A 115,343-nucleotide genomic window follows, 5' to 3' on the forward strand; every position below is an offset into this window, starting at 1 on the left:
GTCACTCGGTGATGTGTTGGTTAGCGAGGGGCTAGCCCGAACATGGAGCGGCAGGCGGGAGCCCTGGTGCTGAACGTCAGCGAATTCAGCCGCACGGGCATAATCGCCTGCCAGCTCAACCTTCATCTATACGCTTAGGCGCTTATGACGACCTCAAGCCTGTGTTCGCCGCCAATCCGAAAGCCATCGTGTTTTCGGTGGGGGCAGCACCAACATCATTAACGGGATGAACAATGATCGTGACACCGCTCTCACCAGCCGCCGCCGCTTTCCGTAACCGCGTTGAGGACGAAGCGGCCTTTCTCACGACGTGCGAAGGGGGCGACCCTGGCTCGCCCGAGAATCGGTCAATCTGGTTGCTGGGAATCGAACCTGGCTGGTCCCTCGCCGACGAAGCCGCCGATACTGAGACGGAAGGTGAGCGAGCAGCAAAGTTGGAGGCCTACGCCGTCGAACTACAACTTGAATGGCTCTTCAATCGCAATGCTTTCAAGCTGCTCTGCGCGTTGGAAGGTGGGGATCCGGAGGATTTCCGCGCATTTGCGCAGCGTGCCCGTCCTTTCGAGCGCGGTTCGACTGGATATTTCAAAGCAAATCTCTTCCCTGAACCTTGCAACAAGGTCGGGGAGTGGGACGCACATTCGGCTGCAAAGACCGGCTTCACCCGCAAGGATGACTACCGCGCGTGGTTGCGGGAAAATCGCTTCCGCGTGATGAAAAGTTGGATTGAACGCTGCCGACCCTGCTTGGTCATTGGCACTGGCCTGACCCACATTGCAGATTTCCTTGAGATCACCGGTACAACCGGGACTCCGACAGTCCACACCATCACGGTGAACGGTCATGCGAAGAGATTACATGTCGCAACAAACGGGATGGTTCCCGTCGCCGTAATTCCTCACCTGAGCGGGGGACCCCACAGCCTGAACAGCAATGAAGCGATCAGACTGATTGCAGAGCAAATAAGAAGCGAAATCGGGGTTGAAAGTCCTGCTTAGGCATCACGCGGGTTCAATATGATCCACGGCGAGCAGATCGAACCCATCTCTTGTGCCGACCACTTTGACCCGCGTGCCCAGAAGATGCTTGTGCCGCTTCAGGATGTCCAAGCGCCATTCTCCACCGTCAGGCACACGCAGGATTGGATAAAGACCATTTTCAAGCAAAATGCCGGTCAGCTCGTGACGGGTTGGCCGATGCATGACGCTTTGTGCTCCCGATGCTCAGGTCAAGAATCGGATCACAGCGTGATTTTCCGCTCAGAGAACCGCTGGACCGAATGACGGCCTATTTTCCAAGGCCCCCCAGATGACCAAACGCCTTAATCTGGGCGTTTCGACCTGCGGAGTATGCCGCCCCCATTGAAAAAAGACTCCGCTCGACTGTGAAAAGCGGAGCCAGTCTGAGGAAATGCTTGTCGCGTGCGCAATGAAGAAAGGGGCGTTCGTTAGAACACCCCTTCCTGTTCATGCGGTTACGCGATCAGTAACGCCAGGAAATGCCCAGCGAAAGCTTGTTGTTGTCCACGCGGATGCCGTTAGTATCCAGATCGCGGTTGAGGCCAGCGCTGCCATAATCTTCGATCAGATATTCAACGCGGATCGACGCCTGCGCGCCGACGCGCGTTTCCAGGCCTGCGCCGTAGACCAGGGCGTCCTGCATCGTCTTCGTGCCGTAGGTATCGACGCCGTCAAAAACCGTGGTCTTGAACTTGGTCGACTGCCAGCCGCCGCGCGCATAAACAGCGGTGCTGTCGGCAATCATCGCACCCAGGCGCGCGCTCAGACCGAACGATTCGCGGGCCTTGACCTTGCCGCTGATGCTGTCCGTTCCGTCATCGAGCTTCGCCGAAATGCTGGCACCCGAGAAATTGGCGTTCGCTTCCACGCCGAAGAAGACGTTGTTCGACAGGGCATAGTCATAGCCGACATAAACGCCGCCACCGATGCCGTTGCCGCTCAGACCGTCGAGGTCGAGCGTGCCGATGCCGATGTCGGTGCCTTCGGCCTTCACTTCATACGCGTCGCGGCTGATCTGCGCGCCGATGAACGGACCGGAAAAGGTTTCTGCATGGGCGGAAGTAGCTCCGGCGACGATCGCCAGAAGCGTCAAAGAAATTTTCTTCATAGTTCCCCTGAATTGGTTCGCGGTGATTTTTGTTTCGGTTGCGACCCGATGCGGCGGGTAGTCGAGCAAGCAGATCAGGTCAAGCTCACAGCGATAGTTTCGGCAAAACTGTTGATTGATTACAACAGGTAAGCTTGCACGCGACATGTGAGACTCACACGATGTTCGCCCTTGAAATTCTAGATCGAAGGCGGCTCGCTGCTGAACAACGGCTGCGGAAAAAGTGACCCGGCCGGATGGCCGGGTCAGGTAAAGGAAACTAAAGTTCCCTTCGGGTCGCAGGGGACTGCTGGCTGAATTATGCCATTTTGCCTATCCGGGTTTTTCCCGGTGCTGCTCACCGGATGGATCGATCGCGGCTCGGTGCCTGACGCAGCAGGTGCATTTGGCCGATGATTGCAATGGCTTGATCTGCTCAATGTCTCCTCAGGGAATTTCCCTGCTTCACGACCTTCAACGAACTCGGCAAGGCAACCGCATGATGATCCCTTCAGGCCAGGCACGATATGATGGCACGCGGGCGCCAATGGCTGATTTGTTACTGTTGCTAGCCTACGGCTTCGGCTTCTGGCTGACACTGGGGCTGGCAGCCTATTGGGGCGGTAGAGGTTTTTATTCCGTCTGGTTCCCGGCTGCGGGCCTCCGTCTCGCCCTGCTATGGCACGCCGGGCCGCGCCTTACGCCAGCAATCGCCGCCGTGGAAATCGTGGTCAATTTGATCATGGGGCGTTTCAATGCGGGCTCGCCCGACCTGGCGATGACGCTGTGGGGCATCTTGCGGCCAGTTCTGGCGTACGGTGGTGTGGTAGCTGTCATCCGCTGGCTATCCACCGGCAGAAGAGCGGGCGTCATGGCTCCTCCGATGCCCTTCGGACTTGCCGCCGTTGCCGCACCTGGGGTCGCAGCGTTCAGCGCTCTGCCAGAAGCACTGCTGCGGCCAGACCGAACGGCAGTTGAAAGCGTTCAGGATATCATGATCTCGCTCACGGCTTTTGCTGTCGGCGACCTGTTGGGCGTGCTGATCATCGCGCCGCCGCTCCTCTGGGTGGCCGAAACGATCAGCCAGCGCCGAAGCGGCATGATTGCGGCTTTCCGCGAATGCGCGATTCGCGGGAGTGCAACGCTGGAGGCTGCGCTCCTCCTATCAGGCGGAATAGCCACGACCTGGCTGCTCAACCGAATTGGACTGGGGTCCCAGCCAATGCCCCTCATCCTGGCGGTCGCGTGGATCGGCTTGCGTTCTGGGCGCTTTCCTGTGTGGGTTGCTTTGACAATCGTTAGCCTTCTTATCCTGCCGGAGACAGCAGGCGCGTTCAGCACAATTGATCGGCTGCACCTGCATCTTGACCTCGCGACCGTCGTGGTGGTCGGCTATCTTGCGGGCAGCTATTGCGACGCCCAGAAGCAGGCCCGCACGGACATCGAGCGGCGCGACCGGCTGCTCTTCCAGGCCGAGCGACTGAAGACCCTGCGTGCGATGTCGGTGGCAGTTATCCATGAGATCAGCCAGCCGCTATCGACCTTGGCGATCGAGGCAAAACATCTTCACGAGATCACGGACGGGGCCGGCGACGAAATCCTGCGGAGCGCTGCACTGGTGGATCGCAAGGCCGCGACATTATCCAACCTTGTGCGCCGCCTGCGACGGTTCGGCGGGGCGGCGGTGGACGAGCCGAGCGCGCTGCCGGTTTCGGCGCTGATCGAAAGCGTGGCCGCAATTGCAACTCCGGAAGCCAGCGATCAGGGTGCGTTGCTCAAGATTGGCCCGATCAATCCAGATCTTGTCGTGTTTGCGCAGGAGGTGGAACTGAGCCAGGCGCTGATGAACCTCCTGCGCAATGCCATCCACGCGGCGAAGGATGGACAGGTCGAACTGACCGGCGAGAAGGAAGGAAAAAGTGTGCGGATCATAGTCACGAACCGCGTTGGAACCAGCCATCGCGCCAAGGCAGGCATGGGGGTCGGCGCTCTGGTTGCGCAGGCCATAGTGGAAGCGCATGGCGGGCATTTGGAAAAGGCGAAGGTTCATGACGGCGTGGCCCACGCTTCAATCATCCTGCCGCTTGCCGGAGACGATGCATGAACACAGACGATCCCAAGGTCTACGTGGTGGATGATGACGCCGATCTGTGTGCCACCGTGGCGCGGTTGCTCTGTCGGCATGGCTTTAACGCGCAGTCTTTCCCGGACCCGGTCCGGCTTCTCGATATTTATGCACCGGCGCCTGCAGCCTGCATCGTCACCGACGTGATGATGGATGATCTCGATGGCTTCGGCTTTGCCGACCGGGTCCGAGTCATAGATCCGGCAGTCGCGATCATTTTCATGACGGCATGGCCGACGACCGCAAATGCCGTCGATTCGGTGCGTCGCCATGGAGGGATTGATTACCTTGAGAAGCCGCTTGATGAAGCGCGGCTGCTTGCCGCGGTCAGTGAAGGTGTGGATTGGTCGGTCCGGAAAAGACAGCAGCTCGCCCGCACCGCCACATTGTCACCGCGCGAAAGAGAAGTGTTCGACCTGCTCGTGCAGGGTCATAGCAACAAGGTCATCGCTGCCAAGCTGGAGCTCAGCCCTAAAACGGTTGAGGATCACCGGGCGTCGATCATTTCCAAAACGGGCGCTAACGGGTTGGCCCAACTGATCGCTCTGGCATCGCCGGACTAATTTTCATGGACCCACCCGCACGCTTCGGGCTTAGGCCGCGGACCTGGACGCCATTCTCATTAAAGCGCCGCTGGTGGAACGAGCTCATGCTAACCCTGACCCAATTCTACAAAGCCGGACGGCAGCGCCATGACGACCGAAATCAAGGAAGACGATATCGCGCGCCTCGTCGGGGCCTTTATTAGCGGTCCGACAAAGATCCGCTGCTGGGGCCGATCTTCAATGACCAAATTGGCGTTCACCGGGCAAGCCTTAGATGGCAGGTCCCGCTAGGACCTTCCGGCCGCATCGACTAGATTGAGATGTTCGCTACTGGCTGCACGAACGAAGTAGTCTGACAAGAGCAGTCATTCGGGCTGCTTCCGGCCGCTGGGCGGGAGCATCCGAAGTTGCGGATGTGATACGCCTGTATCCGATCGCCCCATCTGGCGATTGTCACCTGTCGACATCGTCGAAGACCGATCGCTTCGTAGCCGCAGGTTCGGGCGGGGACAGCTCTTCCTTCTTCTGCGTGACGATATGGGTCCAGTCCGTGTCGCCTTCGTTCTCCTCGTCGCGCTCCCGCTTGCGTTCTTCGAGTCCGCCGACCGCCCGCTTCACCTGATCCCGCGCGTCGTCGAGGAAGCCAACCGCATCGTCATCCAGCTCGACGCCCATCTCCTCGATGCGCTCGAGTGCACCGAGCAATTTCTTAAAGTGGCTGTCGGGCTCTTCGTCCAAATCGGCATCTCCGGCGATCTCGTCGATCTTCTCCTCAAGAGCAGGCAGCAGATTGGTTCGCAGCGCCAAGCCTAATCCAATGAGACGAAGCGGCGATATGAGTGCGAGCATCCCACTCTCGGCAAAGAACGACATATCGAGGTCTGAGAGCGCTGCGGATCCGAGGCTCCTGGCGGCCTCGCGCCGCAAGCCATCCGGGAGCAGACCGAATTGATGGGCGCGGGCGTAGGTATGAAACCGAGGGTCATTGGCGAGGGGATCGGTCTGCCAGCAGTAGCGTCTGAGTAGCTCCGGAAACTGTCCGACCAATTTGACGAAAACCGCGTCGTTCGCCCTGTAGGATAGGAAGTGAAACAGCATCCAAGTTCGATGATTTTCGTCCGGCGTGTGGCTGAGACGCGCTACCAGCGCTTCGTCCAGCGTGGACGGAATCACCAAGGCATCCCGAATGAGCGGCGATCCTTCGCAGGTAAAGCTGCCGAGGATCGTATCGATTGGTGCGCCGCGGATGAGTGCGGCCATCATGTGAGGTTTTTGCCGCAAAATCTCTGTCAGAGCATCCGAGATGGTCGGATGCGCGAAGGTCCATTTGGCGCCGGACAGCTTGAGAAAGGATCCCTTCAATTCGGCGAAGCAATCTTGGATTTTGGCCAGGGTGAAACCGGTCAAGTCCGAAACCGCCTGCGCTGCCGCAGCATCATGATCGCTGGGATTGAAGCCGGCTTGATGGACGTAGACGAGGTAGAGCGCGGCCTGGAGTCGCTCGTCCAGTGCGCTGACCGTGTCGATAAGGTGCTCGGTCGGCTCCTCCATGAAGCGGACGAGCGAACTTTCGCGCGGTGCCAGTCCCTTGGTAAAGTTCGGGTCGCCAAGCCGCTCGGCGATTCCGGGCAGGAACTCGTCGACGGCGGCAACGGCGGCTAGATGCGGCTTGACGTTCGAACGCCAGCTTTGGCTCTGCTCGCCGAAGTTGATGTGGTTATAGAGGATTTGTGCCTTCTCTTCGAAGGTCAGTTCACCGACGTCGACCACGGCGCTGCCATCAGCGAATTGCGCTAGATTACGCTGACCCAGTCGGTGCCGAGCTGCTTCGTAAATATGCTTGCGCGATGTCAGCAGGAAGCGGTTGCCGTGCGTGATCGCCGCGCGCAGCTTCGAAAACGCCGATGCCCAATCCTGTACGTAGTCGTCGCGCAGCACGTTCGAGCCAAAAGCGTCATCAATCCAGAAGAAGCGGCCGGGATCGTTGGGATTCCAGCCAGCCTCAAAATCACGTGGACTGGTCAGCGCGAGCACGGTGTTGTCGGGATTTTCCGACGCGATCGTTGAAACGATCGCACCGATCGCCGATTTGCCGCTTGCAGGATTACCGAGCAGAAGCACCACGCCGTGGTTCGAGATGGCGTTTACGGCGTCGCGATGCGCCTGAGTTGGCACATAGGTACGAAGTTTCGGAATCCAGCTGTCGAGCAGCGCGCGACTCTGCTCGCTGAGCCGTTCATCGACGATTGCGGTCAAATCCCCTAGACCGTAAACCTGCGGGACGAGGGCGCGCAGGCGTGCGCTGCTCTTGATGACCCGAACGATGTATTGGCGGCCCAGGATATGCGGCTTGCGAACGCCGAACTCGCACAGTTTGGCGCGCATGGCGCCCGCCACCGGCGCATCCACGCTCATGTTGGTCATGAAGACGTATGTGTCTGCCTGGCCCCCTTTGACGAGTTCCTCGACGTTACCAATTTCAGCGGAGAGGTCGCTGACCTTCAACGCTTTGCCGGCGTCCGACGTGTGCTTGCACTGGATCGTGCCGATGGGCTGCTCGTCTTTTGGCGAGGGAATGAGAAAGACCGCGTCCTGACCGCCGTCCTGCGCCTCTCGGAATATTTCGACAGGACGCCCCAAGACCACTTCGCAGACTTGCGAGCATAGGTCTTGAAAGGCGCGCCAACCGATCGTGTGAAGCGCGAGATCGCTCCAGGGGCCATGCGCGCGACGTGGGTCGCGTTCCGCAGTTTCAATTTGACCGTGCACGGTTCTCACACCCTCACCTTGCCCCTGTGAAGAAATAGGTCGGCATTCCCCAGTTTTTCCTCATCAATAACGGAGCGCTCCAACCTCGCTTTCCTTACCCGACAAGCGGCTTTAACTCGAATTGTGTCTCGCATTTATTGTGAGCGCAGACCGGCTTACTAAGGCCGAATGGCCTCTGATACTTTGTTCGACCGCACACGCATTCGAACTGCCTCCGGAACACCCTAAATTCATCCCAACGCGTCTTCTCGTCGCCGATCGAACCGTCGCCATAGGGGGCGTCCTGAAAATGGCTGCCGAAATTCTCAATATCGCCCTTCACCAAGCTGGCGATGAAGCGATTGTTGACGCCGGGTACGTCGGCCGGCGTCAATTTAATGTCGCTAAGAAAGCCGCCGATCGCAGTGGCCAATTCGGATCGTTCGTAGGAATAGGCCTTTTCGAGCTGACGAATGCGGACGTTGACGCCGAAGCCTCGAGCGATGCCGAGCAGCCATTCCTCCTCGGCCTGACGCATCTCGTTGGCAGCGGATTCACCCTTGTCCCAGCGATCGGCGATCATCTCGTCTGTCACCTTATGGTCGGCGAAGCGCGGGCCGTATGCCGGGTCCAGCCCGATGATGCGCGTGAACTGCCAGTCCTTCGCGGCGAGCTGATCCTTCAAGTGATTGAAGAACCGCTCGTCATGGGTGACGAGGATGATCTGGCAATCGGTGAACATCTTGGCGAGCAGCCCACCGATCGCGCGGCGATGGTCGGCGTCATAGGAGGTAACGACATCGTCGAGCGCGATCACCGGGGCGGCGCTGTTGAACTTCTTGATCGCCGCGAGGCGCAGCGCCAGCGCCACCGAATGAATCTGGGAGTCACTCAGATAGCCGCCCGGCGCAACGCCCTGACGATTGTCGGCGAAGTCGATGACCAGCTGCATGCGCTGCTGATTGGTATCGTCCTCGCTGGGCAGCTCGAGCCGGATCGGCCTGGCCTTGTCGCCCTGGATTTCCTTATAGATGTCGTTCATCGGCGCCTGGAGGGTGTCGAGCAGCGACTGGACCTTCTCGCGAATCTTACCCGAGACGAGCGTGGCCTGAGTGCCGAGCGCCTCGTGCAGCGCGGTGAGTTCCTCGGTCGTTCGTGTCGCCAGCGCCACATCCGTCTGGAGCTTCAGAAGCCGGTCGATGCTTGCCTGGGCCTTCACCCAAGTATGTTCGCCCTGTTTGTCCTCGATGTCGGCGATGTCCTGGTCGAGACCGGTAAGGCACGCCTCCAGCTCGGCGGTGATCGCGGCGGACGCAGGGGCGGCGGCGGCCGGCCACGCGGCAGCCCCGGCCTGATACGCCATGAGTGCTGCCCTTAAGCCGTCGGGATCATCCTCGGACAGATGATCGATCATCGCGGGAAGCCGCGCGATCAACTGGTTGTGCGCTTTCGTGGCGGCCTTGTCGGCGTCGTCAAGCGCGGTTTTGGCGTCGTTGTAGCTCTGCAGATCGTCGAGATGGGTCTTCAGCAGATCGCGGATCGCGGGGACGCTTCCGGCGGCGGTATCGCCGATCGCCGTCGCGCAGACCGGACATTCGCCCGGGGCCGCTGCATCGTCGGCGAACAGTGTCTCGGCCTCCTTCCACACCGACCGGAAGACCGTGCCCGCCGCCTTGTCGCGCTCATCGACTTCGGAAGCCGTAGCATCGGCCAGCACCGCCAGCGCTTCGTCGAATGCGGCAATGGCGCCCGAATATTCGGGGTCGCTGCCGTCCTCAGGCACGGTTTTACGCCACAGCGCGATAACCGAGTTGCGGACCTGTCGCAGCCCGGCAAGGCCGACGCCCTTTTCCTCGGCCGCGACACGTTTTCCGATATCGACATAGCCAGCGTCCGCGGCATCGAGCGCCGCCATCGTCAGCGCGGGGTCGAGCGGCGCAATGACGTTCCTGTTGACGAAGTCGAGCACGGCAGCGTCGTTCCACGCCTGCACGGCCTGGTCGGTCTCGGTGCGCAGCTGCCCGGCGAGACGTACCTGTTCGCTCGTGCTCTCGGCAGCGGCCTTGACCTCGCGGCGCAGCAGCCGGAGATTCTTCTGGACCTCGACCAGCGGCGAGAGCTGCAGCCAGCTCACCACGTTGCTGTAGCGGGTCTCCGCCTTATGCTCCTCGACGAAGGTGCGCAGCGTATAGCCGCGGATGATCGGCGCGACAACGAACCCAGCCTTCATTGCGGTGGCCGCTGCATGGATCGGACGCGGATTGCCGACCGCCGTGCGGCTTCCCGCGGTGGTGGCCGTGCCGGTGATGGTCGTGAACTTGACAACTGGCGCGATCCCCGCCGCGTGCGCGCCATTATGCACCAGCGCGGACGGGCCGGCCGAGTTATTGAGCGCACGTTGCCCGAGCCGATCTAGCGTGCCATGTTCGGAGAAGAGGAATTCGAGCGCATCGATGATACTCGACTTTCCGAGGCCGTTGGGCGCGAAGACCGCGAGGCTCGGCTTCTTGCTGAAATCGAAGGTCTTGGGCTGGAGATAGGCGCGAAAGCCTTCGAGCGTCAGCGTTTGGAACAGCGTTGGATCAGCCATCGGCCTGTTCCCCGGCCGGGGCCGCGCGCTCGGCGGCCAGCGTCAGGATCGCCGCCTTGGCATTGGCGATGACATTGTCGTGCGGCGTGACGGTCAGCAGATGATTCGTCAGGATCGCGGCCAAATCGGCATCCACATCATCGGAGGCCTTGAGCGCAGCGGCGACGCCGCTCAGAAACGCTTCTGGCGTTTCCACCACATCCGTTTCCGGCGCGGCAAGGGCCGCGAGCATGTCGAGCACCACCGTCTCCTCTGGTGCTGCTGTCTCGTCCTCGTCCACCAATTCCCCCTCCTGCTCACCCGCGAATCAAGCACGACACCACCGTGCCGCCTCTCCACCCTAGCAGGAAGACTAGCTAATTTGGGGCGGAGCGAAAGCGATTGGTCTCCGCAGCAATCCGGTCAGGTAGGAAGAAACTGAACGAAGGGCCGCTAGGCGCTTCTGATACCCACGTCCGGATAGTCCGAACGGTCCATGAGGCAGGACCTGAGAGAAGGGGCTTAAACGGATCCACAAATGACCGGTTTCCGCATAATCGGACGTTCCCAATTGCGACGCCAATCGGCAGGTATATCCCAAGTCGAGCCGGTCAGGGGCTGTTATGCGGCCTGAATACAAGCCGTGAAATCACCGGCGTCGCAACGCGCTGCTGGCCCTCGGGACCAACAGGCGCGATCATCAGCGAACCCCTGTCGTTGAAGCAAAGAAACGCTTAGTTGTGCAAGAACACCATTCGGCTGATCTCGAATGGCCGAAGGGGTTGGATCAAATTCAGCGCTTCATTAAAGCCTAATTGAATCAGTCCCCGGTCACTATCGCAGGACCAGAACACATTTCGGTATTCGCGATGCTGAACCTGAATCTTCAGCCGGTTCTTGTCGCTATGCAAACGACCATCTTCGCCATCGTCCTTGATCTCCACCAAGGCGATACCATCGCGGCTTGTCCTGCCTTTAATGCCCACGGCGAAGTCTGGAAAGAATCGCGCGCCCGTCGGCAGCATCATGCGCGTAGCCCAAAGTTCGTTCTCGGGATTGCGCAGCCACCACAGCACCGTGCCGGATGTATCGGCATCCAGCATTTCGGCAAAGGCACGCTCAGGTTTGTTCATTCTGCTGGGGAACACGCCATGCGATGCTTTCCGCGCAACGGTCAGGTCGGCGAAATCGAAGATCGTGTCGGGAATTGGGATCGTGTCGTCCAGCCGCGCACGCTTGCCCTGTTCGACCTTGATCGCAGCCATCAGCGCATCTGGCTCACGCATGACGGCAAGCTGGATCGTGCGACGTAAGTCCTGATCGGTGAACGAATAGCCACCATCTTCGGCCCGGACACGTAGCGCAGCGATCAAGGCCCGTTCAAGGTGACGCGGATCAATCGAATCGTTCAGCTGGAAGGCTGCTTGAGCCCGTTCGGCGACGCGCCCGTTCGAAATCTTCAGGCTGAGTGAAACTTCCCGTTCTTCGCCGTCAATGAACAGGTCGCGTAAGCTCATGGAAGCGCGACTCAGGGTCTGGCCCAGCTTACCAACTAGGGCCGATTGGTCGCAAAATGCGTTGGCAACATCGCGTAGGAAAACCGGGTCGCTCAGTTGATGATAATCCAGCGGGTGCTCTTGCCAGAGCGCCGCGGGCAATCCCAGATCGCGGTTTAGCCGATAGGCGGTCTGCTTTGTCGGTTTGGGTGGCGCACTGGGTCCGGCATGTTCGGGCAAGTTGCCGAACAAGGGGGTCTGGCTGGCCAGCCGCGCTGTTTCTCCGGCAACGATGGCGCGGTCCACCACGTCCGGTGTCATTTCCCGGACGTGTGCATCGATCACGCCTTCGTCGATCAACATGTCCAGTCGGTTTTGCCGCTCCGCGTCATCGACTGGTGGCGGCGGAACATAGGCGCTCAGCCGGTGCGCATCAGACAGCAGCAAGGGTTGCGAGGGCGGAGCCGCGCCATATTCAACCACGTCCAGCTGATCGGACAGCACAGTCAGGCTTTGGCGAACCGCCTTCAGTTCATCGACGGCAGAACTTAGCCCGGCTTGCATGTCCGGGTCGGTTAGGAAGACATAGCCCTTGTCCAGCAAGGCGTCCTGCCCATGCAGCGGCCGCACCAGCGGATGCACGCGCATGATACGCCCGACAATCTGCAAGCCAAAGCCGGTGCCGCGATTGGGCCGGACGGAAACCAGCGTCCAGGCGCGCGGCGCGTCAAATCCTGTGGCCACCGCAACCTTGAAGATCAGGATTTGCTTGGAATGGTCATAGGCCATCATGTGGAAATCGGCGTCCGGCTGGCCAGACGTGTGCACGGCGATCAGATTTTCCCGCACGCCCTGAATTTCCAGCAGTTTCGCCTTGACGCGGGCCACCGGGTCTTCCCCGCCCCTGGCCTGATCTTCCACCTGCACCAGCATCAGGGGAACAACGCCGATGTCCTTGTCTTCCAGCCGTGCGCAAATCTGGCGGTGCTGGGTCCAGCCAGCGGTCAGCGTGGCCTGTTCGAAATCGATCAGGGCTTCGTCGCCAGGGTTCATCCGCAGATAGCCCAGCATCAGACCCCATTTGTTGAGGCCCGCCCGGACAACGCGGTCGCGGTCGATCACCACTCGGCTTTGGACCTCCACGCCCGCAGCCTTTTCAAAGGCCACCAGCTTTTCGTCATTTGGGGTGGCCGTGGCCAGCAGCGTGAAATCTGGCTGCAACACGTTGAGATAGAACGAAGCCGCCGCCCCGGCGGATACCCCGAAGTTGAGGTGCGCTTCGTCGATCACCACGCCAATGGCCACGCCCTCGGCGCGAAGCGTTGCCAGCATGTCATCCAGCGAAAGCGCATCTTCGCGCGTCCGGCGGACCCGCTTGGCGTCCTTGTTGTTGGCGGCAACCGCGCCCCATGTTTGGACGAACACGTCGCCATCGCGCACGCCTTGTGCCGAACGGTCTGCGGTCAGATCGCGCAGGCGGATGCCGGGGCACTGTTCGGCCAGGCTGTCCAGCGTCTGGATGACAAGCCCGGAGTAGGGGGCGAACCAGAACCACACGCACTTCATCGGTAGCTTGCCGATCATGCCTTCGATGGTGCGCCCCAGCATCAGCGTCTTACCGGACCCGGTCGGCGCTTGCAGCAGCATCGAGCCGCTTTTCAGGGCGATCTCGCGGCGATGCGCGGGGCGCGTATCAATATGCTCCGCCACGCGACTGATCGTCGCGCCAAGGGCATTGATGGCTTCGTCCTGAAAATCCGCCAGACTGTGCAGGGCTGCCGCGCCGGTCACTGCTGGAACCTCTTGACCAGCGTTTCACGAACTGGGCGGATTTCGAAATCGACCGGACCCAGTGCGGTCTTCAACTGGCCCGGCGTCCAGCTATAGACAAAGGCGTTGGCGCGGGCGGCGGCGAGGGCCTTCAGCCGGGCAATCAGCGCGTCGTCAGTGCGGTCTGCCAGCATCAGCGTCAAGTCGTCGTACGTATGTTCGTTCCACGCGCGGCTGGCGTCATAGCGGGTCAGTGGTAGGCCATGCATGGCTTCCAGCGCGGTCCACGCCTCTGCTGGGTCCAGTTCAGCATTCAGCGCATCGAAATCGATCTCCCGCGTGCGCAGATAGGCAAATTCGGCGGAGAGATCGGCATATTTGCCGCTGCCCGCCGCATTCAGCCGCCGGATGCGTTCGGCGGTCACATCGCGGCACAGGTTTTTGTCCGGCTCGCTGGCGGTCGCTTCGGTGGACGATACCATGATGAACCGGCGCCCGCCCGCATCGCTGGCGTTCACTTCCATGACAGCCTGCGCCGTGGTGGCAGACCCGGCGAAGAAATCCAACACGAGGTCGCTTTCACTGGTCGATTGGCGCACCAGTTCGCGGATCAGTGAAACCGGCTTGGCATAGTTGAACGCCTTTCCCCCAAACACGTCCTTGATGGCTTTGGCCGCTTCAATGTTGGTCCCCGCAATGATCTCGTTGCCCTCAGGGTCCGGGATGGTATCCTGTTCAAAGTTCGGAGTTATCCAACTAGACAAGGGTTGAGTAGGCGTTTTCAACTCCCGCTTGTAACGTTTGAGTGACGGCGTGCCGAAGCCAACCTTTTTCCCAACCCAGAAGTTCAGGTCCGGCAAATCGGGGCGCAAGAACGGAGCATTGCCGCTGCCGGGAACATCCTTTGCGGCGATTGCCTCGTCCAGCTCCTCTCGTGTGTTCCACACCTTTACCCGCTGATCCGTCGGAAAGTAGATATAACCATCGGCAATGAAATCCTCCATGAACCGGGTCTTTATCTTCGACTTAGGACCATATCTGGACGCATATCTCCAGACCGAATCAGGATTACATGGGAACCAAACTTCTGAATCTGGATCGCAAAGCGGGTAATAGGAATTACTGCGTTCGGACATATTTTTCGGCTGAGTTAGGTCGCCGCCCGTGCGAAACCAATCAGACTTTTTTTCATCCCAATGACGGTAAAGCTCGAAAGACTTCTCAGTCCCGCCAAACCGAAATTCCGATTTCCCATAAACCAATACGTGTTCGTGATTGTCGGAGAGAAAAGCGCCCTTGGTATCGTTCCCGCCCACGCGAGTCCGCCAAACAAAGGTGCCCAGCCGCATGCCCGGCAAGGCTTCGTCCATCAGCAGTTCCAGCTTGGCGCGGTTCTCGTCGTTGATTGAAACCAGGATCACGCCATCATTGGCCAGCAGATCACGCGCCAGCGTCAGGCGGCTATAAAGAAATTCAAGCCAGGTGGAGTGGCGATACCGGTCATTCGGGTCGATATAGTGATCGTTATAGACCCAATCCTTGTTGCCGGTGTTGTAGGGCGGATCGATGTAGATGCACTTCACCCGGCTCGCGTAGGTCATGCGTAGCCAGCGCAGCGCGTCAAAATTGTCCCCCTCGATCACCAAATTGCGCCATGGCTCGGCCCCGTCGGAGAGCGTCGGATCGATGGTGCAGGCGATAAAATTGGCATCGATGGCCGCATCCGCTTCGATCTCATCGCGTTCCCACACCAACCCTAGCTTCTTTTCAGCGTCCTTCTTGCGCAGCAGGCTTACCAGTTGGGCTTTAGAAAGCGTTTCGTAATGATCGGTCAACTGACCTTACCCCCATGACAATATGGGCTGAACGTCTAGCGGCGATGGCCCCCGCCCGGCAAGGTGCCAATGTCTGGCGCGACCGACCGTATCTTCCCGCGCTCTCCGCATGCGGAGCTATCTCAAGTCGCCGATTTGTAGTTCGAAAGCCGTGTTTCCTCATTAATCGTTATTATTCATATTTCATGGCCTCGCGGTCTCCCGATAAATCCTTTTCATCCAGATGTGGCGAAATTCGCACTGTTCGGCGGGGAGCGCTAGATGAACACTATTTTAGGCATTCAACAGCATCGTTGCCGATCATCGTTGGTTTTCCGGGATTCCTAAGTTGTCCTCGATCAGATTGGCCCGCGAATTTGCGGTATAAGAACAAAAACATTTTTTCAGGATGTCGATAATTCCAATGAAATCAGCCCATTTATTGCATTCTTCAATTGATTATCTGTTGAAAATTGATATTTCGGGACGGGTGACATCAAGGCGCCCGATAAATAGGCTTTATCATCCAACCGATGACCGGCGTCCGATTTAAAAAGGCTTTTTTATTTATCGGGACGATGGAAAAGCCCATTTCCACCACTGTTACGTGAAACACAGCTAAATTACAGGCGCAATACCGCTAACGTGTGGCTAAGCACACTCGTTAGCTTTCAGGCGCAATACCGCTAAGGTGGGCTTAACCGCCCTCATTAGCTTTTAGCCGCGCTGCCATTAAGGTTACGCGTTTCGTAACCTTAGCTTTGTCATCGCAGCGCGCGCGTCGCGACGATGACAAATGCGGCTGCCGATTCAGCAGCAGCCGTCGCCGGCTTCGCGGCTCAGGGCGGTTCGTGCAACGAACCTTGGGTTGCGCCATCCCTTCGGTCGGCGCTGAAACCGCTGAAGTGAAGCGGCACGACTTTCGTGCCTGTAGCAGAGGTCGCCTGTCTTCGGCAGTCAACCTCAACACCTTTGGCGCTTCCTGTGATCGAGTTGATGAAGGGGGAAAAGGTTTCTCTTCGGCTCGGTCGATCCAAACAGGAGACATCGACCATGACGAAACTGAATATTGCAGGCGACAGCGCTGCTGGGCCTGAACCATCGCCGCCAGGCGGGGACTGGGACATCAGGATCCTACGCCGGGTCGGACGGCTTGAGGATCTTCCTTTGGCAAAGGATCCGGTCACGCCGATCCGGCAGGTGGCGGTGGTGGACGTGGAGACCACCGGCATTGATCCGCTGCTCCACCAGGTTATCGACATCGCCTATGTCGTGCTGGCGGTCGATGCCCGCGGTGAGATTGTCGACGTAGTGCGTAAGGGCCAGTCGCTCTGCGACCCTGGCATGCCGATCCCGCCCCGCATCACCATGCTGACGGGCCTTACCGATGAGCATGTCAAGGGAACGGCAATCGATCTGGATGCGCTCCAGCAGATTTTCGCGACCGTAGACGTGTTCATTGCACAAAATTGTGCGTTCGATGCGGGCTTCCTGCGGCAGCTTCTGCCCTCCACCAAGGATGCCGCCTGGGCCTGCAGTTTGCGCGACTTTGACTGGCTGAAGGATGCAGGTCTGGATGGCCGGGCTTTGGGCCACCTGCTGATGCAGATCGGCTTCTTCAATGACGGACACCGCGCACTCAACGATGTGATCAGCCTCATCCATCTGCTGGCCTGGCGTCTGCCAAGCGATCAGACGGTGTTGGGCGCGTTACTGGCCAACGCCGAACGGGAAACTGTGCGGCTGGAGGCGACCGGCGCTGGATTTGGCAAGCGCTCGCTGCTCAAGGCGCGCGGCTATCGCTGGGATGTTGCCGCCAAGGTCTGGTGGATCGAAGTGACCTATGGCGAGCTGGACGAAGAGCGTCTCTGGCTGCAGCGTGAGATCACGCCCTTTGGCCCCTATCCACGCATCCGCCCCATTACATGGCATCAGCGTCACCGCTGAATGCTGAGGAGCGTGCGGCCTCGGCGGCACGCTCAATTCCCAACAGATGAAAAGAAGAATGAGCCCCACGGCAGAGTGGAAAAATGGCTCCAGCCCCAGGCTGAACCTTCAAAGGAACTGAAATGACTATCACGAACATCACATTGCAAAACCATATGCTCTCGATCCGGGCGGAGATGGGCTACCCCCTCACTGCTCCGGCTTGCCACACCCTGTCATGGTCGTCGGGAGGGCCGGTCGATATCCAGGTCGGCATGGACCTTGCCCGGCTGGCCCAGATCAGGAGCCGCGACGTGATCTACGGCGCCTGGCATGCGCTCGAGCATGAGCGGCCGAGCGAGTATGTGCTGGTTCTGCGGCAGGCCCACACTGTCGACATCATCCGCAATTGCAGCTTCTATGCTGCCAGCGAGACAGCTCCGCTCATCCTGATGTGCGAGGCGCGGGACGAGCATTTTGTGCTGAACGACCGGCTTTTTCTTGAACGCCGGTCAGGGATGCCGGGGCGTCGGCTGGAACTTGGCAAGCGCCGCGCGGCGGAACGGATCATCCACTCGCCGCATGCCCGTCTCGATGAAATGCTCGACGGCGGCGGCATCATGCCGCGCGGGGGCGCGTATATGCCCACCTATGCCCAACCGTCGGAGACGGTGGTGATCCAGTTCAGCTGATTTTCGGGTCGACGGCGCTGCCCCGTCGGCTGCCTTTCCCAATCAAGATATTTCAGGAGCAATTTTCATGCATAATACACAAGCCCTCCAGCCCAAGCCCCGCAGCTGGGTGATCATCGATATCGAAAGCGCCGTCACCGATGAAAGCGGCCACCGCCGTTATATGGCTATGGAACGCTGGGTGCCGACGCCCGGCAAGCCGTCGCGCCGCAGCTATGAACGGAGCGCGGATCCACTTCAGACTCCTCGCTGGGCATTTCAGACCATCATGGCGGCAGCCATCATGATCCTGATCGAACATGATGATGGCAATGTTGATGTTGCCAGCTTCACCACGCTGAGCGCGCCAGAGCTGGACGAGAAGGGCGTCATGATGGGTATCATCGACGCGCTGGCCACTGCGCCAGACGGAGCGGAACTCTGTTCATGGGCAGGAATGCTCCATGATGTTCCGTTGATGTCCATGGCCTGTAAGCGCCACGGCCTGACCTATCCCGCAGGATGGCGCTGGCTGGGGTTTGGCGGCAACGACCCAGTCAGGCACCTTGATTTGGCACGTACCACGACAGGTGGCTTCAAGATGAAGCCGATCCATCTGGCCGAAGTTCTCGCGTCGCTCGACATTCCAGCCAAGATCACCGTTCCTGCCTATGCGGTTGCTCCGCTGATCAACCAGAAGCGATGGGATCTTGTGCGAAGCGTGGTGGAGAATGACGTGATCAGCACCGCTTTGCTCCTGGCTCATTGGCGCAAGCTTCATGATCCGCGGACGGAACTGCATGTCGTCAAGGACCGCATCCTGCGCCGGGTTGAGGAGATGCGCCCTGACGCGCTCTACCTTCCAGAGCTCAGCGCCTATCGGGCACGGCAATTCAGAACGCGGCAGCAAGAAGCGGAGGCGAGCATAAGTGCCATGGCTCCTTGGTTGAAGGACGCCGCCTAACCAAAGTGTTAGCTGCCTAAAGCTGACAGCGGGCTGGCAAAGAGGGGTGGGAAAAATTGTCCCACCCCTTTTCGCCTTCGACCTGCATGCGCCGACGGGTCGAACGAAAGGAGTCTGGCCTGGCCCTGTAATAGCGGGAGACGATCATCTTCGAAACTCTCAGAGTGAGAAAGCCTCACTCAGTGCCTCTGGTGACTGATCGATCGACACCACCCGGCGGACCCGGTTCGATCCAGACACGCCGGGCAGGACAATGCCGTGATACCAGCCATTCCTTCCCAAATTTCGGTCCGGGCCCGGCGACGGCAAGTCAACCAGCAGCAATCCCAATGCGCGCTTTTCCATTTCAGACATCGGCAAACCGGTCCGTTCACAATAACGCCGAACAAATCTGTCGAAAATGATGCGGTCCTTTTGGCCTTCGATCCCATCAACCATCATCATCTCCGGGCTTCTTGGCATGGCGATTTCCCTGATCGTCGAAACTTCAGGCAGCTTCATCTGCAATGCCTCCATGTCCGCGTCTGTAGAGGGATCGGCCTCCTCAATGCGGTAACCCAACGCTGTCAGATTCAGGTAGTCCCATCGGTTTTTCGGGGTGGGCTTGGGCGCATCAAAAGCTGGCACACTGCCGTATCCGGCTCCACGTACACCGTCGTCATGCTCGGCCTTGTGATCGAAAGACGGATATCCTGATTTAGGCTCATCTCGCTGCCCTTCGTCCCCACCGCTGTCACCATTCAACGATGAAACGTCAAATTCGGGAAACGGAAACGGGTCCATTGGCACATCAGCGAGCGCCTCCATTGCCTCATCTTCACTCACGTCTTTGATCAATGCAATTACAGCGGCCAGCTTTTTCTTCGACATCTTCCTCACATCCGCATCCACAACACCAGCTGCACTTAATCGAATGGCGAACTCCTCTATCCCAAGTGTAAACCGACGCAATTCGTCCGCAGCGCGTCGGCGCGCGGCATGAGATATGGAGCGAAGCTCTTCGCCGATCACCACATGCTCGACCAGGTGCGCCAGAAGCGCTGCAATCACGCGCTCATTGGAATAAGACTGCAGCTCACAGCGATGAATGACTTTTCCCGGGACTTCATCATCCGCCCAGCTCCGGAGGGATGCGAAGGAACCCCCTGCCGCCCGTTCCGTAGCGGATAGGGACTCAGCATCTTTCCTGATCCCTTCGAGCCGCTCCGTGATTTTTCGGGAAATTTCGTTCAGCTTCGCTTCTAGTCCAGTTGCTTGAATAAGATCCTGGGTCGTCGCGCCTTTATCAAAGACTATTTTTCCGATAGCGGACGGGTCAAATACGACTGCCATATTCGCCAAAATTTCTTCACGTTTTGTCGGTCTTCCTCGGGTTCTTCGAGTTGCCGCACGTTTTGTTGTCTTCTTTTCGTTACTTCCGTCCATGTTCGTCAGTCTCCTTCAATATCAGCAAAATCATTGTCGCCAGAGGCAATGATGCACTGCTTATGCTGTTAGGTATTCTGTTTTAGGATCGTAGGTATGAAACGCCAAGCGACTTTAATACTCGGAAATTTGGTTTTAAATGCAATGCAAGTATTCAGCAAAATACCTTCATCGATACTAAGGCAGATTGCCAACGGGAGCATTTTAGACAATGGGTTCATCAGTGGCAGCAGATCTCTGCTTGGAACGCTAACTGGCTGCCAATCCGCGCGTCAGCTTCGCCTTATGTACTCAGCACCCAAGCGCGCGGTCTTATTGGGTCCTTTGAAAGTCAATGAGCTAAGCCATAAGCGCGGAATTTGGTAGTGTGGCCAGCGCGCCGGACATTATCCGCAGGGCATGAGCATCGGTCGTCTCAAGGACCATTTGATTTAGCTTGACGGCGAAAACTTACGCTCTGAAAATGCACCTTGCAAATCGGACAAATCGTTGACCGATGGGTACAAAAGATGGGTACAGAGGCAACCTTCTGCGAGTGGTGAAATGACGGATTTCCGCCGTTTTTTCGCCGTGTGGACCCCTCCCGTAGGGGTCACCAGCACCGCTCATCCGGTTCATTCGTCAACGGTTCGCGGCGATATAGGCATCAACCCGCGCGGCTGTCTCCTGCGGGACATGCAGGCCCAGTTTGGATCGCCGGAAAAGCACATCTTCGGCGGATCGCGCCCATTCCACGGATAGCAGATAATCCAGTTCCGCGACCCTAAGCCCGCCGCCCATATCTTCGCCAAGGTCCTCAACACTTTGCGCCTGCCCCAGCAGCCGCTTCGCCCGCGTGCCATAAGCGCGCGCAAGCCGGAACAGGAGCGCGCGGGGGAGGCCCGGATAGCCGCCATAAAGCCCCTCGACAAAGCGGGCGAAGTCGGCATCCGGCATATCTCCCCCCGGCAGTGCAGCACCCGCCGTCCACGCGGCTCCAGCCTGGGGGAAAAACGGAGCCAACCGTGTCATCGCCTGCTCCGCCAGCCTGCGATAGGTGGTAATCTTGCCGCCGAACACGCTCAATATCTGCGCGCTGCCGTCCTCTGTATCGACATCCAGCACATAATCGCGCGTCACCGCCGACGCATTCCCTTCATTGTCGTCATAGAGCGGGCGGATACCGGCATAGCTCCACACCAGATCGGCCTTGCCAAGCTGCCGCCTGAAATAGCGGTTCGCGCCGTCCAGCAAATAGTCCGTTTCCCTTTCGCTGATAGAGGCGGCTCCCGCCTCCCCTTCCCACGGTTCTTCGGTCGTGCCCAAAAGGGTGAAGCGCCCCTCATAGGGTATGGCGAACATGATCCGCCGATCGGGGTTTTGAAGAAAATAGGCGTGATCGCCCTCATACAGACGCGGCACGACGATATGGCTCCCTTTGACCAGCCGCACGCGCCGTTCGCTCCGCGCTCCTGCGGCTCGGCCAATCACGTCGGCCACCCATGGCCCCGCCGCATTCACCAGCGCGCGCGCACGAACGTCGCGCACGCCGCCCGCATCCGAAATCGTCGCGATCCAGACCCCGTCCTCGCGCCGCGCGGTCAGGAAGCGCGTATGCGTGCACAGTTGCGCGCCACGCTCCGCAGCGTCGAGCGCGTTCAGCACGACAAGGCGGCTGTCCTCCACCCAGCAGTCTGAATAGACGAACCCCCGCCCTTTCCTGTTCGCCAACGCCGCGCCCAGAGGGGAGCGGCCAAGCGCAATCGTCTGGGTCGCGGGCAGCCTCTTCCGCCCGCCAATATGGTCGTAAAGGAACAGGCCGATCCGCAGCAGCCACGCGGGCCTGAGAGACTGCGTCTGCGGAATGACGAAGCGCAGCGGCCAGATGATGTGGGGCGCCATCGCCCACAGCCGTTCGCGCTCCGCCAGCGCCTCCCGCACCAGCCTGAACTCACCATATTCCAGGTAGCGCAGGCCCCCATGGATCAGCTTGGTGGAAGCGGACGAAGTATGCGACGCAAGGTCATGCTGCTCCACCAGCATGACCTTCAGGCCCCGGCCAGCAGCATCGCGCGCTATGCCTGCGCCATTGATCCCGCCTCCAACGATCAGCAGGTCACAGTCATCCACGCTCTGACGCCCCTCCCCAACCAATTGATCGATCGGGGTTTACGCGAAAAGAAAAGCAGCCGAAAGTAGCCCCCTGCACAACATCGGGCAGGTCAGTGACGGAGGGGCGCGTGCGGGCCAAGCACATCCTGGCGATCGACCAGGGAACAACATCCACCCGCAGCATCCTGTTCGACGCCGATGCCCGCCGCGTCAGCATGGCGCAGTCGGAATTCGAGCAACATTATCCCGCTGCGGGCTGGGTAGAACATGATCCTGAACAGATTTGGCGCGACACCGTCGCCACGGCCCGCGAAGCCATGGCGCAGGCACCGAGCGGGGTAGCAAGCGTGGCCGCCATCGGTATCGCCAACCAGCGCGAAACCACGGTCATCTGGGACCGCAAGACCGGCCAGCCGATCCATCGCGCCATCGTCTGGCAGGATCGGCGGACCAGCGATATTTGCGCCCGACTAAAAGCCGATGGTGCCGAAGACGAGGTGCGAGCGCGTACCGGGCTGCTCCTCGACCCATATTTTTCCGGCACCAAGGCCGCCTGGATTTTGGATCGTGTGGCCGGCGCGCGGACCAGCGCCGAACGCGGAGAGCTTGCCTTTGGAACCATCGACAGCTTCCTGCTCTGGCGGCTGACGGGCGGGGCCGTGCACGCCACCGACGTCACCAACGCATCGCGCACGCTGCTCTGGAACATCCGGGACCAATGCTGGGACGAAGACATGTGCCGCCTGCTGCGGGTCCCTGCCGCGATCCTGCCCACGGTGCATGACAATGCGCATGTCTATGGCGCGACCACGCCCGACCTGTTCGGCAGGGCGATTCCGATCACTGGCATTGCGGGGGATCAGCAGGCGGCGCTGTTCGGCCAGGCCTGCTTTTCACCCGGATCGATCAAATCGACCTATGGCACCGGCTGTTTCGCGCTACTGAACACCGGGCCACAGGCCATCACGTCGCACCACCGGCTGCTCACCACCCCCGCCTACCGGCTGGACGGACGCACCAGCTATGCGCTGGAAGGGTCGATCTTCGTCGCGGGCGCGGCGGTAAAGTGGCTGCGCGACGGCATCGGGGTCATCACCCATGCCAGCCAAACCAACGACTTGGCGACACAGGTCGCCGACAGCCATGGCGTCTATATGGTGCCAGCCTTCGTTGGCTTGGGCGCGCCCCATTGGGACCCGGATGCGCGCGGCGCCATTTACGGCCTGACCCTGGGCGCGACGCAGGCCCACCTCGCCCGCGCCGCGCTGGAGGCTGTCGGATATCAGACCATGGACCTGCTGAACGCCATGACGGCGGATTCAGGCGTGCGCCCAGCAGTGATGCGGGTAGATGGCGGCATGGCCGCGAACGACTGGCTATGCGGATTTCTGGCCGACCTGCTGGAACTGCCAGTCGAACGTCCATCGGACCTGGAAAGCACGGCGCGCGGCGCGGCTTTCCTTGCCGGGCTGGCGGCGGGGGTCTGGTCGGGTCTGCCAGAGATTGAAAGGCTCTGGTCAAGCGGCGACCGCTTCGAACCATCCATGACGGATGAACAGCGCGCACCGCTGGTGGCGGGGTGGCGCGATGCCCTGCGCCGGACCATGTTGCCCAGAATGTCGTGATTCCGCTTGGCTTCGCACGCATGTTCGGGGAATAGGCGGGATGGCCAGAACACCGAAAACAGGGTCTATCCCATCCACGCCGGGCAAGGGACCGTTTGCAAACATCGCCCGCAACACGGGCTGGCTGCTGGGCAGCAAAGGCCTGGGCGCGGTGCTCAGCCTTTTCTATCTGGCCATCACCACCCGGACGCTGGGCCCTGAAGGCTTCGGCATATTCAGCCTGGTGATCGCCGTGGCGCAGTTCATCGCGCGCATCATCACCTTCGACAGCTGGCAGGCCGTGGTGAAATATGGCCAGGCCCCTTTGCGAGACGGCAAACGGGACATGTTGAGCCTGCTGATCGGATCGACCCTGACCATCGACGTACTTAGCGCGGTGGCAGGGCTGGGAGTCGCGGCGCTGCTGGCCTTTGGACTGGGGCCATATCTGGGATGGCAGCCGGACATCGCCTGGCTGGGCTTTGGCTATGCGGCGGTGGTGCTGCTGGCGCTGCGGTCAACGGCTGTCGGCATACTCCGCTTGCTGGATCGTTTCGCGGCGGCGGCGCTGGCCGAAAGCATGATGCCGATCGTGCGGATGGCGGGTGCGGTGACCGCATGGTGGCTGATGCCGACGCCGCTGGGATTCCTGATGGCATGGGCAACGTCTGAAATCATCGTGTCCACCGCTTACTGGATCCTCGCCTACCGGCACGGACGCAACCATGTCGGCCGCATCCGCTTTGTCTGGCCGCGCCGGGCGCAGGCGCATTTTCCGGGCATCCTGCCATTCCTGATGGCCAGCAACATCAACCTCAGCCTGGTGACGTTGATCAACAGCCTGCCGATTTTCATATTGGGCATGTTCGTCGGCGCGGCGGAGGCGGGCTATTACCGGCTCGCGGCCCAGCTCGGCAATGCCATGACCACATTTTCCCAGCTGATGTCGCGCGCCATCTTTTCCGAAACCACCCGCAGCCATGTGCGCGAAGCGGGAGCAAACCGCCATGGCGAGTTGCGCCAGCTGCTACGCAAGATCAGCGCTTTCACGGTCCTGAGCGCCACCATTATCGTGCTGGCGCTTTTCGTGCTGGGCGAATGGCTGCTGGTTACGATGTCTGGACCGGCCTATCTGCCTGCCTACCCGCTGCTGCTGCTGCTGGGCGGCGCGGCGGCAATTGAAATGGCGGGGGTTAGCTTTGACCCCCTGTTGATGACCATCGACCGCCAAAGGCTGACGGTCATGGTCCGCGTGATAGAGGTCGTCATACTCGCCGCCTGCCTGGCAATTCTGCTGCCGCCCATGGGCGCATCCGGTGCCGCGTCATCGGTGCTGATCGCCACTATGGCGGGCTTCCTGCTACGGGCTGTGGCAGTGCGCGTTCACCTGCGATGAAGCGTTAGCCTTTAAGCTGCGCGAACATCCGATGATGCGCGGCCAGCGCCTCGTCCACCGCATAGGCGCGAACGGCCTGCCGCGCCAGGTCGGGGTCCGCCGGTCGGGACAATGTCCAGTCAATCGCCGCCGCGAATGCCGCCACATTGCCGACCGGGACCATCGGGTGCTGCCCCGCATCGGCGACGATTTCCCGCAAATTGGGCGTGCAGTCGGTAATGACCAGCTGGCATCCACAAGCCAGAGCTTCAATCGCCGTGGCGGTCAATCCTTCCCAGCGGGAAGATTGGAGCAGCAGTTCCGAACTGCGATACAACTCCGCCAGTTGGGCAGGATCGCCAACGAACCCCAGAAACTCGACCCGGTCAGCAATCCCCAATTCCCGGCATTGCTGCTGAAGCGCGGCCAGCAACGGTCCCTGCCCGGCCACCCGCAACCGCCAATCATGCCCGTCAATCCGGGCAAGCGCCGCCAGCATCGTGCCGTGATCCTTTTGCGGAGCCAGACGACCGACCGCCAGCAACTCACGCCGTGGGCCGGACCGCGCCCGCGCCCGCCGCTCTCCGGCCTGCCACAGGACAGGCGTCACCGTTGGTCGCGGCAACAGCGCGATCTTCCGGCGGATCGCCCCGCATTCGCCCGCCAGCAGGTCGGCGTCGGCGCGGCCCATGACGGTCGTCCTGCAACTCAGCCAGGCCGTAAGCTGGAACCGCTTGCGACGCAGCCATGCGGATGGCCCTCGCGTTCCGGGACGCACGATCGGGTTGGAAATGCGGCCCACCGCGCGCGCGCGCGTTCCCAAAGCCGCGCAGGCGACCAGCAGGTTGCTCTGATTGCCCGGTGAAAATATGATGTCGGGGCGATGACGCCGCAGCATCGCGCGCAGGATTGGCAACTGCGTCAGCATCGCCACCCCCCGCACGGTGGATGCTGCCGCCACCCGCCGGACCACGACACCCGGATCGATCATTCCCGCCAGCGGACCTTCCGTACGGGCCATCCACAATTCCGTCCGAACGCCCTGCCCGGCCAGATAATTGGCCAGTAAAATTGCGACCCGGTCCAGCCCGCCGTCGCTGGGTTCATACAGGTAGATCGCAACGGAAAGGGGTGAATTCAAAAGTCGCGGCTCCCGAACAGATTAGGCAGCATTCCTCCGGCGTCACGGAGCAGCGATTGACAAACAGGGTCAAATGCGGCTTCGCGATATTCAATCCCGTCAATGGGTTCAATCGGCAAAAGCACGAGCGAGACGCGATGAAGCTGATAATACAAATTCCCTGCCTCAATGAAGAAGACTCGCTTCCAACGGCGCTCGCTGCGCTGCCAAGGCACATTCCGGGCATCGACAAGGTCGAATGGCTGATCATCAACGATGGCAGCACCGATCGCACCGTTGAAGTAGCGCGGGAACTGGGCGTCGATCATATCGTCGACCTTCCGATCAACCGGGGGCTGGCCTATGCCTTCATGGCGGGCCTGAAACGCTGCCTTGCCGAAGGCGCGGACATCATCGTCAATACCGACGCCGACAATCAATATAATGCCGACGATATACCGGCCCTGATCCAGCCCATTTTGCAACGACGCGCCGAATTGGTGATCGGCGACCGCCCGATTTCCACCATCGCCCATTTTTCCTGGGTCAAGCGCAAGCTCCAACGGCTGGGTACAAAAGTCGTGCGCTGGGTGTCCAAGGCGGACATTCACGACGCGCCCAGCGGCTTCCGCGCCATTTCCCGCACCGCCGCGCTAGAGATCAATATTTTCGACGGCTACACCTACACGCTGGAATCGATTATCCAGGCGGGGCTGTCCAACATCCCCATCACGTCGGTGCCGATCCGCGTGAATGGCGAAACGCGCCCGTCGCGGCTGTTGCGGTCGATGCACAATTATATCCTGCGCTCGATCCGTTCGATCCTGCGCAGCTTCTTCATCTACAAGCCGTGGATGACATTTTTCTACCTCAGCCTCGCTCCGTTGCTGATCGGCACCGGGTTGGTGATACGCTGGATGGCGCTGTTCGCCGCCGGGACGGAGCGCGCGCATGTGCCCAGTCTGGTCGCGGCCGCTGGCCTGCTGCTGCTGGCGGGGTTGATGTGGATCGCGGGGCTACTGGGCGAACAACTGCTGATCAACCGACGCATGCTGCACGACCTGCAACTGCGCCTGCGCGATACCCGCACTGCCCGATATGACGTGATGAAGGACGGCAGCGCCCTATGACGGCATCCCCGCGCGACCTGATGGCCCAGCATGCGCTGGGTGAAATCCCGAAGATTCTGACCCTGCTTGACCGCACGCCGGTCAGCCGGACCTATGGCTGTTTCGATCGCATCTACTGGCATTACCGGATGATCGATTTCCCGTGCGGGATGAGCCAGGAATTCGTCTATTCGCTCGCGCTCGCATGGTCGCTCGATATACCGGGCAACGTTTATTACCGAGCGCCCGCCATCCGGGACTTTGTGGAAGCCGGCATCCGCTTCGCCGCCCGCTCCGCGCATCCTGACGGGTCATGCGACGACTATTACCCGTTCGAACGCGCGGCGGGCGCGGCGGCTTTCTCCCTGCTGGCCTGTCTTGAGGCCGCGTCCATCATCGGGCTTCAGGACGATCCAGAAATCCGCGACTTTTTCCGCCGCCGGGCGAAATGGCTCGCGACCCATCATGAATCGGGCCGCCTGTCCAATCATGAGGCGCTGATCGTCGCCAACCTCATCCGCATGTCCGCGCTGGAAGGCCCGGATTGGGAAGCCCCCTTGCGCGAACGCGCGGCGCGGCTGCTGTCCTGGCAGGATGAGGAAGGCTGGTTCGACGAATATGGCGGCGCTGATCCGGGCTATCTCAGCCTGACGATCGGACTATTGGCCGAAAGCGACCGTCGTCGCCCTGACCTTGGCCTGCGTCCCGCCTGTGAGCGCGCCATCCGCTTCTTTGCGCATTTCGTGCATCCCGACGGCACGGTAGGCGGCTCCTATACCAGCCGGGGAACGCAGAATTTCTTCCCGCACGGCTTTCAAATCGCTGGCGAATGGATGCCCGAAGCGCTGGCCGTCACCGATCGCGCCGCCGCGCTGTTCGCGGCGGGCGGTCCGCCCTGCTATTCCGATGACCACATCATCGGCCATCATCTTTGGAGCTGGCTGCTATGCTGGTCGGAATGGCGTGAAGATCGAGCCGCAGCCCAATCCCCAGCCCCCTCCGCCTATTTCCCGCGATCAGGCATGCTGGTCGACCGCAAGGCAGACCAGACCCTATATTGCGGCCTGCGTCAGGGCGCAGCCTTCCAACTGTTCGACGGCGACAAGCTCGCCACCGCGGACAGCGGCATTTCGATCCAGACGCATGACGGCAAAACCGCCGTGCAGCATCTGGCGGGCGACTATGACATCGCCCAGGGTCCCGAAGGCCTGTCCGTCATCGGCAGGATGGCCTGGGCCAAGGCAACGCTGCTGACGCCGATCAAATCCGTAGTCCTGCGCTGTATCATGATTATCCTTGGCCGTTTCTTCCCCGACCTCATCCGGCGACTGCTCCAGAAAATTCTCGTGACAGGCCGACGGGATGCCCCCTTCCGTTTCCACCGCGCGCTGCGCTGGGATGGCGCAAGCTGGACCGTCCGGGATGAAATCTTCGCGGACGATGGCTGGGGCAATGTCGCACGGATCGGCATCGCCGGGTTCCAGACTTCATCCACCACCATCATGGCGCGCGTCTGGCAGGCGAACCATATTCAACCCTGGCAGGACCTGACCGCCGCCATCGCACAGCTTGGCGATGCCGACCCGCTGATCATCGAACGGCGCTTACCCGGCAACGGAGCCGCCTGATGCGCAAGCTGATCAGCCTCGCCATCAGCTTTGGCATATTGGTCATCATCTGGCGGAGCGTCGACGCAGCCCGCGTGCTGGCGGTATTTCGTGACGCGGACCGCATGTGGCTGGCCGCCAGCCTGCTCGCCGCCGTGCCATTGACGATTGCGACCGCGATCCGGTTCGCCATGCTCAGCCGCTCGCCCATTCCGTTCGGCGCATCGTTGCGCCTGATCCTGTCAGCATCGACGCTTAACGCCGTCCTACCGTCCAAGATGGGCGACATCGCCAAAAGCTGGGTGTTGGCGCAAAAATACGGCTTGCCGGCAGGACGCGCCGTCTCCCTCGTCGTGTTTGAAAAGATGATGGACATGGCCGCACTCCTGCTGTGGGGCATGTTCGCGCTATTCTGGACCGCAGGCACCGATTGGCTGCTTTGGTTATTTGCCGCCGCCGTCGCCGGGCTGTTCCTGCTGCTGGCGCTGATGATGGCCCCCTTTCCGCTCGCGCGAAAGCCGCTCAACTGGATCATCGCCCGCCTGCCCCGCAAGGTTTCGGGGAAACTGGCCGGGTTCATGGACGAATGGGTCACCATGACCGACTGGTTCTGGTCGCGCAGGACGCGGGCTATGGCCACGCTGCTCTTTTCCATCGCCTTGTGGGGCGCGCATCTGTGCCAATTCTGGCTGTTCACGAAGGCAGTGCACGCCACCGTCCCGCTGATCGACAATCTGGCATTCGCGACCCTGTCGATCCTCGCCGGGCTGGTGCCGCTGACCATGGCCGGTATCGGCAGCCGGGACGCCGCCATCATCCAGCTGTACCAGGGCTGGCTGTCCCCGGCGGCGGGCGCGGCCGTGGGCGTGCTCGCCACCTCCCGCTATATCCTTCCCGCCATCGCGGGCGCGCCGTTCATGCGCGATTATTGGCATCGTCGAAATCAGGGGATTACGGTTGCAGATACGCCGGATTGACGCCGGGCTGGCGCTTTTCATCGGCCTCATCGTGCTGGCCATGGCGCGCTATGGCGCGGAAGCCTTTGCATCCGGGCCGTGGACGATGGCGGACGACGCTCGGCAGTTCCTGGCCTGGGGCGCAAGGATCGGCAACCCGTCCGCCATGCCCCATGACCTGCTGGCCGATTATTGGCAGCAGGCCGCGCCTCCACTTTATCGCGCGCTGCTTTATGGCGCGAATGCGCTGGGCATCGGACCGGTAGGGATCGCCAGCCTGCTCGCCTTCCCCCTGATCGGGGCGAGCGCCCTTCTCACATGGCGGCTGGCCGGTTGCTTCGCCCTCGACCGTTCGCGCAAGCTGTTCGCGGCCATCTGCGTCATGGCCGCGATCCTGCATAATGACTCCATCTTTTCAGGCACGCCCCGCGCCTTCGCCTCCCCCCTCATCCTGATGATGATGCTGGGCATGGCGACCCGCCGCCATGGCTTGACGCTGGCGGGCCTGCTATTGTCCAGCCTGATCTATCCGGCCCCGGCGATCACATGCCTTGGCATCTTCGCGCTGCACCTTATGGACTGGCGCTGGCCGTGGACGCTGCGGTGGCGGTCGGTGGCCATGCTGGCGCTAGCGGGGGTCACGGTCGTAGCGTCCGGCCTGTTCTTCAAGGCGGGCCTGGCCGATTGGGGACCGACCCTGCTCCTGCAAGAAGCCCGCAATGTCCCCAGCCTCGCGACCTTTGACGGACGCAGCAGCATCGTCGGGCGAAGCGGCGACGTCGCCTGGCTCTGTTCGGCGCGGATCGGCTTCCTGCCCGCCATCGTCAATTGTCAGGGCAATGGCGATCCCCGCCTGATCCTGAACGCGTTGCTGAGTGTGCTTCCCATCATCGCATTGTGGATCACCGGACGCCGCCGTCACGATCAAAATCCCAACGCCGCCACGGCATGGCCACTATTGCCCTACAGCCTGATCTCATCGCTGATCTGCTATAGTCTCGCCGCGCTGGTGGCCTTCACCTTCCATCTCCCGGCGCGTTACAGCCAGCCGGTGCTGCTGGTGATGGGCAGCCTCGCCTTCGGCCTGCTGACCGGCGGCTGGTGGTCGCGCGGCATGGATCGCCTCGCCCGCTCTCGCCCGATGGCCCGCATGGCGATCATCACCATCGCCGCGCTGATTGGCATCGCCGCATTCGCCACCCCAAAGATGCGACTGGTCCGCCCGGCCAGCTCCGATCTTGTGGCGCTGATCGCCAGCACCCCCCATGGCACTCGCGTTGCGGGGATCGACGATGACCTGGCCATCATACCCGCCCGCACCGGGCGCACGGTGCTGGCAACGCCAGAGCACGACATCCCCTATCACCGCCGCTATCATCGGGATCATCAGGCGCTGCTGCGCAGTTCGATGGCGATGGGCGAGTTGCAGCAGCCAGTCCTGACGGCAGAGGTGCGCCGACAGAATATCGACCTCCTCATTTTCGACCGGCATTTCCTGGAAAGCGGCGTCCTGCCCGCCAGCTATAGCGCGGCGCTGCCCCCGCCCCACCGCATCGCGCCCTCATTCGACCGGATTGCCCCGTTGCGCGCGGCGTCCTGCCGGGTAATCGAAACACCTCAATGGGTGGCGATATTCACGTCCTGCCTCAAACGACCCGCCCCATGACCCTTTTATCTCGTCAGGACGGAAAGCGCCCCTCGTCCATCCAGGACAAAATCGCCAAGGCACCACGTTCGGACGAAGATTCCGTCCCCGCCGACATGGTGTAGTCAAAAATCGACTGTTGTTGCGCGCGATAGTGCAGGCCGCGTTCGCGATAGGCGGGGAGAAGGGGGAATAGCTCGTCCGCCGACCGAACCACATCCCCGGCGCTCCACGACAGGTAAGGCAGCTCTTCTTCACGCGAGCGGCTGTGCGTATCGATGAAGAATGCGGGGCGGGGACGGCAGAGAAATTCGTAAATCTGGCTGCTGACATCGCCGATATAGGCGTCGCAGCCTAAAGTGTAGCTCATGTCGCTAAGACGCGGGCTGTCGACGTCGATATGGATATTCGCCAGGCCCTGCCAGCGCGGATCAAGATCGGGTCGCCGCTTCATCACCCTATATTCCGGTGAGATATGCAGCTTCTTGCGAAACAGCATGACATGCGGCGCGAAAATCAGGTTGAAGTCGCGCCCCGCGCCGAACGCGAACCAGTCGATGATGGCATGACCATGGGCATACCAGCTCGACAGATAGGGATCGAAATGAGGATTATAGAGGAAGGTCGGCCGGTCATTGCCGAAAAAGGAGGGGCGCGCATCCTTGTCGATCAGGTCGAACTTGGGATAGCCGATGATGACGATGGCGTCGGGCCGCGCCAGTCCATGGCTCAACATTTCGTCGGCGACCTTCTGGCCTGACACCAGCATCGCGTCGAAATTCGCCATGGCCGGATGATAGGTCACGGACCGGTCACCCGCGCCATGGGGTATGAAGATGAACTGGGGGCCGCCGCCCTTCCACTCCCGCTTCAGCAGCAGGCAGGTGCGTTCCGGGCTGACGATCACCGCCGCATTTCGCAGGGCGGTGGCGTGCCGCTTCAATCGCGCCATCCGTTCGGTCGGAGCGATCCGGTTGACCAACCGCAGGATCGGCCCAACTCGGCCCAGCCCCAGATCGAACCAGATGATGCGCGAAGCGGTCTCCTCCCCCACAATCGCCCGAACACCCTGTGCGATAGCGTCCGTGCCAAAGGCGCAGACAAGCGGAAAGCCGATGGGCTTACCCGCAAGGGCGCGAAGAATCCCGGCAGTATGCGCAAGCTGATGCGTCGCATCATGATTGAACAGGAACAGGACCGCTCCCGGCGGGATGGAATGGGGATCAGTTCGTTTCTGCATGTGGGTATCTGGTAATGGCGGGCGCGACCATCGTCAAAACGAGGAGCTTCCCAGCTGGATCACCTAAGGGCAAAGATCAGGAGTTTTCGTCGCCCAAGCTGAGCAGGTGCGACAAGACGGTAGCGGTCACCCAGTGCCAACCACAATATCTCCCTCGTTAGCATATTACTGCTGCTCGGTTTCGCTTCGGAATCAACGATGATGACGGCTGGGCGCTGAGCCAACATCTCCTTTAATGCGTCGGAAACTGACGCGCCTAAGGCTCTTGCTTCCTTAAGATGATTCAAATGGCTCGGAAAGACAAAGCGCGTGCTGACGCAAGCCCCCGTCAGGGAGTAGATTATGGGTGGCCCCTCGAAGACATGTAGGCATCCGCCATTCAGATGCTCAGCCACGATCGCAGATATATGTTCTACCTGTTGCCGGTTCCCTTCCTTCCTGAACTCAGAATAAACCTTTATTCCTCCAGAAATTCCGCCTGTCAGCAGCAGCAACGGAGCAAGAAAAGTGAACTTGCCATGCCGTGCCAGCGCTGGCGCAGCTAAGATAGCAAGCGGTGGCAAGAGAGGCAGGACATAGTGATCATAATAACTGCCAAATATTAAATAGCCCAATGTCGCAGCAACCGTCCACGAACGGACAAAGAGTAGCTCCGCTCGAAGTTGTCCAGTTGCAAGCGAGGCTTCCCTCGTGACTACGACCGCAGCGATCCAGAATGGGGTTAGCAACGCGACACTTATCGCCAAGCGTCGCCAACCCTCCCAAAGCGGCTCTTCTCGCCCGAAAACAGACAAGAAATTAGCGTGAATGAAAGTACCAGTTTCTCCCAGAAACGCATAATAGGCCAACGCGGCCCCCGTGGGCAGCAGTGCGCAAGCGATCCAAGCGAACGCATGCAGCACTAACGCAGCCCAGCTTGCCCGTTCCCGCCAGCACCGCCACATCAAGGCGAGACCTATGAAGATTCCTTCGAAAACGACCGAATATTTAACCTGAATAGCGACCCCCAGCAAAAGCATGATGCCCATGCCCTTCAGGAGCAGGGACCCGTCCTTCGGCCCCGCCAAAACCCTCATCGTGCCCAGTACAGCTGCAACCACGATCAAATTGTAAAATACCGGTGACTGGCCACCAACACCACGAAAAGTCAGCAAGAATAGTAAATAGCCGACGCCGGCAACCATTGCGCCAGCAGGTTCCGCAATACGCAAAGCGACCCGGTAGATCATGAATGCGGTAGCCGCCGCAACCGCACATGCCGCTAACTGGTAGGTATAAATACCGCTACCGCCCAGCGTGCTCGCCCAATAAATGAGGAATAGCCCGATCGGTTTACGGTCCCAAATATCGATATAAGGGAGCAGTCCTGCATGCATGCGTTGCCCAACAAGCAGATAGAACTGTTCGTCTATGTGAATGACGGGATTGCCGAACATGGGCGAACGCGACAACAACGCTACAGCGATGAACAGTAGCGCTGGCCAGAGCCAATCACTGCGCCAACGAACGGCGCGATACTCGTCAATCACTTCCGGCGCCACGTGAAGAATGACGAAGCCACATAGTTCCACACTGCACCAATCACCGCCCCGGCGATTCCGGCTACCCACCAGCGCTCATTCCCAAAATACAGGAATGATGCGACCCCGACATTTGCAATCGCGCCGATACCACACACTGCGTAAAAGCTCAGGAGTCCACCGATCATTCGCCACCCCCGAAGCTGACGGTCACGATATGTGAGGACATTGTTCAGGCTGAAATTGGAAGCAATCGCAACCGCCACGGCAACGGACTGAGCGACGACGAAAGAGAGACCAAAGGATAGCATCAATCGCAAGAGTAACAGGTGAACTAAGAGACCCGATCCACCAACCGCCGCGAACAGGAAGAGCCGAGCGGGGATAAAGCGGCCCGTCTTCTTTTCCAAAAGCAACAGCAGAAAATCGATCGAAACATTGACGTCCAGCTTACTCTCACCAGCTGTTCGGCAACGAAAATGATATGGGACTTCTGATACCTTCAGCTTACCCGGACTGGACATCAAAATGTCCAAAAGGATTTTGAAACCGATCAGACTGAGCCGTGGCATCAACTCTACGACCAAGTCGCGCCGGACAGCAAGAAAACCACTCATCGGATCAGTTACAGGGTTCTTATTGACGCGACCTGCAACAACAGTGGCAAAGCGGCTGATCAAAGCTCTGCTCTGCGCCCAGGAACCAAGGGAACCATTTTGGGCATATCGGGTCCCCAAAGCTACATCTGCTCCATCGTCAACGCATTGAAGCAGCTTGGGAAGGACTTCCTCGTCATGCTGCATATCCGCATCCATGACCGCCACTATCGGGGCAGCGGTCGCCATCATTCCTTCGACCGCTGCTGAAGAAAGCCCTCGCCGACCGAAGCGACGGATGAGCCGAACATTGAAATGCTGATCCATCAGCTGATAGATCGCCTCAGGCGTACCATCTCGCGAATCGTCATCGACGAATATGACTTCCCAACCGCGATCCGGCATGACAGCCTGAAGCTTCGCGAAAAGCGGTTGGACGTTGTCCCGCTCCTCAAATGTTGGGACGACTACGCAGTAGCGAGGCGGAGCCCATTCCTGCTCCGTAGAAGGAACTGTGATCTTTAGATTGTGCATCTTTACCGCCGCTGACAGGATCGCTGCCGTAAGCCTTAGATCTCACCAGCACAATCATTCTTTACACCGCTGAAGAGTCTGCAGCGAACACGCCATCTTCGGACCGGCGGGTCCCTCTGCCGACAGGCAATCAAACCACCATCGTCGAAACCCACCATCCCGGCAGCGCCGCCACCGCAAGGCATGTTCCCAACGGCACGCGGGTCTGTCTGTCCACGGCGCTTCCCCGCGCCAGGCTGGCCAGCACCGCCATCAATCCCAGACTGGACGCCGCCAGCAATATGAAGGGCAGCGCCTGCCAGCCAAACCATGCACCCAACGCTCCCAACAGCTTGGCATCGCCCAGGCCCAACCCCTCGCGCCCTCGCATCAGGCGATAGCCGGTCGCGACGGCCAACAAACTGAAATAGCCCGCCCCCGCCCCAATCAGCCGGTCGGTCAGCAACGGATCGGTGATCCACAGGCCGACCGTCAGCCCCAGAAACGCCAGCGGCAGGGTCAGCGCGTCAGGCAGCCAGAAATGCCGCCAATCAAGCACCGCCAGCACCAGCAGAAGCCATCCGAACAATGCCCATCCCGCTCCGACCAGCCCCGGCGCAAAGCCAAGCGCCAGCGCACCGATGATCGCGCACCCCGCCTCCACGCGCCCATGCAACGGATCGATCGTCGCACCGCAAGTCCGGCAGCGGCCGCGCTGTGCCAGCGCGCTCAGCATCGGCACAAGGTCGATGGCGCTCAAGACCCGTCCGCATCCGTCACAAGCGGAACGGGCCCGCACCACGCTCCGGCCCTCCGGCCAGCGCAGGATCAGCGTCGCCAGGAAACTGCCCGCAATGGCCCCGGCGATCCCGCCCAGGCAGGCGGCAAGCGGATCGATCACAGCGTCCCTTCGACCTTCAGCACGCGCGCTCCGCCCACGCCCGCAAATCCCGATTTGGCGAGCGCATCGGCCAGCGTCGCGTCCGCCGTTTCCACCCGCATCTCCGCCACATAACGGCCCGACCGCCATATCCGCAGGGTCAGCTTTTCCATCCCCGACTGGCTGGCCAGCGGCAGCAGCAGCGCGTCGCCATCACAGCTCGCCATCCCCGACAGCCCCTGACTGAGGTTCAGGCCGGGGAACTGCCCGGCCATCTGCGCCCTCACCCGCCCTTCGGCATGGCCGCACCGATCGCCAGAGAAATAGGCGCTCACATCGTCCATCACCAGGCTACCGATCGGCAGCGGCGCGAATGTCCGCCCCAGCGGCACCGCGCCCGTCACATCGTCCACGCCCGACCGACCGAACCCGACCGTCAGCGCACCGCTCAGATCGTCCGCCGCGCCGCTGCGCCGCTCTATGTCAAACCGCGCCCGCGCCATCAGCAGCGACACCGGCGAAAGCGCCGCGCGCACCGACCCCAGCGGCATTGCCCCCAGCATCAGCTGGTCGATCCGCGCGTTCCAAATGGTGCCACGCACATCCCGCGCCGCGACACCGACCCGCTCCACCCCGGCAAGGCCCAGCGCGATCCGCATCGGCATGAACAGGATAAAGCCCACGGCGAACAGCAGGATCAACGTCAGCCGGGCGCGGCGGGACAGATGCAGGCCCATCATTGCCCCGTTCCCCGCACCAGCACGGCCTGAACCGAAAGGCTGCCCGCCGTCGCCGAAGGCCGCGCGCTGATCGTGTCCACCCGCACCCCCTGCGCCTCCAGCGCCGCCAGCCAGGAAAACAGCGCAACCGGCCGCACCGAAGCCATGGCGATTTCCACCCTGTTCGTCCCTTGCGCCTGCGCCCGCTCCAGCGTCAGCCCCGCCTCGCCTGCCGCCTGACCGATCAACTGATCGACCGGAGCCGCCGCAGCGTCAGTCGCGGCATTACGGGGCAGCGACTTCAGCAGCTTCACCTTCATCCTGATATCGGCATTGCGGTCCGTCGCCTGCGCCAAGGTATCACGCGCCGACCGCTGCCCGGCCTGAAGCGGCCAAAGGACGCCCAGCCACAGGATTACCACGGCCAGCAAGGCGACCATGACGCCCAGCATCCACTGTTCGCGGGGCGACCGTTGGTCCCACAGGCTTTTCATCCGTTCCATCATGACCGCACCGTAATGTCCGCCAGCGTCCGCCCGCCTGGATCCTGGGAAGGCGTCGCCGTTATGGTGAATCCCGCCGCCTGCAAAGCGATCAGCACGCGATTAATCTCATCCGCCTTCGCCGCCGCCAGCGTCGCGCGGATCATCCCGTCAGGATCGCGCGACAGCACGGTCAACGACACACCCGGCTCAGCCTGGATCGCCGCCAGCAGCCCGGCGACCGGCGCGGTGAAGGCATAGGCCCCCGCGCCACGCTCGGCCAACTGCCGGTCCATCTCCGCCTGCGCCGCGTCCAGATTATCCGCGCCCGGCACCACCTCCCGCGCCAGCGCCAGGCTTTCCGCGTCCAGTCGGCCCGCCGTCATATGCTCGCGCGCCATGCCGATCAGCGCGATCATCAGGCTGGCGATCAGGATCAGACCGCTCCACAGCATGATCCGGCCCAGCGTCCGCTTGTCTACCGAACGGCGCACCCGCTTGGCAAAATCCCCTTGCCGCAGGTCCAGCGGCGGATCGGCCAGCGCGGCGATCGCCGTGGCGGCCACCTGTTCGGCAGTCACGTCTTGCACCGGCGCATCGCCGATCAGCTCAGCCAAGGCGATGTCGCCCGGCAACGCAAAATCCGCGCCCCGCAACACCAGGTCGCCGCCAACCATGCCCCGGCTGAACCCTTCATCAGGTTCGGGCAGCAGCAACGCGGCAGGCACAATGATATCCGGGTCCAGCCCATGATGCTGCGCCCACAGCAACCAGTGCTGCAAGTCGGCCCGCGCTGCCACCGCGACGATATGCGAGCGAGCGGGATCTTCATTGCGGTCCGCAACGGCGAACAACTGGTCGGCAGGCACGATCCCCGCCGCCAGCGCCGCGAGCCGCGCGGCGGCGCGTCCCTGACGCGGCGGCAGGTCGGGATGGCGGAACCAATGCAGCGTCACCAGAGCCGCCGGCGGGACCAGCATGACCACCGCGCCGGGCGGCAAAGCGGTCAATCCGCACTCCGCCAGCCAGTTCGCCCCCGCCCCCTGCTGCACCACCGCGCTATCGGCCACGCGCATCCATAGCGGTTCACCCTGCTCGGCCAGAAAGACGATCAGTCCGTCGCGGACAATCATGCGCCCGATCCCCAATTGCGGCGGATCAATCTGGCGGGGCTTTCCCGCGCATCGACCAGCGCCTGCTCGACCACCTCTGTTCCCCCGACGTCCACCGACACTTCCACTCCGAAAAATCCTGTCGTCACTTTGACCTGCTGCCCGACTTCTTCCAACGGATTGATCCCCTGGCTCGCCAATGGCTGCCAGAATTGGAACGTGCTGCCGTAACCCTCCACAGGCCGCCGCGCCAGTAGCTCGCGCGCCTGCGCGACGCTGATCTGCCCCTGCAACAACATCGCGAACAAGGGTGCCTGCGACGGCAACAGTGTGTTGATGTTGATCGGCGACAACTCCGCCGTGGGCAACGCACATATCCAGGGTCGCACCACATCATAGATGGCAGGCGTCACGCCCGCGACCGCCCGCAACTCGCTGGGATCGACCATGAAGCGATTGGCGGCGCGATAGGGCCGCGCCGCCTGCGCATAGCTTTCATCCTCCGCCCCGCCCGGCTGCGGAACGCTGTCCGTATCGATCCAGTCGCCCAGCGACGTCGCCGCCAGCTGCGCCTGCCGCGCGTCCACGCCCAGCGCCTGCAACAGCGCCTGAAATTGCGATATGCCGACAGGCCGAACCTTCAAATTCGCCTCATTCTCTCCCGCCACCACGCTGTTCAGGTTAAAACAGTTGCCGCCATCCGTGACCCGCGCGGTCGCCATGCCGCCGGGGACTGGGATGGGCTGCGCCGTGCCCATCCAGTTGCCCGCCAGCGTAGTCTTCCCCGGATTGGCCGCGACCAGATCGCCGATCCTGATCCGCGCAATCTCCACGCCTGCGTCGGCAAAGGCGCGCGCCTGATCGATCGACCCGCCATTGCCGGTCATGCGCGTCGCCAGCGCCAACCGCTCAAGCGCCGTCGAAGCAACCACCGCCATGACAGCGACCAGCAACAGGACCGTCAGCAACGCCGCGCCCCGCTCATTATGCCCGCCAGCATCAACCAATGGCCGCCTCCCCTTCCACCACCGGCTTTTCATCCGGGCCGGGTCCCACCAGGAACCGCAGGGTCACAGGGGGTTCGCCCGTGCGCGTCACCGTCATTTCGACCGCGCGCGGCATCAGGTCGGGCTGGGTCGGCGTCCACTCCTCACGCCATTCCCCCTGCGCATCACGAAAACGCAGCGCCACATCATCCACATGGTCCAGCAGGGCGGCAGGCTCATCGCCAGCAGCGCCATCGACCTGGGCATAGGTGCGCCGTTCCAGCCGCCCCTGGCGCACCCAATATTCAACCTTCTGCAACGAAGGCCGGGGCATGTCGCCCAGATTGTCCCAGCCGCCCCGCACAAACTGCATGACCGGCACGGCCTCATCCTCGCGATGGGACCAGAAAGCCGGGGCCAGCGTCCCTGCCTCCGTGCGGCTGATGCGCGGCACCGCCTGCCCCAGGTCGGCGGCCATCGCCCCACCGGCCCGTTGCACCGCCGCCAGATCATCCAGTCTGGTCTTGATCTGCCCCTGCGCCGACACGCTATTTCCCAATAACAATACGCCCGCCGCCGCGAGCAGGGCGAAAATCATCAACGCCACCAGCAATTCGATCAGCGTAAAGCCGCCCTGCTCACCCCGGCCCTGACCCCCGCGCATCACGGCACCACCCGCACAAAGCTCAGCACGACCGGCGATGACCCAGCCTGCCCGTCCACCGTCAGGTCGACTTGCAACAGCCGCTTGTCGTCCATCGCCTTGACCTCCCGGTTCCAGCGCCAGCGGCGGCCACCATTATCCACCTCGCCCTCATCCGTGCCGACCGAAGGCGGCGCGGGGTCGGTCTGCATTTCCACCATCAGATTCCGCGCGACGATCTGCCCCATCGCCTTGCTGTCCAGGTCCGCCGCCGTCCGCAACGTCACCCCCTGCAACCGCACGAGCGCCAGCGCGGCAAGGCTGAACACAGCCAGCGCGACCAGCATCTCCAACAGCGTGAAGCCCCTTTCGCCCTTCCTCCGTGTTCCTGCGCAGGCAGGAACCCAGTCCAGACGGCGGGACTGCAGTCCTGCATCTTCCTCAACCACCGACCATGACCTTCCCGGCCATATCCACCGTCACCGCCACCCGCTCCGCTTCACGCGTCAGCGTCACGGTCATGGGGTCGGTGGGCAAGCCCGTTCCGTCGAAGCCTATTTGCTGCCGCCCGTCCTTTCCCACCAACGCCCGCGTGCCGGTCTTCCAATTGGCGCTGACAAATGGCTTGTCCTCCACCGGCACCCATTGCTTCCCTTCGCGCCGCTGAAAGCCATAGCCCGATGCGGAAACCCACACGCCCATGGGACGGGACGTCACGACCGCTTCGTCGCGCGCGGCGGCAACGCGCGCGGCAAAGCGGTCAGCATCATCAACCACCCGCCCGCGCGGGTCGGGTATGGCCATCACGACGGCAGCGGAAATGAAGCCGATGATCGTCAGCACGACCATCAGCTCGATCAACGTGAAGCCGTGTTCGGCGGAGCGTCGCGAAGAAACGAAGCCCATCTCCCGACCTCCGTTCGTTTCGAGCGAAGTCGAGAAACGCATCCCGACACGCTCAAACCGGACGGAACAACCATCAAAGCGCGCTGGAAAAGATATCCGCATTTTCATTCTCGCCGCCCGGCTGGCCATCGGCGCCCAGCGAACTGATGTCGAACGCGCCCTTTCGTCCCGGCACCGCATAGCCATAGGCCCGCCCCCACGGATCATCGGGCAGCTTCTTGATATAGCCGCCCCTGCGATAACGCTGCGGCTGCGCCAGCGAAGCCGGCGGGCTTATCAGCGCCTGCAATCCATCGGTCTGCGAAGGGTAGCTCAGATTATCCAGCCTATACTGTTCCAGCGCCTGCTCAATCGTGGAAATATCCGCCTTCGCCTTTTCGACGCGGGCCGTGTCGGTGGCCGGAATGACGTTGATAGCGACAATGGTCGCCAGCAAGCCGATGATCACGATGACCACCATCAACTCCACCAGGGTGAAGCCGTTTTCCTCTACATTCTCACCTCCGTCCGCCCTGAGCCCATCGAAGGGCTTCTCTTCTTCCCGAAAGAAGTGGAAAGCTTCCAGAAGCTCGGCCCGAACGGTTTTCCAGCTAATCATAAATACTCCTTCAGCCGCCCGTAAGGCTCTGCAATTGCAGGATGGGCAGCAGGATAGACAGGATGATGACGGCGACAATGCCGCCCATCAATATGATGATGACCGGCTCCAGCATGGCGAGCGCGGCGGACGTGAAGCTGTCAAACTCCCGCTCCAGATAATCAGCCGCGCGTTCCAGCATGGTGTCGAGCCGCCCCGCGCTCTCACCGCTCGCCGCGAGATAGACCAGCAACGGCGGAAAGACGCCCGCCCGCCGCAGCGCCGCCGACAGGCTCCCGCCGCCGCGAATGGCCTCGACAATGTCTTCCGACGCCTGCCGCAGTACCCGGTTGTGCACCGTCTGGGTGGTCAGCACCAACCCCTCCATCAGGGGAAGGCGGCTCGCCACCATCGTCGACAATGTCCGCGCCATCCGGGCGGCATGCAGGTCGCGGATCAGGCGGCCCAGCAAAGGCAGCCGCAGCATCATGCCGTCGAACCGATGACGAAACCCCTCCACCTTCAACGCCCGCCAGAAACCAATCGCGGAAGAGACCATCAATATCGCAAGCAGCCACCAATAATTGGCAAGAAAGGCTGAAAGCCCCATCACCATCCGCGTCAGCAACGGCAAGTCCTGCCCGACCGTATCGAACTGTTCCACGACCTTGGGAACGACAAAGATCATCAGCGCCGCGACGACGGCGACGGCAAAAACCGCCAGCACACTCGGATAGGCGATGGCCGTCAGCACCTTGGACCGGATGACCGCCTGCCGTTCCATCAGGTCGGACAGCCGGTCCATGATCGTGGGCAGGCTGCCCGAACTTTCGCCCGCCGAAACCATTGCACGGTATAGCGGCGGAAAGCTTTTCGGCTCCGCACCCAGCGCGTCGGCCAGCCTGCGGCCTTCCATCACGCCCGAATGCACCTTGCCCACAATCGCCTGCACATGCACCTGCTCGCTCTGCCGCCCGATGGTGCGCAACGCCTCCTCCAGCGGGCTGACCTCGATCAGCGTCGCCAGCTGGCGGGTGAACAGCGTCAATTCCTTCGCCGACAGCCGGGGCGCCCGCAACGACAGCCCAGCCCGCTTGCGCGCGACCTCCGCCGCGCCCGCTTCCAGCCGCACGACAAACAGCTTGCGCGCATCCAGCCGGGCGCGGGCGTCATCGATCGTCCCGGCCTTGACCGATCCCTTGCGCTCCTTACCTGCGGGGTCGATTGCGATATAATCGAACTCAGCCATCGCCGATGGTTTCCGCCTCGGCCGCGTCGCTCCGCGACACGCGGATGGCTTCTTCCGCCGTCGTCTGCCCATCACGCACCAGCGCGCGAGCCGCCGATCCCAGATTGGGCGCGTTCAGGAAAGCATGGCGCGCGATCAGCGATTCATCGCCGCCATCGTTGATCAGGCGGCGGATGGTGTCGTCCACCCGGATCGCCTCGAACACGCCGATCCGTCCCTTGTAGCCCGTGCCATTGCACTCGTCGCATCCGCGCGCGCGGTAGATGATCGTTCCGGGATCGAAACCAAGCAGCGCGCTCGCCGACTTGTCCGCCTGCACCGGCTCGCGGCAATGCTGGCACAGCCGCCGCACCAGCCGCTGCGCGACCACCGCGCGCAGGGTCGACGCGAGCAGGAACGGCTCGACCCGCATGTCCCGCATCCGCGTAATCGCGCCCACCGCGTCATTGGTATGGACCGTAGACAGCACCAGATGGCCCGTCAGCGACGCCTGCACAGCGATTTCCGCCGTCTCACGGTCGCGGATTTCGCCCACCATCACCACGTCCGGGTCCTGCCGCAGGATCGCGCGCAGCCCCGCAGCGAACGTCAGGCCGACCTTCGCATTCACCTGCGTTTGGCCGACCCCTTCCATCGCATATTCAACCGGGTCCTCGACCGTCAATATATTGCGCGACCCATCGTTCAGAGTCCGCAGGCCGGCATAAAGCGTCGTCGTCTTGCCCGACCCCGTCGGCCCGGTGACCAGAATAATCCCGTTCGGCTCCTGCAATCCCTCCCGGAATATACGGTCCGCCGCCCCCGCCATGCCCAGCAGGTCCAGGTTCATGCCCGCATTTTCCTTGTCCAATATGCGCAGTACCACCCGCTCGCCCGCCCGGCTGGGCAGCGTCGACACGCGCACGTCCAACAGCTTGCCACCCAGCGTCAGCCCGATTCGGCCATCCTGCGGCACCCGCCGCTCGGCAATGTCCAACCGGGCCATCACCTTGATGCGGCTGACCACCACCGGCGCGACATGTGGCGGCATGCGCAAAGTCTCGCGCAGCAGGCCATCCACGCGCATCCGCACGATCAGGCCCGTCTCATAGGGTTCGATATGAATGTCCGAAACACCCTGCCGCGCCGCCTCGGCGATGATGCCGTTGATCAGCCGGATCGCAGGCGCATCGTCGGCGCTGTCGAGCAGATCGTCGGCGGTTGGAATGTCGGCAGCCAATATGTCCAGCTCGTCCGCGCCCACGTCCAGCGACCCGACCATGGCGGCGGCGCTGCCCTCCATCGCATAATGGTCGGACAGGTGCCGGTCGAATTGCGCTCCATCGACAAAGCACACGTCGAAACTGCGCGCCAGATGCCGCCGCACTTCCAGCAGCACGCGCGGATCGCTCCCTTCGCGCACCGCTATGGTCAACCGATCGCCGTCGGGCGGCAGCATGACCACGCCATGTTTGCGCGCAAAGACATAGGGGATATCAACAGCGCGCGGGACGGCGTTGATGGCGGGTTCGGTCCCGTTCACCCCAACCTCCGTTCGGGCTGAGCCTGTGGAAGCCCTGCTCCTTTCTTTAGCGATATAATGTCCTTCGACAGCCTCAGGGCGAACGGGAAGAGGTAGCGAAGCATCACCGCTTCCCTCCACTCGCCGGAACATCCACCGGCCGCACCACGCCGCTCGACTGCCGCATCGTCGGCTCGATCACCTGCGTCGGAGCCGGAGCCGCAGCGGCAGGCTCCACCACCGCATCGCCCGGCTGCATCGGAGCGGGCGGCGTCGCGCCCATATAGTCGCGCACCAATTCATCGATCCCCGGCTCGGCATCCGGGTTGCGCGCCAACTGCATGCCCCGGACATAGCCATAGCGTTGCTGCGTCAACCTTTGCGCATCCTCCTTCGACCGCAGGATCGTCGGGCGGATAAAGACCATCAGGTTGGTTTTCGTCCGGCTCTTGCTGCGCGACTTGAACAGCTCGCCCAGCCCCGGAATGTCGGACAGCAACGGAATGCGCTCTATCGTCTTGCGCTCATTATCATCCAACAGGCCGCCCAGCGCCAATATCTCGCCATCGTCCACCGTGACCATCGTCTCGATTTCGCGCTTGTTGATGATCAGGTCGCTGTTGTTGTTGCTGACCGGCCCGGCGACGCTGGACACTTCCTGGTGCAGGAACAGCTTGATCGCGCCGCCCGTGTTGATCTGCGGCTTCACTTCCAGCTTGATGCCCACATCCTGCCGCTGGACCGTGCGGAACTGGTTGTCGAAATTCTGGCTCAACGCCTCGCCCGTGGTGATCGGCACCTGCTGCCCGACCAGGATAGATGCCTTCTGATTGTCCATCGTCATGACCGAAGGCGTGGACAGGATGTTGCTGTCCGTGTCGGACTTCACGGCGTTGATGATCGCGCCGAAGATGCCGTTGCGACCGATCTGGGTGCCCAAGCCACCGATGATGCCAGATGCGCTTTGCAGGCTATTGATCGCCGCCGACTGGAGAGTGCTGGCAAGCTCGCCATTTTCCCTCACCTCTGTCGTCGTGCGCGTGCCATCGGGCGCAACCACGGTCGTTGTGGTTGTCCCTAGCTCATTGGCACCCACCGCGCCCGCCAGCGTCAGCAAATTGGGCGATGCGTTGGAATAGTTGGTCGCGGCAAAGCCGGTCTTGGTGCTGCCAATCAGGAACTGCACGCCCAGCTTGTTGGCCGCCGCATCGCTGATCTCAACGATGATCGCTTCCACCAGAACCTGCTCGCGCCGGGTATCGATCTGGCGGATCGTTTCGCCCAGCATACGCTGCACGTCGCTGTTAGCGGCGACGATGATGGCATTCGCGCCCTCATATCGAGTGACGATGGCCGGACCCCGCGTGGAAATCCCGTTACCGCCGGACCCGCCACCCGAAACGCCGATGGCGGCTGCGGGCGCGGCAGTCGCCGGTCCATCCCCACCTGCGGGCATGGACGCCGTCACCGGCTGGTTGGTGGATTGCCCGACCAGTTGCTGCAACACCGGCAACAGCTTTTCAGCATCGGCATGTTCCAGCCAATAAACACGTATCTCGGTCCCGCTCGCGGCCTGACGGTCCAGGTCGCGGGCCATTTGCGCCAGCCGCGTGACGGTCCCGGCATCGCCCCGGATAGCCACGGCATTGCTGCTGTCGATCGGCACGATCGTGGCGGCGCGCACGGCCCCTTCGCCGCTGCCGCTCTGCACCAGCGCCTGAAGCGATGTTGCAATCTCGCGCGCGCCCGCATTACGCAGCAACACCGTCTGGGTTGCCGCCGTATCCCGGTCGATGCGCGCGATCACCTGCCGTATGCGCCCGATATTGTCCGCATAGTCCGCCACGACGACGCTGTTGCCAGCACGATTAGCGGTCACCGATCCATCCTTGCTGACCAGCGGACGCAGCGTTTCCAGCGCGCTAGCCGCATCGATGGAGCGCAAGCGAAAAACTTCGGTCACAAACTGGTTGCGGTTGCTCGCCCGCCCGACAGCGCCCGGCTGCCCGGCCGCGCCATCGGCGGGCTGGATGCGATAGGCGCCGCCCGGCCCCGGCACGGCGACCAGCCCATTGGCGCGCAGGGTGGACAGGAAAATCTCAAAATATTCCGACCGCGACAGGGGTCGGTCGGTCACGACCGACACCTTCCCCTGCACACGATTGTCGATGATGAAGGTGCGCCCGGTGACGCGCGCCGCATCCTGGATGAAGGCGCGAATATCGGCGTCGCGCACATTCAGCGTCTGCTGCGCCATGGCGGGCGGGGTGATCGGTGCGGCCAGCGCCAGGGCGACGGCGGCGGAAATAAGGAGTTTTCTGGTCATTGGCCTTGCAGGATCAGGTTGATCGTAGCGAGGCTGGCGCCCCGTTCTACCATGAGGGAAATGCGCGCGCCCGGCATGATCTTGCCTTGCAACGCCTGAAGGTCACTGGCCGAACCCACCGGCTGGCCGTCGATCTGGGTGACGACATCGCCGGGCTGAAAACCGGCATTCTGGAACGATGGCCCCTTGGCGGACAGGATCAATCCGGTGATGCGCCCATTCTGCAATCGGGGTGTGAAACCCATGTCCCGCTTCAGGCTGTCAGCGCCCGGATTGTCGATCCCCGCCTCGCTGGGCGCGCCTTCGCCGCCCGCCGATCCGGGGGCAGGTGCAGCAGTCGCGGGTTGCGACTGGTCCAGGAATACCTGTTCCTCCGCGCCGCCTCGGTCGATTATGATATGATCGAACGCTACGCCCTTCAGCACGACGCCCGGCATGATCTCATCGCCTATCGCATAGCTGTTCTGCACATCGTCAGGGCCTGCCACGATCGCCGATCCCAGCCCCGATCCTTCATTCAGGCGGATGCCATAGACCTTCAGCGCCAGAGAGGTGACGACGCCCCCATTGGCCGCCTGCGCCGGGACGCCGCGATTGAACGGATCGAAACTGGAAAACAGCGCCTGCCGCGCTTCGACGCTGGGAAATTGCGCCTGCCGTCCCGCCCAGGGACCAAAGCTGCCAACAGGCGTCAGCACAGCCAGCACCAGCCTTGCACATTGCAGCGCAACAAGCGCCAGCAACAGCTTCTCTGCCACGGCCAGCCAGTCGATAGGTTTCAGGCGATGGCCCCAACCCCCTATATTGTCGGCGAATGGCACCCGCATGAACCTGCTCGTCCCCCTTGCTACCCATGCCTGCTAGAAAATTCTTCTTACCGTTGAATGACAGTCATGTGACGCGAATGTGACAGGGCGCAAATGGTGAGCGACGATGCTTGCTTTTCCAGCGCCGAGCGATAGCGTGACGCTGCTTTTCCATCGTTTTTTCCCTTGTGACGGACCCTCCATGTCCCCCGATCTTCCTCCGACAGCGTCCGACGCCGACCCCGCCCGGATCGCGGCCCATCCGCGCGTCCAACGTGTCCCCAGCCGCGACCTGATGCTCTTCATCCAGCGCGATTTCCTGTCCCCGACAGAATGCGCCGCCTTGATCGACCGGATCGAACTCAGGCGGCGTCCTTCCACCATCGCCGACGCCAATGGGGACGATGTTTTTCGCACCAGCGAAACATGCGACCTTGATATGTCTGACCCTTTCGTGGCGCAGATTGACGCCAGGCTGGCCGCCTTCGCCGGTATCGATCCGGCCTATGGCGAACCGATCCAGGGCCAACGCTATACGGTGGGTCAGGAATTCAAGGCGCACACCGACTTTTTCGATCCTCACGGCGCGGATTTCCCGCGCTACTGCTCAGTGTCGGGCAACCGCACCTGGACATTGATGATCTATCTCAACCAGCCGGGTGCGGGAGGAGCGACCCGCTTTGTGAAGATCGGCAAGACGGTGCAGCCCGAAACCGGCAAGCTGCTCGCCTGGAATAACCGCAACGACACTGGCCGTTGCAACGACGCCAGCATGCACCACGGCATGAAGGTGCGCAGCGGCGTCAAGCACATCATCACCAAATGGTATCGCGAACGCCCCTGGGGCTAATGCCTCAACGCCAGAAAGTGGCAACGTCAGCCAGATCGGCGTGCGCCTTCGCGGCCCCGGCGATCAACTTCTTCCTGCCCTTGCCACCGAATGCATCGGGCTGCTTGCTCATGTCGAAACCGTGCCGCTTTAGCAGTTCCGGCCTGCTCACCCTGTCATTCAGCGCGCCCAATTTGTCCTGCAATGCTTCCAGCGCATCGATGAAGTGGGCGTGGCGTTTGCGACCTTTCTTCGTTTCACTGAACAGGCCCGCGAAAAATTCCGAAGCGTAGCGCAGCTTCTTCGCCTTCTTGCGGACGGCGTGCCGATGTTCGTCATCCAATTTGGTCATATGGCGGCCATGCTTCACCACCCATTGGTAGACATGCTGCAACCGATCCGCCGCGAACGCATCCGCCGATCCGCTATCTGATTCCCGCGCCGCGTCCAGCGTCAACCATTCCGCAACGTCGATCATCAGCCCCCGCACACGGCGCGAACCCAGCGCCTCCAGCACATCGGCATGCACGCGGTCGCGAACGGCCTCAATCTGTTCATGCAGGTCGCCCTGCCCCACCCCTTCGACCAGCACGTCCAGGTCACGCGCTTCACCCATCAGCTGCGCCAGCCAGCGCAGTTCATCCTGAAAGCGAACGACCTGTTGCGCTTCAAGCATCGGCTTGAACAGCGTCAGCGCCGACCGAAGACGCCTGATCGCCACCCGTGCCTGATGCAGCGCCTGGGGATCATAATGATCGATCAGCAGCGCTTCATTCAGCCGATAATGCCGCACACAGGCGCGCACGATCGTTCGAAACGCCTGGCGGGGGTCGCTGCCTGGCTTCAAATCCACAGGTTCCGCCTTGAACGAAACGGGCGCGGCGTCCAGCAGCCGATAGCCCCGCTCGGCCTTCGCGGCGACGCCCAGCCGGATAGGCGCGACCCCCTCGATCCGCCGCGCCAGCGCGAACAATGCGGACGGGTCGCCCGCCTTCAACTCCAACTCAATTTCGCAGATCGGTGCCTCGCGCTCGCCCGCACGGATGAAGCCTTTGTCCAATACCATTTCAGCCCGTCCGGATTGTTCCTCCAATATCCAGGTCCGGCGTTCCACATCGACATGAAAGATTGGCTCAATCGATTCCGCCGCGTCGCCCAGTGCCGCCGCCAGCGGCGTGCGCGTGTCGATGACGGGCCGGTCGTCCGCCACTGGCATTTCCCATTCACCACGGGCGAACAGTCCGCCGCCACCTTCCGCACTATCGGCCTTCACCGTCTGGACCCGCTTGGCCCCGGACCGGCGGATGCGCAGGCTGTAGCCCTGACGACGCAACAGCCGGTCGGGCGTGTCGAAATAGATCGCGCTCAATTCAGCGCGCTCGCCGGGATCGGGGATCAGCGACGACTGCTCAAACGCCTCCACCGCCTCACGCGGCAGCTCCAGCTTCAGCTCGATTTCCTGGTTCACCGCCCTGCCTCGCGCATGCGCCGCTACTTAGCATAGTGAAGAAAAGCGCGCGAATCGCAGACATAACAAAACGGCCGACCCGCACTTGACGGATCGGCCGCTTGTTTTCGCGTCTAACGCCAGGTCAGAAGGCGACGGTCATAGAAGCCGCAATCGTCGTTCCAATCTTGTAGCGATTGTAGAACACCTTGTTCCCACCCGCTTCTTGGAACTCCTGATATTTCCGACCGGTAATGTTGCGCGCTTCGAACTTGAATTCGCTGTTGATCCCACCGGGCAACAGCACCGCTTGCCGCGCGACGAAGTCCAGCGTCAGGCCGGGCTTTTCCTTGATGTCGGGCTGCAGGTTGGGGCCACGGCTGGTGACACGCGGGCTGGCATAGGTCAGCAACAACGTCTGCTGCGACAGCCTGTCCGTATCCTCCAGGCCGATCTGGAAATTCACCAGATGATCCGACTGACCGGTCAGCGGCGCGCCATCCTGGAAATAGTCCGACGCCGCAGGCAGAGGACCAGTCGTGTAGCTATAGGGGATGGTCGTATCGCCCGCGCTCACCTTCAGCTTCGACTGGGTGTAGGTATAGTTGCCGATCAGCGCGATGCGGCGGCTCTGCAGGAATGGCGAATCCGACCAGCGATCCAGCGGCAGATATTTCTGCGCCTCGAACTCCGCGCCGTACAGCTGTGCTTCGGGCGCGTTGGCAAAGCTCGTCGTCACTGCATAGGTATCGGTGATCGTCGTGAAGGTTTCGATCGGGTTCTTGATCTTCTTGTAGAAAACGGCACCAATCAGGCGCTCGTCACGCCCCATATACCATTCCGCGCGCAGGTCGGCGTTCCACAATTCGCTGTCCTGCAGAAATGGGTTGCCGCGATAGAAGCGGTTGGATTCTGTATCCAGATAGGGCTGCGCGATCAGTTCGCGGAACTGCGGACGAGCAATGGTCTTCGACCCGCTCGCGCGGAACTGCAGGCCCTTTGCCGCTTCGACCGTGACGGTCACGGCGGGCAACCAGTAATCCTTGCGGATCTGGTTGAACGGCGTCACGCCCGTGTCGTAGACATCGACGCCCGTGACCGACTGCCGACCCTTTTCATATCGAACCCCTGCGTCGAACGACACGCCCGGCAATACCGAAGCCTTGACCTGCGCATAGCCCGCATGGGTCCGCATCGCCGCTTCATAGACCGGATAATTGCCCGAAAATTCCAGCAGGCTGATGTCGAACAGCTGGATCGTCGCATCCGACAACAGATAATCGGGGCGAAGCTGCTGCACCGGCACCGGCAGATTGGTCGCGTCGAAATGCAGCTCGTATCGGGAAGACGTCCGCTTCGTATCGCTGAACGCATAGCCAATCGTCGCCGACAGATCGCGCGAGAATTTGTAGCTCAAATCCCAGCCTGCCGACCACAGATCCTCATTCAAGTCGCTGAAGGTGATCGACGCATCGCCGCGCTGACGGTTCAGCGCGTTGACGAAGCGGTCGCCCACTGGGTCGGTCGCCAGGTCGCGGTTCGTGCGGACATAGATGAACTCACGCTCATAAGGTGCTTCCCGCTGCGAATTTGCATAGCCGCCGCGTACGTCCAGGCTGATCGCCTCGCCCAGCTTGAACTCGCCCACCATCTGCGTGTCGATCAGCTGCCGTTCGTACCAGCCGGTCTGCTGGGTCAGATAATCAGCGTCCTGAATCTGGCCGTCATTCTGGCCGATGGCGATGGCGCTCCGCTTCAACGTGTCGCGGATATAGAGGTTGGTCCACCGCATCTTCTGGTCGCCCAGTTCCAGGCCGACGCCCAGCAGGCCGTTCACCGTCACCTCATTTTCGGTGCTGATTTGCTGGTTGTTCCTGCCTGCGCCCGCGCCCACATCCAGCGACGCCTGCTGCAACGTATCGCGCGTGCGCCATTTATTGCTGTAGGAAGCGTTGGCCAATATCCCCAGCCGCCCATCCGCGCCCACATCGACCGCCGTGCCACCATTGAGCGACGCGGAAAAGTTGAACGGCAGGCTGTTGGTGCGCTGAACGACCGAAGTATCGGCGTTCTGGAACTGCATCGCGATGGCGCGCAGATCGGCGCGGGGCATGTTTGGAAAAGGCGTTCCACTGGCGATGGCATCGCTCAGCAGTGGCGGCACGTCCCGCGTACCGTCGTCAAAGCCGGTCCAGTCCGACTTGCTGCCATAATGGGTGTAGCCCAGCTGCCCCGATGTCTCTGTATTGGCCGAACTGCCAAGGCTTACTTCCAGAAAGCTTTCCACGGGGATCGCCTTGGTCGTCAGGTTGATGACGCCACCGCCGAACTCACCGGGAAAGTTCGCCGAAAAGCTCTTTTGCACCATGGTCGATGCGATCACGCTGGTCGGGAACAGGTCCAGCGGCACGACCCGCTTGAGCGGCTCAGGGCTGGGCAAGGGCGAACCGTTGAGCAGCGCCAGCGAATAACGATCGCCAAGGCCGCGAACATAGACAAAGCCGCCCGACACGACCGACAGGCCGGTCACGCGCTGTAGCGAACCGGCGATGTCGCCTTCACCTGTGCGCTTGATATCGGCGGCGGACAGCACGTTCACCACCTGCGGCGCGGCCTGAGACACGTTGCTCGTGCGGCGGCCAGTCACGATGATATCGGAACCGGGAACGGAAATGTCCACATTGTCCGTCTGCGTCGGTGCTTCTTCGGGCGCGCTGGGCACGCCTGCGGCCGGTGCAGTATCGGTTGCGGTCTGCGCCATCGCCAACGGGGCGGACAGCGCGGTTGAAATCAGGAGCATGCGCGCCAGGCTGAGCGGCTTCGACATGGCTTAAAGTCCCCCTTTGGGAAAATTCTTTTGCAAATAAGGCGGGGAAGCGTCGTTGCAACGCTCCCCCGCCTCTGTTGAGGTCAGTCGATCAGGTCGTCGGAATTGCGGTGCAGTCACCGCTCGTGGAGCCAAAGCTCGCCGTCACGGAATTGCAGGTCCAACCGGCATACCAGTTGTCGCTGCTGTCCTTCACCGCGCCAACATAGTTGGTGGTGTCGAACGCCGCGTCGATCGTCTTGGGATCGGTCGCCGTCAGGGCGGTTTCCGTCGCGCCGTTGATGAACAGGCTGGTCAGCGACGGATTGTAGCTGATCGTGCTGTTCGGCCCGGCTTCGAAAATCGACTGGACCGCCGTCGCATCTACGCCACGGCTGCCCTTGTAGGGCGTGCCGTTGCACTGCATCGCCACCGAAATATAGCGGGGCTTGCCAGCATCCTCCAGCGCCGGGTCGGCATCACGCACCGTGGTCGTGCTGTCGATGCGCAGGCAGCTGTTGGTCGGCGCGACGATCAGGCCATTGACCAGCGTCAGGTCCGCGCCGCCGCGCAGCAGCATGGCCGAACCATTGCTGCCCGTCGTCGACCGGTGGATGTAGGTAAAGTTCGCCATCTTCAGATATTGGCGGGGCAGCGCGTCCTCGCCATTATTCGCGGCCGAACCACCGTTGGAATCGGTTTCCAGGAAGCCGTCGCCAATGTCGTTGCCGCCACGCTGAGCGCTGATGACATATTGCACCGTGCCGCGATAACCGACGTCGGAGTCGAAATTATCATCCTCGTTACCGGTCAAGACCAGATGGCGGAAATTGGGCGTGCCGCCAAAGGTTTCGATGCCATCGTCCGAACTGTTATGGACCTGAATATGGTCGATCTGCGTGCCACTACCGACGCCTGACGGGGTCAGGCCCTGCAATTCGCTGCCGCCCGACAGGACAAAGCCCGAATAGCGAATCTGGACATAGCTCATCCGGCCCGAATTGTCGGCGTCGTTAGCGCCGCCATAAAAGGCATTGCTAGTGCCCTCGGTGTCGCGTTGGCAAGCAGTGGTGCCGGCAACGGCAGCCGGTGCCAAGCAGTCAGTAACTTTCGCGCGACCCAACAGAACAACACCGCCCCACTGACCAGAGTCCTGGTCCGTGAGCTCGCCCTTAACATTCTTTTCGTGTGTGAAAATGATCGGTTGAGTAGATGTTCCGATTGCGTTGATCTTGTTACCACGATTGACTGCCAGGAAAGCGTTGCCGGTCGATGCGTAAATGACCACACCAGCGTCAATGTTGAGTGTCACTTCAGTGTTCGAGCTAGCGGCACCCTGATCAGTGCCGACATCAACGCGACCAGGAAGTGAATAAATCACGCCCGTAACTTTTGGCAGTGTAGTGGTCTCCGTGAAACGAGCAGGCAGCTGACACACGCGCCAGTTGTTGCCGCTTTTGTCTGCAATCGTCGGGGTAGCGCCGGGATTGGTCAACTGATTGGGTCCCGCTATGTTGGGGCAGTTCGCTGCGGCAGTCACTTTGCCGCCCGGCGTCGGCGTCGGAGTCGGCGTTCCGGGAGTAGGAGTCGGCGTGGGCGCCGGGATAACGACCGCGCCTTCGCCCGGCGAAGCGATGTCATCCGCCCCGCAAGCGCTCAGCGCCGCGCAGGCAACGCCCGCCATCAATATGGTTTGAATGCGATTAATCTTGGCCATGTCGTCTCCGCTCCGGAATTTTCCGGCTGTTGTTGGAACGCGGAGCGAAGGGGATCTCGAATCGGACAACGCCCCCTGTCGCCCTCCGGTGCAGCAGCTAGGCGCGGCAGATGACAGGCACGTTTTGCTTCCGTGACGAATTGGCGACGGTAAAATGACAGTTCGAAGACTATTTTGTCAGTTCGATGAATAAGGGCTGGCATGGAAAAGGGCGCCGTCCACCGGACGACGCCCCCAAAAGGAATTTACGATAGCAGGATCAACGCATTGCGTAGCTGGTCTCCAACCGCCCGATGGCGACACGGGCGATGTCACGGGAAGAAGATTCCTGGCCGTTGGCGAGCGTCAGCGTCATTTCAGGCGCAAATCGCGCGGAACGATATGCCTTGTGAGCATCCTGCATGCGGCCCAGGCCTGCATAGGCATTCCCCAGATTGATCAACCGGGCCGGATCATTGGCCTCATCCGGCCGGGGAGCCGCAAGACGGCGCGCCGCACTTTCATAATCGCGGGACATAAGCGATGCTGCGGCCAGCCCACCGTCGGGAACGCCGACCACTACGACTTCGTCAGCTTCGGCCCAGGCCGCCACCGGAGCCATGGATGCGACCGCAACCCCGAAAACCGCCACCAGCTTGATCATCGCATCTCTCCTGACAAAACTTTCTAATATAGTCAGGATTATTTCACTTCGGTGACAATGGAGCAAGTCGCAACAGACCCTCACAAAAGCATTTTCTTTTGTTATATTTCAATATCTTATGACTTTTTCTTCAAACTGTCATAAAAGTGCAATTGAACTGAAAAATCTTTTACTCGCCGAGTCGCCCGGCAAAAATTCCGGTATCGACGCCCTGCACCGCGGCTTTGGCTTCGCTTGACCGAGCCTCGCCTGACTTACTGATCTAAAAGGAAAGGTCCGGAGGGTTCTGTTGCCCGGCCCCTCCGGCAGCCGCTGAATTCCCTTCTGTTGCCCGGTGGGTTCAACCGCGTTCTTTTTGAGTAATGTCAGGCCGCGAGGCCATCAATTACGCAGCAAGAGCAAGAGCCTCGTTATCGTTGGCACTTACGTGTTTTGAACATTTTTACGGCTTACTCAGGCCGGGTGAAGACATCGCCTTTCAACACACGTCGATCCTAGTTCGGCCCCGTCAATCACCCCGCATATCCGGGATAAATGGTGGAGCCGCCGGGTACTGCCCCCGGGTCCGCTGCGCCTATTGCACGACACGATTTATCACCATAGCCGGGCGAACCCGGCACCTCGCGATATGGGACAATCAGCGGGCTTTTTCAACCTCTACGGTCACGCGGCGATCAAATGGACGGCTCTTGGCTCTGCGATGGGCAATCCGCCCGTCTTCGCCTGGGCCATCAGTTCCTGTTTGCGCGCCAGCATCCGGTCACGCAGTTCCACCAGGTCAACATCTGCCTTGCGACACTGGGCGAACATGCCATCGGACTGCCGCTCCTCCTCCTTGACATGATGCTTGATCTCTTCCGACAGCACCGTAACCTTGGCATCGTAGAAATCGTCGTCGGGCGACCCGGCCTCGATATCATTTATCAGCACCTTGGCCCCATCATGTTCGACATAGGCTTCGTCCAGCGCGTCACTTTCTATCTTGCCCCGGAACGCGGGATAAAAGATTTCCTCTTCGATCATGGTGTGGATCTTCAGTTCCGTGCATATCTGGTGAGCGATGTCCTGCTTGCGCCCACCGCTTCTGGCTTTTTCAAACTGTTCGAACAGATCCTCGACCTTGCGGTGGTCAGCCTTCAATAGAGCGATCGCATCAGTAAATTCGGCCTTGGCCATGACATGTCCTCCTCGTGAACAATCTCGTCATCAAGCGGCTGAAACCGCACCAAGTTCCGCGCGTCGGCGGACAATCAAAATTTCCATTCCGAAAGCGAATGTCATTCATACCCGACATCGTGAGCATGGGGCTTGGCATGGCCCCCGGTCCGCAGATAACGCCGGTCAATCTCGCCGATAAGCACTTCAGCCTCCTTGCCGCCTGCCATCTTCAACAACTCATCGACCTTGGCTTCCAGCCGGTCGTCATTCTCCTTCGACGCCGGAGAACCAATGTAGAGAAAATAGGCAAGCCCCACGACCTGCCAGATCAGTTGCAGGAATTCCGACTGCCAGTTTTCAAAGGTGTCGCGCCCCATTTCGATGGCATAGGCTGCCAGTTCCGGCCCCTGGCCGTGGGACCGCGCTTCGTCCACATAGGCCCACCAGCCGAACAGCCAGTGCAGCGCGATCGAAACAAGAAAGAACAGTGCCGTTATCCAGCCATATGCATAGCGTTTCATGTCATTCGTCCTCTCGGATTTTTCGGATGGCGAACGCACGGGCGGCTGGCGGGTTCACAGCTCCGCCGATTCCGATTGGCCCGGCGGCTCTGGCGCATTATAGCGCTGGTCCCATGATCCTCGTCATCGACAATTATGACAGCTTCACCTGGAACCTCGTCCATTATCTTATGGAATTGGGGGCGGAGGTCGAAGTCGTGCGCAACGACGCCATTTCCCCCGGCCAGGCGCTATCCAGCGGTGCCAGCGCCTTCCTCCTGTCGCCGGGCCCCTGCACGCCTAATGAGGCCGGGGTCAGCCTGGACCTGGTCGCCGCCTGCGCCGACGCGGGCGCACCCTTGCTGGGCGTTTGCCTGGGCCATCAGGCAATCGGCCAGCATTTTGGCGGCCATGTCGTGCGCGGCGGACTGATGCACGGCAAGACTTCGCCCGTCACGCATGACGGCACCGGCCTGTTCGAAGGGCTGCCGTCCCCCTTCACCGCGACCCGCTATCACTCGCTGATCGTGGAGGACATCCCCGAATGCCTCATCGTCAATGCGACCAGCGATGACGGATCGGTCATGGGCTTTCGTCACAAAAGCCTGCCGATCCATTCGGTCCAGTTCCACCCCGAAAGCATCGCGACGGAATATGGGCATGACATGCTGGCCAACTTCCTGCGCATCGCCGGCATCCCAGTTCGGGAACGCGCTGCGGCCTGAATTTCGTTTTCCCACTCTCGACTCCAGCACGGCAGCATGATTAAGGCACCGCCATGACCAGCCTGCCCGATCCTGCAGCACCACTTAGCGCCGATAAGGCCGCCCACGCATTCGACCTGCTGTTCGATGGCGATCTTTCGGAAGCGCAGATCGCGGACTTCCTCGTCACCATGGCACAGCGCGGCGAAACTGCCGTGGAAATCGCTGCGGCGGCACGAGCGATGCGAGCACGCATGATCCCCGTCAACGCTCCCGAAGGCGCGATCGATGTGTGTGGAACCGGCGGTGACGGCCATCATACGCTGAACGTATCCACAGCGGTCAGCCTGGTGGTGGCGGCCGCTGGCGTCCCCGTCGCCAAGCATGGCAACCGCGCCGCTTCCTCCAAGGCCGGGGCAGCCGACACGCTCGAAGCACTTGGCCTTGACCTCGACCGCGCTGCCCAGACCGCCGAAGCGACGCTGGCCGACCTTGGCATCTGCTTCCTCTTCGCGCAAAATTACCACCCCGCGCTCAAACGGCTGGCCCCGATCCGCAAGGCGATCGGCGAACGCACTATCTTCAACCTGATGGGCCCCCTCGCCAATCCCGCCCGCGTGCGCCGCCAATTGGTGGGCATCGCCCGGCCTGCCTACGTCCCGATCTACGCCGAAGCATTGGCGGAGTTGGGCGTCGATCGCGCCTTGGTCATTTCCGGGGACGAAGGCCTGGATGAACTGTCGCTGGCGGGCGGCAACGACATGGCAGAGGTAAAGGGTCACAGCCTGATCGCGATGCACCGCGTCACCGCTGCCGAAATCGGCCTTTCAACCCATCCGGTCGACGCAATCAGGGGCGGCGACCCCGCCCATAACGCAGTGGCGCTTCGCGCCCTGCTCCTGGGGGAGCCGGGACCCTATCGTGACGCCGTGCTACTGAATGCCGCCGCCGCCCTTATGGTCGCGGACGCCGTGCCAAACCTTCGCGACGGCGTGGAAGAAGCCGCAGAAACGATCGATCGCGGGCTTGCCAACGCCCTGCTCCAGTGCTGGATTGCCTATAAATGACCAACAAGCTGACCGAAATCTGCGATACAAAACGAGAAGAAGTCGCTCGCCGCAAAGCCGCTACGACCGTAGCAGACCTGCAAACGCGTGCCGCTGGGCAAACCCCGCCACGCGGCTTTCGCCAGGCTCTGGACGCCGCTTCGCGCACCGGTTTCGGCCTCATCGCCGAGGTTAAAAAGGCGAGCCCTTCCAAGGGTCTCATCCGCCCCGATTTCGACCCACCCGCCCACGCCCGGTCCTACGCCGCCGCTGGTGCCGCCTGCCTCTCGGTCCTCACGGACGAACCCTATTTCCAGGGGCATGACGACTATTTGATCGCCGCCCGTTCGGCCTGCACCCTGCCCGTGTTGCGCAAGGATTTCCTGGTCGACCCCTGGCAGGTGCTTGAAAGCCGGTCGCTGGGTGCGGACGCCATTCTCATCATCGTCGCGGCGCTTGACGATGCGCAAATGGCGGAAATTGAGGACGCCGCGCTGGGTCTGGGCATGGACGCGCTGATCGAAGTTCACGACGCCCACGAACTGGAACGAGCGATGAAGCTGCGATCCCGCCTCATCGGGGTCAACAACCGCGACCTGCGCGACTTCAGTGTCGATTTCGCACGAACCTATGAGTTGATCGGCCAGGCGCCCGAAGGCTGCACCTTCGTCGCGGAAAGCGGCATCGGCAGTCATGCGGACCTGATCGCCATGTCGGACCATGGCGTACGCTGCTTCCTCGTCGGCGAATCGTTGATGCGCCAGACAGATGTCGAGGCGGCGACCCGCGCGCTGCTCACGGGCGCATGAACGGCCTCACCCATCTGGGTGACGACGGATCGGCCCGGATGGTCGATGTCTCGACCAAGGCGGTGACGTCCCGTGTAGCAGTGGCCACCGGCCACATCTCCATGAACGAAGAGGCAGCGACAGCGATCGCCCAGGGCCTCGTAAAAAAGGGTGACGTGCTTGCCGTGGCACGGGTGGCGGGCATCATGGCCGCCAAGCGCACGGCCGACCTCATTCCGCTCTGCCATCCGATCGCGTTGACATCGGTGACCATCGATTTTGACCTTGAAACGCAAGGCATCACCGTAAAAGCGACGGCAAAAACCGCTGGTCAGACAGGCGTGGAGATGGAGGCGTTGACAGCCGCCTCGACCGCACTGCTGACGATTTACGATATGGCCAAGGCGATCGACAAGGCGATGGTCATAGATGGGGTCCGTCTGCTGACCAAGACCGGCGGCAAGTCGGGCGACTGGCGCGCTCCTTGAGCCTGATCCCGGTCGCGGAGGCGCAGGCCCGGCTGCTGGCGCTGGCCCCTCGGCTTCCCGCTGAGCAGTTGCCCATGTCCGATTGTGCGGGCCGCTGGCTGGCCAACGAAGTCGTGGCCTTGCGTAGCCAGCCCTGGGCAGATCTTTCGGCCATGGACGGCTACGCCATCCGCGCCGCCGAATGGCCAGGACCTTGGCGCATAACGGGGGAAAGCGCGGCTGGCGGCGCTGTTCCCCCTCCCCTTCCGCCCGGCCAAGGCTGCCGCATCTTTACCGGCGCCCCGCTGCCCGAAGGCGCGGACACGGTGCTCATTCAGGAGAATGCAGCCGTCGACAATGATGTGCTGCACCCCGAAGGAGCTGAACTTACTAAAGGCCGCAATGTGCGAATGGCCGGCTCGGACTTCCAGACAGGGCAGCGATTGCTGGCGGCGGGAACCGCCTTGGGTGCAGCGCAGATTGCGCTAGCGGTGCTGGGTGGCCACGGGGCGCTTCCGGTTGGCCCCCGCCCCCGGGTTGCATTGATCTCTACGGGAAATGAACTGGTTCCTCCGGGCGCGCCGACCCCGCCAGGTTCTCTGCCCTCCTCAAACGCTTCGATGATCGCTGCGATGCTCAACACCCTGCCCTGCGACGTCATGGACATGGGGATCGTGCCCGACAGCCTGGACGCGATGACCAAGGCGCTGGAACGTGCCGTTGGGGCGGACATCATTCTGTCGACCGGTGGAGCGTCCGTAGGCGATCATGACTTTGTGCGGTCGGCATTTTCCCGCGCTGGCGGCAAGCTGGATTTCTGGAAAATCCGCATGCGCCCCGGCAAGCCGCTGATGGCAGGAACCTTGGGGGACGCGGTATTTCTTGGATTACCGGGAAATCCAGTTTCGGCGTTTGTCACCGCCACCCTGTTCCTGTTGCCCCTGGTCCGACACATGGCGGGCGCGGCTGATCCTTTTCCCCGGACGTCGACAGCGCCCCTCACCACGCCGCTTCCTGCAACGGGAGAGCGCGACGATTATTTGCGCGCCTATCGCGACGCTGGGGGCGTGGCATGCATTACTTCGCAAGATAGCGCAGCGGCGTTTGCCTTGGGTCAGGCTGACTGCCTCATCCTGCGCCCCGCCGCTTCCCGACCTGCCAATGCGGGCGATCAAGTGACCATCCTTCCCCTGGCATGAAAAAAGGGGCCGCAATGCGGCCCCTCCTTCAACTGATGAGCGATCACCTAGCGTTGTTGCTTGTCCTGGCCGCTCTTATTCTTGCCTCGGCCTTCGCCCATTTGGCCCTGGCGGTTCTCTTGCTGTTGCTGACGTCCGCCCTCACTGGAACGGTCGCCACCCTGTTGGCGGCGCTGATCACCACCCTGATTATTCTGGTTTGCCATCTCACTCTCCTATTCACGCCTTTGTCGAAGGCTGCCATGAAACGGATGCCGGGCCACTCCGTTCCTTTCGTTACGCTTAACGGTTGGCCGCTTGACTTGGCCCCATACGTTTCCTATGCGTTCTCCATCCGTTCCATGGAGGACAAGCAGGCATGCTGACGCCAAAACAACAGGAATTGCTCGGCTTCATTCAGAACCGGTTGGACGAAGGTGGCGTCTCCCCTTCCTTTGAGGAAATGAAAGAAGCGCTCGACCTGCGATCCAAATCCGGCATCCACAGGCTCATCAATGCGCTTGAGGAGCGGGGCTTCATTCGTCGACTTCCTAACCGGGCACGGGCGCTGGAAGTCCTAAAACTGCCCGAGGCGATGCATCGCGCGCCGAAGGCGGCTCCGTCCAAACCGCAACTCGTCGCCAAGGCGCCGATAGCGGCCAATGATGTGATCGACATTCCGCTGCATGGCCGCATCGCCGCGGGCGTGCCGATCGAGGCGCTGGAGGGGCAGAACATGCTGTCCGTGCCGGCCGCCTTGCTAGGATCAGGCGATCATTATGCGCTGGAGGTTTCAGGCGACTCAATGGCCGAGGCAGGCATATTGGACGGTGATTTCGCACTGATCCAACGTACCGAAGTGGCGCGTGAGGGACAGATCGTCGTCGCGCTGATCGACGAGATCGAGGCGACGCTCAAATATTTTCATCGCGAAGGTCCCAAGGTGCGACTTGATCCTGCCAACGCGGCTTATGAACCCCAAGTCTATGATCCCCGTCAGGTGCGAATTCAGGGCAAGCTGGCTGGACTCCTGCGGCGCTACAACTGACCGTTCGACCTTGGCTTGCTGCTTCTAATCGGCTGGACGACCCATGGGTGGGCATCGCCCAGCATTTTCGTGCTGCGCACCAAGCCTTGATCCAGGTCGATGGCCAGCCCTCCGGTTCGTGCCAGCAGCCGCCGGTCCACTTTCAGCCAGCGCGGTCGGCACCATGGTGGCAGGCCTCGGTCGGCCACGACAATGTCTGCCTGGACGCAGTCGCGTTCAAATATGGCCCTATCCACCAAGACGTCACTTCGCGTCAGCAGCAATCGCCACGTCCGCCCGCCACCTTGCAATTGCACCGCGCACAGATCTGTCGAGCAACGTGCTTCTGGCAGATCGGCAAGGGTCCCCATGACGCCGCCAAAGCCAGCGCTTTCCGCCATCATGTCACGCACATAATCTCCCGCACGCGCGCGTAGCAGAACCATCTCTCCGCTCGATGAGCGCAGGGCAACATGGCGGCCATCGCCGGTGATCAATATTTCGGGCGGCGAAACCATGAGCATCGCGGCAACGCCGATGGCGACAGGGAACATGCCGGCCCAACGCCACTGGCCTCGCCATAATAGGCACCACAGGCCCCCCATGATGATAGCACCGAATATGCCCATTGGCATCGTGGGCGTCATCACAACGGCCCAGGGACTCGCCGAAACGCCATGAGCAATGGCCAAAAGCAGGTCGAGCGCGTGTCCGGTGAGCCACCAGAAAGGAGCACCCGCGCCGATAATGTCCAGCAGCAAAGCCAGCGCCTCCAAGGGCATCACCACGAAAGTGGTCAAGGGGATGGCCAGCAGATTGGCAAAAGCGCCGAGCATCCCCGCCTTATGGAAATGCAACAGCGCGATCGGTGCCAGTACCAATTCGACGGCAAGGCCCGTCAGCAACATGGTGCCAACGTTTCGCGCCAGCCGCCGCGACATCCCCTCATCCCGCCCCGCCACAAAGGCGCGAAATTTGGGATGCTCGCCTAATGCTACCAGCGCGACCACGGCGGCGAAACTCATCTGAAAGCTCGGCCCCACGAGCGCTTCTGGCCAGAACATCAGCACAATCACCGCCCCCGCCGCCACCAGGCGCAGGGTGATCGCATCCCGCCCCAACGCCAGGCCGCCCAATACCAGCAATGCCGCAACACATGACCGCACCGTCGGCACTTCCGCTCCGGTCAACAAGGTGTAGCCGATCCCCGCCAACGCCCCGCCAGCCGCCGCGATCAACATCAACGGCCAATCGAGCGCGGCGCGTCGGCTGAGTGCCATCAACCGCATCAACAGGAAGATCACTGCCCCGACCAGCGCGGTGACATGCAGGCCGCTGATGGAAAGCAGGTGAGCAAGGCCGCTGTTCCGCATGGCCTCCGCATCTTCGTCCGCGATTGCACCTTGATCCCCGGTGGCAAGCGCCGCCGCGATACCCGCCCCCGGTCCGCTGACGCGCCCGTTAATATGCGCGAACAGACGCGCCCGCAGCGGACGCTCCTTGGCCGAGGGCCGAAGCACTGTCACCGGCTTCAGCGCCCGCCCGGTTGCGCCAATACCCTGGAAATAGGCACGGCGCGCGAAATCATATCCTCCCGGTAGGCTGGCCGCAGCGGGGGGCATCAATCGCACTCGAAAGCGGATGATGGCTCCCTCACCCACACCTCGGGGCATACCGCTTTCATCGATGTTGACGCGGACCAGCCGTGGCAAGGCAGGCGCTTCGATGGGCTCCAGCAATAAGCGACTCATCTGCTGGGCGGGAATCGCATTCACGGCCTTCACCTCGCCCGTCACTTCCATGAAGACAGGTCGCGCCAGTGGCGGCATCCCCACAGTCGCCGCCTTGCCCCAGATCAGCACGCATCCCGCACATGCCAGCACGCCGCCCAGAACAAAAACCTGCTGCATCCGCCCGCCCGTCGGCATCACCAAGCCAGCACTCGCAAATGCGAGGGAAACACAGCAAAATCCAAACCATTCCAATCGGTTGGGCAAAATGAACCACGCGACAATGCCTATGCCGATCGCGACAGGAACCCACAGAGCCAGTTGCTCCCGCTCATGTTCCAATCCTTTTTCCAGATGGGCAAAAAGGCGCAGGCCCGCCTGACGGATGTTGCCGCCAACGGAGGTTTGTCGTGGCTCCAAAGCCATGCTAGGGGGCGTCGCGTTCATGAATGAGCAAGACGCATGTCAGGGAATTTCGCGGTGAGTGCAACGGGTTTGAACAAGCAGGTCGTCACCCGTTTCGCACCGTCGCCCACCGGGTTTCTTCATATTGGCGGCGCACGCACCGCCCTCTTCAATTGGCTGTTCGCGCGTCACCATGGCGGCAAGTTCTTGCTGCGTGTCGAAGATACCGATCGCGCGCGGTCTACTGAAGGCGCTGTCGCGGCGATATTTGACGGCTTGGAATGGCTGGGTCTGGGCGGCGACGAGCCTGCCATATTCCAATTTGAACGGTCGGCCCGCCATGCCGAAGTCGCCAATCAGCTGTTGGCCCAAGGCGACGCCTATCGTTGCTATGCAACGCCGGAGGAACTGGCAGAACTCCGCGAGCAGCAGCGGGCGGCGAAGCAGCCCATGCGTTATGACGGCCGCTGGCGGGACCGCGATCCGTCGGACGCACCGACCAACGCACCTTATGTCATTCGCCTGAAGGCTCCGCGCGAAGGTGAGACGGTGATCGAGGATGCCGTCCAAGGCCGTGTCGTCGTGCAGAATGCGGAGCTGGACGACATGATCCTGCTGCGTTCGGACGGCACGCCCACCTATATGCTGGCGGTCGTCGTCGACGACAACGACATGGGCGTGACCCATGTGATCCGTGGTGACGACCATCTCAACAATGCCTTCCGCCAGCTCGGCATCATAAAGGCGATGGGATGGGAAGAACCTGTTTACGCTCACATCCCGCTGATCCACGGGTCGGACGGCGCGAAGCTGTCGAAGCGTCATGGCGCGCTGGGCGTCGATGCCTATCGCGACGAAATGGGGATGCTGCCTGAAGCGGTGCTCAATTATCTTCTGCGGTTGGGTTGGGGATATGGGGATGAGGAAATCATTTCCCGTGAACGAGCCATCGAATTGTTTGATGTTTCTGGCGTGGGCAGGTCGCCTTCCCGATTTGACATCAAGAAGCTGGAAAATCTCAACGCGCATTACCTTCGGGAAGCGGATGATGCGCGGCTGGCAGGGCTGACGGCACCGCGTATTGCCGTGCGGCTGGGGATGGCCCAATTGCCGCCGGGCGCGGGTGACGTTTTGGCGCTGGCGATGCCTTCGCTCAAGCCGCGGGCCAAGACGCTTAACGAAATTGCCGAGGGTGCGGAATTTCTGTTCAAAAGTTGCCCGCTGGATTTTGACGAGAAGGCGCTTGCTCTGCTAGACGAATCGGCGCGCGAGCTGCTGGGCAAGACAGCCGACGCTCTTGATCCCGTCCAGGACTGGACGGTCGAAGCGATCGAAGAAGCGATACGTCGCGTGGCGGAGGAAGCCGAACTGGGACTGGGCAAGGTTGCTCAGCCTCTGCGTGCGGCGCTGACCGGTCGTACGGTTTCGCCGGGCATTTTTGATGTCCTTTTCCTGCTTGGGAAAGTGGAGAGCCTAAAGCGGCTGAACGATGTCGGGCAGACATCGGCTGGCCGCAGTAATTGAGGAGAACATGATGTCGGATAACAGCGCCACTTTGACCGTTGACGGCAATGCCAATGAATATGGCATATTGAGTGGCTCGGTCGGCCCCAAGGTCGTCGATGTTCGCAAGCTTTACGCCAATACCGGCATGTTCACCTATGACCCCGGCTTCACGTCCACGGCGAGCTGCGATTCCGGCCTTACTTATATCGACGGCGACGCTGGCATCCTGCTGCACCGCGGTTATCCGATCGACCAACTGGCCGAACAGTCCAGCTTCATGGAAGTCAGCTACCTGCTGCTGAACGGCGAACTGCCTTCCAAGACGGAGCTGGAAGACTTCACCCGCACCATCACGCTGCACACCATGGTGCATGAGCAGCTGACCACTTTCTATCGCGGTTTCCGCCGTGACGCGCACCCGATGGCGATCATGTGTGGCGTGGTCGGCGCGCTGTCGGCATTCTACCATGACTCGACCGACATCAGCGATCCTGAACAGCGCAAGATCGCCAGCCACCGGCTGATCGCCAAGATGCCGACGATCGCGGCGATGGCTTATAAATATTCGGCGGGTCAGCCCTTCGTCTATCCGCGCAACGACCTGAGCTACACGGCCAATTTCCTGCGCATGACCTTTTCGGTCCCGGCGGAGGAATATGAGCCCGATCCGGTGGTCGTCGACGCGATGGACAAGATTTTCATCCTGCATGCCGACCATGAGCAGAATGCATCGACGTCGACCGTCCGCCTGGCCGGTTCGTCGGGTGCCAACCCCTTCGCCTGCATCGCGGCGGGCATCGCCTGCCTGTGGGGTCCGGCGCATGGCGGCGCGAATGAAGCGGCGCTCAACATGCTGCGCGAAATCGGCACCGTCGATCGCATCCCGGAATATATCGCCCGCGCCAAGAACAAGGATGATCCGTTCCGCCTGATGGGCTTTGGCCACCGCGTCTACAAGAATTACGATCCGCGCGCGACCGTCATGCAGAAGACCGCGAAGGACGTTCTGGCTAAGCTGGGCGTTAGCGATCCGATCTTCGACGTCGCCAAGGAACTGGAGCAGATCGCCCTCAACGATCCCTATTTCATCGAAAAGAAGCTCTACCCGAATGTCGACTTCTATTCGGGCGTGATCCTGTCCGCGATCGGCTTCCCGACTGAAATGTTCACCGTACTGTTCGCTCTGGCCCGCACCGTGGGCTGGGTGGCCCAGTGGAATGAAATGATTTCCGATCCAGCACAGAAGATCGGCCGCCCGCGCCAGCTTTATACCGGCCCGGCAGAGCGGGACTATGTGCCGGTCAGCCAGCGCTGAACCGGTCCGGTTGAAGAGATAACGAGACGGCGCCTTCGAGGCGCCGTTTTTTTTTGGGGCGGCTGGGGCATATGAAAGGCGTGTCGGCGTCCGGTTCCACGCGGCGCTATTAGGGGACGAATTGCCGCTATGAGTCGTTTTCAGATGGGCGGCTTAGAGGCAGCGTCAGCCGGAAAGCTGACCGACGCCGACCTCGTTGAGTTACCTTATGTCGGGAAGCGATGGGGCAGCGAGCTGCCGACATCATCCCCGATGAACGAGGCCCACACGCCTCCTGGCTGCCACACCGTATCCATCAGCACCCGCGCTTGCACCTCATCGTGCCCCAAGACCTCTCGTTGCCAACGGTAAAGGAAAGCGGTTACTCGCAGGTTCGCAATGCAATGCACATGTAGTAGCTTATCTTCCAGCTTAGCCATCGCGTCACAGAACTTAGTGAAGTCTTCTTCGGTTGGGCGATCAAAATCCACAGGGATGTGGATATAGGTCAAGCCGAGACGAGCAAGGGAAGCGGCTTCATCAGGCAACGCCTTTTCATGTGTGTGCAGCCCAAGATTGATGACGTGCCTAATGCCGAGTTTGGATAACTCGGCAAGCTGCTTCTCAGTCGGTTGGCCTGACGTTGTGATGCGGTTGTCGAGGCGTCGCCAATTATAGAGATCGGTAGGATCGGACATACGGGCACCTTCATTCAAAGGGTGCCCAGGCGAGCGGCAGCTAAGTTTCGCGCTCCACGGTGGTGCTCCACCTTCCTCGCCAGTCACGCAAACGCAGATCATATACCCTATGACGCCGACAGCGCCTAGCCTGGCGTAGGACGGCGGAATTGGGTGGGAAGCGGATATCCTTCTCCCCTCCCGCAGGCGGGAGGGGCCGGGGGTGGGCCAGCGCAACATTGGTGATGTTCTTCAAAGGCAAAGCTTGAAGCTCGCTTCGCTCGCGCCCACCCCTAACCCCTCCCGTCTACGGGAGGGGAATGTCTCGGAGTGGTCGCTTGCCGATGGGCAGCTTGCCACCTCGAACCGAAACGCCCGTGGAGCGCACAGCCTGCGGCTCAACGGCGGCGGGGGTGGGATGTGAATGGCGGCTATCACATTCGGAAAGCACAGCTTTCCTCCTGCCGTCATGCCAGCGAAGGCTGGCATCTCGTGCGAACACGCGCAACAATAGGGTATGCGCGTCTTCTTCTGGTTGATCGAAGAAAGTAATCCTGACTGGCATGACCTTTCAGGCGTCGTGAACGCCTGAGACCCCAGCCTCCGCTGGGGTGACGATTGGTTTTCGTGCAGGACGGGGCATCACCATCGTCCGAATGGCAACAAATGGGCGAGCCCGTTACGTCGGCTTTGCCGTCTGGAGGCCGTCTCGGACTGAAGGATTATCGTGCTCCTGCGCAGGCAGGAGCCCAGTTCATAGGGCGGGACTGGGCTCCTGCCTACGCAGGAGCACGTAGTTCTTTGTGGCCGCATGATCGGGTCTGGAATGGCAGGTTTCGGATGCTCGCGAAGAAAAACCGCGCCCGCCTTAGCCCCCAAGCGGCAGGAACAGGGTGAAGCGTCCGCCGCCGCCGGGTGCGTCGTCCACTTCGATATCGCCGCCCATTGCGCGCGCCAGTCTGCGGGAGATGTAGAGGCCGAGGCCGCTGCCGCCCGGATCGCTGCGGCCCAGTCGCTCAAACTTGTTGAAGATGCGTTCGCGGCTGTCGGCGGGGACGCCCGCGCCCTGATCCATCACCGCGATCCATGCACGGCCTTCTTCCACGCCGGTATCGATGCGGACTTCGGTGCCGTCCGGGCTATACCTTACCGCGTTGCCGACCAGGTTCATCAATATCTGCAGGGCGCGCCTGAACTCGCCGCTGGCCACCGCTGATTGAGGGGCTTCGGGCGCGATCAAGCGGATCTGGCGATCCAACGCCTTCACGACGAACAGGCCTGCCGCGCGCCGTCCGATATCGGCCAGGTCCACATCTTCGGTCGCTACCGTGAAATCCAGCCGATCGATCGCCTGCAGGTCGGCCAGATCGTCGATCAGCGCCATCAGATGCCGTCCCGCCGCCGCGATGTCGGTTGCATAGCCGGCATAGTCGGGGCGCAGCGGTCCATCGAGCTGAGCATTGATGGAATCCGCGTTGGCGATGATCCTGCCCAGCGGCTGGCGCAGCGAGCGGTCGAGGCGTCTGCCGAACTCCGCCGGATAGATGATGACGCCCGGCGCGGGCGGGACATGCGGCGTCAGGATGGCGCGATCGACCGGAAAGGCCTTTCCACGATAGCCCAAAAGCTGGCCTGCAATGTCGAACATGGGGAAGCCGGACAGGCTGAACTGCCGGTCGGGTTCGGCCACCAAAGTGGCGATCTGATCCCGGAAAGCGCGCCGCTGGGCAAAGCCCCGCAGGATGGCGAGGTCGCCATCCTCATCAGGTTGAAGCTGAAAATAGCTGGTGAAGCGGCTGCCCGGCGTTGGCTGGGTATTGGGGAGGACGCTTTCCTGCCCTGCCCCTTCCAGCACCATCTGGAACTGCAACTGGGTGTCGATCTGCCAGGTCCACCCCTCTGCAACGGCGGCGATGTCCGCATCGCGCCGCACATTGTCGACCGGCATGACGGCGGCGGGCCGCTCGCTCCATTCAATGACGCTGATCTGCACGCCGTCCGCTTCCGGCTTGGCCCGCACCCACATGTCGATGTCGCCCCGTTCGGCGGCGGCAGTGACGGGACGGGACACGGTGACGCCCAGACGCAGCGACAGCCGCACGATCCCCGCAAGCTGCGGAATGGCGAGCAGCGCGCCGACATCCGCCCCGGCCTCCCGCTGCAGCGCCAATAATGGCGGGTCGGCGCTGAGCAGCAGGCCGTTGGCCGCCACCATCGCGCGAACGACGGCCGGATGAGCGGACATATTCATCGTAAGGCGACCCGGCTGAGATGATCAAATTTGGCCCGCAACGCGGCTGGCACCCGAAGCGCGCTGACCGCTGCGTCGGCCTGCGCTTCGGTCAGCGCCTGATAGCGATCCGATTCGCCTATGATGGCCGCGTCCGAAAGCGACGGACGCACTGGGCGCAAGGCGAGCAACAAAAGCCGGTAATCCACGTCCGATCCGCCCAGCGCACGGCACAGGGCCGCCAGTTCGCTTACGGGGCCCAGCACCATGATGTCGGCGACATGGGCGCAATCCATCCTGAGCCGCCGCGCCGCAAGTGCCGCGAACAGCAGGAAGCGGCGCTGGCCCAGGGCTGCGCCCAAAAGATCGGCGGCGTCGGCGCGTTCACCCAGCTGGCGCACGAGGCGCGCGGCGATGGCTATCGGCCCCTTTGCCTCATCATGCGCGGCCAGCAGCGTGCGGCCTGCCTTTTCAAACAGGGGCAGGATCGCTTCGGCATCGTTGGTTCCGGCGCGTTGGACGACCGCGGCCATGCAGGCGGCGGCTGTCCACAGCAGTTCGGCATAATGTTCCACCGGGAGGTCGGGGGCCATCGCCTCATCCTCCGCCCCTATGGCGAGCCAGCGTCCCTCCGCCACGGCCAGCGCCGCCAGCGTTTCATTGATGGCCGGGTCGCCGGTGCACAGCAGGGCGTCCGCTTCCGCTTCATCAAACTGCCCGTCGGGCTGTCCGAACTGACGCAGCATCAGCGTGACGCCCGCGCGCATCTGCATATGGGCAAGCAATGCCGGGCCCAGCAAGGTTGGCTGCGCGCATATGGTCGGCCAGGAAATGGCGCTCGCCTGCTGCGCCAGCACGGCGGCAATTTGTGGCTGGTCGCTCAGCGCGATTCGCAAGGCGGATTCTATCCCGGTGAGGCATCCGCCCAGATGTCGGCGGGTTTCCGCCATCAGGGCATCGTGCCGCTCTCTATCCGCGTCGGGAAAGAAAAACGCCAGATCAATGGCATGGCCGACGGGAACAGCGGACATGCCCGCCATGACTCGCGCCATGGGCCAGATGTCCGTCACCATAGGCCCGGAAGGGAACGAAAAGGCGCTCATGCCGGGCAGCATAGCCACGCGTCCTTAAAATGCACTAAACCCTAAGCAGGAAATTTTTTCAGTCGCGTTTCAGCAGGATGATGCCGCCCACCGACGCGATCGCGCACAGCATGGAGAGGACATATCCCAGCGAAAATGCGCCCACCCACGTGGTCAGCAGCAGGAGCAGCAGGGCGGTTGCGGGCGTGAAGATCATCCACGGTCGGGCTGCGCCTGTCCTGCGCCACCGGTCGGCGACCTGAATGATCGCGAGCAGCAGTGCGAGGCATGTCGCAAGCACGCCCGATCCGGCGAGCGAAATGCCGCCCACCGCAAAGAAGGGCGCGACAAAGGCGGGCCATCCCCCCGGCGGCGATCGCAACGCCAGCTCATCCAGACGGTCGGCGATTTCGGTCAGCAACAGCGCCAGCAACAACAGGATGAAGCCGGTCGCGGGCCAAAGCAGTTCGACCGGCACCAATGCGATCGCGCCCAGCGCCATGCCGGCAATCCGCACCTGCGTCGCGGGGACCTGCGTCCGCATGAGCGCGGGGCTGGCCAGCCGGGCGAGCGGTGAAAGCAGATAATGTTCGGCCCCGCCCCGTCCCCGCGCCGCGCGCGATCCCGACGACATGACGCTTTGCGCCGCGACGTCCGCTTGCGCCTGCGTTTCGACCAGGGCGACCCGGCCAGTGAGAAGATCGTCCTGCGGCGCGGTGACGCGGCGCGCGCCGCTCTGCACGGCGGCCCGGACAAGGGTCAGCGACAGGTCCCAATCGCCGATCATGTCGAGCGTTCCGAACAGCAGGTCGGGGCTGATTCGCGCCAGGCCCGCCCAGCGCTGACCGGCGTCGATCCGTTCGAACGGGGCGCTGGCGCGACTGTCGTCGGTCACCAGCAGGGCGTTACCCTCCTGCTCGGCGATGGATTCGAAATGGCTTTGGGCGACGATGATGCCGTCCGCGACCAGAAGGACATCCGCATCGCGCGGCGCATCCCGGACCATCGACACCATGTCGCGGACAAGGGCGACGGGAATGCCGTCCGCGCTCAGCCGGTCGACGGCCTGAGACAGGGCTGGCGTTATCACGCTGACCAGGATCATGATCCTGTCCGCGCCCGCCCGCGCCGCCTGCCGCGCCTGATATTCGACCAGTGTCTGGCCCGCGAACAGCAGGCTTGCGCGTAACGATCCGCTGGAGTGGCCAGAAGTCCGGCTGGCGCTGAGAATGGCGGCAAATGTCATGCTGCGATGGAACCGACCCGTTTCTTGTGAGGCCGCCTTTTCGCAAGGAGGAAGCGTTCGCGCAAGCGCGCTGCGCGTCAGCCGTTGCGAAGCCGGTCCAGCGTCATGCGTATCTGACGCAAAATGCGAGGATCGCCGGGTGCGCTGCTGGCCGCTTCATCGGCAATGGCCATCAGGCTGGTCAGGCCGAAACTCGCCGCCAGCCCCTTCAACCGCCAGGCGGCCAGTTCCCAATTCGCGTCGCAACGGGCGCGGCTCAGCAGATCCAGTTGCCGGTCGGCGCTTTCCATGAACGCCACGCGCAGGTCTGCGATCAGTGCGATATCTTCACCGACAGCCGCGGCAAGTGCGGCATCCAGGGCGCCAGGATCATAGGACATGAGGTCAACGCTATCGGGCTTGCGTTAAGTTTTGGTAACAGGGCATTTTGTTGCGCTGAAAAGATGATAGGATGGGTCCATGACCGGGGGCAGCACAATCGTCGAATTCTGGCGAAACAAGAGCATCGCGACCGCAAGCGAGTCGCAGGTGGGGGATGATCTGCAATCAAGGCAGGCGCTCCAGGACCTTGAAGCGGAAAGCGAGGCCAGCGCAAAGGATGAGCGCGCCGCCCGGCGAACCGGGCTGGCATTTGCGGCCATCGCCCTGCTGTGGCTGGGCTTTGCGGGCTGGGCGACCATCATTTCGGGACAGTGGCGTGGCGGTCCGACCGCGTGGCCCGGCATCGTTGCGACGATATTGGTGCCCATCGTGCTGCTGGGCGTCTGCTACATCATCCTCACCCGGAACAGTCGCGCCGAATCGCGCCGCTACCTGAACACCGCCCGCGCGCTGCGCACCGAAGCGGAAATGCTGGAGCTGCGGCTGGCGCGGATCAACGGGCAGTTGAGCAACGCACGGCAGGCTATGCAGGACCAGGCGGAACTGCTCGACAGCTATGGCGCGGCCGCCAGCAGCAATATGGAAGCGTCCGCGGAACTGATCGCCAGCCGGGCGAACAGCACGACGGAAAAGGCAGAGGCCGCCGAGCGCGCGGGAACAGCCCTGGTCGCAAAGATGGACGCCCTGATCGCGTCCATGCCCGACCTTGAGGAGCGCGCCATCCGCATGGCCGCCCAGATCAACGATAATGGCCACGCGCTCGCCGAACGGATCGACATGCTCGAAGCCCGCCTGCACGCGATCGGCGAACTGTCCGACGACGCGCGCGCGCGGACCCTTTCGGCGACCAAGAGCCTGTCGACCCAGCTCACCCAGTTGCGCGAAGCGACCCATTCCGCCAGCGAAGAGGTTAATGGCCTGGCCGATGTCGCATCCGGGCGTATCGACGCGACGGCGCAGAGCGCGCGCAAGGCGATGGAAGAAGGCTGGCAGGATCTGGAACGCAAGTCGGCGATGCTCGACGGATTGATGGGACGGACCAGGGACAATCTGGCGGAAACCACGCAGGCTGCGACGATCCTGCTGACGGAAAAGCTGGAAGCGGCGGAAGCTGATGTCCGGCAGCGGCTGGAAGCCGCGCTGGCCCATGCCCGCGACATCATGGCGAGCGCCGATGAGGACCTTACCACGCAGGCGGGCGCGCTCCGTTCGTTGGTCGAAACCGCGCAGGCGGGCATTTCGGCGACCAGCCAGAACGCCGTGACTGCGCTGTCCCAGGACGCCGAAAGGATCGAGGCGGAGTTTCGTGATCGTGTCGACGCGGCCCTGGCCCGTGCGCGCGAGGGGATGGCTGCGACCGATGACGGCCTGATCCGGCAGGCGGAAGCTGTCGACGCCCTTATCGTCCGTTCGCGCTCCAGCATCGACAGCATCAGCGATGAAACCGTGTCCGGCCTGTCCGACCATATGGGCGAGATTGAAGGCCGCCTTCACCAGATTAACGATCTGGTCGAAGGCCAGCGGACCCTCGTCGCGGGGCTGCAGGCGACATTGGGCGAATCCATCGATAGCGCGCACGCGCGCTTTGCCGCGCTGGAAGAAGCCGCCCTGTCGCGGAACGAACGGCTGACCGACGCGCTCAGCCGCCTGACGGCAGAGACGCAACGGATAGACAGTTCGCTGGCGGCGGGAGGCCTGACCGCCGAAAAGCTGATCGGCTCTGCTGAAACGCTGCTGGTGGCGCTGGATTCCAGCGTCCGCGAGCTGGACGAAACCTTCCCGGCGGCGCTGGAGCGTTTCGACAACCGGATCGAAACCAGTCGCACGCTGCTGGAAAGCGCGGCCCCCGAACTGGAGCGGTTGGAGGCGATTTCCGAATCCTTGACCGGGCGCGCGCATGAAGCCGAAGAACTGCTGCGCGGTCAGGGCCGTCGACTTACCGAATGGCTGGAAAGCACGCAAAGCGGCGTGGAGGCCAATCGCGAACTGGTGGAAAAGCTGCGCACCGCACTCGACAACGCGCATCAGGATGCGACACGTATCACGGAGGGTGCCGGGCCGCTGCTGGTGACCGCGCTGCTCCGGGTCAAGGACACTGCGGATCAGGCAGCGGAGCGCGCCCGTCAGGCGCTGGGCCGGGCGATCCCCGACGCAGCGCAATCGCTGGCCGATGCCAGCGAGGAAGCCCTGCGGCGCGCCATTGACGACAAGGTGACGGCGCAGATCGAGATGGTGGCGCGGGTCGCCGAAGAAGCGGTCAAGGCCGCCCATCAGGCATCCGATCGCCTCACCCGCCAGCTGCTGACCATCGCCGACGCCAGCGCCACGGTGCAATCGCGGATCGAAGAAGCCGAACGCGCTTCGGAAGAGCGGGATCGCGATCATTTCAGCCGCCGCGCCGCGCTGTTGATCGAATCGCTCAACAGCACTGCGATCGATGTCACCAAGATATTGTCGAACGACGTCACGGATTCAGCTTGGTCGTCCTACCTGAAGGGCGACCGTGGTGTGTTCACCCGTCGCGCCGTGAGGCTGCTCGACGCGGGCGAATCCCGCGAAATCGCGCTGCATTATGACAATGACCTGGAATTTCAGGATCATGTGAACCGCTACATCCATGATTTTGAATCGATGCTGCGGATCATCCTGTCGGCGCGCGACGGCAATGCGCTGGGCGTCGCCATTCTTTCGTCGGACATGGGCAAGCTGTATGTCGCGCTGGCCCAGGCTATCGAGCGATTGCGTCAGTAGTAGCGGGTGCGGACGCGGGTGACCCGTGGAGAAGCCCAATCAAGGGGCTGAAAGCGGAAGAGGAAATGTGACTTAGAGTGGACGGCGTCAGTCGCAATCACCCGTTCGGGCTGTTTGAACGAGCCGCTTGTCTCGTTCAAATGTCGAAGCCCTTCGCTTTCCTTCTGACGCCTGGTGCCTGAAGAAGTAGAGCCCTTCGACAAGCTCAGGGCGAATGGAGGAAAGTGATTTCCATCTAACGCTCGTTGCAATTACCGCCAGCGCGGCTGACGATGATCCAACCGATCGCTGTTTCCCACCGCTTGGGGGTGTAAAAACCCCAGCTTGGTGTGTTTCCTACCTCATGCCGCAAGAATACTCTTACACCGCCGCAATCAGGACGGGCTTACGAACCGATCCAACGTCACCCAGCCCTGAACATAATTGGCATAATAGAGGCCGAACAGCACCGCCGACAGGATGGTCGCGCGCAGGGCGACTGTGCCGGGGCGGAAATTGCTGGGGGCGCTGTCCGCCTGCCCCTTCAATATCACTTCGCCGGTTTCATCCGGGGTCCTGATACCAAAGGGCAGCACGATAAAGGCGCAGATCACCCAGAACAGCACATAAATGGCGAGGATAGCATACCAGTTCATGGCGATGGCTTAGGGCCGAATGAGCAGCACGTCCACCACGGGCTTCTTGCCGGTCCAGCGCGTGGCCGTACGCCGCACCGCCAACCTGATCCGCTCGCGCAGTGCCTCTTCATCCTGTTGCCCCTTCGGAACGGCAGCAGCCGCTTCCTGCGCGGCTTCCGTCAGGAATGCGGCCTTGTCTTCTTCCACCGGCACCCCCTGCGTTTTGAGAACCGGGGTTCCGAAAACCCTGCCCTTGCCATCCAACGCCACGGCTACGCTGATCTGCCCATGCAGGGCCAGTTTGCGCCGCTCGTTCATCGTCGATCCGTCAGCAGGCAAGATAACGTCGCCGTCCAGCACCAGCCTTCCGGTCGATTCCTGTCCGATGATCTCAGGACCATTGGGTGCCAATCGCAGCAAATCACCGTTTGATTGCACCACGGCATGCGGAACACCGCTTGCCAGCCCCAGCCGCGCCTGTTCAGCCATGTGCCGCCGTTCACCATGGACCGGCAGCAAAATCTGCGGCCGCACCCAGCGATACATCGCTTCCAGCTCGGGTCGCCCCGGATGCCCGGATACATGCACCTCTGCCTGGCGGTCGGTGACCATCAGAACGCCCTTTGTGGCCAGGGCGTTCTGGATACGACCAATGGCGATTTCATTTCCGGGGATCTGTTTGGATGAAAATACGACCGTGTCGCCCGTGCTCAGCTTGATCGGGTGGCTATCGAAAGCAATGCGTGACAGCGCCGCGCGCGCTTCACCCTGGCCGCCCGTGGCGATGATCATCACTTCATTATGGGGCAACGCCATGACGTCGTCCCAATCGATGGTGGGCGGAAAATCCTTAAGATAGCCAGCCGCCTTGGCCGTCGAGATGATGCGATCCAGCGACCGTCCCGCCACGCACAGCTTGCGCCCGACCGCATTCGCGACCTCTCCCAAAGTCTGCAGGCGCGCCGCGTTGGAGGCGAAGGTCGTGACCAGCACGCGCCCCTTGGCTGCCGCGATGGTCTGCATCAGCCCCTCCCGCACGTCGCCTTCGGAACCGCTCGCCTCCGAATTGAAGACGTTGGTGCTGTCGCACACCAGCGCCAGCACGCCTTCGTCCCCAATCGCCGTCAATTCCTCTGGCGTGGAAGGCTGGCCCAGCAGCGGCCGTTCATCCAGTTTCCAGTCGCCGGTATGGAACACCCGCCCATAAGGCGTGTCGATCAGCACGGCGTTGCCTTCTGGAATCGAATGCGCCAGCGGCACATAGCGGAAGCCGAAGGGCCCCAGGGCAAAGCTGCCCCCATTTTCGATGACGTGCAGCTTGACCTCTCGGCTGAGGCCTTCTTCCTCCAGCTTCAACCGGATCAGGCCCGCCGTGAAAGGCGTGGCATAGAGTGGCACGCCCAGATCAGCCGCCAGATAGGGCAAGGCACCGATATGATCTTCGTGCCCATGCGTCAGCACGATGCCGAGCAAATCCTCCCGCCGTTCCTCGATAAAGGCGAGATCGGGCAGCACCAACTCGACACCGGGATAGGCCGGGTCGGCAAAGGTGAGGCCCAGATCGACCATCACCCACTTGCCCTGGCAGCCGTAAAGATTGACGTTCATGCCGATCTCCCCCGACCCGCCCAGGGCCAGGAAGAGCAGCTCATTTCCAGGTGTCATTAGTTTTTCAAACTCCGTTCGTGCAACAGCGCCAGCCCCATGATCGTCAGGTCGGGCGCGATTGCATCGAAAATATCGCTATTCTCATCAAAAAGAGCGGCGAGGCCGCCCGTCGAAATTACTTTGGCCGGGCGGCCGATTTCGGACCGTATCCGCGCGACCAACCCTTCCATCATCGCCACATAGCCCCAAAAGACGCCAATGTGCATCTGCGCTTCCGTCGTCCGACCGATAACCGATCGGTTCTCTGGCGGGGCGATCGCGATCTTAGGCAGTTTGGCGGCAGCGGTGACCAACGCATCGAGAGACAGGTTGATCCCCGGCGCGATGATGCCGCCCTTATAGCTTCCCTGATAATCGACCACGTCGAAAGTCGTCGCCGTGCCGAAATCAATGACGATGAGGTCGCCTTCATATAAATGGTGCGCCGCGATGACATTGACAACCCGGTCTGCTCCGACCGACGCTGGCTCTTCGACGTCCAGTTCCACGCCCCATTCCGCCGGAGCCTGTCCCGCCACCAAAGCGGTCACCTTGAAATATTTTTCGGCCAAAACCTGAAGATTGTGGAGCGCCCGCGGCACGACCGTCGCGATAATGACCGCGTCGACATCACCTATCGAATAGCCTTCCAACATCAGCAGCTGGTTGAGCCATACGGCATATTCATCGGCCGTCCGGCGCGGATCGGTCGCGATGCGCCAGCGCGCGCGGATATCCCGCCCGTCCAGCAGCGCAAAAACAACATTGGTGTTACCCGCGTCAATCGCGAGAAGCATGGCCGGTCCCCGGATTCAGATGAGAAAGATATCGCCCGCATGAATGACACGCGCTTCGCCATTCGCCAAGCGGAGGATCAGCATGCCCTGGCGGTCGAGCGTATCGAACGATCCTTCGATCACTTGCCCATCGGGTTGCGCGACGCGCATGGGCGTGCCGGTCGGATGGGCATTGAGCAGCCAATGGGTCAGCACCGGATCCAGCCCTTGCGCGCGCCAGATGGCGAGCCAGTGGGCGAACAGTTCGGCCAGACGCTCCAGCAACTGGGCCGCTTCCGCGTCCTTGGCCTGCTGCGCTACCAGGCTTGTCACGGGCCGATCCAGATTCGCCGGATGTCCGGCGACATTGACGCCGATCCCCACCACGACCGCATCGCCTGACCGCTCCAGCAAGATGCCGGCGATCTTCGCGCCGTCGACCAGCACGTCGTTGGGCCATTTGATCCTGGCCTGCCCTTCGCACAAGGGCGCCACCAAAGCATGGACGGCGTTGGCCGCAACTAGCGCCAGGCTATGCGGCTGCGGGTCGCCCGGCCGGAGCCTGACCAGGGTGGAACAATGGAGATTGCCTTCCGGGCTTTCCCAGGACCGGCCCATTCGCCCACGGCCACCCGTCTGACGCGCCGCGCGCAGCCATGTGCCTTCAGCCCCCCCCTGCTCCGCCAATGCCAGCATGTCGGCGTTGGTGGAGCCGGTCTCCTGTACGAAACGGATATCGGTCAGAACAACGACGCCGCAGCCGCAGCGCTGGCCTGATCAAGCGCGGGGTTAAGGAGGTAGCCCACCAGCATCACCACAGCGCAGGCGGTCAGGATGATATTTTCGACCATGCCGCCCCGCGCTTCATAGGCGGCGGCGGGCTCATCGAAATACATCGTCTTGATGATTTTCAGATAATAATATGCGCCGATCACGGATGCCGCAATGCCAACGGCAGCCAGCGCGGTCAGTCCCGAAGCCACTGCGGCATCGAATACCAGGAACTTCGCCCAGAAGCCGAAGAGCGGCGGGATACCGGCCATGGAGAACATGAAGATCGCCAGGGCAGCCGCCAACCCCTTGCGCGAATGCGACAGTCCGGCGAGGCTGGCGATGCTTTCGATGGGACGGCCATCGGCATCGCGCATTTGCAGGATGCAGGCGAATGCGCCGATCGTCATCACCACATAAATGGCCATATAGCTCATCGTCGCAGCCACACCGGCAGGCGTCGCAGCCGCCAGGCCGATCAGCGCAAATCCGACATTGTTGATCGACGAATAGGCCATCAGGCGCTTGATATTGGTCTGGCCGATCGCCGCGACCGCGCCGAAGATGATCGAGGCGAGCGCCACGAAGATTACGATCTGCTGCCAGTCGAGCCCAGCCGGACCGAGCGCTTCGATCGCCACGCGGATGGTCAGCGCCATGGCCGCTACCTTGGGCGCGCTGCCGAAGAAGGTCGTGACGGGTGTGGGAGCGCCTTCGTAAACGTCCGGCGTCCACATGTGGAACGGAACGGCGCTCATCTTGAACGCGAGGCCTGCCAGCAGGAATACCATCCCGAACAGCTCGCCCTTCGACACGCCATCACCCAAGGCGATTGCGATGCCTTCAAAAGCTGTGCTGCCGGTAAAGCCGTAGAGAAGCGACGTGCCATATAGCAGGATGCCGCTCGCCAGTGATCCGAGCACGAAATATTTGAGCCCTGCTTCGGACGACCGTTCATCCTGCCGCATGAAGCTGGCCAGCACATAGGCGGCGAGGCTCTGCATCTCCAGTCCGACATAGAGCGTCAGCAGGTCGCCCGCCGACACCATCATGCCCATGCCGATGCTGCTGAACAGGATCAGGATCGGATATTCGGGCCGCAGCACACCGTCGGTCAGGAAATAACGCGGCGCCAGCAGGATCGCGGCGGCCGCAGCAGCGTAGATCAGCGCCTTGGCAAAGGCAGAGAAGCTGTCTGCCTGAACCAGTCCATCGAACGCGACCGGCCCGTTCGCCACGGATACCGACAGCGTCAGGCCTGCGACCAGCAATGTCAGCACCGACAGCCAGTTGATGATGCGGGCGGTAGCGTCGCCGCCATAAGCCGCGACCAGGAGCAGAATCAGCGCGCCTGCCGACAGGACGAGTTCCGGCATAACCGCCAGAAGGGAAGCGGAATCAATCATCAGTGCGCCTCCCCCGACGCGGGTTCATGCGGCATGGCGGCATGGTCTTCCATATGGTGAGCATCGGCGGACGGAAGGACGGGACCCATCTTGATCCTGGAATCTCCCGCCGGAGCGGCTGATGCGATGCGGGCTTCCAGCGCTCGAATGTCGGCGCGCATCGGTGCAAGGAAGCTTTCGGGGTAAATGCCCATCCACAACACAGCAGCGGCGATCGGCGCCAGCAGGGCAATTTCACGCGCCGACAGGTCGGGCATCGCGGCGGCGTCGGCGTTCTTTTGCTCACCATAAGCGATGCGGCGATACAGATAGAGCATGTAGGCAGCGCCCAGGATGATGCCGGTCGTACAGACCAGCGCTACCCAGCTCGACACCTGATATATGCCCATTAAGGCCAGGAATTCGCCGACGAAGTTGCTGGTCCCCGGCAGTCCGACCGACGCCATCGTGAACAGCAGGAACAGCACCGCATATTTGGGCATGTTGATCGACAGGCCGCCATAACGGTTGATTTCACGCGTGTGTAGACGGTCGTAAATGACGCCAACGCACAGGAACAGCGCGCCCGACACCAGGCCATGGCCCAGCATCACCATCATCGCGCCTTCGATACCCGCCTGGTTGAAGGCGAACAGGCCGACGGTCACGATCGCCATGTGGGCAACGGACGAGTAGGCAATCAGCTTTTTCATGTCGGTCTGCACGAGAGCGACGAGACTGGTGTAGACCACCGCAACCATCGACAGGCCCCATACCAGCCAGGCAAGCTGCGCCGACGCTTCCGGGAACATCGGCAGCGAGAAGCGGATGAAGCCATAACCGCCCATTTTCAGCAGCACGCCCGCCAGGATAACCGACCCGGCGGTCGGTGCCTGAACGTGGGCATCGGGCAGCCAGGTGTGCACCGGCCACATTGGCATTTTGACCGCAAAGCTCGCGAAGAAGGCCAGGAACAGCCATGTCTGAACTTGCGGGTCGAAATTATAGGCCATCAACGTCGGGATGTCGGTGGTGCCAGCTTCATGCACCATCCACATCATCGCGATCAGCATCAGCACCGAGCCGAACAGCGTGTAGAGGAAGAATTTGTAGCTGGCGTAGATGCGATCAGCGCCACCCCAGATGCCGATGATGAGATACATCGGAATGAGGCCTGCTTCGAACATCACGTAGAAGAGGTAGAGATCCTGCGCCGTGAAGACGCCGATCATCAGCACCTCCATGAACAGGAAGGCCGCCATATATTCGCCGACGCGCTTCTGAATGGCTTCCCAGCTGGCCCCGATGCAGATCGGCATCAGGAACACGGTCAGCATGATCAGGACGAGCGCGATGCCGTCTATCCCCAGCGCCCAGGAAAAACGGCCGAAGATCGGCGCATATTCCTGAAACTGCCATTGCGCAGCACCTGCCGACTGGTCGAAATTGGCCCAAAGCAGAGCGCCCAGCGCCAGGTTGGCCAGTGTCGCCAGCAGGGCGATCCAGCGTGCCTGGTTCGCGCCCGCATAGAGGCAGGCGATGGCCCCCGCCATCGGCACGGCCATCATCAGCGAAAGAATGGGGAAGCCGTCCATTATCGTGTCATCGCCCAGGTTGCTGCTGCGGCGAGCCCGATCAGCATCACCAGCGCGTAAGTGTAGAGGTAGCCGGATTGAAGCCGACGGGTGACTTTATTGCCCTGCACGACCAGCGCCGCCAACCCATTGGGTCCGAAGCGGTCGATGAAGCCGACATCACCGAACTTCCAGAAGAAGCGACCGATGGCGAAGGCAGGCTTGACGAACAGAAAGTGATACAGCTCGTCGAAATACCATTTGTTGAGCAGGAACTGGTAGAGAACCCGGAACTCGGCGACGAAGCGTCGCGGCCAGTCGGTATTCTTGATGTAACTCAACCAGGCAATGGCAAAGCCGGTCAGCATCACCGCGAACGGCGCGAACTTGACCCACACTGGCACTTCATGCGCCGCATGCATCAGGTGGCTGTCGAACGCCAAGGCCCCCTTCCAAAATTCGACGCCGCCTTCGGCCCCGATAAACTGGTCGTGGAAGATGAAGCCTGCAAATACTGCGCCCAGGCTCAACATGATCAACGGGATCAGCATCACCCAGGGGCTTTCGTGCGGGTGATAGCCGCCCGTGCCGGTTACGGCATGACCATGATCGTCATGCGCCCCGTGCCCGTCATGCTCGGTTTCTTCCTCAGGCGATTCATGATGACCATGAATGGCGTGCTGAATATGTTCAGAAGCGGCCCAGCGCGGCTTGCCGAAGAAGGTCAGGAAGACAAGGCGCCAGCTGTAGAAGCTGGTGAGCAGCGCGGCGAACACGCCGACCAGGAATGCACCAACGCCCGCGCCGCCCGAAGCATAGGCAGCTTCCAATATGCCGTCCTTCGAATAGAAGCCCGCGAAACCAATCCCGGCGAGCGGCAGCCCGACGCCAGTGATGGCCAGCGTCCCCAGCGTCATCGTCCAGAAGGTGACCGGGATCTCTTTCCGCAGGCCGCCATAATAGCGCATGTCCTGTTCATGGTGCATCGCGTGGATGACCGATCCCGCGCCCAGGAACAGCAGCGCCTTGAAAAAGGCGTGGGTGAAAAGGTGGAACATCGCAGCGCCATAAGCGCCGACGCCCGCCGCGAAGAACATGTAGCCGAGCTGTGAGCAGGTCGAATAAGCGATCACGCGCTTGATGTCGTTCTGCACCGTGCCGACCGTCGCGGCGAACAGACATGTCGCGGCACCGATGAAGGTCACGAAGCCCAAGGCCGTCGGAGAAACTTCGAACATCGGCGACAGGCGGCACACCATGAACACGCCCGCCGTCACCATGGTCGCCGCGTGGATCAGCGCCGACACAGGGGTCGGGCCTTCCATCGCGTCCGGCAGCCAGGTGTGGAGGCCAAGCTGTGCCGACTTGCCCATCGCGCCGATGAACAGCAGCAGGCAGAGCACGGTCATCGTGTCGAAGCGATAGCCAAGAAAGCCGATGGTGGAACCGGCCATGGAGGGCGCAGCTTCCAGGATTTCCGGGATCGAAATGGTGTTGAACACCAGATAGGTGCCAAAAATGCCGAGCATGAAGCCCAGATCGCCGACGCGGTTGACGACGAACGCCTTGATCGCGGCGGCGTTTGCGGACGGCTTACGGAACCAGAAGCCGATCAGCAGATAGGATGCCAGGCCGACGCCTTCCCAGCCGAAGAACATCTGCAGCAGGTTGTTTGCCGTCACGAGCATCAGCATCGCGAAGGTGAACAGGGACAGATAGGCAAAGAAGCGCGGCTGATCCGGCTCCTCCTCCATATAGCCCCAGCTATAGAGGTGGACGAGGCTGGACACGCTGGTGATGACGACCAGCATGACCGCCGTCATAGCATCGACGCGCAGCGCCCATTGAGCGTCAAAGCTGCCCGACTGAATCCAGGTGAAGGCCGGAACGACATAGGGTTCGGCCTGCCCCGTGAGGAAACTGATGAAGATCGGCCAGCTGAGCGCGCAGCTGATGAACAGCGCGCCGGTCGTGAGAATCTTCGCGGGCAGCTTGCCCAGCGCCTTGTTGCCAAGACCGGCGATGACAGCCGCGATGAGCGGGAGAAGGACGATAAGCTGGATCATCGAGCTTTAGCCCTTCATCCGGTTGACATCATCGACGGCAATGGTGCCGCGACCACGGAAATATATGACGAGGATGGCAAGGCCGATGGCCGCCTCACCCGCCGCGACCGTCAGCACGAACATGCTGAACACCTGCCCCACCAGATCGCCCAGAAAGGCGCTGAATGCGACAAGGTTGATGTTCACGCTGAGCAGGATGAGCTCAATCGCCATCAGGATGATGATGACATTCTTGCGATTGATGAAGATGCCGAGCACGCCCATCACGAACAGGATCGCGCTGACCACCATATAGTGCTGAAGGCCGATCACAGCTGCACCCCCTGCCCCACGGGCTGATTGACGTTGCGGACGGCATCCTGCGGACGACGGCGGTTCTGCCGGGCGATATTTTGCCCGCGCACGCCGCCACGGGCGCGATGAGTCAGCACGATCGCACCGATCATCGCCACCAGCAGCACGATCCCAGCCGCTTCGAACAGGAAGATATATCGCGTGTAGAGCAGCGTGCCGATGGCCTGGATGTTGGACATCTCCGGGTTCATCGGCGCGGCGCGCTGCGCAAGTTCGATCGGCCCGGCGCTCCAGATGCCGATACCCAGCACTATCTCAGCCAGCAGCACCAGCGCGATCAACATGCCGAACGGCAGATAATCCACGAACCCGGCGCGCAACTCGGCGAAATCGATGTCGAGCATCATGACGACGAACAGGAACAGCACGGCGACCGCGCCCACATAAACGATGACGAGCAGCATCGCGATGAATTCCGCGCCCAGCAGGACCATGAGGCCAGCCGCGTTGAAGAACGCCATGATCAGCCACAGCACCGAATGGACCGGATTGCGCGACAGGATCGTCAGCGCGCCGCTGCACACCACCAGCGTGGCGAACAGATAAAAGGCGAGAATGTGGATCACGAGACTATCTGGCCCCCTATCATCCGTTTGCCCTGCGCCTGTCGAAGGGCTGCACTTCCCGAGAAAAAGTGCGAGGCTTCGACAAGCTCAGCCCGAACGGGACATTTTTGAATCACCGCGCCCATTACCGGTAGGGCGCATCGGCGGCAAGGTTCGCGGCGAGCGCGCGCTCCCACTTGTCACCATTTTCAAGGAGCTTGGCCTTGTCGTAGATCAGCTCCTCACGGGTTTCCGTGGAAAATTCGAAGTTAGGACCCTCGACAATGGCATCCACAGGGCAGGCTTCCTGGCAGAAGCCGCAATAGATGCACTTGGTCATGTCGATGTCGTAGCGCGTCGTACGGCGGCTGCCATCGTCACGCGGCTGCGCTTCAATGGTGATCGCCTGCGCGGGGCAGACGGCTTCGCACAGCTTGCATGCGATGCAGCGTTCTTCGCCATTGGGATAACGGCGCAACGCATGCTCGCCCCGGAAACGCGGCGAAATCGGGTTCTTCTCATAAGGGTAGTTGATCGTCGCCTTGGCCTTGAAAAAATATTTCAAGGTCAGCGCATGCGCCTTCACAAACTCCCAGAGGGTGAAAGATTTGATGTAGTAACCGAGGCTCATTGTACGCCTCCGTAGCGCGTAAACATCAGGAAACCCGAAACCAGGAAGACGAAGAAGAGCGAGACGGGCAGAAAGACCTTCCAGCCCAGCCGCATCAACTGGTCATAGCGGTAGCGCGGCACGGTCGCCTTCACCCAGGAAAAGACGAAGAAGAAGAACAGTATCTTGGCGAACAGCCAGATAATGCCCGGCACATAATAGAGCGGAGCCCAGTCGAACGGCGGCAGATATCCGCCCCAGAACAGGATCGCGTTCAATGCGCACATCAGGATGACGTTGGCATATTCGCCCAGCCAGTAGAGCGCGAAGGCCATGGACGAATATTCGGTCTGGTAGCCAGCGACCAGTTCGGATTCCGCTTCGGTCAGGTCGAAGGGCGCGCGCGCCGTTTCCGCCAGAGCCGAAATCAGGAACATGATCGCCATGGGGAAAAGCAGCGGGTTGAAGCCGTTGCCGTTCAGGAAGCCATAATAGCCCTTCTGGCTTTCAACGATGGCGGTCAGGTTGAAACTGCCTGCCCACAGGACCACGGTGATGATGACGAAGCCGATCGAGACTTCATAGCTGATCATCTGCGCGCTCGCGCGGATCGCGGAATAGAAGGGATATTTGGAGTTGGACGCCCAGCCCGCCAGCACGATGCCGTACACACCCAGCGAACTGATCGCGAGGATGTAGAGAAGGCCGACATTGATGTCCGCCAGGACCACCCCAACGTCGAACGGCACCACCGCCCAGGCCATCAGCGCGACCGTAAAGGTGATGATCGGCGCGATGATAAACAGCGTCTTGTTCGCCGCTGACGGTATGATGGTTTCCTGCAGGAACACCTTGGCGCCGTCCGCAAAGGATTGGAGAAGGCCGAAGGGACCGACAACGTTGGGACCGCGGCGCAGGGCCATGGCAGCCCAAATCTTGCGGTCGGCATAGATGATCATCGCCACCGCCAGCATCAGCGGCAGGGCGATCAACAGGATGCCGATGATTGTGGCCAGCAGCCAGGCGCCATCAAAGGGCATGCCGAGATTATGGAAGAATGCGGTCACTCTGCGGCCTCCGCGAAGCTTGTCCCGTGGATCAGCTCAGCCGAACATTGCTGCATCGTCGGGCTGGCCCGGCAGATGGCGTTGGTGAGGTAAAAATCCTTGATCGGCGAACCGAATTCCCCCCTCGCGCCCGTCGGCAGATTGGGGATCGACCAAGTGTAATTGGCCAGGCCTTCAACGCCCAGCGCCGGAACAGCCTTTGCCATTTCGGCCCGTAGCTGTTGGAAATTGTCGAAGGGCAGCGTCGCGCCCAGCACTTCGGAAAGCGCGCGCAGGATTGACCAGTCTTCGCGGGCATCACCCGGCGCGAACACGGCCTTTTCGCCACGCTGCACCCGGCCTTCCAGATTGACGTAGGTGCCCGCCTTTTCGGCATAGCTCGCGCCGGGCAGGATCACGTCCGCCGCATGCGCACCCTTGTCGCCATGATGGCCGACATAGACTTTGAAACTGTCCGGGAAAGCCGAATAATCGACCTCGTCCGCGCCCAGCGCGAAGAGCAGCTTGGGCTTGGCGGCTGCGACAGCCTTCACGCCGCCGTCAACAGCATAGCCGAGCATCAGCCCACCCATGCGCGCCGCCGCGAAATGCAGCACATTGTAACCGTTCCAGCCATCTTTCACGAGGCCCAGCGTTTCGACCAGCGCCAGCGTATCGCCATGCGCGCCGTCCTTCGCCAGCACGCCGCCGCCGACGATCATCGCCGGACGCGTCGCCTTGCCGAACGCCTCAACCACCGATTCCGGCAGCTTGGCAAGCAGCGATGCGTCATTGCCCAGCCATTCGACCTTGTAGGTGAGATCGACCTGCGGCCCGATCGCGAAGACCTTGGCACCCTTCTTGATCGCCTTGCGGATGCGGGTGTTCACCAGCGGCGCTTCCCAGCGCAGGTTGGTGCCGACCAGCAGGATCACGTCCGCCGTTTCAATGCCATTGAGCGTCGTGTTGAAATTCACAGCCGACAGGCTGGACACGTCATAGGCAAGGCCGGTCTGACGTCCTTCCAGCATCGTGCCGCCGAGCTTCTCGACCAGCGCCTTGCCCGCAAACATCGTCTCGCAATCGAGCAGGTCGCCCGCCAGCGCAGCGACCGAACCGCCATGCTTGACCGCAGCGATTGCGGCAAAAGCCTCGTTCCAGGTCGCCGGAACCAGCTTTCCGTCGTGGCGGACATAGGGCTTGTCGAGCCGTTTGCGGACCAGACCATCGACATTGTGCCGGGTCTTGTCGCTCGCCCACTCCTCATTCACATCATCGTTGATGCGGGGAACGGCGCGCAGCACCTGACGGCCGCGGCTGTCGAGGCGGATGTTGGTGCCCACCGCGTCCATGACGTCGATCGCCATGGTTTTACGCAGTTCCCAGGGACGCGCCTCGAACGCATAGGGCTTCGACGTCAGCGCGCCGACCGGGCACAGGTCAACGACATTACCAGATAGTTCCGACTTTGCGGCCTTCTCCAGATAGGTTGTGATCTGCATGTTTTCGCCGCGCCCGATCGCGCCGATTTCCGGCACGCCTGCGACTTCCTCAGCAAAGCGCACGCAGCGGGTGCACTGGATGCAGCGGGTCATGACCGTCTTGACGATCGGACCCATATATTTCTCGGTAACGGCGCGCTTATTCTCATCGTAACGGCTGCCGCCCCGACCATAAGCGACCGACTGGTCCTGCAAGTCGCATTCGCCGCCCTGATCGCAGATCGGGCAGTCGAGCGGGTGGTTGATGAGGAGAAACTCCATCACCCCTTCGCGGGCCTTCTTCACCATCAGGCTGTCGGTGCGGATGTCCTGCCCTTCGGCAGCAGGCAGCGCGCACGACGCTTGCGGCTTGGGCGGGCCGGGCTTCACTTCGACCAGGCACATGCGGCAATTGCCTGCGATGCTCAGCCGTTCATGATAGCAGAAGCGCGGGATTTCCTTCCCCGCCAGCTCGCAAGCCTGCAGGACGGTCGCGCCCGCCGGGACTTCGAGTTCTACGCCGTCTACGGTTACTTTGGGCATGATTACTCCGCTGCCTCCATGACGGGGGCGCTACCCTTATTCTCGTTGATCCGCCGCTCGATTTCAGGGCGGAAGTGCCGGATCAGGCCCTGGATCGGCCAGGCCGCTGCGTCGCCGAGCGCGCAGATGGTGTGGCCTTCGACCTGCTTGGTGACTTCGTGCAGCATGTCGATTTCGCCGATGTCGGCTTCGCCCGACCGCAGCCGTTCCATGACGCGCCACATCCAGCCGGTGCCTTCGCGGCACGGGGTGCACTGGCCGCAGCTTTCATGCTTGTAGAAATAGGAGAGCCGCGAAATGGCGCGGACGATGTCGGTCGACTTGTCCATGACGATGACCGCCGCCGTGCCGAGCCCCGAGCCGACGCCTTTCAGGCCGTCAAAGTCCATCGGCGCGTCCATGATCTGCGCCGCTGGGACCAGCGGGACCGAGGAACCGCCGGGGATGACCGCCAGTAGGTTATCCCAGCCGCCGCGAATGCCACCGCAATGCCGGTCGATCAGCTCCTTGAAGCTGATGCCCATCGATTCCTCGACGACGCAGGGCTTGTTCACATGGCCGCTGATCTGGAACAGCTTGGTGCCCTTGTTCCCTTCGCGCCCAAAGCTGGAGAACCATTCAGAGCCACGGCGCAGGATTGTCGGCGCAACCGCGATCGATTCCACATTGTTCACCGTGGTCGGACAGCCATAAAGACCCGCACCCGCCGGGAATGGCGGCTTCAGCCGCGGCTGACCCTTCTTGCCTTCCAGGCTTTCGATCTGCGCAGTTTCCTCGCCGCAGATATAGGCACCCGCGCCGCGATGGACGAAGACGTCGAAATCATAACCGGAACCGCATGCGTTCTTGCCAAGGAAGCCCTTTTCATAGGCCTGCTCGACGGCGGCGAAGAGTATCTTCGCCTCATAGATGAACTCACCGCGAATGTAGATATAAGCGGCGCGCGCGCGCATCGCGAAACCGGCGATCAGCGCGCCTTCGATCAGCTTGTGCGGATCGTGGCGGATGATCTCGCGATCCTTGCACGAACCCGGTTCGGATTCGTCGGCATTGATGACGAGGAAGCTGGGACGACCGTCCTTGCTTTCCTTGGGCATGAAGCTCCACTTCATGCCGGTCGGGAAGCCCGCGCCGCCGCGACCGCGCAGGCCCGATGCCTTGATCCGGTCGATAATTTCGTCCTGGCCGATTTCCAGCAGCGCCTTGGTATTGTCCCAGTCGCCGCGCTTCATCGCCCCATCAATGCCCCAATCCTGGAAGCCATAGACGTTGGTGAAGATGCGGTCCTTGTCGGCCAGCGGTGCGATGATATCGCTCATTACCACTGCCCCCTATAATCGTAATTGTCCGAGACCATTTCCTTGAGGGTGGTCGGGCCGCCTTCCGGGCAGCTCGTCTGACGATCGATCTGCGGCCCGATCTTGGGCTGCTTGCCAACGGCGAGATCATCAAGGATCGCGCTCATGCTGTCATAGGTCAGGTCTTCGAAATTATCATCGTTGATCTGGACCATCGGCGCGTTGGCGCAGGCACCCAGACATTCGACTTCGCTCAACGTGAACAGGCCGTCGGGCGTCGTGCCGCCCTTCACCAGACCCTTGTTCTTGCAAGCCGAAAATACGTCGTCAGACCCGCGCAACATGCAGGGCGTCGTGCCGCAGACCTGCACATGATAGCGGCCTACCGGCGCAAGGTTGTACATGGTGTAGAAGGTCGCGACCTCGTAAACCCGCATGTACGGCATTTCGAGCTGGTCGGCGATATATTCCATCACCGGCACCGGCAGCCAGCCATTGGTCTGCGTCTCCGCACCGACCTGCCGCTGGGCGAGGTCGAGCAGCGGCATCACCGCCGACTGCTGACGCCCCGCGGGATAGCGAGCGATCACCTTCTTCGCCTGTTCGGCATTCTCCGGCGTCCACGCGAACGCGCCCCAACGCGCGCGCGTTTCCGCTTCGTCAGGGATATGAACTGCGTCAGCCATTAGCGGTCACACTCCCCAAACACGATGTCCATCGCGCCAAGGACGGCGGTGGTGTCGGCCAGCATGTGGCCCTTCATCATGAAATCCATTGCCTGCAGGTGAGAGAAGGCGGTCGGGCGGATTTTGCAGCGATAGGGTTTGTTGCTGCCGTCCGCGACCAGATAGACGCCGAATTCGCCCTTGGGGCTTTCGGTCGCCACATAGACCTCACCCGCCGGGACGTGGAAGCCTTCGGTATAGAGTTTGAAGTGGTGGATCAGCGCTTCCATCGAGCGCTTCATTTCACCACGTTTGGGCGGAACCACCTTGCGATCGAAGCTGGAGATCGGTCCTTCGGGCATCTGTTGCAGGCACTGTTTCATGATGCGGGCGGACTGGCGCACTTCCTCGACACGGACCATGAAGCGGTCATAGCAGTCGAAGTTCGTGCCCACGGGCACGTCAAATTCCATGCGGTCGTAGACATCGTAAGGCTGCGACTTGCGAATGTCCCAGGGGATGCCGGAGCCACGGATCATGGGACCGGAAAAGCCCCATTTCAGCGCGTCTTCCTTGGAAACGACGGCGATATCGACGTTACGCTGTTTGAAAATGCGATTGTCCGCGACAAGGCTGATCGCATCTTCGAACAGTCGCGGCAGGCGCGTGTCGAGCCAATCCGCAATGTCGGTCAGCAATTTGAGCGGTACGTCCTGATGCACGCCGCCGGGGCGGAACCAGGCCGCATGCATGCGCGCGCCCGAAGCCCGCTCATAGAAGTTCATGCAGTCTTCGCGAATTTCGAACAGCCACAGGTTCGGCGTCATCGCGCCGACGTCCATGACATGCGAACCCAGGTTCAGCATATGGTTGCTGATGCGGGTCAGTTCGGCAAAGAACACCCGCAGATATTGCGCGCGCAGCGGCACTTCCAGGTTCAGCAGCTTTTCGATTGCCAGCACATAGCTATGCTCCATGCTGAGCGGGGAGCAATAATCGAGCCGGTCGAAATAAGGCAGCGCCTGCAGATACGTCTTATACTCGATCAGCTTTTCAGTGCCGCGATGCAGCAAGCCGATATGCGGATCGCACCGCTCCACGATTTCACCGTCCAGTTCCATGACCAGACGCAGAACGCCGTGCGCCGCTGGATGCTGCGGGCCGAAGTTGATCGTGTAATTCTGAATCTGAGTATCGCCCAGCGTGGGATCTTCCGCGCTGGTCTTGTGATCCAGTTCTTCGAGATAGGTGGACATCAGCCTTTGTCCTCGGGCTTGGCGGCGCCTTTGCCTTCGTCAGTATGCGCTTGCGGCTTTACCGGAGCGTCGGACGACTTTTCCGCGCCCTTGCTGTTGGCCGGTTCGCCTGCGCCTGTTTCTTCCGACTTTTCCGTCACCTTGGGCGTCGCGCCGGCAGGCTGACCCTTGGGCGCGGATACGGGCGGCTGCGCTGGGGCGGGAGACGGCGCGCCAGGGGCCTGGGGTGCCTTCTCATCGCCCGGCAGCACATATTGCGCGCCTTCCCAGGGGCTCATGAAGTCGAAGGTACGGAAATCCTGTGCGAGCTGAACGGGCTTGTAGACAACGCGCTTGTCTTCTTCGCTGTACCACATTTCGACATAGCCGGTCAGCGGGAAGTCCTTGCGGAACGGATGCCCCTTAAACCCATAGTCGGTCAGGATGCGGCGCAGGTCCTGATTGCCCGCAAAGATCACGCCGTACATGTCGAACACTTCACGTTCCAGCCAGCCGGCGACCGGCCAGATGTGCGTGACGGTCGGGACGGGCATATCCTCATCCGTCGACACCTTCACCCGGACGCGGTGGTTCCGCGTGAGGGACAGCAAATGATAGCAGACCTCAAAGCGTTCGGGCCGGTCGGGATAATCGACGCCCGCAATCTCCATCAACTGCTGATAGTGCGCCTGATCACGCAGCAGCAGCAATGCATCGGCCAGTTGTTCGCGGACGACCGTGAAGCTAATTTCATCGGCATGATCGACGGTATCGATCAGCATGGGACCCAAAATAGCGGCGATTTCTTCCGCCAGGCCTGGGGCCGTTACGATCTTCGGTGCAGAATGACCCATATCAGCGCTCAATCGTCCCGATCCGGCGGATCTTCCGCTGCAACTGCATCACGCCATAAAGCAGCGCTTCGGCGGTCGGCGGGCAGCCAGGCACATAGATGTCGACCGGCACGATCCGGTCACAGCCGCGCACGACCGAATAGCTATAATGATAATAGCCGCCGCCATTGGCGCATGAGCCCATGGAAATGACATATTTCGGCTCCGACATCTGGTCATAGACCTTGCGGAGTGCGGGAGCCATTTTGTTGCAGAGCGTGCCTGCGACGATCATCACGTCCGATTGGCGCGGAGACGCGCGCGGCGCGGCACCGAAGCGTTCCATATCATAACGCGGCATGTTGGCGTGGATCATCTCCACCGCGCAGCAGGCCAGGCCAAAGGTCATCCACCACAGCGATCCGGTGCGCGCCCACTGGAACAGTTCCTCAGTCGACGTGACCAGGAAGCCCTTGTCACTGACTTCGCCGTTCAGCGCGTTGAAGAAATTCTGGTCGGGCTGCGTTCCCACCGGCGGCAGGGTGCCGGGGATGGGACGGTCAAGTTCTACTCCCAATCGAGGGCTCCCTTCTTCCAGGCATAGACGAGGCCGAGCACAAGTTCCGCTATGAAGACCATCATTGTCGCCCAACCGGCCCAGCCGATCTGATCGAGGCTGACCGCCCAGGGAAAGAGGAACGCCGCCTCAAGATCGAAAATGATGAACAGGATCGCGACGAGATAGAAGCGCACGTCGAACTGGCTGCGCGGCTCTTCAAAGGCCGGGAAACCGCATTCATATTCGCTGAGCTTGGCCGGATCGGGCTTGTGCGCGCCGGTCAGGCGGCCAACCGCCATCGGCAGGAACACGAATGCCCCGGAAAGCAGCAAGGCGATCCCGAGGAAAATCAGGATCGGCAGATATTGGGCTAGATCGACCAACGAAATCCCCTGGGCGAGATGACTATGGGCGCGCTTTAGGCCTGCCGCATAAGCGAAGCAAGGCCCGGAAGCATGAGAATGATTCGCAACTATTTGCTTCTTGAACGCAGCAACAATATGGGGGTCAGCGCAGCGCCCCAGCCACAAGTTTGTGCAATTTGCTGTGAATGGCGTCGTTGCCCGCGATCACTTCCCGGCGCTCGATCGCCTGGTCGCCGCCCCTGAAATCGGTAGCGAAGCCGCCCGCCTCGCGGACCAGCAACAATCCGGCTGCGACATCCCAAGGTTGAAGCCCGCTTTCCCAGAAACCATCATAACGGCCCGACGCGACATGGGCGAGGTCGAGCGACGCCGCACCGAACCGCCGGATGCCCGCCACCGAGGGCGCGACCGCGCCAAAGATGCGCGCCCACTGCGCCATGTCGCCATGACCCATGAAAGGGATTCCGGTCGCGATCAGGCAATCGCCCAGGTCCCGGCGAGCCGACACGCGCAGCCGCTGGTCGTGCCGCCACGCGCCCCGGTTCTTTTCCGCCCAATAGCTTTCGTCGGTGAACGGCTGATAGATCAGGCCCGTTGTCACCTCTCGCTTATGAGAGCCGTAGGACGGCTCCTCAACCGCGATGGAGATCGCGAAATGCGGGATGCCGTGCAGGAAGTTGCTGGTGCCGTCCAATGGATCGATGATCCAGCGCGGCTTGTTGGGATCACCTTCGATCACCCCGCCTTCTTCCAGCAGGAATCCCCAGTCCGGTCGCGCTTTCTGCAATTCTTCGACCAGGGTCCGTTCCGCCTGCTGATCGGCCTTGGACACAAAGTCCGCCGGTCCCTTGCGAGACACTTGCAGATGTTCGACTTCACCAAAGTCGCGGCGCAGTTTCGAGCCAGCCTTGCGGGCTGCGCGCTCCATGACGGTGAGAAGGCCGGAATGGGATACCATGGTTTTTCTTCCTCTCCTCCCTGTGGGGAGGGGTCGGGGGAATGTTATTTTTCAGGAAGGGCTGCGACATGCCCACCCCTAGCCCCTCCCGCCTGCGGAAGGGGAACTTACTGGCAGGTCAGTCCGCCCGCTTCACATATTCGCGCTCATACACATCGACGATGATGCGCGTGCCGGAGACAATGTGCGGCGGCACCATGACGCGCACACCATTGTCCAGGATCGCGGGCTTGTAGCTGGCCGAAGCGGTCTGGCCCTTCACAACGGCGTCAGCCTCCACCACGGTCGCCTCGACCGTTTCGGGCAGCTGGACCGAGATCGGGCGTTCGTCATACATTTCCAGCATGACCATCATGCCGTCCTGAAGAAAGGCCGAAGCGTCGCCCACCAGATCCTGCGGCAAGTTGATCTGCTCATAGGTTTCCGTATCCATGAAGACGAGCATGTCGCCTTCCGAATAGAGATATTGGAAATCCTTGGTGTCGAGGCGGATGCGCTCGACCGTTTCAGCAGAGCGGAAACGAACGTTATTCTTGCGTCCGTCGATCAGATTTTTCAGCTCAACCTGCATATAGGCGCCGCCCTTACCGGGCTGGGTGTGCTGGATCTTGACGGCACGCCACAGGCTTCCGTCATATTCGATATTGTTGCCGGGACGAATCTCGACGCCGCTGATCTTCATGGGAAGAGCCTGCCTATATGTCTGAAGGTGAAAAGAGCCGGCCTCTTTAAGGCTGGAGCGCCTCTACATCGTGCCGCCGCGAAGGGCAAGTGGGGTCAACGGAACGGCCCCACCAGCAACGGATAGGGATTGATCGCGCGCCCGCCATACCATGGTTCGTCCGGCCTTACGTCATGCACGGCAAAGTGCAGGTGCGGCGCTGTCGGGTCAGCATTGCCGCTGCTGCCGACGGTAGCGATTTTCTGCCCGCGCCGCACAAGCTGTCCTTCGGCAAGGCCCCGCGCATAGGCATCCAGATGCGCATAATAGTAAATGCGCCGTCCGTCGCTGGACCGCTGGTAAATGGTCAGCCCGCCATCGACGCTGGAGAATAGCTTCTCGACCCGACCGTCCGCTGCGGCGACCACTGCCCTCCCCCGCTCCGCCATGATGTCGATGGCATTATGGGGCCGCGCACCCCCCGCGCGGGATTGGGTGAAGGTGTCGGAAAGGCCCGACGGCGGCATATCTGCCACCGGGATGAGCAACGATCCGGCTTCGCCGTCCTCCAGTCTTTCCGGCGCAGCGATTCGGTCCGTTGGCGCATCGTCGGGTACGATCCGTACGCACATCCGCAGGAACAGGATGAGCAGCAACAAGGCCAGCGCAACGCCGCCCCATCGCCGCCGCCCCGGTCGCATCATGCCTGGAATATCGCCTTCACGCCGGTCTTGACCATCTGCGCGAGCCGCGCCGCGTCCCAATTGGTCAGGCGGATACAGCCATGGCTTTCAGTGCGACCGATGGTCCGCGGTTCAGGCGTGCCATGAATGCCGTAATGGGGTTTTGACAGGTCGATCCACACGACGCCAACAGGGCCGTTGGGGCCGGGCTTCAGAACCGCTTTCTCATCCCTTGCCTCTGCATCCCAGAATAGGTCGGGATTATAGTGGAAGTCGGGATTGCGGCTGACGCCCCTGACCTCCCACGTGCCGATCGGCAGCGGGTCATGTTCGGAGCCCATGGTGGCGGGGAACTGGGCGATCAACTTGTCCTGCCCATCGAACACCCGCAAAACGCCATCGGATTTGTCGACAATGATGTGATCGGCCTGCGGTTGATCCTTCGCGACCGCCAGGCTGGCGAGCGTATTGCCCCAGCCGCGTTCATCGCCTTCGATGCTGGCAACGGGCTGGTTGCCGATCGCCGGGACGCGGATGGTCGCGCCCGGCCCGACTTTCGTATCGGGCGCATTGAGAGCGATCAGCACTTCGGGCTTGGTATGGAAACGTTCGGCCAGCTTTTCCAACAGGTTGCGATAGCCGATGAAGGGCAGCTTGGCCTGTTCGTTAAGATCTTTGGGGACATTCACAAACGGCCCGCGCGCAAAGCCTTGCGGGATTTTCACGAGCCAAGTGGCGGGGCGCGCTTCACTGCCCAGCAGTGCCTTTGCCGTGGCGTCATCATATTTGCCGGTTTCGGGCAAGCCGCGCGACCGTTGGAACCCGTTTATGGCGGCGGTGAAAGACATGCCCTCCTTCCCGTCAATGACGCCGGGGGAAAAGCCCGCCCGGTCTAGCGCTACCTGCGCCTGCAATATCGCTTCCGCTCGCGCAGGCGCGCCCTGTGGTTCGGGAACGATGGTGAAGGCATAGGGGTCGTCGCCTGCCGTCTGGGCCGCTGTCTGCGCGGCGTTATCCTGCGGAGCGGGCGCGCTTTCGTTGGAATCGGAGACGGAAACCTTGCAGGCGGTGCAAAGCAGCGTGAGCGCGAGCAGATGGGTTTTCAAGGCGAAACTCTCCCTAAGTTCGGGAGGATAAACGCGCCGAAACGAATAAGGCTTCCTGTATCTATGCAACGGCGAAGAAAGCCGGTGCCGGTCAGCCTGCGCCCAGAGCCTTCGCAAAGGCCGCGACGCCTGCCTTCGGGCCGTCAGGATGGTTCCACACCGCGCCGCATACGGCCAGAAAGTCCGCGCCTGCTTCGATCAGCGGTGGCGCATTTTCCGGTGTGACTCCGCCGACCGCGACGCAGGGAAGTTCGAACAGCGTCGTCCACCAGCCCAGTATCGACGGTTCGGGGCGGTGGTGCGTTTCCTTGGTCGTGGTCGGGTAAAAGGCTCCAAAGGCGACATAGTCCGCTCCCGCCTCGCCCGCTTCCATCGCCAGGTGGCGGCTGTCATGGCAGGTGATGCCGATCTGCACTTTCGGGCCGAGAATCTTGCGCGCCTCACGCGGGTCGCCGTCGCCCTGGCCCAGATGAACGCCGTCAGCGCCCAGTCGCTGTGCCAGCGCGACGCTGTCGTTAATGATGAACGCAACCTCCCGCTCCGCGCACAGTTTTTGCAGCGGTTCGGCTGCGCGCGCTATCGCATCGTCATCGATGCCCTTCAGCCGCAGTTGGAATGCGGCGACACGTCCACCGTCGAGGGCTTCCGCCAACTGCCCCACAAAGCCGTCATCGATCACCGGCGGCGATATCAGGTATAATTGGCAGGAGGGACGAAAACCCCGTTCGAACTGGTCGGCAAAATGCGGATCGAGCGCCAGCTCTTCGTCGGTAAAGTCGGTCATGAAGACGAATTAAGGGCGAAAGAGCATAAAGTCGAGGACAGGACGCCTACCGTGTAAACAGATATTCATCTTTGCCGTACATCGGAAAGGCCGATGATCACCGTGTCCGCCAATGCCCCGAGAAAACTGCTGACCGTGGAGGTTTCCGGCTTCCTGAACAAGCAAGACGTGGCGGAGTTCGAGCAGCGCAAGCTGGAGGCGGCACAATCCATCAGCTACGGCGGCACGTTGGAATATGACGTGCTGATCGACACCACCCAATGCATGATCCAGTCGCAAGACGTCGTCGCCGCATTTCAGGATCTGATGGCTCATGCGCCGCACAAGGCCAAGCGGATAGCCGTCATCCGGACAGGATCGCTCGCACGGTTGCAACTGCAGCGCATTCTTGCGCGAGACGATGTGAAGATCGTCGAGTCCCGGGACGAAGCAATGGCCTGGTTAGCAGGCGCGTCCGCTCTCGATTGAAGAGAGGCGGCCACGCATTGGGGCCGCCCCCTTCATAAAAATCATCCCGCCTTCTTGGTCGAGGCGGTGTAGATTTCGTCGATCGCCTGGCCCAGCGAAGCATTGAACTCGTCATCGCTCATCTGGTGGCGCAGGTCGTTGAGCAGTGCACGGCTGAAGCTCGCGATAATGCCGCGGTTCTTCGCCAGCTCGACACAGGCTTCGGGGCGCGAGAAGCCACCCGACAGGGCGACGACGCGCAGCACGCGGGGATGATCGACCAGCGGATCGAACAGGCCGGACTTGGTAGGCAGCGACAGCTTCAGCATCACCTTGTCATCACCCGGCATCGCGTCGAGCGCCTTGAGCAGCTCCTCCAGCAGGATCTGGTCGCAATCGGCGCGCTCGGCGCTCTTGATGTTGATTTCGGGTTCCAGCATCGGCATCAGCCCGGCGGCAAGAACCTGAGCGCCGACCTCAAACTGCTGCTTCACGATAGCGGCGATGCCTTCGCGATTGGCCAGATTGATAACCGAACGCTCCTTGGTCCCGAATACGCCGAGCGCCTTGGCCCGCTTTAGCAGCGTGTCGAGTTCCGGCATCGGCTTCATCATCTGAACGCCGTTGGCTTCGTCTTCCAGACCCTTGTCGATCTTGATGAAGGGCACGACGCCGCGTTCGATCAGCGCCTGTGGCACGGGCTTGCCACCGGCCTGTCCATCCATCGTCCGTTCAAACAGGATCGCGCCCAGCACCTTTTCGCCGGTGAAGCAGGGCGAGGTGATGATGCGGCTACGCATGTCGTGGATGAGGCCGAACATTTCCTCATCATTGTTCCATGCGCCGTCTTCGATGCCATAGCCCTTGAGCGCCTTGGGCGTTGAGCCGCCGCTCTGGTCGAGCGCGGCGATAAAGCCGTTCCCGCTCGCGATCTTGTTCATCATGTCCTGATCCAGCATCTGCACATACTTTCTCGTCAAGGGTTGCACCGCCCCATCGGCGGCATCGGAAAGAGGAAAGGCCGCCATCCTGTTGGACAGCGACCTTAAAAGTTCACACCATCAATGCGCTGACGCCGGGCAGGTCCTTGCCTTCCATCCATTCAAGGAAAGCGCCACCCGCCGTGGAGACGAACGTAAAGTCGCCCGCGACGCCCGCATGGTTGAGCGCCGCGACGGTATCGCCGCCGCCCGCCACGGACGTCAGGCCGCCTTCCTTGGTCAGCGCCGCCGCCGTCTTCGCCAGCGCCACTGTCGCCTTGTCGAACGGCGCCATCTCGAACGCGCCAAGCGGTCCGTTCCACACCAGCGTCCGGCAATTTTTGAGCGCATCGCCCAGCGCCTCGACGGCAGCCGGACCCACGTCCAATATCATCTCGTCGGCGCCTACTTCATGCACATTGCACGTGCGGACAGACGGCGGATTGGCCGCAAATTCCTTCGCCACCACGACGTCATAGGGCAGATGGATCGTGCAACCCGCAGCCTCAGCCTTGTCGAAGATCGCCTCGGCGGTGTCTGCCAGATCCTTTTCGCACAGCGACTTGCCGACATCGACACCACGCGCGTGGAGGAAGGTGTTGGCCATGCCACCGCCGATGATCAGATGATCGACCTTGGCGACGAGGTTGTTGAGCACGTCGAGCTTTGTTGAAACCTTCGCCCCGCCGACGACCGCCGCGACCGGCTTCACCGGCTCGCCCAGCGCCGCCTGCAGCGCGTCCAGCTCGTTCTCCATCGAGCGGCCCGCAAAGGCAGGCAGCTTGTGCGCCAGCCCCTCGGTCGAAGCATGGGCACGGTGCGCGGCGGAGAAGGCGTCGTTCACATAAAGATCGCCAATCGCCGCCATGGCTTCCGCCAGCGCCGGATCATTCTTTTCCTCGCCGGGGTGGAAACGGGTATTTTCCAGGATAGAGATATCGCCCGGACGCATCACCGCGATGCCGTCCACCGCTGCCTCACCGCAGCAATCGGGAATGAACTGCACGTCGCGGCCGAGAACCTGCGTCAGCGGGCGCGTGATCTTCGACAGCGAATATTCCGGGTTCTTCTGCCCCTTGGGTCGTCCGAAATGTGCCAGGATCAGCACTTTCGCGCCGCGATCCGCCAGTTCCAGGATCGTCGGCATGGCGGCGCGGAGGCGCGTGTCGTCGCTGACCGAGCCATCCTGCATCGGCACGTTCAGATCCTCGCGCACCAGCACCACCTTGCCCGTGATGTCGCCCATGTCGTCGAGTGTCTTGAAGGGTTTTGCCACCGATATCTCCCTGAGTTCCCAGCCCCGTTCGGGCTGAGCCTGTCGAAGCCCTTCACTTTTCTTCGGAAAGAAAAGGAAAGCCCTTCGACAAGCTCAGGGCGAACGGAAATTTTTCCGCTCGATTTACAGCAGGCCCGCCACGACACCGGTGGTGTCGATCATGCGGTTCGAAAAGCCCCATTCATTGTCGTACCAGCTGAGTACGCGAACCAGATTACCATCGATGACAGCCGTTTCCAGGCTATCGACCGTGGAGCTGCGCGCATCGCCATTATAGTCGATCGACACCAGCGGCTCGTCCGAATAGCCGAGCACGCCCTTGAGCGGACCTGCTTCCGAAGCAGCCTTCAGCAGCTGATTGACCTCTTCCTTGGTCGTCGCGCGCTTGGCGATGAACTTGAGGTCGACAACCGAGACGTTCGGCGTCGGCACGCGCACCGACGATCCGTCCAGCTTGCCCTTCAGCTCGGGCAGAACCTCGCCCACGGCGCGCGCGGCGCCGGTGGTGGTCGGGATCATCGACAGTGCAGCAGCGCGCGCGCGGCGCATATCGCTGTGCAGCTGATCCAGCGTGTTCTGATCGTTGGTGTAGCTGTGGATCGTCGTCATGAAGCCCTTTTCGATGCCGATGGCGTCGTGCAGGACCTTGGCGAGCGGGGCCAGGCAGTTGGTGGTGCAGCTGGCGTTCGAAATCACGACATCGTCGGCGGTCAGCGCTTCATGGTTGACGCCGAACACGATGGTCTTGTCGACGCCCGTTGCAGGAGCCGAGATGACAACGCGCTTGGCGCCCGCGGTCAGATGCGCGCTCGCCTTTTCCTTGCTGGCGAAAATGCCGGTGCATTCCAGCGCGATGTCGACGCCCTGCGCCGCGTGCGGCAGCTTGGCCGGATCACGCTCGGCGGTGACGGCAATGCGCTTGCCGTTGATGATCAACGCATCGCCATCGACGCTGACCTCGCCAGCCCAGTTGCCATGGACGCTGTCCCGCTTGAACAGCAGGGCGTTCGACTTTGCGTCACCCAGGTCGTTGATGCTGACCAGTTCCAGGTCATGGTCGGTGCGCGACAAGATTGCGCGCGCCACCAGGCGGCCGATACGTCCAAAACCGTTAATTGCTACCTTCGTTGCCACTGCACTAGCCTCCTGATTGGTAGTTGTTCTTAATGATCGAGCGCGGCCGCAACCTGCGGCGCGATCTTTGCGGCGGTCAGGCCGAAATGGTCGTAAAGCACTTCCGCCGGAGCCGAAGCGCCGAATGTGTCGATGCCGAAACGCAAGCCCGCAATGCCGACATAGCGTTCCCAGCCAAAGGTTGTCCCTGCCTCAATCGACACGCGCAGGACATGGTGCGGAAGGAGATCATCCTTATACGCCTGCGGCTGCGCGTCGAAATGCGCCCAGCTTGGCATGGACACGACGTCCGCACCGATGCCCTGTGCTTCGAGCAGGTCGGCGGTTGCAACGGCGATCTCGACCTCGGAACCGGTCGCGATCAGCACGACCTTGCGATCGCCCTTTGCCGCGCGGAGGCGATATGCGCCCTTCGCGGATAGATTCTCGCTCTTTTCCGTCCGCAACTGCGGCAGGTTCTGGCGGGTCAGCGCCAATACCGACGGGCCGTCCTGATCCTTGAGCGCCAGTTCCCAGCATTCCGCCGTCTCGACAATGTCCGCCGGGCGATAGACGTCCAGATTGGGGATCATGCGCAGCGACATGACATGCTCGATCGGCTGGTGGGTCGGACCATCCTCGCCCAAACCAATGGAGTCATGCGTCAGCACATGGATGACGCGCTGCTGCTGAAGCGCGGCCAGACGGATGCCGCCGCGCATATAATCGGAAAAGACCAGGAAGGTGCCGCCATAGGGGATGACGCCGCCATGCAGCGCCATGCCATTCATCGCGCAGGCCATGCCAAACTCGCGAATGCCATAATAGACATAGCGGCCGGAATAATCGTCTTTGGTGAGCGGCCCGGTGCTCTTGGTCTTGGTATTGTTCGACCCGGTCAGGTCCGCCGAACCGCCCAGCGTTTCAGGCAGCAGATCGTTGATCGCGCCCAGCGCCAGTTCGCTTGCGCGACGCGTCGCGACCTTCTGCGGATTGGCGATCAGCGTATCGATATAGGCGTCGAGCGAGAAGTCGGCGGGCAACTCGCCAGCCATGCGACGCTCGAACTCAGCCTTCTGGCCGTTGCCCGCCAAACGACCTTCCCAAGCAGTGCGCACCTCGGCGCCCTGCGAACCGACGCGGCGCCACTCAGCGGCGACATCCTCGGGAAGAACGAAAGGCTCGGACGTCCAACCCAGGAACTCGCGGGCCGCCGCGACTTCCTCGACGCCCAGCGCAGAACCATGGACGCCCGAAGTGCCCGCCTTGTTCGGCGCGCCATAGCCGATCTTGGTGGCGCATGCGACCAGCGACGGGCGCGGATCGGCCAGCGCTTCATCAATGGCGCGGCGCACATCGGCGACGTCATGGCCGTCGCACGATACGACATGCCAGCCGGTCGCGACATAGCGCGCGCGCACATCTTCGCTGCTCGACAGGTCGACAGCGCCGTCGATGGTGATCTTGTTATCGTCCCACAGGACGATCAGGCGGCCAAGGTTCAGGTGGCCGGCCAGGCCAATCGCCTCATGATTGATGCCTTCCATCAGGCATCCGTCACCCGCGATCACCCAGGTGCGGTGATCGACGAGGTCGTCGCCGAACTGCGCATTAAGGTGCCGTTCGGCAATCGCCATGCCGACGGCAGTGGCAAGACCCGAACCCAGCGGACCAGTGGTCGCTTCGACGCCAGCCAGCTCGAAATTCTCAGGATGTCCGGCGCAGGGGCTATTCAATTGACGGAAGTTGCGGATATCCTCCATCGTCGGACGCGCATAGCCGGTCAGGTGCAGCAGCGAGTAGATCAACATCGACCCGTGACCGGCGGACAGCACGAAACGGTCGCGGTCGGCCCATTTGGGCTGGGTCGGATCGAACTTGATATAATCCTTGAACAATACCGTCGCGACGTCCGCCATGCCCATCGGCATGCCCGGATGGCCGCTGTTCGCCGCCTGCACTGCGTCCATGGAGAGCGCCCGGATGGCGCTGGCGAGCGACTTTTCGGATACGGTCATCTAGGCTGGCTTCTTTCTTGGCTTGGCTCACGGCCCCCTGCTGAGCCGGCGAATCGAAATCGCGTCCCCTTTGTCGCCTCACGCACGAGGCGTCAACCGCAGCAGGGCGCAACGCCGCCGACGGCAGCCCAATCACCGCTTTTGCGCGGCGAAAACTTTGTCTATGCGTAGGACATGGCAAGCAACGGCATGATGCAGGCGATCGGCGCGCTGGAGCGCGCAGTAAGCAAGCTGGAACAGCAGGTGGACGGATTCAAACGGGCGACACCCGCCCCCCCTTCCACCGGCGTGGATGCAGCGGCCGCGCGAGAAGCGCTCCGTTCACTCGACGAACTGATCGCCCAGATCAAGGGGCAGGCCAATGGCTGAAACATCTCTCCACATTGCCGGGCGTCATTATACGGTGCGTTGCCGTGATGGCGAAGAAGCGCATCTCGCCCACCTTGCCGACCTGATCGAGCGCAAGGCCCGGCTGGCCCAGCAGAACACGCCCGGCCTTACCGAAGTGCGCACCTTGCTGTTCGCCGCGCTGTTCATGGCAGACGAGCTGAACGAACTGGAACGAGAGGCGGTCGGGCGGCAGCAGCAACTGGCGCTGGATAATGAGGACGAATCGGCCACCCGCGCCATCGAGGCACTGGCCGCGCGCATAGAAAAGCTGAGCGACAGACTTGCCGCGCCTGCGCCCGACGCCTAGATAGAGAGTGACGGGCACTGCCTGGTACGAGCTTTAGCGAACATCCCTGAGGCGATAATCACATCCACGGGGGCTGTCCCTGGGCGGGCTCTGGCCCGATCTACATGGTCCCCACCTGACGTTGAGGCGTCAGAGGATATTCCAGCAAACGGCCAAGGCGGTCCCGTCACCCTTTCCCCGCCTTCGCGCTCAGGCTAGAGGGCGCTGCATGAGCGACGATCCCGACAAGACTGCCCTGCGCGCCATCGCCCGCGAACGCCGCCGCGCCTTCGTTCAGTCGATCGATCCGCTGGCGCACCGACTGGCGTTCAAGGCGATCCCATCCCCCCTTGCCCGCCGCCTGACGGAAGCACAGACCGTCGCCCTCTATATGGGCCTTGATGACGAAGCCCCGGCCCAGCGCTTCGCCGCACCGCTACAGGCGATGGGCAAGGTCATCGCCCTGCCCCGCGTCATAGATCGGCTTGGCACCATGGATTTTCTCGCCTGGCTGCCCGAAGATCGGCTTTTGCCCGGCCTCTACGGCACCCATCACCCTGAACCGAGCGGCCCGCCCGTCGCGCCGGACGTCATCATCGCGCCCCTGCTTGGCTTTGACCGAACGATGAACCGGCTGGGTCAGGGCGGTGGCTATTATGATCGCGCCTTTGCCCGCTTTCCCGACGCGCTACGGGTCGGCCTTGCCTGGTCGGTGCAGGAACATGACGTGCTGCCTGCCGATCCTTGGGACCTGCCGCTGGACATCATCCTGACCGAAGTTGAATTGATCGAAGGACCCGACGCGTGAACCGCCAGCCCGCCCCCTATCAACCCAGCTGGCGCAAGCCCGTGGGCACGTTCATCATCGTTGGGCTGATCGCGCTATGGGCGATCATGATCGGCAGCCTGTCCAGCCTGATCGGTGGCCTGCCGATGTTGGCGCAGGTGCCCGTCTATATCTTTCTGGGGGTGATCTGGCTCTGGATCCTGCCTTTGAAGCGCCTGTTGGCTTGGATGGAAACCGGGCGCTGGCGCAAGCGCTGACCGCCCGCGTTTCGGCATCTTAGCGCAGGCTGGGATCTCATGCGTGAAGGCACGGCATAGCCCAGCAAGATGCCAGCCTTCGCTGACATGACAAAACCATAAATCTAGGGAAATTTCGGCCTCTAGGGCCTATCCACTCCATCAAAAGAGTGGCGCGAGTGACGGGGCTCGAACCCGCGACCTCCGGCGTGACAGGCCGGCGCTCTAACCAACTGAGCTACACCCGCGTTCGGTGTGGGCGGGCATCTATGCGGGTGCGCCGGACCTGTCAACCGGCTCTTTCGCCACTTTCTTGCGTTTCGTCATTTTCTCTGGCCGGAGGGACCGTCAACGTCCCACGTTCAAACAGGAAACCGGCGATATCCGGCATGCCAGCAGCCGACACCACCGTCTGGATGATGATCAGCAAAGGCACCCCCAGCAGCGCGCCGGGCGTTCCCCACACCCATCCCCAAAAGGTCAGCGCCACCAGAATCAACAGCGGGTTCATGGTCAGCCGCCGCCCCAGCACGGTGGGCGTGATCGCATTGGCCTCTATCAGGTGAAAGCCGACCTGGATCGCCGCGGGCAGCAGCGCCATCCAGACATCGTCGAACACCATCAGGCCACCCAGGCCCAGCAGCACTGCAGCCAGCATCGGCCCGAAATAGGGAATGAAGTTCAGCATCGCGACGATCCCGCCCCACATCAGCGGAGACGGCATGCCGATCAGCCACAAGGCTATCGCGACAGAAAGGCCAAGACACAGGTTGATCACCGCGATGGTCAGCACATAGGCGGATGTCGCATCGACCACATTCTGGATGACCCGTGCGACCGCCAGAGCGCCGTCGAAACTGCCCCGGCTGTTGATCGTCCGCCGCCGCAGGCGCGTCCAGCCCGCCAGGAAGAAATAGATGATGAGCAGCGCGAAGACCATCTGGACGATGGCCGAGGGCGCGGAAGTCGCCGCGAACTGCAACAGGGACCGGGGAGCATCCACGGAAACGGGGCTGGCCTTAGCGCCGGGACCGCTCGCCAGCATCTGCACGGTGCCGTCGACGAAGCGCTGCATCTGCGAATAGAGGTCGATCAGGGGCGCAAGATTATTCTGAATCTTGGGCAGGCGTTCGGGAAGCAACCTGAACCAGTCCGCAGCCGGGACGACGATCAGGACGATGGCCATGTTCGCCACCAGCAGGAAGGCGATGACTGCGATCAGCGCCGCCAGGGGCGATGGCACTTTGCGCCGTTCCATCCATTCAAGGAAAGGCACCAGCGCAATGGCGATCACCAGCGCGGCGGCGAGTGGCAGGAAGAATTCCGCCCCTTCGCGCAAGGCAAAGGGCAGCGCCAGGATAAGGCCGATGCCAGCAGTCAGCGCGATCGAAGCGAGCAGGCGGTCGCGCCGCCGACTAATCTCATGCTGTTCATGGGGTGTCACGTTCGATCAAATCCCTGCCCAGGAGCAATGTCCGATCCGATGGCATCGGTGGCGCTGCTCTGTTTTTCTTTTGTTATCCGCATTTTCCAAGCCAGCAGATGATTCCATCTGCGCCCCAAAACCCCTTAGCTGTGTACCGCAAGCGCAGGCCCGTCAATTTCATGTTGCTGGACAGACATATATTCAACGCAGGATTAACCAAATCTTCGGCGATCTCCCCTAACGCTGGGCCATATGCAGAGCAGGATTTTCGGCATGATCAGGGGATGGGGGGCGTTCGCCTGTGCACTGGTGGCAGCAACGGTGCCTTCCGGGGCGATGGCGCGGCAAGACATCAGGCTGGAAACCCAGATGTTCGTGGAGCGGGTGCATATCGACATCAACGGACGGCCTCGCCGCGTTCTGGCCAGCGCCGATCGCATCGCGCCGGGCGACCAGCTGATCCTGGTCGTCAACTGGCGTAATGAGGGAAGCCAGCCTGTGCGCGGCCTGGCGGTGACCAACCCGATTCCGCGCGGCATGCGCCTGGCCGTGTCCGATCCCAATGTCGAAGTTTCCATCGATGGCGGACAAAGGTGGGGTCGGCTTCAGGACCAATGGCTGCCGACGCCGCTGGGCGGCACCCGCCGCGCTGTTCCGGCTGATATCACGCATGTACGCTGGATGATGCCCGACGACATTTCTCCCGGTGAAAGCGGTCGCCTGAGCTATCGCGCGACCGTGCGTTAATCGGCGAACAGTAGCACCGGGGATTCCAGCAGCTTCCTGACCGCCTGGACAAAGTTCGCCGCGTCCCAGCCGTCCACCACGCGATGATCGCAGCTGATCGACAGGTTCATCAGCTTTGCCGCGACGATTTCCTTGCCCCGGAACACTGGTCGTTCGACGATGCGGTTTGGCCCGATGATCGCGACCTCCGGCCGATTGATTACCGGCGTCGTCACCATCCCGCCCAGCGGCCCCAGCGATGTCAGGGTGAGCGTGGAGCCGGACAGTTCCTCCACCTTCGCCCGTCCGGCACGGGCGGCTTCGGCCAGGCGCGCAATCTCTGCCGCCAGCTGCCAGACGTTGCGGTCCTGCGCGTCGCGGATCACCGGCACCATCAATCCCGCATCGGTCTGCGCCGCAATGCCCATATGCACCGCGCCATGTCGCGTCACGACCCCTGCCTCATCATCATAGCGCGCGTTCAACATCGGGAAGTCGGGCAAGGACCGGCAAATCGCGACGATCAGCAGCGGCAGCACCGTCAGTTTAGGGCGGTCGCCCCGGCTGGCGTTCAGTTGCTCACGCAGGCGCTCCAGTTCGGTAACGTCGATTTCCTCGACATAGGTGAAATGCGGGATATGCCGTTTGGAGGCAGCCATATTTTCGGCGATGCGGCGGCGCAGGCCGATCACCTTGACCTGCTCGTCGGCACGTCGCGGCGATGACGCGCCCGCCGGTCGATAGCCCTGCCCCGCACCGTAGAGCAGGAATGTGTCGAGATCCGAATGGCGCACGCGGTCGCCCGCAGGTTTCACCTGGGAAAGGTCGACCCCCAAATCCTTCGCCCGCGCACGGACGGCGGGGGAGGCAAGGACATGGGGTGGCGGATCATCCGGGTCGGCTGACTTGGCAAGCTCTTGTCGGTCGTCCGGTTCACCCGCAGCCACGCTTTCAATCGATTGCTCGCCGGGCGTCTCGGCTTCGATGACCTCCTCTGGTGGAGGCGGCGCGACCGCTTCCCCCTCGCCCTCCGTCTCGATCTCCACCAGCATGGCGCCGATGGCGACCTGATCACCCACCTCACCGGCCAGCCGCAGGATGGTGCCGGTAACGGGGCTCTCCATCTCCACCGTCGCCTTGTCGGTCATCATGTCGGCGATCGGCTGATCCTCCTCGACGCGATCACCTGCCTGCACATGCCAGGTGACGATTTCGGCTGCGGAAATGCCTTCGCCTATGTCGGGCAGCTTGAACGTGAACAGGGCCATGTCGCGCCTCAATCCTTCATGATCTTGTCTATGGCTTTTGCAATGCGCACCGGGCCAGGGAAATAGGCCCATTCCAGACTGTGGGGATAGGGCGTGTCGAACCCCGTCACCCGCTCGACCGGCGCTTCCAGATGGTAGAAGCATCGTTCCTGCACCAGCGCGCTCAGTTCCGCGCCGAACCCGCTGGTCCGCGTCGCTTCATGTACGATCAGGCAGCGCCCGGTCTTCTTCACCGAACGCTCGATCGCCTCGATGTCGAGCGGCACCAATGTGCGCAGGTCGATAATCTCTGCATCCACGCCCATGTCGGCAACCGTGCTTTCGACCACATGCTCCATCGTGCCGTAGCATAATATGGTGAGCGCTTCCCCCGGACGCACAATCCGCGCCTGACCCAGGGGCACGCGATAATGGCCGGTCGGCACCATTGCGCCGGGGTGGCCTGCCCACCCCTTGGCCGGGCGGTCATAATGGCCATCGAACGGGCCGTTATAGATGCGCTTGGGCTCGAAGAAGATGACGGGGTCATTATCCTCGATAGCGGAGATCAACAGTCCCTTGGCATCATAGGGAGTGGATGGGATCACCGTCTTGATCCCCGACACATGGGTGAAGATGCCCTCCGGCGACTGGCTGTGCGTCTGTCCACCGAAAATGCCGCCGCCAAAGGGCGAACGCACGGTCATGGGCGAGGTGAACTCGCCCGCCGACCGATAGCGCAGCCGCGCAGCTTCACTCACCAACTGGTCGAGCGCGGGGTAGATATAATCGGCGAACTGGATTTCAGGCACGGGTCGCAGCCCATAGGCTCCCATGCCGATGGAGACGCCGATGATGCCGATTTCGGTGATGGGCGTGTCGAACACGCGGTTCTTGCCATATTTTTCCTGCAACCCCGCCGTCGCGCGGAAGACGCCGCCGAAATAGCCGACATCCTCCCCCATCACGACGACGTCGGGGTCCCGATCCATCATGACGTCCAGGGCGCTGTTGATCGCCTGGATCATGGTCATCTGCTGAATGTCGCTGTCCAGCTTCACAGCCCGGCTGCCTTTGCTTCATCAAGCATCTGCTGTTGCTGTTCACGCAGGTGCCAGGGCATGTCTTCGAATACATCCTCGAACATCGTTTCCATCGGATGGTGGAGTCCATGCCCCAGAATGCCGTTCTTCTCCGCCTCCCGCGCGGCGTCGCGCACCTGTTCGGCCAGTTCCTTGTCCATCGCGGCCTGCCGTTCCTCGTCCCATATGCCCAGGCGGATGCAATGCTGCATCAGCCGCGCAATCGGGTCGCCCAGCGGCCAATGGCTGCCTTCATCCGCCGAACGATAGGCGCTGGGATCGTCCGACGTGCTGTGCCCTTCTGTCCGGTAGGTGAAATGTTCGATCAGCGTCGGCCCCGCATTGGCTCGCGCCCGGTCGGCGGCCCAGCGGGTGGCGGCATAGACGGCCAGCGCGTCATTGCCATCGACCCGCAGGCCCGCAATGCCATAGCCCAGCGCGCGGGCGGCAAAGGTGGTCGCCTCTGCCCCGGCGAAACCGGAAAAGCTGCTGATCGCCCATTGGTTGTTGACGATGTTCATGATCACCGGCGCGCGATAGACGCTGGCGAAGGTGCAGGCGGAATGGAAGTCGCCCTCCGCCGTCGATCCTTCCCCGCACCAGGTCGCCGCGATCCGCGTATCGCCCCGCGCCGCGCTGGCCATCGCCCATCCGACCGCTTGCGGATATTGCGTCGTCAGATTGCCCGATATCGAAAAGAAGCCCGCGTCGCGCGCCGAAAACATGACCGGCAACTGCCGCCCCTTCAGCCGGTCGCCCTTGTTCGAATAGATCTGGTTCATCATGTCAACGATGGACCAGCCCCGCGCGATCAATATGCCTTGCTGGCGATAGCTGGGGAAGCACATGTCATCTCTGGCCAGCGCGGTCGCGGCGGCGATGGACACCGCCTCTTCGCCGGTGGACTTCATGTAAAAACTGGTCTTGCCCTGTCGCTGCGCGCGAAACATGCGCGTGTCGAACGCGCGCGTCAGCGCCATGGCGCGCAGCATCTTGAGCAATGCTTCCGCAGGCAGATGCGGGTCCCACGCCCCCACCGCCGCACCTTCATCGTCAAGCACGCGGACCAGCCCATAGGCCAATTGCTGCATGGAGCCGGGGTGTGCCGTTTCATCCGGGCGCGGCGCGGCATCGGCCGCGGGAATGTCGAAATCGCTATAGTCCGCGACATCGCCGGGACGGAATTGGGGTTCGGGCACATGCAACCGCAACGGCTGCAGATTCCGTCCGCCGCCATCCTGACCAATCCCCGGAAGTCGCTGATCGCTCATCCCGCACCCTCTCAAACGTTGCAATAAAGTTGCTTGTGTCGATTACTATATTACAACGCGTGAGAAAGGCAACTGTCCTCGGTTAACCGTCTGCCGCTATTTCGCTATACCGCGACAGGGGCGGCGATATGCGCTTGCGGGGCATAATTCTGCACCTCGAAATCCTCGATCCTATAGTCGAACATGCTGGACGGACGCCGGTTGATCCGCAGCACGGGCGCGCCGCCGGGCGTTCGGCTGATCTGTTCTTCCACCAGAGCGGCGTGGTTCAGATATAAATGCACGTCGCCGCCCTGCCAGACGACTTCGCCCGGTTCCAGGTCGCATTGCTGGGCCAGCATACGGGTCATCATCGACAGGCCGAATATGTTGAATGCAAATCCTAGCCCCAGGTCGCAGCTGCGCTGGAACAACAGGCCGTTCAGCCGTCCGCTCGACACCTGGAACTGATAGGTCATATGGCATGGCGGCAGCGCCATCTGCGATATTTCCGCGACGTTCCAGCCGGTGAAGAGCAAGCGGCGCGACCCGGGATTATTCCTGATGCCATCCACCAGATCGGCAATCTGGTTATGCCCCTTGTCCGCGCGCCGGTAGAGGCCGTCGCCCGCTGGTTCATATCGCGGCCAATTCACCCACTGCGCCCCATAGACCGGACCCAGTTCTCCCCACCGGGCGGCGAAATCCGCATCGTCGACGATGCGCGCTTCAAAGGCATCGCGGTCGATCATTTCGCCGGTCGCCTTGCGATAGGCATCCAGCGGCCAGTCAGTCCATATATGCACGCCCTGACGCACAAGTTCGCGAATATTGGTGTCCCCGCTCAGGAACCAAAGCATCTCTCGCGCGGCGGCCTTCCAATAGACGCGCTTCGTGGTCAGCAGCGGCACGGCGTCCCCGGCCAGGGAAAAGCGCATCGTCGCGCCCAGGATCGATCGCGTTCCGACGCCCGTGCGATCGATACGCTCATCCCCCTGTGTCCAGATGCGGCGCATCAGGTCCAGATATTGCTGTTCATAATGGTCGGCACGGGAAGGAAACATGCTGGTCAAGTTGGTCTTTCCTGATGGCCCGGCAAGGAACGACGAGTCCCTGCCGGATGTAGCCCAGCGCCCTCGGATCGCCAATGTTCACTTTGGACCAAAAGCTGGCAAGGCCGCTCCAGACCGGAGGCAACTGAACGTGCCGGCCAGGGCTTTCTGCCGCATCCTTTGCCGATGGCCGCTAGGGAAACCATTGAAATCATCGCGCTGGACGACGATTGGAACCTGCTGGGCCGCATCGATGGCAAAGGCGACTGGCCCGGCATCGTCAAGGCGTTGCTGCGGATGGACAGCGCGTGGCTGGTCATAGAACAGCAGCGCGCCGACGGCCCATCGCCCATGCCCCGGCGCGAAGATATCCGCCTGTCCCGCACGGTCGCGCACCGCCTGCGCCCGATGGAAATGAAGATCGCCGATCATGTCATCCTGAGCGGCAAAGGCCGGTTCAGTTTCCGTCAGGCGGGGTTGCTGTGACCATGGCAAAAAAAGCACGTCCAGCCGCTTGCCAGCCGGAAAACCCACCTCTATAGACCGCCGCCTGCCCAGTGGCATCGCCCAGCGATACCGCCGACGGTCGGGGAGTAGCTCAGCCTGGTAGAGCACTGTCTTCGGGAGGCAGGGGCCGGAGGTTCGAATCCTCTCTCCCCGACCAATTTCTTTTTTCTGCTGTCTGATCAGGTGAATGCCGACCCGCCTTCGGGCGCGGGAACGCGATTGGGCGCCATCGCTCCTCCCAGGAACAACAGCGTCGTAGCATCACCGCTCAAAAGCTAGCGCGAGGACGAGGCCCGGCACTGCCTGGGCCTCGTCCTCGCGTTTCAGATAGGTCAGGCCTCGCCGAAGACGCGGCGGAAGATCGTGTCGACCTGGCGGAAGTGATAGGCGAGGTCGAATTTTTCCTCGATCTGTGCGGCGGGCAGTGCGGCTGCGACATCGGGGTCCGCCTTCAGCAGTTCCAGCAGGGACAGCTGGCCGTCCGATTCCCAGACCTTCATCGCGTTGCGCTGGACGTAGCGATAGCTGTCTTCGCGGGAGACGCCCGCCTGCGTGAGGGCCAGCAGCACCCGCTGCGAGTGGACAAGGCCGCCCATCTTGTCGAGATTCTTCATCATCCGCTCAGGATAGACCAGCAGCTTGTCGATGACGCCGGTCAGGCGGGCCAGCGCGAAGTCGAGCGTGATGGTGGCATCGGGGCCGATATAGCGTTCCACCGACGAATGGCTGATGTCGCGTTCATGCCAAAGGGCGACATTTTCCATCGCGGGCATGGCGTAGCTGCGCACCATGCGGGCAAGGCCGGTCAGGTTTTCGGTCAGCACCGGGTTGCGCTTGTGCGGCATGGCCGAACTGCCCTTTTGGCCGGGGGAGAAATATTCCTCCGCCTCCAGGACTTCGGTGCGCTGAAGGTGGCGCACTTCGACTGACAGCCGCTCGATCGAGCTGGCGATGACGCCCAGCGTCGCAAAGAACATGGCGTGGCGGTCGCGGGGGATGACCTGGGTGGACACTGGCTCGATGGCCAGGCCCAGCTTTGCCGCGACATGTTCTTCCACGCGCGGATCGATATTGGCGAAGGTGCCGACCGCGCCCGATATGGCGCAGGTGGCGACTTCCTCACGCGCGGCGACCAGGCGGGTGCGGCAGCGGGAAAACTCCGCATAGGCTTCCGCCATCTTGAGGCCGAAGGTGACGGGTTCGGCATGAATGCCATGGCTGCGGCCGATGGTGGGGGTCAGCTTATGTTCAAAGGCGCGGCGCTTGATGACGGCCAGCAGCTTGTCCAGATCGTCGATCAATATGTCGGCGGCGCGCGACAGCTGCACGGCAAGGCAAGTGTCGAGCACGTCGCTGGAGGTCATGCCCTGATGCATGAAGCGGGCTTCATCGCCCACCTGTTCCGCGACCCAGGTCAGGAACGCGATAACGTCATGCTTGGTCACCGCTTCGATGGCGTCGATAGCGGGCACGTCAATCGACGGATTGGTCGCCCACCAGTCCCACAGCGCCTTGGGAGCCGATTTGGGAACGACGCCCAGTTCACCCAATGCCTCGGTCGCGTGCGCTTCAATCTCGAACCAGATGCGGAAGCGGGCCTCTGGTTCCCAGAGGGCAGTCATTTGGGGGCGAGCATAGCGCGGGACCATCGGGTCGAATCCTGATTGCTGATGAAAGATCGCCGCGCCGCCTAGCAGGCCCGTTACCGAAGGGCAAATAAGGCAGGTGAGAGGCCGATGCCCGTCGCAGGGCCACGTCTTTCGTCGCGAATATTGCAGGCCGGGCAGATGACATGAGCGTTCCGGGGAGATGAGCCGACCATCATGAACGGATGTTCAGGAAAACCGGCGAATATTCCTGTATTCGGATGAACAATTCATTCCCCCACGGGTCTTACCCATGAGCCGTTTCTATTGAGGAGTTCGCGATGATCCGCGTGTTGACGTTGGCGACGTTGATGGGGTCCCCGGCCTTGGCTCAGGAAGCGCCTGCTCCCGCGCCTGGCGCTGCGTCTCCGTCAGATATGACGCCTGCGGCTCCGGCCAATTCCATCGCGGCAATCGTGGAGACCGAATTTCCCGCCTATGACGGCAATAGCGACGGGCAACTCGACAAGGCCGAATTTTCCCGCTGGATGATTGCGCTGAAGGATCAGGAAATGAAGGCGGGAGGCACCAAAATGCCCGCAGCCGACGTCACCGCCTGGGTCGATGGGGCTTTCGTCACGGCTGACGCGGACAAGAGCATATCGGTCAGCAAGCCGGAGTTGATCAACTATCTGAGCGGCGGCGCAGGCTGACCAGGAGATTCCTGCGAAAATACGCAGGCAAAACCACCCTGAACGGGTCGCACATGAGGCGGTGTGGAGCGAAGGCCACGCCGCCTCTTTTTTTTGCCTGGTTCAGCCGCGCTTTCGGTTCGCGTAGAGCAGCGCGGCGACGATGGCCGCGGACCCGATGCCGACGGCGGTCCCCATCAACACGCCCTTGCTGGCGGATTTGCGCGCGGCAGTCGCCAGATTGGGCTTGCCAGCAGTGTCGGCGGTTTGGGCGCCGTCTGTGGGCGCATCTTGGTTGGGTTTTATCATAACAATCCGAATCTATGCAATAAAGCGGGCGCGCAGA

General features: G+C 61.8%; 103 protein-coding genes, 2 tRNA genes, 2 other RNA genes and 1 riboswitch. Of the genes, 33 read left to right on the plus strand and 74 right to left on the minus strand.

What is annotated here, in order from left to right:
• The first annotated feature begins 233 nt into the window (after window positions 1-233).
• Window positions 234-998, plus strand: a complete 765-nt coding sequence (locus FHS54_RS09610; protein WP_167303631.1) for a hypothetical protein — start codon at window positions 234-236, stop codon at window positions 996-998.
• A gap of 3 nt (window positions 999-1,001) precedes the next feature.
• Here FHS54_RS09610 and FHS54_RS09615 read toward each other — a convergent pair whose 3' ends face one another.
• The gene (locus FHS54_RS09615) at window positions 1,002-1,202 is read right to left on the minus strand and encodes a DUF5818 domain-containing protein (RefSeq protein ID WP_084677778.1); all 201 of its coding nucleotides are present in this window, start codon (window positions 1,200-1,202) and stop codon (window positions 1,002-1,004) included.
• 280 nt (window positions 1,203-1,482) lie between these two features.
• A complete protein-coding gene (locus FHS54_RS09620; RefSeq protein WP_243855723.1) occupies window positions 1,483-2,274 on the minus strand; it encodes an outer membrane protein in 792 nt (263 codons plus the stop codon).
• 331 nt (window positions 2,275-2,605) lie between these two features.
• Here FHS54_RS09620 and FHS54_RS09625 point away from each other — a divergent pair, with 331 nt between their 5' ends.
• Both FHS54_RS09625 and FHS54_RS09630 read left to right on the plus strand, forming a co-directional pair.
• On the plus strand, window positions 2,606-4,210 hold the full coding sequence (locus FHS54_RS09625; RefSeq protein WP_243855724.1) for an MASE1 domain-containing protein: 1,605 nt from the start codon (window positions 2,606-2,608) through the stop codon (window positions 4,208-4,210).
• A complete protein-coding gene (locus tag FHS54_RS09630) occupies window positions 4,207-4,794 on the plus strand; it encodes a response regulator transcription factor (protein WP_167303632.1) in 588 nt (195 codons plus the stop codon). The genes FHS54_RS09625 and FHS54_RS09630 overlap by 4 nt, the downstream gene beginning before the upstream one ends.
• 435 nt (window positions 4,795-5,229) lie before the next feature.
• Here the strand turns inward: FHS54_RS09630 and FHS54_RS09635 are convergent, their stop codons facing one another.
• From FHS54_RS09635 to FHS54_RS09655, 5 genes are all read right to left on the minus strand, one after another.
• On the minus strand, window positions 5,230-7,554 hold the full coding sequence (locus tag FHS54_RS09635; RefSeq protein WP_341785961.1) for an nSTAND3 domain-containing NTPase: 2,325 nt from the start codon (window positions 7,552-7,554) through the stop codon (window positions 5,230-5,232).
• 85 nt (window positions 7,555-7,639) lie between these two features.
• Window positions 7,640-10,114 (minus strand): AAA family ATPase, encoded by a 2,475-nt coding sequence (locus tag FHS54_RS09640; protein WP_167303633.1) that lies wholly within the window; start codon window positions 10,112-10,114, stop codon window positions 7,640-7,642.
• Window positions 10,107-10,397 carry a hypothetical protein gene (locus FHS54_RS09645; RefSeq protein ID WP_167303634.1) on the minus strand — a complete coding sequence of 97 codons (291 nt, stop codon included), beginning with the start codon at window positions 10,395-10,397 and terminating at the stop codon, window positions 10,107-10,109. Before FHS54_RS09645 ends, FHS54_RS09640 begins: the two co-directional genes overlap by 8 nt.
• Before the next feature lie 430 nt (window positions 10,398-10,827).
• Window positions 10,828-13,380, minus strand: coding sequence for a DEAD/DEAH box helicase (locus tag FHS54_RS09650; protein ID WP_167303635.1), 2,553 nt, complete (start codon window positions 13,378-13,380; stop codon window positions 10,828-10,830).
• The gene (locus tag FHS54_RS09655) at window positions 13,377-15,194 is read right to left on the minus strand and encodes a site-specific DNA-methyltransferase (protein ID WP_167303636.1); all 1,818 of its coding nucleotides are present in this window, start codon (window positions 15,192-15,194) and stop codon (window positions 13,377-13,379) included. The genes FHS54_RS09650 and FHS54_RS09655 overlap by 4 nt, the downstream gene beginning before the upstream one ends.
• A 1,032-nt stretch (window positions 15,195-16,226) precedes the next feature.
• Between FHS54_RS09655 and FHS54_RS09660 the strand changes: the two genes are divergently transcribed.
• From FHS54_RS09660 to FHS54_RS09670, 3 genes are all read left to right on the plus strand, one after another.
• Window positions 16,227-17,120, plus strand: a complete 894-nt coding sequence (locus FHS54_RS09660) for a 3'-5' exonuclease (RefSeq protein WP_167303637.1) — start codon at window positions 16,227-16,229, stop codon at window positions 17,118-17,120.
• Window positions 17,121-17,242: 122 nt separating this feature from the next.
• Window positions 17,243-17,791 carry a hypothetical protein gene (locus FHS54_RS09665; protein ID WP_167303638.1) on the plus strand — a complete coding sequence of 183 codons (549 nt, stop codon included), beginning with the start codon at window positions 17,243-17,245 and terminating at the stop codon, window positions 17,789-17,791.
• A 67-nt stretch (window positions 17,792-17,858) separates the two neighbouring features.
• Window positions 17,859-18,734, plus strand: coding sequence for a 3'-5' exonuclease family protein (locus FHS54_RS09670; protein WP_167303639.1), 876 nt, complete (start codon window positions 17,859-17,861; stop codon window positions 18,732-18,734).
• Window positions 18,735-18,893: 159 nt separating this feature from the next.
• Here the strand turns inward: FHS54_RS09670 and FHS54_RS09675 are convergent, their stop codons facing one another.
• Window positions 18,894-20,159, minus strand: coding sequence for a hypothetical protein (locus FHS54_RS09675; protein WP_167303640.1), 1,266 nt, complete (start codon window positions 20,157-20,159; stop codon window positions 18,894-18,896).
• A gap of 621 nt (window positions 20,160-20,780) precedes the next feature.
• Window positions 20,781-22,268, minus strand: a complete 1,488-nt coding sequence (locus FHS54_RS09680) for a glycerol-3-phosphate dehydrogenase (RefSeq protein WP_341785962.1) — start codon at window positions 22,266-22,268, stop codon at window positions 20,781-20,783.
• A 110-nt stretch (window positions 22,269-22,378) separates the two neighbouring features.
• Here FHS54_RS09680 and glpK point away from each other — a divergent pair, with 110 nt between their 5' ends.
• The gene (gene glpK / locus FHS54_RS09685; RefSeq protein ID WP_167303642.1) at window positions 22,379-23,875 is read left to right on the plus strand and encodes a glycerol kinase GlpK; all 1,497 of its coding nucleotides are present in this window, start codon (window positions 22,379-22,381) and stop codon (window positions 23,873-23,875) included.
• A 40-nt stretch (window positions 23,876-23,915) separates the two neighbouring features.
• Window positions 23,916-25,250, plus strand: coding sequence for a lipopolysaccharide biosynthesis protein (locus FHS54_RS09690; protein WP_167303643.1), 1,335 nt, complete (start codon window positions 23,916-23,918; stop codon window positions 25,248-25,250).
• 4 nt (window positions 25,251-25,254) lie between these two features.
• Here FHS54_RS09690 and FHS54_RS09695 read toward each other — a convergent pair whose 3' ends face one another.
• Window positions 25,255-26,370, minus strand: a complete 1,116-nt coding sequence (locus tag FHS54_RS09695; protein WP_167303644.1) for a glycosyltransferase — start codon at window positions 26,368-26,370, stop codon at window positions 25,255-25,257.
• Window positions 26,371-26,426: 56 nt separating this feature from the next.
• Here FHS54_RS09695 and FHS54_RS09700 point away from each other — a divergent pair, with 56 nt between their 5' ends.
• From FHS54_RS09700 to FHS54_RS09715, 4 genes are read left to right on the plus strand one after another with little or no spacing between them, the layout of a single operon-like run.
• Window positions 26,427-27,479, plus strand: coding sequence for a glycosyltransferase family 2 protein (locus FHS54_RS09700; protein ID WP_243855725.1), 1,053 nt, complete (start codon window positions 26,427-26,429; stop codon window positions 27,477-27,479).
• Window positions 27,476-29,086: a hypothetical protein gene (locus FHS54_RS09705; RefSeq protein ID WP_167303645.1), complete on the plus strand. Its 1,611-nt coding sequence runs from the start codon at window positions 27,476-27,478 to the stop codon at window positions 29,084-29,086. Before FHS54_RS09700 ends, FHS54_RS09705 begins: the two co-directional genes overlap by 4 nt.
• Window positions 29,086-30,042 carry a lysylphosphatidylglycerol synthase transmembrane domain-containing protein gene (locus tag FHS54_RS09710; protein ID WP_167303646.1) on the plus strand — a complete coding sequence of 319 codons (957 nt, stop codon included), beginning with the start codon at window positions 29,086-29,088 and terminating at the stop codon, window positions 30,040-30,042. Before FHS54_RS09705 ends, FHS54_RS09710 begins: the two co-directional genes overlap by 1 nt.
• Entirely contained in the window at window positions 30,023-31,687 is a 1,665-nt protein-coding gene (locus FHS54_RS09715; protein WP_167303647.1) for a hypothetical protein, read from the plus strand. The genes FHS54_RS09710 and FHS54_RS09715 overlap by 20 nt, the downstream gene beginning before the upstream one ends.
• 13 nt (window positions 31,688-31,700) lie before the next feature.
• Here FHS54_RS09715 and FHS54_RS09720 read toward each other — a convergent pair whose 3' ends face one another.
• The 16 genes from FHS54_RS09720 to FHS54_RS09795 form a co-directional block, all read right to left on the minus strand.
• Window positions 31,701-32,906, minus strand: coding sequence for a hypothetical protein (locus FHS54_RS09720; protein WP_167303648.1), 1,206 nt, complete (start codon window positions 32,904-32,906; stop codon window positions 31,701-31,703).
• 59 nt (window positions 32,907-32,965) lie between these two features.
• Window positions 32,966-34,435, minus strand: coding sequence for an ArnT family glycosyltransferase (locus FHS54_RS09725; RefSeq protein ID WP_167303649.1), 1,470 nt, complete (start codon window positions 34,433-34,435; stop codon window positions 32,966-32,968).
• Window positions 34,432-35,556: a glycosyltransferase family 2 protein gene (locus FHS54_RS09730; RefSeq protein WP_167303650.1), complete on the minus strand. Its 1,125-nt coding sequence runs from the start codon at window positions 35,554-35,556 to the stop codon at window positions 34,432-34,434. Before FHS54_RS09730 ends, FHS54_RS09725 begins: the two co-directional genes overlap by 4 nt.
• 130 nt (window positions 35,557-35,686) lie before the next feature.
• Window positions 35,687-36,436 (minus strand): prepilin peptidase, encoded by a 750-nt coding sequence (locus tag FHS54_RS09735; protein ID WP_167303651.1) that lies wholly within the window; start codon window positions 36,434-36,436, stop codon window positions 35,687-35,689.
• Entirely contained in the window at window positions 36,433-37,155 is a 723-nt protein-coding gene (gspN, locus tag FHS54_RS09740) for a type II secretion system protein N (RefSeq protein ID WP_167303652.1), read from the minus strand. The genes FHS54_RS09735 and gspN overlap by 4 nt, the downstream gene beginning before the upstream one ends.
• Window positions 37,152-37,640: a type II secretion system protein GspM gene (gspM, locus tag FHS54_RS09745; RefSeq protein WP_167303653.1), complete on the minus strand. Its 489-nt coding sequence runs from the start codon at window positions 37,638-37,640 to the stop codon at window positions 37,152-37,154. The genes gspN and gspM overlap by 4 nt, the downstream gene beginning before the upstream one ends.
• The gene (gene gspL, locus FHS54_RS09750; RefSeq protein WP_167303654.1) at window positions 37,637-38,749 is read right to left on the minus strand and encodes a type II secretion system protein GspL; all 1,113 of its coding nucleotides are present in this window, start codon (window positions 38,747-38,749) and stop codon (window positions 37,637-37,639) included. The genes gspM and gspL overlap by 4 nt, the downstream gene beginning before the upstream one ends.
• On the minus strand, window positions 38,746-39,768 hold the full coding sequence (gene gspK / locus FHS54_RS09755; protein ID WP_167303655.1) for a type II secretion system minor pseudopilin GspK: 1,023 nt from the start codon (window positions 39,766-39,768) through the stop codon (window positions 38,746-38,748). Before gspK ends, gspL begins: the two co-directional genes overlap by 4 nt.
• Window positions 39,728-40,378: a type II secretion system minor pseudopilin GspJ gene (gene gspJ, locus FHS54_RS09760; RefSeq protein WP_167304338.1), complete on the minus strand. Its 651-nt coding sequence runs from the start codon at window positions 40,376-40,378 to the stop codon at window positions 39,728-39,730. The genes gspK and gspJ overlap by 41 nt, the downstream gene beginning before the upstream one ends.
• Window positions 40,378-40,770 (minus strand): type II secretion system minor pseudopilin GspI, encoded by a 393-nt coding sequence (gene gspI / locus FHS54_RS09765; RefSeq protein WP_167304340.1) that lies wholly within the window; start codon window positions 40,768-40,770, stop codon window positions 40,378-40,380. The genes gspJ and gspI overlap by 1 nt, the downstream gene beginning before the upstream one ends.
• Window positions 40,771-40,798: 28 nt before the next feature.
• The gene (locus FHS54_RS09770; RefSeq protein WP_167303656.1) at window positions 40,799-41,263 is read right to left on the minus strand and encodes a GspH/FimT family pseudopilin; all 465 of its coding nucleotides are present in this window, start codon (window positions 41,261-41,263) and stop codon (window positions 40,799-40,801) included.
• Window positions 41,264-41,336: 73 nt separating this feature from the next.
• Window positions 41,337-41,861 carry a type II secretion system major pseudopilin GspG gene (gene gspG / locus FHS54_RS09775; protein ID WP_167303657.1) on the minus strand — a complete coding sequence of 175 codons (525 nt, stop codon included), beginning with the start codon at window positions 41,859-41,861 and terminating at the stop codon, window positions 41,337-41,339.
• 10 nt (window positions 41,862-41,871) lie between these two features.
• Window positions 41,872-43,089 (minus strand): type II secretion system inner membrane protein GspF, encoded by a 1,218-nt coding sequence (gspF, locus tag FHS54_RS09780; RefSeq protein WP_167303658.1) that lies wholly within the window; start codon window positions 43,087-43,089, stop codon window positions 41,872-41,874.
• Window positions 43,082-44,611: a type II secretion system ATPase GspE gene (gspE, locus tag FHS54_RS09785; RefSeq protein ID WP_167303659.1), complete on the minus strand. Its 1,530-nt coding sequence runs from the start codon at window positions 44,609-44,611 to the stop codon at window positions 43,082-43,084. Before gspE ends, gspF begins: the two co-directional genes overlap by 8 nt.
• Window positions 44,612-44,714: 103 nt before the next feature.
• Window positions 44,715-46,916 carry a type II secretion system secretin GspD gene (gene gspD, locus FHS54_RS09790; RefSeq protein WP_167303660.1) on the minus strand — a complete coding sequence of 734 codons (2,202 nt, stop codon included), beginning with the start codon at window positions 46,914-46,916 and terminating at the stop codon, window positions 44,715-44,717.
• Complete coding sequence (locus tag FHS54_RS09795; protein ID WP_167303661.1) at window positions 46,913-47,743, minus strand: type II secretion system protein N; 831 nt, start codon at window positions 47,741-47,743, stop codon at window positions 46,913-46,915. Before FHS54_RS09795 ends, gspD begins: the two co-directional genes overlap by 4 nt.
• Window positions 47,744-47,924: 181 nt before the next feature.
• Here FHS54_RS09795 and FHS54_RS09800 point away from each other — a divergent pair, with 181 nt between their 5' ends.
• On the plus strand, window positions 47,925-48,572 hold the full coding sequence (locus FHS54_RS09800) for a prolyl hydroxylase family protein (RefSeq protein ID WP_208404882.1): 648 nt from the start codon (window positions 47,925-47,927) through the stop codon (window positions 48,570-48,572).
• A 4-nt stretch (window positions 48,573-48,576) separates the two neighbouring features.
• Here FHS54_RS09800 and FHS54_RS16600 read toward each other — a convergent pair whose 3' ends face one another.
• The 7 genes from FHS54_RS16600 to FHS54_RS09835 all read right to left on the minus strand — a co-directional run bounded on the left by FHS54_RS16600 (window position 48,577) and on the right by FHS54_RS09835 (window position 56,843).
• The gene (locus FHS54_RS16600; RefSeq protein ID WP_167303663.1) at window positions 48,577-50,019 is read right to left on the minus strand and encodes a CHAD domain-containing protein; all 1,443 of its coding nucleotides are present in this window, start codon (window positions 50,017-50,019) and stop codon (window positions 48,577-48,579) included.
• Between the two features lie 124 nt (window positions 50,020-50,143).
• Window positions 50,144-52,825 (minus strand): TonB-dependent receptor domain-containing protein, encoded by a 2,682-nt coding sequence (locus FHS54_RS09810; RefSeq protein WP_167303664.1) that lies wholly within the window; start codon window positions 52,823-52,825, stop codon window positions 50,144-50,146.
• A gap of 91 nt (window positions 52,826-52,916) precedes the next feature.
• On the minus strand, window positions 52,917-54,521 hold the full coding sequence (locus FHS54_RS09815; RefSeq protein ID WP_167303665.1) for a hypothetical protein: 1,605 nt from the start codon (window positions 54,519-54,521) through the stop codon (window positions 52,917-52,919).
• Window positions 54,522-54,780: 259 nt separating this feature from the next.
• Window positions 54,781-55,164, minus strand: coding sequence for a tetratricopeptide repeat protein (locus tag FHS54_RS09820; RefSeq protein ID WP_167303666.1), 384 nt, complete (start codon window positions 55,162-55,164; stop codon window positions 54,781-54,783).
• Window positions 55,165-55,477: 313 nt separating this feature from the next.
• Window positions 55,478-55,822, minus strand: a transfer-messenger RNA (tmRNA) gene (gene ssrA / locus FHS54_RS09825).
• 5 nt (window positions 55,823-55,827) lie between these two features.
• Window positions 55,828-56,340, minus strand: a complete 513-nt coding sequence (locus FHS54_RS09830) for a hemerythrin domain-containing protein (RefSeq protein ID WP_167303667.1) — start codon at window positions 56,338-56,340, stop codon at window positions 55,828-55,830.
• A gap of 101 nt (window positions 56,341-56,441) precedes the next feature.
• Window positions 56,442-56,843: a DUF6766 family protein gene (locus FHS54_RS09835; protein WP_167303668.1), complete on the minus strand. Its 402-nt coding sequence runs from the start codon at window positions 56,841-56,843 to the stop codon at window positions 56,442-56,444.
• Between the two features lie 113 nt (window positions 56,844-56,956).
• Here FHS54_RS09835 and FHS54_RS09840 point away from each other — a divergent pair, with 113 nt between their 5' ends.
• The 7 genes from FHS54_RS09840 to lexA are packed head-to-tail and all read left to right on the plus strand — an operon-like array spanning window position 56,957 to window position 62,053.
• On the plus strand, window positions 56,957-57,547 hold the full coding sequence (locus FHS54_RS09840; protein WP_167304342.1) for an anthranilate synthase component II: 591 nt from the start codon (window positions 56,957-56,959) through the stop codon (window positions 57,545-57,547).
• A 53-nt stretch (window positions 57,548-57,600) separates the two neighbouring features.
• Window positions 57,601-58,593, plus strand: coding sequence for an anthranilate phosphoribosyltransferase (gene trpD, locus FHS54_RS09845; protein WP_167303669.1), 993 nt, complete (start codon window positions 57,601-57,603; stop codon window positions 58,591-58,593).
• Window positions 58,590-59,381 carry an indole-3-glycerol phosphate synthase TrpC gene (trpC, locus tag FHS54_RS09850; RefSeq protein WP_167303670.1) on the plus strand — a complete coding sequence of 264 codons (792 nt, stop codon included), beginning with the start codon at window positions 58,590-58,592 and terminating at the stop codon, window positions 59,379-59,381. Before trpD ends, trpC begins: the two co-directional genes overlap by 4 nt.
• On the plus strand, window positions 59,378-59,848 hold the full coding sequence (gene moaC / locus FHS54_RS09855; protein ID WP_167303671.1) for a cyclic pyranopterin monophosphate synthase MoaC: 471 nt from the start codon (window positions 59,378-59,380) through the stop codon (window positions 59,846-59,848). The genes trpC and moaC overlap by 4 nt, the downstream gene beginning before the upstream one ends.
• A complete protein-coding gene (locus FHS54_RS09860) occupies window positions 59,845-61,026 on the plus strand; it encodes a molybdopterin molybdotransferase MoeA (protein ID WP_167303672.1) in 1,182 nt (393 codons plus the stop codon). Before moaC ends, FHS54_RS09860 begins: the two co-directional genes overlap by 4 nt.
• Window positions 61,027-61,040: 14 nt before the next feature.
• Complete coding sequence (locus FHS54_RS09865) at window positions 61,041-61,391, plus strand: hypothetical protein (protein ID WP_167303630.1); 351 nt, start codon at window positions 61,041-61,043, stop codon at window positions 61,389-61,391.
• On the plus strand, window positions 61,385-62,053 hold the full coding sequence (gene lexA, locus FHS54_RS09870) for a transcriptional repressor LexA (RefSeq protein WP_167303673.1): 669 nt from the start codon (window positions 61,385-61,387) through the stop codon (window positions 62,051-62,053). The genes FHS54_RS09865 and lexA overlap by 7 nt, the downstream gene beginning before the upstream one ends.
• Here lexA and FHS54_RS09875 read toward each other — a convergent pair.
• Window positions 62,044-64,209, minus strand: a complete 2,166-nt coding sequence (locus FHS54_RS09875) for a ComEC/Rec2 family competence protein (RefSeq protein ID WP_243855727.1) — start codon at window positions 64,207-64,209, stop codon at window positions 62,044-62,046. The two genes, lexA and FHS54_RS09875, sit on opposite strands and share 10 nt — an antisense overlap.
• A gap of 15 nt (window positions 64,210-64,224) precedes the next feature.
• Here FHS54_RS09875 and gltX point away from each other — a divergent pair, with 15 nt between their 5' ends.
• Window positions 64,225-65,691: a glutamate--tRNA ligase gene (gltX, locus tag FHS54_RS09880; RefSeq protein WP_208404883.1), complete on the plus strand. Its 1,467-nt coding sequence runs from the start codon at window positions 64,225-64,227 to the stop codon at window positions 65,689-65,691.
• Between the two features lie 10 nt (window positions 65,692-65,701).
• Window positions 65,702-66,988, plus strand: coding sequence for a citrate synthase (locus tag FHS54_RS09885; protein ID WP_167304355.1), 1,287 nt, complete (start codon window positions 65,702-65,704; stop codon window positions 66,986-66,988).
• A 206-nt stretch (window positions 66,989-67,194) separates the two neighbouring features.
• On the opposite strand, the gene FHS54_RS09890 is transcribed toward FHS54_RS09885, so the two are convergent.
• The 5 genes from FHS54_RS09890 to FHS54_RS09910 form a co-directional block, all read right to left on the minus strand.
• A complete protein-coding gene (locus tag FHS54_RS09890) occupies window positions 67,195-67,665 on the minus strand; it encodes a protein tyrosine phosphatase family protein (RefSeq protein ID WP_167303674.1) in 471 nt (156 codons plus the stop codon).
• 16 nt (window positions 67,666-67,681) lie between these two features.
• A riboswitch (ZMP/ZTP riboswitch) is annotated at window positions 67,682-67,762 on the minus strand.
• 750 nt (window positions 67,763-68,512) lie between these two features.
• On the minus strand, window positions 68,513-69,895 hold the full coding sequence (locus FHS54_RS09895; protein ID WP_167303675.1) for a sensor histidine kinase: 1,383 nt from the start codon (window positions 69,893-69,895) through the stop codon (window positions 68,513-68,515).
• Window positions 69,892-70,989: a DUF2336 domain-containing protein gene (locus FHS54_RS09900; protein WP_208404903.1), complete on the minus strand. Its 1,098-nt coding sequence runs from the start codon at window positions 70,987-70,989 to the stop codon at window positions 69,892-69,894. The genes FHS54_RS09895 and FHS54_RS09900 overlap by 4 nt, the downstream gene beginning before the upstream one ends.
• Before the next feature lie 46 nt (window positions 70,990-71,035).
• Window positions 71,036-72,202 (minus strand): hypothetical protein, encoded by a 1,167-nt coding sequence (locus tag FHS54_RS09905; RefSeq protein WP_167303676.1) that lies wholly within the window; start codon window positions 72,200-72,202, stop codon window positions 71,036-71,038.
• Between the two features lie 77 nt (window positions 72,203-72,279).
• Window positions 72,280-72,582 carry an Hpt domain-containing protein gene (locus FHS54_RS09910; protein WP_167303677.1) on the minus strand — a complete coding sequence of 101 codons (303 nt, stop codon included), beginning with the start codon at window positions 72,580-72,582 and terminating at the stop codon, window positions 72,280-72,282.
• Window positions 72,583-72,661: 79 nt separating this feature from the next.
• Between FHS54_RS09910 and FHS54_RS09915 the strand changes: the two genes are divergently transcribed.
• Window positions 72,662-75,334 (plus strand): coiled-coil domain-containing protein, encoded by a 2,673-nt coding sequence (locus tag FHS54_RS09915; RefSeq protein ID WP_167303678.1) that lies wholly within the window; start codon window positions 72,662-72,664, stop codon window positions 75,332-75,334.
• A 374-nt stretch (window positions 75,335-75,708) separates the two neighbouring features.
• Here FHS54_RS09915 and FHS54_RS09920 read toward each other — a convergent pair whose 3' ends face one another.
• From FHS54_RS09920 to thiE, 23 genes are all read right to left on the minus strand, one after another.
• Window positions 75,709-75,969, minus strand: a complete 261-nt coding sequence (locus FHS54_RS09920) for a DUF1467 family protein (RefSeq protein WP_167303679.1) — start codon at window positions 75,967-75,969, stop codon at window positions 75,709-75,711.
• A 9-nt stretch (window positions 75,970-75,978) separates the two neighbouring features.
• Window positions 75,979-77,616, minus strand: a complete 1,638-nt coding sequence (locus FHS54_RS09925) for a ribonuclease J (protein WP_167303680.1) — start codon at window positions 77,614-77,616, stop codon at window positions 75,979-75,981.
• On the minus strand, window positions 77,616-78,395 hold the full coding sequence (locus tag FHS54_RS09930) for a type III pantothenate kinase (RefSeq protein WP_167303681.1): 780 nt from the start codon (window positions 78,393-78,395) through the stop codon (window positions 77,616-77,618). Before FHS54_RS09930 ends, FHS54_RS09925 begins: the two co-directional genes overlap by 1 nt.
• A gap of 15 nt (window positions 78,396-78,410) precedes the next feature.
• Complete coding sequence (locus FHS54_RS09935; protein ID WP_341785971.1) at window positions 78,411-79,109, minus strand: biotin--[acetyl-CoA-carboxylase] ligase; 699 nt, start codon at window positions 79,107-79,109, stop codon at window positions 78,411-78,413.
• A gap of 5 nt (window positions 79,110-79,114) precedes the next feature.
• Window positions 79,115-80,551, minus strand: coding sequence for an NADH-quinone oxidoreductase subunit NuoN (gene nuoN, locus FHS54_RS09940; protein WP_167303683.1), 1,437 nt, complete (start codon window positions 80,549-80,551; stop codon window positions 79,115-79,117).
• Window positions 80,551-82,125, minus strand: a complete 1,575-nt coding sequence (locus FHS54_RS09945; protein ID WP_167303684.1) for an NADH-quinone oxidoreductase subunit M — start codon at window positions 82,123-82,125, stop codon at window positions 80,551-80,553. The genes nuoN and FHS54_RS09945 overlap by 1 nt, the downstream gene beginning before the upstream one ends.
• A complete protein-coding gene (gene nuoL / locus FHS54_RS09950) occupies window positions 82,125-84,170 on the minus strand; it encodes an NADH-quinone oxidoreductase subunit L (protein ID WP_167303685.1) in 2,046 nt (681 codons plus the stop codon). Before nuoL ends, FHS54_RS09945 begins: the two co-directional genes overlap by 1 nt.
• 6 nt (window positions 84,171-84,176) lie before the next feature.
• A complete protein-coding gene (gene nuoK / locus FHS54_RS09955) occupies window positions 84,177-84,482 on the minus strand; it encodes an NADH-quinone oxidoreductase subunit NuoK (RefSeq protein WP_004211745.1) in 306 nt (101 codons plus the stop codon).
• On the minus strand, window positions 84,479-85,090 hold the full coding sequence (locus tag FHS54_RS09960; protein WP_167303686.1) for an NADH-quinone oxidoreductase subunit J: 612 nt from the start codon (window positions 85,088-85,090) through the stop codon (window positions 84,479-84,481). The genes nuoK and FHS54_RS09960 overlap by 4 nt, the downstream gene beginning before the upstream one ends.
• 124 nt (window positions 85,091-85,214) lie before the next feature.
• A complete protein-coding gene (gene nuoI / locus FHS54_RS09965; RefSeq protein WP_167303687.1) occupies window positions 85,215-85,700 on the minus strand; it encodes an NADH-quinone oxidoreductase subunit NuoI in 486 nt (161 codons plus the stop codon).
• On the minus strand, window positions 85,697-86,719 hold the full coding sequence (nuoH, locus tag FHS54_RS09970; RefSeq protein ID WP_208404905.1) for an NADH-quinone oxidoreductase subunit NuoH: 1,023 nt from the start codon (window positions 86,717-86,719) through the stop codon (window positions 85,697-85,699). Before nuoH ends, nuoI begins: the two co-directional genes overlap by 4 nt.
• A gap of 23 nt (window positions 86,720-86,742) precedes the next feature.
• Window positions 86,743-88,749 carry an NADH-quinone oxidoreductase subunit NuoG gene (gene nuoG, locus FHS54_RS09975; protein WP_167303689.1) on the minus strand — a complete coding sequence of 669 codons (2,007 nt, stop codon included), beginning with the start codon at window positions 88,747-88,749 and terminating at the stop codon, window positions 86,743-86,745.
• A gap of 2 nt (window positions 88,750-88,751) precedes the next feature.
• Window positions 88,752-90,068 (minus strand): NADH-quinone oxidoreductase subunit NuoF, encoded by a 1,317-nt coding sequence (gene nuoF, locus FHS54_RS09980; protein WP_167303690.1) that lies wholly within the window; start codon window positions 90,066-90,068, stop codon window positions 88,752-88,754.
• The gene (nuoE, locus tag FHS54_RS09985) at window positions 90,068-90,733 is read right to left on the minus strand and encodes an NADH-quinone oxidoreductase subunit NuoE (RefSeq protein WP_167303691.1); all 666 of its coding nucleotides are present in this window, start codon (window positions 90,731-90,733) and stop codon (window positions 90,068-90,070) included. The genes nuoF and nuoE overlap by 1 nt, the downstream gene beginning before the upstream one ends.
• Window positions 90,733-91,971 carry an NADH-quinone oxidoreductase subunit D gene (locus FHS54_RS09990; RefSeq protein ID WP_425057316.1) on the minus strand — a complete coding sequence of 413 codons (1,239 nt, stop codon included), beginning with the start codon at window positions 91,969-91,971 and terminating at the stop codon, window positions 90,733-90,735. Before FHS54_RS09990 ends, nuoE begins: the two co-directional genes overlap by 1 nt.
• Entirely contained in the window at window positions 91,968-92,801 is an 834-nt protein-coding gene (locus FHS54_RS09995; protein ID WP_167303693.1) for an NADH-quinone oxidoreductase subunit C, read from the minus strand. The genes FHS54_RS09990 and FHS54_RS09995 overlap by 4 nt, the downstream gene beginning before the upstream one ends.
• Before the next feature lies 1 nt (window position 92,802).
• The gene (locus FHS54_RS10000) at window positions 92,803-93,357 is read right to left on the minus strand and encodes a NuoB/complex I 20 kDa subunit family protein (RefSeq protein WP_167303694.1); all 555 of its coding nucleotides are present in this window, start codon (window positions 93,355-93,357) and stop codon (window positions 92,803-92,805) included.
• The gene (locus FHS54_RS10005; RefSeq protein WP_167303695.1) at window positions 93,348-93,722 is read right to left on the minus strand and encodes an NADH-quinone oxidoreductase subunit A; all 375 of its coding nucleotides are present in this window, start codon (window positions 93,720-93,722) and stop codon (window positions 93,348-93,350) included. The genes FHS54_RS10000 and FHS54_RS10005 overlap by 10 nt, the downstream gene beginning before the upstream one ends.
• A gap of 124 nt (window positions 93,723-93,846) precedes the next feature.
• A complete protein-coding gene (locus tag FHS54_RS10010; RefSeq protein WP_167303696.1) occupies window positions 93,847-94,662 on the minus strand; it encodes an inositol monophosphatase family protein in 816 nt (271 codons plus the stop codon).
• A 118-nt stretch (window positions 94,663-94,780) separates the two neighbouring features.
• Entirely contained in the window at window positions 94,781-95,344 is a 564-nt protein-coding gene (gene efp, locus FHS54_RS10015) for an elongation factor P (RefSeq protein WP_167303697.1), read from the minus strand.
• A 95-nt stretch (window positions 95,345-95,439) separates the two neighbouring features.
• Window positions 95,440-96,027 carry a M23 family metallopeptidase gene (locus FHS54_RS10020; RefSeq protein ID WP_425057307.1) on the minus strand — a complete coding sequence of 196 codons (588 nt, stop codon included), beginning with the start codon at window positions 96,025-96,027 and terminating at the stop codon, window positions 95,440-95,442.
• Window positions 96,024-97,112: a L,D-transpeptidase family protein gene (locus FHS54_RS10025; RefSeq protein ID WP_167303698.1), complete on the minus strand. Its 1,089-nt coding sequence runs from the start codon at window positions 97,110-97,112 to the stop codon at window positions 96,024-96,026. The genes FHS54_RS10020 and FHS54_RS10025 overlap by 4 nt, the downstream gene beginning before the upstream one ends.
• 91 nt (window positions 97,113-97,203) lie before the next feature.
• The gene (thiE, locus tag FHS54_RS10030) at window positions 97,204-97,896 is read right to left on the minus strand and encodes a thiamine phosphate synthase (RefSeq protein WP_167303699.1); all 693 of its coding nucleotides are present in this window, start codon (window positions 97,894-97,896) and stop codon (window positions 97,204-97,206) included.
• Between the two features lie 93 nt (window positions 97,897-97,989).
• Here thiE and FHS54_RS10035 point away from each other — a divergent pair, with 93 nt between their 5' ends.
• The gene (locus tag FHS54_RS10035; protein ID WP_167303700.1) at window positions 97,990-98,364 is read left to right on the plus strand and encodes a hypothetical protein; all 375 of its coding nucleotides are present in this window, start codon (window positions 97,990-97,992) and stop codon (window positions 98,362-98,364) included.
• A gap of 41 nt (window positions 98,365-98,405) precedes the next feature.
• On the opposite strand, the gene FHS54_RS10040 is transcribed toward FHS54_RS10035, so the two are convergent.
• From FHS54_RS10040 to tkt, 4 genes are all read right to left on the minus strand, one after another.
• Window positions 98,406-99,302, minus strand: a complete 897-nt coding sequence (locus tag FHS54_RS10040) for a fructose bisphosphate aldolase (protein ID WP_167304361.1) — start codon at window positions 99,300-99,302, stop codon at window positions 98,406-98,408.
• A 94-nt stretch (window positions 99,303-99,396) separates the two neighbouring features.
• Complete coding sequence (locus tag FHS54_RS10045; RefSeq protein WP_208404906.1) at window positions 99,397-100,569, minus strand: phosphoglycerate kinase; 1,173 nt, start codon at window positions 100,567-100,569, stop codon at window positions 99,397-99,399.
• Between the two features lie 153 nt (window positions 100,570-100,722).
• The gene (gene gap, locus FHS54_RS10050) at window positions 100,723-101,733 is read right to left on the minus strand and encodes a type I glyceraldehyde-3-phosphate dehydrogenase (protein WP_167303702.1); all 1,011 of its coding nucleotides are present in this window, start codon (window positions 101,731-101,733) and stop codon (window positions 100,723-100,725) included.
• A 29-nt stretch (window positions 101,734-101,762) separates the two neighbouring features.
• The gene (tkt, locus tag FHS54_RS10055; protein ID WP_167303703.1) at window positions 101,763-103,730 is read right to left on the minus strand and encodes a transketolase; all 1,968 of its coding nucleotides are present in this window, start codon (window positions 103,728-103,730) and stop codon (window positions 101,763-101,765) included.
• A 174-nt stretch (window positions 103,731-103,904) separates the two neighbouring features.
• Between tkt and FHS54_RS10060 the strand changes: the two genes are divergently transcribed.
• From FHS54_RS10060 to FHS54_RS10075, 5 genes are all read left to right on the plus strand, one after another.
• Window positions 103,905-104,099 carry a hypothetical protein gene (locus FHS54_RS10060; RefSeq protein WP_243855728.1) on the plus strand — a complete coding sequence of 65 codons (195 nt, stop codon included), beginning with the start codon at window positions 103,905-103,907 and terminating at the stop codon, window positions 104,097-104,099.
• Window positions 104,092-104,427, plus strand: a complete 336-nt coding sequence (locus FHS54_RS10065) for a cell division protein ZapA (RefSeq protein ID WP_167303704.1) — start codon at window positions 104,092-104,094, stop codon at window positions 104,425-104,427. The genes FHS54_RS10060 and FHS54_RS10065 overlap by 8 nt, the downstream gene beginning before the upstream one ends.
• An 11-nt stretch (window positions 104,428-104,438) precedes the next feature.
• A non-coding RNA gene (ssrS, locus tag FHS54_RS16665) (6S RNA) lies at window positions 104,439-104,595 on the plus strand.
• 40 nt (window positions 104,596-104,635) lie between these two features.
• Complete coding sequence (locus FHS54_RS10070; protein ID WP_167303705.1) at window positions 104,636-105,214, plus strand: 5-formyltetrahydrofolate cyclo-ligase; 579 nt, start codon at window positions 104,636-104,638, stop codon at window positions 105,212-105,214.
• On the plus strand, window positions 105,211-105,450 hold the full coding sequence (locus FHS54_RS10075; RefSeq protein ID WP_167303706.1) for a DUF2842 domain-containing protein: 240 nt from the start codon (window positions 105,211-105,213) through the stop codon (window positions 105,448-105,450). The genes FHS54_RS10070 and FHS54_RS10075 overlap by 4 nt, the downstream gene beginning before the upstream one ends.
• A 150-nt stretch (window positions 105,451-105,600) precedes the next feature.
• Here the strand turns inward: FHS54_RS10075 and FHS54_RS10080 are convergent.
• Window positions 105,601-105,677 (minus strand) — tRNA-Asp (locus FHS54_RS10080).
• A 41-nt stretch (window positions 105,678-105,718) separates the two neighbouring features.
• Entirely contained in the window at window positions 105,719-106,873 is a 1,155-nt protein-coding gene (locus FHS54_RS10085) for an AI-2E family transporter (RefSeq protein ID WP_167303707.1), read from the minus strand.
• A gap of 255 nt (window positions 106,874-107,128) precedes the next feature.
• On the opposite strand from FHS54_RS10085, the gene FHS54_RS10090 reads away from it, so the two are divergent.
• A complete protein-coding gene (locus tag FHS54_RS10090) occupies window positions 107,129-107,602 on the plus strand; it encodes a hypothetical protein (RefSeq protein ID WP_425057308.1) in 474 nt (157 codons plus the stop codon).
• Here the strand turns inward: FHS54_RS10090 and FHS54_RS10095 are convergent.
• The 4 genes from FHS54_RS10095 to thyA form a co-directional block, all read right to left on the minus strand.
• Window positions 107,599-108,849: a dihydrolipoamide acetyltransferase family protein gene (locus FHS54_RS10095; protein ID WP_167303708.1), complete on the minus strand. Its 1,251-nt coding sequence runs from the start codon at window positions 108,847-108,849 to the stop codon at window positions 107,599-107,601. The genes FHS54_RS10090 and FHS54_RS10095 overlap by 4 nt on opposite strands.
• Before the next feature lie 8 nt (window positions 108,850-108,857).
• On the minus strand, window positions 108,858-109,862 hold the full coding sequence (locus FHS54_RS10100; RefSeq protein WP_167304366.1) for an alpha-ketoacid dehydrogenase subunit beta: 1,005 nt from the start codon (window positions 109,860-109,862) through the stop codon (window positions 108,858-108,860).
• Between the two features lie 23 nt (window positions 109,863-109,885).
• Window positions 109,886-111,181, minus strand: a complete 1,296-nt coding sequence (locus FHS54_RS10105) for a 3-methyl-2-oxobutanoate dehydrogenase (2-methylpropanoyl-transferring) subunit alpha (protein ID WP_167303709.1) — start codon at window positions 111,179-111,181, stop codon at window positions 109,886-109,888.
• Between the two features lie 104 nt (window positions 111,182-111,285).
• Complete coding sequence (thyA, locus tag FHS54_RS10110; RefSeq protein ID WP_167304368.1) at window positions 111,286-112,224, minus strand: thymidylate synthase; 939 nt, start codon at window positions 112,222-112,224, stop codon at window positions 111,286-111,288.
• 174 nt (window positions 112,225-112,398) lie between these two features.
• Between thyA and FHS54_RS10115 the strand changes: the two genes are divergently transcribed.
• Both FHS54_RS10115 and FHS54_RS10120 read left to right on the plus strand, forming a co-directional pair.
• The gene (locus FHS54_RS10115) at window positions 112,399-112,698 is read left to right on the plus strand and encodes a JAB domain-containing protein (protein WP_167303710.1); all 300 of its coding nucleotides are present in this window, start codon (window positions 112,399-112,401) and stop codon (window positions 112,696-112,698) included.
• Window positions 112,699-112,799: 101 nt separating this feature from the next.
• Window positions 112,800-112,876: transfer RNA gene (locus FHS54_RS10120), tRNA-Pro, on the plus strand.
• Window positions 112,877-113,051: 175 nt separating this feature from the next.
• On the opposite strand, the gene purB is transcribed toward FHS54_RS10120, so the two are convergent.
• The gene (gene purB, locus FHS54_RS10125) at window positions 113,052-114,368 is read right to left on the minus strand and encodes an adenylosuccinate lyase (protein WP_167303711.1); all 1,317 of its coding nucleotides are present in this window, start codon (window positions 114,366-114,368) and stop codon (window positions 113,052-113,054) included.
• A gap of 278 nt (window positions 114,369-114,646) precedes the next feature.
• Between purB and FHS54_RS10130 the strand changes: the two genes are divergently transcribed.
• Window positions 114,647-115,018, plus strand: a complete 372-nt coding sequence (locus FHS54_RS10130) for an EF-hand domain-containing protein (protein WP_167303712.1) — start codon at window positions 114,647-114,649, stop codon at window positions 115,016-115,018.
• A 102-nt stretch (window positions 115,019-115,120) separates the two neighbouring features.
• Here the strand turns inward: FHS54_RS10130 and FHS54_RS10135 are convergent, their stop codons facing one another.
• Window positions 115,121-115,306: a hypothetical protein gene (locus FHS54_RS10135; protein WP_167303713.1), complete on the minus strand. Its 186-nt coding sequence runs from the start codon at window positions 115,304-115,306 to the stop codon at window positions 115,121-115,123.
• Between the last annotated feature and the right edge of the window lie 37 nt (window positions 115,307-115,343).

This window comes from Sphingobium vermicomposti (genome assembly GCF_011762025.1).
Classification (GTDB): domain Bacteria; phylum Pseudomonadota; class Alphaproteobacteria; order Sphingomonadales; family Sphingomonadaceae; genus Sphingobium; species Sphingobium vermicomposti.

Excerpts from the sequence above, each read along its gene's own strand:
- FHS54_RS09610 (WP_167303631.1), top strand. The coding sequence starts at position 234 with ATGATCGTGACACCGCTCTCACCAGCCGCCGCCGCTTTCCGTAACCGC.
- FHS54_RS09615 (WP_084677778.1), bottom strand. The coding sequence starts at position 1,202 with ATGCATCGGCCAACCCGTCACGAGCTGACCGGCATTTTGCTTGAAAAT.
- FHS54_RS09620 (WP_243855723.1), bottom strand. The coding sequence starts at position 2,274 with ATGTCGCGTGCAAGCTTACCTGTTGTAATCAATCAACAGTTTTGCCGA.
- FHS54_RS09625 (WP_243855724.1), top strand. The coding sequence starts at position 2,606 with ATGATGATCCCTTCAGGCCAGGCACGATATGATGGCACGCGGGCGCCA.
- FHS54_RS09630 (WP_167303632.1), top strand. The coding sequence starts at position 4,207 with ATGAACACAGACGATCCCAAGGTCTACGTGGTGGATGATGACGCCGAT.
- FHS54_RS09640 (WP_167303633.1), bottom strand. The coding sequence starts at position 10,114 with ATGGCTGATCCAACGCTGTTCCAAACGCTGACGCTCGAAGGCTTTCGC.
- FHS54_RS09660 (WP_167303637.1), top strand. The coding sequence starts at position 16,227 with ATGACGAAACTGAATATTGCAGGCGACAGCGCTGCTGGGCCTGAACCA.
- FHS54_RS09665 (WP_167303638.1), top strand. The coding sequence starts at position 17,243 with ATGACTATCACGAACATCACATTGCAAAACCATATGCTCTCGATCCGG.
- FHS54_RS09670 (WP_167303639.1), top strand. The coding sequence starts at position 17,859 with ATGCATAATACACAAGCCCTCCAGCCCAAGCCCCGCAGCTGGGTGATC.
- FHS54_RS09675 (WP_167303640.1), bottom strand. The coding sequence starts at position 20,159 with ATGGACGGAAGTAACGAAAAGAAGACAACAAAACGTGCGGCAACTCGA.
- FHS54_RS09690 (WP_167303643.1), top strand. The coding sequence starts at position 23,916 with ATGGCCAGAACACCGAAAACAGGGTCTATCCCATCCACGCCGGGCAAG.
- FHS54_RS09705 (WP_167303645.1), top strand. The coding sequence starts at position 27,476 with ATGACGGCATCCCCGCGCGACCTGATGGCCCAGCATGCGCTGGGTGAA.
- FHS54_RS09710 (WP_167303646.1), top strand. The coding sequence starts at position 29,086 with ATGCGCAAGCTGATCAGCCTCGCCATCAGCTTTGGCATATTGGTCATC.
- FHS54_RS09720 (WP_167303648.1), bottom strand. The coding sequence starts at position 32,906 with ATGCAGAAACGAACTGATCCCCATTCCATCCCGCCGGGAGCGGTCCTG.
- FHS54_RS09730 (WP_167303650.1), bottom strand. The coding sequence starts at position 35,556 with ATGCACAATCTAAAGATCACAGTTCCTTCTACGGAGCAGGAATGGGCT.
- gspN (WP_167303652.1), bottom strand. The coding sequence starts at position 37,155 with ATGATGGGCCTGCATCTGTCCCGCCGCGCCCGGCTGACGTTGATCCTG.
- gspM (WP_167303653.1), bottom strand. The coding sequence starts at position 37,640 with ATGATGGAACGGATGAAAAGCCTGTGGGACCAACGGTCGCCCCGCGAA.
- gspL (WP_167303654.1), bottom strand. The coding sequence starts at position 38,749 with ATGATTGTCCGCGACGGACTGATCGTCTTTCTGGCCGAGCAGGGTGAA.
- gspK (WP_167303655.1), bottom strand. The coding sequence starts at position 39,768 with ATGAAAAGCCGGTGGTGGAAGGGGAGGCGGCCATTGGTTGATGCTGGC.
- gspJ (WP_167304338.1), bottom strand. The coding sequence starts at position 40,378 with ATGCGCGGGGGTCAGGGCCGGGGTGAGCAGGGCGGCTTTACGCTGATC.
- FHS54_RS09770 (WP_167303656.1), bottom strand. The coding sequence starts at position 41,263 with ATGGGCTTCGTTTCTTCGCGACGCTCCGCCGAACACGGCTTCACGTTG.
- gspG (WP_167303657.1), bottom strand. The coding sequence starts at position 41,861 with ATGATTAGCTGGAAAACCGTTCGGGCCGAGCTTCTGGAAGCTTTCCAC.
- gspF (WP_167303658.1), bottom strand. The coding sequence starts at position 43,089 with ATGGCTGAGTTCGATTATATCGCAATCGACCCCGCAGGTAAGGAGCGC.
- gspD (WP_167303660.1), bottom strand. The coding sequence starts at position 46,916 with ATGACCAGAAAACTCCTTATTTCCGCCGCCGTCGCCCTGGCGCTGGCC.
- FHS54_RS09795 (WP_167303661.1), bottom strand. The coding sequence starts at position 47,743 with ATGCGGGTGCCATTCGCCGACAATATAGGGGGTTGGGGCCATCGCCTG.
- FHS54_RS09800 (WP_208404882.1), top strand. The coding sequence starts at position 47,925 with ATGTCCCCCGATCTTCCTCCGACAGCGTCCGACGCCGACCCCGCCCGG.
- FHS54_RS09810 (WP_167303664.1), bottom strand. The coding sequence starts at position 52,825 with ATGTCGAAGCCGCTCAGCCTGGCGCGCATGCTCCTGATTTCAACCGCG.
- FHS54_RS09815 (WP_167303665.1), bottom strand. The coding sequence starts at position 54,521 with ATGGCCAAGATTAATCGCATTCAAACCATATTGATGGCGGGCGTTGCC.
- FHS54_RS09820 (WP_167303666.1), bottom strand. The coding sequence starts at position 55,164 with ATGATCAAGCTGGTGGCGGTTTTCGGGGTTGCGGTCGCATCCATGGCT.
- FHS54_RS09830 (WP_167303667.1), bottom strand. The coding sequence starts at position 56,340 with ATGGCCAAGGCCGAATTTACTGATGCGATCGCTCTATTGAAGGCTGAC.
- FHS54_RS09835 (WP_167303668.1), bottom strand. The coding sequence starts at position 56,843 with ATGAAACGCTATGCATATGGCTGGATAACGGCACTGTTCTTTCTTGTT.
- FHS54_RS09840 (WP_167304342.1), top strand. The coding sequence starts at position 56,957 with ATGATCCTCGTCATCGACAATTATGACAGCTTCACCTGGAACCTCGTC.
- trpD (WP_167303669.1), top strand. The coding sequence starts at position 57,601 with ATGACCAGCCTGCCCGATCCTGCAGCACCACTTAGCGCCGATAAGGCC.
- trpC (WP_167303670.1), top strand. The coding sequence starts at position 58,590 with ATGACCAACAAGCTGACCGAAATCTGCGATACAAAACGAGAAGAAGTC.
- moaC (WP_167303671.1), top strand. The coding sequence starts at position 59,378 with ATGAACGGCCTCACCCATCTGGGTGACGACGGATCGGCCCGGATGGTC.
- FHS54_RS09865 (WP_167303630.1), top strand. The coding sequence starts at position 61,041 with ATGCGGCCCCTCCTTCAACTGATGAGCGATCACCTAGCGTTGTTGCTT.
- lexA (WP_167303673.1), top strand. The coding sequence starts at position 61,385 with ATGCTGACGCCAAAACAACAGGAATTGCTCGGCTTCATTCAGAACCGG.
- FHS54_RS09875 (WP_243855727.1), bottom strand. The coding sequence starts at position 64,209 with ATGAACGCGACGCCCCCTAGCATGGCTTTGGAGCCACGACAAACCTCC.
- gltX (WP_208404883.1), top strand. The coding sequence starts at position 64,225 with ATGTCAGGGAATTTCGCGGTGAGTGCAACGGGTTTGAACAAGCAGGTC.
- FHS54_RS09885 (WP_167304355.1), top strand. The coding sequence starts at position 65,702 with ATGTCGGATAACAGCGCCACTTTGACCGTTGACGGCAATGCCAATGAA.
- FHS54_RS09890 (WP_167303674.1), bottom strand. The coding sequence starts at position 67,665 with ATGTCCGATCCTACCGATCTCTATAATTGGCGACGCCTCGACAACCGC.
- FHS54_RS09895 (WP_167303675.1), bottom strand. The coding sequence starts at position 69,895 with ATGAATATGTCCGCTCATCCGGCCGTCGTTCGCGCGATGGTGGCGGCC.
- FHS54_RS09900 (WP_208404903.1), bottom strand. The coding sequence starts at position 70,989 with ATGCTGCCCGGCATGAGCGCCTTTTCGTTCCCTTCCGGGCCTATGGTG.
- FHS54_RS09905 (WP_167303676.1), bottom strand. The coding sequence starts at position 72,202 with ATGACATTTGCCGCCATTCTCAGCGCCAGCCGGACTTCTGGCCACTCC.
- FHS54_RS09910 (WP_167303677.1), bottom strand. The coding sequence starts at position 72,582 with ATGTCCTATGATCCTGGCGCCCTGGATGCCGCACTTGCCGCGGCTGTC.
- FHS54_RS09915 (WP_167303678.1), top strand. The coding sequence starts at position 72,662 with ATGACCGGGGGCAGCACAATCGTCGAATTCTGGCGAAACAAGAGCATC.
- FHS54_RS09920 (WP_167303679.1), bottom strand. The coding sequence starts at position 75,969 with ATGAACTGGTATGCTATCCTCGCCATTTATGTGCTGTTCTGGGTGATC.
- FHS54_RS09925 (WP_167303680.1), bottom strand. The coding sequence starts at position 77,616 with ATGACACCTGGAAATGAGCTGCTCTTCCTGGCCCTGGGCGGGTCGGGG.
- FHS54_RS09930 (WP_167303681.1), bottom strand. The coding sequence starts at position 78,395 with ATGCTTCTCGCGATTGACGCGGGTAACACCAATGTTGTTTTTGCGCTG.
- nuoN (WP_167303683.1), bottom strand. The coding sequence starts at position 80,551 with ATGATTGATTCCGCTTCCCTTCTGGCGGTTATGCCGGAACTCGTCCTG.
- FHS54_RS09945 (WP_167303684.1), bottom strand. The coding sequence starts at position 82,125 with ATGGACGGCTTCCCCATTCTTTCGCTGATGATGGCCGTGCCGATGGCG.
- nuoL (WP_167303685.1), bottom strand. The coding sequence starts at position 84,170 with ATGATCCAGCTTATCGTCCTTCTCCCGCTCATCGCGGCTGTCATCGCC.
- nuoI (WP_167303687.1), bottom strand. The coding sequence starts at position 85,700 with ATGAGCCTCGGTTACTACATCAAATCTTTCACCCTCTGGGAGTTTGTG.
- nuoH (WP_208404905.1), bottom strand. The coding sequence starts at position 86,719 with ATGCCCTTTGATGGCGCCTGGCTGCTGGCCACAATCATCGGCATCCTG.
- nuoG (WP_167303689.1), bottom strand. The coding sequence starts at position 88,749 with ATGCCCAAAGTAACCGTAGACGGCGTAGAACTCGAAGTCCCGGCGGGC.
- nuoF (WP_167303690.1), bottom strand. The coding sequence starts at position 90,068 with ATGAGCGATATCATCGCACCGCTGGCCGACAAGGACCGCATCTTCACC.
- nuoE (WP_167303691.1), bottom strand. The coding sequence starts at position 90,733 with ATGGCTGACGCAGTTCATATCCCTGACGAAGCGGAAACGCGCGCGCGT.
- FHS54_RS09995 (WP_167303693.1), bottom strand. The coding sequence starts at position 92,801 with ATGGGTCATTCTGCACCGAAGATCGTAACGGCCCCAGGCCTGGCGGAA.
- FHS54_RS10010 (WP_167303696.1), bottom strand. The coding sequence starts at position 94,662 with ATGGTATCCCATTCCGGCCTTCTCACCGTCATGGAGCGCGCAGCCCGC.
- efp (WP_167303697.1), bottom strand. The coding sequence starts at position 95,344 with ATGAAGATCAGCGGCGTCGAGATTCGTCCCGGCAACAATATCGAATAT.
- FHS54_RS10020 (WP_425057307.1), bottom strand. The coding sequence starts at position 96,027 with ATGATGCGACCGGGGCGGCGGCGATGGGGCGGCGTTGCGCTGGCCTTG.
- thiE (WP_167303699.1), bottom strand. The coding sequence starts at position 97,896 with ATGACCGACTTTACCGACGAAGAGCTGGCGCTCGATCCGCATTTTGCC.
- FHS54_RS10035 (WP_167303700.1), top strand. The coding sequence starts at position 97,990 with ATGATCACCGTGTCCGCCAATGCCCCGAGAAAACTGCTGACCGTGGAG.
- FHS54_RS10040 (WP_167304361.1), bottom strand. The coding sequence starts at position 99,302 with ATGCTGGATCAGGACATGATGAACAAGATCGCGAGCGGGAACGGCTTT.
- FHS54_RS10045 (WP_208404906.1), bottom strand. The coding sequence starts at position 100,569 with ATGGGCGACATCACGGGCAAGGTGGTGCTGGTGCGCGAGGATCTGAAC.
- tkt (WP_167303703.1), bottom strand. The coding sequence starts at position 103,730 with ATGACCGTATCCGAAAAGTCGCTCGCCAGCGCCATCCGGGCGCTCTCC.
- FHS54_RS10060 (WP_243855728.1), top strand. The coding sequence starts at position 103,905 with ATGGCAAGCAACGGCATGATGCAGGCGATCGGCGCGCTGGAGCGCGCA.
- FHS54_RS10065 (WP_167303704.1), top strand. The coding sequence starts at position 104,092 with ATGGCTGAAACATCTCTCCACATTGCCGGGCGTCATTATACGGTGCGT.
- FHS54_RS10070 (WP_167303705.1), top strand. The coding sequence starts at position 104,636 with ATGAGCGACGATCCCGACAAGACTGCCCTGCGCGCCATCGCCCGCGAA.
- FHS54_RS10090 (WP_425057308.1), top strand. The coding sequence starts at position 107,129 with ATGATCAGGGGATGGGGGGCGTTCGCCTGTGCACTGGTGGCAGCAACG.
- FHS54_RS10095 (WP_167303708.1), bottom strand. The coding sequence starts at position 108,849 with ATGGCCCTGTTCACGTTCAAGCTGCCCGACATAGGCGAAGGCATTTCC.
- FHS54_RS10100 (WP_167304366.1), bottom strand. The coding sequence starts at position 109,862 with ATGACCATGATCCAGGCGATCAACAGCGCCCTGGACGTCATGATGGAT.
- FHS54_RS10105 (WP_167303709.1), bottom strand. The coding sequence starts at position 111,181 with ATGAGCGATCAGCGACTTCCGGGGATTGGTCAGGATGGCGGCGGACGG.
- thyA (WP_167304368.1), bottom strand. The coding sequence starts at position 112,224 with ATGTTTCCTTCCCGTGCCGACCATTATGAACAGCAATATCTGGACCTG.
- FHS54_RS10115 (WP_167303710.1), top strand. The coding sequence starts at position 112,399 with ATGGCCGCTAGGGAAACCATTGAAATCATCGCGCTGGACGACGATTGG.
- purB (WP_167303711.1), bottom strand. The coding sequence starts at position 114,368 with ATGGTCCCGCGCTATGCTCGCCCCCAAATGACTGCCCTCTGGGAACCA.
- FHS54_RS10130 (WP_167303712.1), top strand. The coding sequence starts at position 114,647 with ATGATCCGCGTGTTGACGTTGGCGACGTTGATGGGGTCCCCGGCCTTG.
- FHS54_RS10135 (WP_167303713.1), bottom strand. The coding sequence starts at position 115,306 with ATGATAAAACCCAACCAAGATGCGCCCACAGACGGCGCCCAAACCGCC.